The 115,343-nt window shown below is 56.9% G+C and carries 100 protein-coding genes (2 of these 100 cut by a window edge); 58 read left to right on the forward strand and 42 right to left on the reverse strand.

Annotated elements, in window-relative coordinates; all coding sequences use genetic code 11:
• From KUV22_RS06925 to KUV22_RS06935, 3 genes are all read left to right on the forward strand, one after another.
• Positions 1–1,142: the 3' portion of a UbiH/UbiF/VisC/COQ6 family ubiquinone biosynthesis hydroxylase gene (locus KUV22_RS06925; protein ID WP_261319248.1), read on the forward strand. Its footprint begins 94 nt before the window's first position; the window shows 1,142 of its 1,236 coding nt (coding positions 95–1,236); the start codon falls outside the window, past its left edge; its stop codon occupies positions 1,140–1,142.
• Positions 1,143–1,240: 98 nt separating this feature from the next.
• A complete protein-coding gene (locus KUV22_RS06930) occupies positions 1,241–2,266 on the forward strand; it encodes a rhomboid family intramembrane serine protease (RefSeq protein WP_222229651.1) in 1,026 nt (341 codons plus the stop codon).
• A 6-nt stretch (positions 2,267–2,272) separates the two neighbouring features.
• On the forward strand, positions 2,273–3,466 hold the full coding sequence (locus KUV22_RS06935; RefSeq protein ID WP_261319249.1) for a hemolysin family protein: 1,194 nt from the start codon (positions 2,273–2,275) through the stop codon (positions 3,464–3,466).
• Positions 3,467–3,471: 5 nt separating this feature from the next.
• Here KUV22_RS06935 and KUV22_RS06940 read toward each other — a convergent pair whose 3' ends face one another.
• Positions 3,472–5,250 (reverse strand): SLC13 family permease, encoded by a 1,779-nt coding sequence (locus KUV22_RS06940; protein ID WP_222229653.1) that lies wholly within the window; start codon positions 5,248–5,250, stop codon positions 3,472–3,474.
• Between the two features lie 397 nt (positions 5,251–5,647).
• Between KUV22_RS06940 and gcvT the strand changes: the two genes are divergently transcribed.
• The gene (gcvT, locus tag KUV22_RS06945) at positions 5,648–6,736 is read left to right on the forward strand and encodes a glycine cleavage system aminomethyltransferase GcvT (RefSeq protein WP_222229655.1); all 1,089 of its coding nucleotides are present in this window, start codon (positions 5,648–5,650) and stop codon (positions 6,734–6,736) included.
• A 77-nt stretch (positions 6,737–6,813) separates the two neighbouring features.
• A complete protein-coding gene (gcvH, locus tag KUV22_RS06950) occupies positions 6,814–7,203 on the forward strand; it encodes a glycine cleavage system protein GcvH (protein ID WP_222229657.1) in 390 nt (129 codons plus the stop codon).
• 98 nt (positions 7,204–7,301) lie between these two features.
• Here the strand turns inward: gcvH and ptsP are convergent, their stop codons facing one another.
• Positions 7,302–9,581 carry a phosphoenolpyruvate--protein phosphotransferase gene (ptsP, locus tag KUV22_RS06955; protein WP_222229659.1) on the reverse strand — a complete coding sequence of 760 codons (2,280 nt, stop codon included), beginning with the start codon at positions 9,579–9,581 and terminating at the stop codon, positions 7,302–7,304.
• Positions 9,582–9,689: 108 nt separating this feature from the next.
• Entirely contained in the window at positions 9,690–10,193 is a 504-nt protein-coding gene (locus KUV22_RS06960; protein ID WP_198040148.1) for an RNA pyrophosphohydrolase, read from the reverse strand.
• Positions 10,194–10,653: 460 nt separating this feature from the next.
• Between KUV22_RS06960 and KUV22_RS06965 the strand changes: the two genes are divergently transcribed.
• Together KUV22_RS06965 and KUV22_RS06970 are read left to right on the forward strand one after the other, a co-directional pair.
• Entirely contained in the window at positions 10,654–11,346 is a 693-nt protein-coding gene (locus KUV22_RS06965) for a histidinol-phosphatase (RefSeq protein WP_222229661.1), read from the forward strand.
• A gap of 103 nt (positions 11,347–11,449) precedes the next feature.
• Positions 11,450–12,649, forward strand: a complete 1,200-nt coding sequence (locus KUV22_RS06970; RefSeq protein WP_261319250.1) for an imelysin family protein — start codon at positions 11,450–11,452, stop codon at positions 12,647–12,649.
• Between the two features lie 97 nt (positions 12,650–12,746).
• On the opposite strand, the gene KUV22_RS06975 is transcribed toward KUV22_RS06970, so the two are convergent.
• From KUV22_RS06975 to KUV22_RS07010, 8 genes are all read right to left on the reverse strand, one after another.
• Entirely contained in the window at positions 12,747–13,280 is a 534-nt protein-coding gene (locus tag KUV22_RS06975; RefSeq protein ID WP_224867438.1) for a DUF882 domain-containing protein, read from the reverse strand.
• A gap of 435 nt (positions 13,281–13,715) precedes the next feature.
• Positions 13,716–14,726 (reverse strand): transporter, encoded by a 1,011-nt coding sequence (locus tag KUV22_RS06980; protein WP_222229663.1) that lies wholly within the window; start codon positions 14,724–14,726, stop codon positions 13,716–13,718.
• 17 nt (positions 14,727–14,743) lie between these two features.
• Positions 14,744–16,519, reverse strand: coding sequence for an arylsulfatase (locus KUV22_RS06985; RefSeq protein WP_222229665.1), 1,776 nt, complete (start codon positions 16,517–16,519; stop codon positions 14,744–14,746).
• A gap of 69 nt (positions 16,520–16,588) precedes the next feature.
• Positions 16,589–17,557 carry an alpha/beta fold hydrolase gene (locus KUV22_RS06990; protein ID WP_222229668.1) on the reverse strand — a complete coding sequence of 323 codons (969 nt, stop codon included), beginning with the start codon at positions 17,555–17,557 and terminating at the stop codon, positions 16,589–16,591.
• 417 nt (positions 17,558–17,974) lie between these two features.
• On the reverse strand, positions 17,975–19,252 hold the full coding sequence (locus KUV22_RS06995) for a L,D-transpeptidase family protein (protein ID WP_222229670.1): 1,278 nt from the start codon (positions 19,250–19,252) through the stop codon (positions 17,975–17,977).
• Between the two features lie 15 nt (positions 19,253–19,267).
• Positions 19,268–20,590 (reverse strand): L,D-transpeptidase family protein, encoded by a 1,323-nt coding sequence (locus tag KUV22_RS07000; RefSeq protein ID WP_222229672.1) that lies wholly within the window; start codon positions 20,588–20,590, stop codon positions 19,268–19,270.
• Between the two features lie 227 nt (positions 20,591–20,817).
• Positions 20,818–22,809 carry a L,D-transpeptidase family protein gene (locus KUV22_RS07005; protein ID WP_222229674.1) on the reverse strand — a complete coding sequence of 664 codons (1,992 nt, stop codon included), beginning with the start codon at positions 22,807–22,809 and terminating at the stop codon, positions 20,818–20,820.
• Between the two features lie 299 nt (positions 22,810–23,108).
• Complete coding sequence (locus tag KUV22_RS07010) at positions 23,109–23,948, reverse strand: NRDE family protein (protein ID WP_222229677.1); 840 nt, start codon at positions 23,946–23,948, stop codon at positions 23,109–23,111.
• 90 nt (positions 23,949–24,038) lie between these two features.
• Here KUV22_RS07010 and lgt point away from each other — a divergent pair, with 90 nt between their 5' ends.
• The 10 genes from lgt to KUV22_RS07060 all read left to right on the forward strand — a co-directional run bounded on the left by lgt (position 24,039) and on the right by KUV22_RS07060 (position 32,750).
• Positions 24,039–24,923: a prolipoprotein diacylglyceryl transferase gene (gene lgt, locus KUV22_RS07015; RefSeq protein WP_222229679.1), complete on the forward strand. Its 885-nt coding sequence runs from the start codon at positions 24,039–24,041 to the stop codon at positions 24,921–24,923.
• A 24-nt stretch (positions 24,924–24,947) separates the two neighbouring features.
• Positions 24,948–25,781, forward strand: a complete 834-nt coding sequence (locus KUV22_RS07020) for a thymidylate synthase (RefSeq protein ID WP_222229681.1) — start codon at positions 24,948–24,950, stop codon at positions 25,779–25,781.
• On the forward strand, positions 25,781–26,299 hold the full coding sequence (locus tag KUV22_RS07025; protein ID WP_222229682.1) for a dihydrofolate reductase: 519 nt from the start codon (positions 25,781–25,783) through the stop codon (positions 26,297–26,299). The genes KUV22_RS07020 and KUV22_RS07025 overlap by 1 nt, the downstream gene beginning before the upstream one ends.
• Positions 26,300–26,572: 273 nt before the next feature.
• Positions 26,573–27,355 carry a DUF3450 domain-containing protein gene (locus tag KUV22_RS07030; RefSeq protein WP_222229683.1) on the forward strand — a complete coding sequence of 261 codons (783 nt, stop codon included), beginning with the start codon at positions 26,573–26,575 and terminating at the stop codon, positions 27,353–27,355.
• Positions 27,352–28,722 (forward strand): MotA/TolQ/ExbB proton channel family protein, encoded by a 1,371-nt coding sequence (locus KUV22_RS07035; protein WP_222229685.1) that lies wholly within the window; start codon positions 27,352–27,354, stop codon positions 28,720–28,722. Before KUV22_RS07030 ends, KUV22_RS07035 begins: the two co-directional genes overlap by 4 nt.
• A 14-nt stretch (positions 28,723–28,736) precedes the next feature.
• Complete coding sequence (locus tag KUV22_RS07040; protein WP_010131796.1) at positions 28,737–29,264, forward strand: MotA/TolQ/ExbB proton channel family protein; 528 nt, start codon at positions 28,737–28,739, stop codon at positions 29,262–29,264.
• Between the two features lie 145 nt (positions 29,265–29,409).
• Entirely contained in the window at positions 29,410–29,811 is a 402-nt protein-coding gene (locus KUV22_RS07045; RefSeq protein WP_010131795.1) for an ExbD/TolR family protein, read from the forward strand.
• A 5-nt stretch (positions 29,812–29,816) separates the two neighbouring features.
• Positions 29,817–30,440: an energy transducer TonB gene (locus tag KUV22_RS07050; protein WP_222229687.1), complete on the forward strand. Its 624-nt coding sequence runs from the start codon at positions 29,817–29,819 to the stop codon at positions 30,438–30,440.
• Positions 30,441–30,452: 12 nt separating this feature from the next.
• Positions 30,453–31,790 (forward strand): tetratricopeptide repeat protein, encoded by a 1,338-nt coding sequence (locus tag KUV22_RS07055; protein WP_222229689.1) that lies wholly within the window; start codon positions 30,453–30,455, stop codon positions 31,788–31,790.
• A gap of 297 nt (positions 31,791–32,087) precedes the next feature.
• Positions 32,088–32,750, forward strand: coding sequence for an energy transducer TonB (locus KUV22_RS07060; protein WP_222229691.1), 663 nt, complete (start codon positions 32,088–32,090; stop codon positions 32,748–32,750).
• A 76-nt stretch (positions 32,751–32,826) separates the two neighbouring features.
• Here KUV22_RS07060 and KUV22_RS07065 read toward each other — a convergent pair whose 3' ends face one another.
• Positions 32,827–33,495, reverse strand: a complete 669-nt coding sequence (locus KUV22_RS07065; RefSeq protein ID WP_222229693.1) for a type 1 glutamine amidotransferase domain-containing protein — start codon at positions 33,493–33,495, stop codon at positions 32,827–32,829.
• A gap of 97 nt (positions 33,496–33,592) precedes the next feature.
• Between KUV22_RS07065 and KUV22_RS07070 the strand changes: the two genes are divergently transcribed.
• Entirely contained in the window at positions 33,593–34,498 is a 906-nt protein-coding gene (locus KUV22_RS07070) for a LysR family transcriptional regulator (RefSeq protein WP_222229695.1), read from the forward strand.
• A 69-nt stretch (positions 34,499–34,567) separates the two neighbouring features.
• Here the strand turns inward: KUV22_RS07070 and ilvD are convergent, their stop codons facing one another.
• The 3 genes from ilvD to argE form a co-directional block, all read right to left on the reverse strand.
• Positions 34,568–36,403: a dihydroxy-acid dehydratase gene (gene ilvD, locus KUV22_RS07075; protein ID WP_222229697.1), complete on the reverse strand. Its 1,836-nt coding sequence runs from the start codon at positions 36,401–36,403 to the stop codon at positions 34,568–34,570.
• A gap of 182 nt (positions 36,404–36,585) precedes the next feature.
• Positions 36,586–37,899, reverse strand: coding sequence for an amino-acid N-acetyltransferase (gene argA, locus KUV22_RS07080; protein ID WP_222229699.1), 1,314 nt, complete (start codon positions 37,897–37,899; stop codon positions 36,586–36,588).
• Between the two features lie 76 nt (positions 37,900–37,975).
• The gene (gene argE, locus KUV22_RS07085; protein WP_222229702.1) at positions 37,976–39,130 is read right to left on the reverse strand and encodes an acetylornithine deacetylase; all 1,155 of its coding nucleotides are present in this window, start codon (positions 39,128–39,130) and stop codon (positions 37,976–37,978) included.
• Positions 39,131–39,369: 239 nt separating this feature from the next.
• On the opposite strand from argE, the gene KUV22_RS07090 reads away from it, so the two are divergent.
• Positions 39,370–39,828 carry a DUF6314 family protein gene (locus KUV22_RS07090; protein ID WP_222229704.1) on the forward strand — a complete coding sequence of 153 codons (459 nt, stop codon included), beginning with the start codon at positions 39,370–39,372 and terminating at the stop codon, positions 39,826–39,828.
• Positions 39,829–39,889: 61 nt separating this feature from the next.
• Here the strand turns inward: KUV22_RS07090 and KUV22_RS07095 are convergent, their stop codons facing one another.
• The 3 genes from KUV22_RS07095 to KUV22_RS07105 all read right to left on the reverse strand — a co-directional run bounded on the left by KUV22_RS07095 (position 39,890) and on the right by KUV22_RS07105 (position 42,783).
• The gene (locus KUV22_RS07095; protein WP_261319251.1) at positions 39,890–40,699 is read right to left on the reverse strand and encodes a PhzF family phenazine biosynthesis protein; all 810 of its coding nucleotides are present in this window, start codon (positions 40,697–40,699) and stop codon (positions 39,890–39,892) included.
• A gap of 117 nt (positions 40,700–40,816) precedes the next feature.
• On the reverse strand, positions 40,817–42,091 hold the full coding sequence (locus tag KUV22_RS07100; protein ID WP_222229706.1) for an inorganic phosphate transporter: 1,275 nt from the start codon (positions 42,089–42,091) through the stop codon (positions 40,817–40,819).
• 14 nt (positions 42,092–42,105) lie between these two features.
• Positions 42,106–42,783 carry a TIGR00153 family protein gene (locus KUV22_RS07105; RefSeq protein ID WP_222229708.1) on the reverse strand — a complete coding sequence of 226 codons (678 nt, stop codon included), beginning with the start codon at positions 42,781–42,783 and terminating at the stop codon, positions 42,106–42,108.
• 201 nt (positions 42,784–42,984) lie between these two features.
• On the opposite strand from KUV22_RS07105, the gene KUV22_RS07110 reads away from it, so the two are divergent.
• The 3 genes from KUV22_RS07110 to KUV22_RS07120 all read left to right on the forward strand — a co-directional run bounded on the left by KUV22_RS07110 (position 42,985) and on the right by KUV22_RS07120 (position 48,881).
• Positions 42,985–44,769 carry a GspE/PulE family protein gene (locus KUV22_RS07110; RefSeq protein ID WP_222229710.1) on the forward strand — a complete coding sequence of 595 codons (1,785 nt, stop codon included), beginning with the start codon at positions 42,985–42,987 and terminating at the stop codon, positions 44,767–44,769.
• Between the two features lie 84 nt (positions 44,770–44,853).
• Positions 44,854–47,742: a bifunctional [glutamate--ammonia ligase]-adenylyl-L-tyrosine phosphorylase/[glutamate--ammonia-ligase] adenylyltransferase gene (gene glnE, locus KUV22_RS07115; RefSeq protein WP_222229712.1), complete on the forward strand. Its 2,889-nt coding sequence runs from the start codon at positions 44,854–44,856 to the stop codon at positions 47,740–47,742.
• 182 nt (positions 47,743–47,924) lie between these two features.
• Positions 47,925–48,881, forward strand: a complete 957-nt coding sequence (locus KUV22_RS07120; protein ID WP_077400351.1) for a branched-chain amino acid transaminase — start codon at positions 47,925–47,927, stop codon at positions 48,879–48,881.
• 72 nt (positions 48,882–48,953) lie between these two features.
• Here the strand turns inward: KUV22_RS07120 and KUV22_RS07125 are convergent, their stop codons facing one another.
• Entirely contained in the window at positions 48,954–50,294 is a 1,341-nt protein-coding gene (locus KUV22_RS07125) for a UDP-glucose dehydrogenase family protein (protein ID WP_222229714.1), read from the reverse strand.
• Positions 50,295–50,571: 277 nt separating this feature from the next.
• On the opposite strand from KUV22_RS07125, the gene KUV22_RS07130 reads away from it, so the two are divergent.
• Positions 50,572–51,483, forward strand: a complete 912-nt coding sequence (locus tag KUV22_RS07130; protein WP_222229716.1) for an ELM1/GtrOC1 family putative glycosyltransferase — start codon at positions 50,572–50,574, stop codon at positions 51,481–51,483.
• A complete protein-coding gene (locus tag KUV22_RS07135; protein ID WP_222229718.1) occupies positions 51,483–52,517 on the forward strand; it encodes a glycosyltransferase in 1,035 nt (344 codons plus the stop codon). The genes KUV22_RS07130 and KUV22_RS07135 overlap by 1 nt, the downstream gene beginning before the upstream one ends.
• Here KUV22_RS07135 and KUV22_RS07140 read toward each other — a convergent pair.
• From KUV22_RS07140 to KUV22_RS07155, 4 genes are all read right to left on the reverse strand, one after another.
• The gene (locus tag KUV22_RS07140) at positions 52,514–53,560 is read right to left on the reverse strand and encodes an ELM1/GtrOC1 family putative glycosyltransferase (protein WP_222229721.1); all 1,047 of its coding nucleotides are present in this window, start codon (positions 53,558–53,560) and stop codon (positions 52,514–52,516) included. The two genes, KUV22_RS07135 and KUV22_RS07140, sit on opposite strands and share 4 nt — an antisense overlap.
• Before the next feature lie 25 nt (positions 53,561–53,585).
• Positions 53,586–54,413: a hypothetical protein gene (locus KUV22_RS07145; protein WP_222229723.1), complete on the reverse strand. Its 828-nt coding sequence runs from the start codon at positions 54,411–54,413 to the stop codon at positions 53,586–53,588.
• 56 nt (positions 54,414–54,469) lie between these two features.
• Positions 54,470–55,753: an O-antigen ligase family protein gene (locus KUV22_RS07150; RefSeq protein WP_222229725.1), complete on the reverse strand. Its 1,284-nt coding sequence runs from the start codon at positions 55,751–55,753 to the stop codon at positions 54,470–54,472.
• A gap of 142 nt (positions 55,754–55,895) precedes the next feature.
• Positions 55,896–57,002, reverse strand: a complete 1,107-nt coding sequence (locus KUV22_RS07155; protein ID WP_222229727.1) for a glycosyltransferase family 4 protein — start codon at positions 57,000–57,002, stop codon at positions 55,896–55,898.
• A 127-nt stretch (positions 57,003–57,129) separates the two neighbouring features.
• Between KUV22_RS07155 and waaA the strand changes: the two genes are divergently transcribed.
• Positions 57,130–58,575 (forward strand): lipid IV(A) 3-deoxy-D-manno-octulosonic acid transferase, encoded by a 1,446-nt coding sequence (gene waaA / locus KUV22_RS07160; RefSeq protein WP_261319252.1) that lies wholly within the window; start codon positions 57,130–57,132, stop codon positions 58,573–58,575.
• A gap of 75 nt (positions 58,576–58,650) precedes the next feature.
• Here the strand turns inward: waaA and KUV22_RS07165 are convergent, their stop codons facing one another.
• Together KUV22_RS07165 and KUV22_RS07170 are read right to left on the reverse strand one after the other, a co-directional pair.
• Positions 58,651–59,550, reverse strand: coding sequence for a glycosyltransferase family A protein (locus KUV22_RS07165; RefSeq protein ID WP_222229729.1), 900 nt, complete (start codon positions 59,548–59,550; stop codon positions 58,651–58,653).
• A 46-nt stretch (positions 59,551–59,596) separates the two neighbouring features.
• Positions 59,597–60,433: a glycosyltransferase family 2 protein gene (locus tag KUV22_RS07170; RefSeq protein ID WP_222229731.1), complete on the reverse strand. Its 837-nt coding sequence runs from the start codon at positions 60,431–60,433 to the stop codon at positions 59,597–59,599.
• A gap of 377 nt (positions 60,434–60,810) precedes the next feature.
• Here KUV22_RS07170 and KUV22_RS07175 point away from each other — a divergent pair, with 377 nt between their 5' ends.
• Both KUV22_RS07175 and KUV22_RS07180 read left to right on the forward strand, forming a co-directional pair.
• Positions 60,811–61,707, forward strand: coding sequence for a glycosyltransferase family 2 protein (locus KUV22_RS07175; protein ID WP_222229733.1), 897 nt, complete (start codon positions 60,811–60,813; stop codon positions 61,705–61,707).
• A gap of 117 nt (positions 61,708–61,824) precedes the next feature.
• On the forward strand, positions 61,825–62,577 hold the full coding sequence (locus KUV22_RS07180; protein ID WP_222229735.1) for a 3-deoxy-D-manno-octulosonic acid kinase: 753 nt from the start codon (positions 61,825–61,827) through the stop codon (positions 62,575–62,577).
• Between the two features lie 48 nt (positions 62,578–62,625).
• Here the strand turns inward: KUV22_RS07180 and KUV22_RS07185 are convergent, their stop codons facing one another.
• Together KUV22_RS07185 and KUV22_RS07190 are read right to left on the reverse strand one after the other, a co-directional pair.
• A complete protein-coding gene (locus tag KUV22_RS07185; protein WP_222229737.1) occupies positions 62,626–63,648 on the reverse strand; it encodes an NAD-dependent epimerase in 1,023 nt (340 codons plus the stop codon).
• 201 nt (positions 63,649–63,849) lie between these two features.
• Entirely contained in the window at positions 63,850–65,379 is a 1,530-nt protein-coding gene (locus KUV22_RS07190; protein ID WP_222229739.1) for a TolC family outer membrane protein, read from the reverse strand.
• Positions 65,380–65,874: 495 nt separating this feature from the next.
• Here KUV22_RS07190 and KUV22_RS07195 point away from each other — a divergent pair, with 495 nt between their 5' ends.
• From KUV22_RS07195 to parE, 11 genes are all read left to right on the forward strand, one after another.
• The gene (locus tag KUV22_RS07195; RefSeq protein ID WP_222229741.1) at positions 65,875–66,603 is read left to right on the forward strand and encodes a paraquat-inducible protein A; all 729 of its coding nucleotides are present in this window, start codon (positions 65,875–65,877) and stop codon (positions 66,601–66,603) included.
• Positions 66,600–67,268 carry a paraquat-inducible protein A gene (locus KUV22_RS07200; protein WP_315856886.1) on the forward strand — a complete coding sequence of 223 codons (669 nt, stop codon included), beginning with the start codon at positions 66,600–66,602 and terminating at the stop codon, positions 67,266–67,268. The genes KUV22_RS07195 and KUV22_RS07200 overlap by 4 nt, the downstream gene beginning before the upstream one ends.
• Positions 67,269–67,311: 43 nt before the next feature.
• Positions 67,312–69,675: a PqiB family protein gene (locus KUV22_RS07205; protein WP_222229742.1), complete on the forward strand. Its 2,364-nt coding sequence runs from the start codon at positions 67,312–67,314 to the stop codon at positions 69,673–69,675.
• An 82-nt stretch (positions 69,676–69,757) separates the two neighbouring features.
• On the forward strand, positions 69,758–70,321 hold the full coding sequence (locus KUV22_RS07210) for a DUF4136 domain-containing protein (RefSeq protein ID WP_222229743.1): 564 nt from the start codon (positions 69,758–69,760) through the stop codon (positions 70,319–70,321).
• A gap of 104 nt (positions 70,322–70,425) precedes the next feature.
• Complete coding sequence (locus KUV22_RS07215; RefSeq protein ID WP_222229744.1) at positions 70,426–70,992, forward strand: DUF4136 domain-containing protein; 567 nt, start codon at positions 70,426–70,428, stop codon at positions 70,990–70,992.
• A 34-nt stretch (positions 70,993–71,026) separates the two neighbouring features.
• Positions 71,027–71,650, forward strand: a complete 624-nt coding sequence (locus KUV22_RS07220; protein ID WP_222229745.1) for an NUDIX domain-containing protein — start codon at positions 71,027–71,029, stop codon at positions 71,648–71,650.
• A gap of 258 nt (positions 71,651–71,908) precedes the next feature.
• A complete protein-coding gene (locus KUV22_RS07225) occupies positions 71,909–72,457 on the forward strand; it encodes a DUF1249 domain-containing protein (protein ID WP_222229746.1) in 549 nt (182 codons plus the stop codon).
• A gap of 64 nt (positions 72,458–72,521) precedes the next feature.
• Positions 72,522–73,322 carry a metallophosphoesterase gene (locus KUV22_RS07230; RefSeq protein ID WP_222229747.1) on the forward strand — a complete coding sequence of 267 codons (801 nt, stop codon included), beginning with the start codon at positions 72,522–72,524 and terminating at the stop codon, positions 73,320–73,322.
• A gap of 209 nt (positions 73,323–73,531) precedes the next feature.
• Entirely contained in the window at positions 73,532–74,191 is a 660-nt protein-coding gene (locus KUV22_RS07235) for a hypothetical protein (RefSeq protein ID WP_222229748.1), read from the forward strand.
• Positions 74,192–74,199: 8 nt separating this feature from the next.
• Positions 74,200–74,877 (forward strand): YqiA/YcfP family alpha/beta fold hydrolase, encoded by a 678-nt coding sequence (locus KUV22_RS07240; RefSeq protein WP_222229749.1) that lies wholly within the window; start codon positions 74,200–74,202, stop codon positions 74,875–74,877.
• A 77-nt stretch (positions 74,878–74,954) separates the two neighbouring features.
• Positions 74,955–76,841, forward strand: a complete 1,887-nt coding sequence (gene parE, locus KUV22_RS07245) for a DNA topoisomerase IV subunit B (RefSeq protein WP_222229751.1) — start codon at positions 74,955–74,957, stop codon at positions 76,839–76,841.
• A gap of 93 nt (positions 76,842–76,934) precedes the next feature.
• Here parE and KUV22_RS07250 read toward each other — a convergent pair whose 3' ends face one another.
• Genes KUV22_RS07250 through KUV22_RS07260 form a run of 3 tightly spaced genes read right to left on the reverse strand, consistent with a single transcriptional unit; the run spans position 76,935 to position 79,304 of the window.
• Positions 76,935–77,375, reverse strand: coding sequence for a hypothetical protein (locus KUV22_RS07250; protein ID WP_222229753.1), 441 nt, complete (start codon positions 77,373–77,375; stop codon positions 76,935–76,937).
• The gene (locus KUV22_RS07255) at positions 77,362–78,036 is read right to left on the reverse strand and encodes a response regulator (protein WP_222229755.1); all 675 of its coding nucleotides are present in this window, start codon (positions 78,034–78,036) and stop codon (positions 77,362–77,364) included. Before KUV22_RS07255 ends, KUV22_RS07250 begins: the two co-directional genes overlap by 14 nt.
• Positions 78,036–79,304, reverse strand: a complete 1,269-nt coding sequence (locus KUV22_RS07260; protein ID WP_222229757.1) for a sensor histidine kinase — start codon at positions 79,302–79,304, stop codon at positions 78,036–78,038. The genes KUV22_RS07255 and KUV22_RS07260 overlap by 1 nt, the downstream gene beginning before the upstream one ends.
• A gap of 188 nt (positions 79,305–79,492) precedes the next feature.
• On the opposite strand from KUV22_RS07260, the gene KUV22_RS07265 reads away from it, so the two are divergent.
• Both KUV22_RS07265 and KUV22_RS07270 read left to right on the forward strand, forming a co-directional pair.
• On the forward strand, positions 79,493–80,320 hold the full coding sequence (locus KUV22_RS07265; RefSeq protein WP_222229759.1) for a DUF2306 domain-containing protein: 828 nt from the start codon (positions 79,493–79,495) through the stop codon (positions 80,318–80,320).
• 108 nt (positions 80,321–80,428) lie between these two features.
• Complete coding sequence (locus KUV22_RS07270) at positions 80,429–80,992, forward strand: dihydrofolate reductase family protein (protein ID WP_222229760.1); 564 nt, start codon at positions 80,429–80,431, stop codon at positions 80,990–80,992.
• Between the two features lie 115 nt (positions 80,993–81,107).
• On the opposite strand, the gene KUV22_RS07275 is transcribed toward KUV22_RS07270, so the two are convergent.
• Complete coding sequence (locus tag KUV22_RS07275; protein WP_222229761.1) at positions 81,108–83,498, reverse strand: penicillin acylase family protein; 2,391 nt, start codon at positions 83,496–83,498, stop codon at positions 81,108–81,110.
• Positions 83,499–83,812: 314 nt separating this feature from the next.
• Here KUV22_RS07275 and KUV22_RS07280 point away from each other — a divergent pair, with 314 nt between their 5' ends.
• Positions 83,813–84,157 carry a gamma-glutamylcyclotransferase family protein gene (locus KUV22_RS07280; protein WP_222229764.1) on the forward strand — a complete coding sequence of 115 codons (345 nt, stop codon included), beginning with the start codon at positions 83,813–83,815 and terminating at the stop codon, positions 84,155–84,157.
• Between the two features lie 48 nt (positions 84,158–84,205).
• Here KUV22_RS07280 and KUV22_RS07285 read toward each other — a convergent pair whose 3' ends face one another.
• Positions 84,206–84,874, reverse strand: coding sequence for a cupin domain-containing protein (locus tag KUV22_RS07285; RefSeq protein WP_222229766.1), 669 nt, complete (start codon positions 84,872–84,874; stop codon positions 84,206–84,208).
• A gap of 207 nt (positions 84,875–85,081) precedes the next feature.
• On the opposite strand from KUV22_RS07285, the gene KUV22_RS07290 reads away from it, so the two are divergent.
• Positions 85,082–85,591, forward strand: coding sequence for a GNAT family N-acetyltransferase (locus tag KUV22_RS07290; protein ID WP_222229768.1), 510 nt, complete (start codon positions 85,082–85,084; stop codon positions 85,589–85,591).
• Positions 85,592–85,658: 67 nt separating this feature from the next.
• On the opposite strand, the gene KUV22_RS07295 is transcribed toward KUV22_RS07290, so the two are convergent.
• Both KUV22_RS07295 and KUV22_RS07300 read right to left on the reverse strand, forming a co-directional pair.
• The gene (locus tag KUV22_RS07295) at positions 85,659–86,564 is read right to left on the reverse strand and encodes a bile acid:sodium symporter family protein (RefSeq protein WP_222229771.1); all 906 of its coding nucleotides are present in this window, start codon (positions 86,562–86,564) and stop codon (positions 85,659–85,661) included.
• A gap of 234 nt (positions 86,565–86,798) precedes the next feature.
• Positions 86,799–87,380, reverse strand: a complete 582-nt coding sequence (locus KUV22_RS07300) for a GNAT family N-acetyltransferase (RefSeq protein ID WP_222229773.1) — start codon at positions 87,378–87,380, stop codon at positions 86,799–86,801.
• Positions 87,381–87,848: 468 nt separating this feature from the next.
• On the opposite strand from KUV22_RS07300, the gene KUV22_RS07305 reads away from it, so the two are divergent.
• Complete coding sequence (locus KUV22_RS07305) at positions 87,849–89,318, forward strand: DEAD/DEAH box helicase (RefSeq protein ID WP_222229775.1); 1,470 nt, start codon at positions 87,849–87,851, stop codon at positions 89,316–89,318.
• A 72-nt stretch (positions 89,319–89,390) separates the two neighbouring features.
• On the opposite strand, the gene KUV22_RS07310 is transcribed toward KUV22_RS07305, so the two are convergent.
• The 3 genes from KUV22_RS07310 to KUV22_RS07320 all read right to left on the reverse strand — a co-directional run bounded on the left by KUV22_RS07310 (position 89,391) and on the right by KUV22_RS07320 (position 93,501).
• Entirely contained in the window at positions 89,391–90,701 is a 1,311-nt protein-coding gene (locus KUV22_RS07310) for an amidohydrolase (RefSeq protein ID WP_315857513.1), read from the reverse strand.
• 147 nt (positions 90,702–90,848) lie between these two features.
• Positions 90,849–92,450, reverse strand: a complete 1,602-nt coding sequence (locus KUV22_RS07315) for an AbgT family transporter (RefSeq protein WP_261319254.1) — start codon at positions 92,448–92,450, stop codon at positions 90,849–90,851.
• Between the two features lie 307 nt (positions 92,451–92,757).
• Positions 92,758–93,501 (reverse strand): OmpW/AlkL family protein, encoded by a 744-nt coding sequence (locus tag KUV22_RS07320; protein ID WP_222229777.1) that lies wholly within the window; start codon positions 93,499–93,501, stop codon positions 92,758–92,760.
• A 216-nt stretch (positions 93,502–93,717) separates the two neighbouring features.
• Here KUV22_RS07320 and KUV22_RS07325 point away from each other — a divergent pair, with 216 nt between their 5' ends.
• Positions 93,718–94,425 carry a glutamine amidotransferase-related protein gene (locus KUV22_RS07325; RefSeq protein ID WP_224917506.1) on the forward strand — a complete coding sequence of 236 codons (708 nt, stop codon included), beginning with the start codon at positions 93,718–93,720 and terminating at the stop codon, positions 94,423–94,425.
• A gap of 69 nt (positions 94,426–94,494) precedes the next feature.
• Here the strand turns inward: KUV22_RS07325 and KUV22_RS07330 are convergent, their stop codons facing one another.
• Positions 94,495–95,043, reverse strand: coding sequence for a thioredoxin family protein (locus tag KUV22_RS07330; RefSeq protein ID WP_222229781.1), 549 nt, complete (start codon positions 95,041–95,043; stop codon positions 94,495–94,497).
• Positions 95,044–95,230: 187 nt separating this feature from the next.
• On the opposite strand from KUV22_RS07330, the gene KUV22_RS07335 reads away from it, so the two are divergent.
• The 8 genes from KUV22_RS07335 (at position 95,231) to KUV22_RS07370 (ending at position 100,757) form a co-directional block, all read left to right on the forward strand.
• Complete coding sequence (locus KUV22_RS07335; RefSeq protein ID WP_222229783.1) at positions 95,231–96,139, forward strand: urease accessory protein UreD; 909 nt, start codon at positions 95,231–95,233, stop codon at positions 96,137–96,139.
• A gap of 27 nt (positions 96,140–96,166) precedes the next feature.
• Positions 96,167–96,469, forward strand: coding sequence for an urease subunit gamma (locus KUV22_RS07340; protein WP_077400481.1), 303 nt, complete (start codon positions 96,167–96,169; stop codon positions 96,467–96,469).
• 15 nt (positions 96,470–96,484) lie between these two features.
• Positions 96,485–96,820 (forward strand): urease subunit beta, encoded by a 336-nt coding sequence (locus KUV22_RS07345; protein WP_222229785.1) that lies wholly within the window; start codon positions 96,485–96,487, stop codon positions 96,818–96,820.
• Positions 96,817–98,532, forward strand: a complete 1,716-nt coding sequence (ureC, locus tag KUV22_RS07350) for an urease subunit alpha (protein ID WP_222229788.1) — start codon at positions 96,817–96,819, stop codon at positions 98,530–98,532. Before KUV22_RS07345 ends, ureC begins: the two co-directional genes overlap by 4 nt.
• Before the next feature lie 17 nt (positions 98,533–98,549).
• The gene (ureE, locus tag KUV22_RS07355; RefSeq protein ID WP_222229790.1) at positions 98,550–99,104 is read left to right on the forward strand and encodes an urease accessory protein UreE; all 555 of its coding nucleotides are present in this window, start codon (positions 98,550–98,552) and stop codon (positions 99,102–99,104) included.
• The gene (locus tag KUV22_RS07360) at positions 99,085–99,774 is read left to right on the forward strand and encodes an urease accessory protein UreF (protein ID WP_222229792.1); all 690 of its coding nucleotides are present in this window, start codon (positions 99,085–99,087) and stop codon (positions 99,772–99,774) included. Before ureE ends, KUV22_RS07360 begins: the two co-directional genes overlap by 20 nt.
• Positions 99,775–99,803: 29 nt before the next feature.
• Positions 99,804–100,445, forward strand: coding sequence for an urease accessory protein UreG (gene ureG / locus KUV22_RS07365; protein WP_222229794.1), 642 nt, complete (start codon positions 99,804–99,806; stop codon positions 100,443–100,445).
• 102 nt (positions 100,446–100,547) lie between these two features.
• Entirely contained in the window at positions 100,548–100,757 is a 210-nt protein-coding gene (locus tag KUV22_RS07370; protein ID WP_222229796.1) for a hypothetical protein, read from the forward strand.
• 10 nt (positions 100,758–100,767) lie between these two features.
• Here KUV22_RS07370 and KUV22_RS07375 read toward each other — a convergent pair whose 3' ends face one another.
• Together KUV22_RS07375 and KUV22_RS17480 are read right to left on the reverse strand one after the other, a co-directional pair.
• Positions 100,768–101,724: a response regulator gene (locus KUV22_RS07375; protein WP_222229798.1), complete on the reverse strand. Its 957-nt coding sequence runs from the start codon at positions 101,722–101,724 to the stop codon at positions 100,768–100,770.
• Positions 101,721–105,227, reverse strand: coding sequence for a hybrid sensor histidine kinase/response regulator (locus KUV22_RS17480; RefSeq protein ID WP_222229800.1), 3,507 nt, complete (start codon positions 105,225–105,227; stop codon positions 101,721–101,723). Before KUV22_RS17480 ends, KUV22_RS07375 begins: the two co-directional genes overlap by 4 nt.
• Positions 105,228–105,468: 241 nt before the next feature.
• Between KUV22_RS17480 and KUV22_RS07385 the strand changes: the two genes are divergently transcribed.
• From KUV22_RS07385 to urtE, 6 genes are read left to right on the forward strand one after another with little or no spacing between them, the layout of a single operon-like run.
• Entirely contained in the window at positions 105,469–106,626 is a 1,158-nt protein-coding gene (locus KUV22_RS07385) for a hypothetical protein (RefSeq protein WP_222229802.1), read from the forward strand.
• A gap of 40 nt (positions 106,627–106,666) precedes the next feature.
• Complete coding sequence (urtA, locus tag KUV22_RS07390; protein WP_222229804.1) at positions 106,667–107,953, forward strand: urea ABC transporter substrate-binding protein; 1,287 nt, start codon at positions 106,667–106,669, stop codon at positions 107,951–107,953.
• A gap of 25 nt (positions 107,954–107,978) precedes the next feature.
• The gene (urtB, locus tag KUV22_RS07395) at positions 107,979–109,610 is read left to right on the forward strand and encodes an urea ABC transporter permease subunit UrtB (protein ID WP_315857514.1); all 1,632 of its coding nucleotides are present in this window, start codon (positions 107,979–107,981) and stop codon (positions 109,608–109,610) included.
• Between the two features lie 47 nt (positions 109,611–109,657).
• Positions 109,658–110,803 (forward strand): urea ABC transporter permease subunit UrtC, encoded by a 1,146-nt coding sequence (gene urtC, locus KUV22_RS07400; protein ID WP_222230427.1) that lies wholly within the window; start codon positions 109,658–109,660, stop codon positions 110,801–110,803.
• Positions 110,804–110,808: 5 nt separating this feature from the next.
• Positions 110,809–111,645 carry an urea ABC transporter ATP-binding protein UrtD gene (gene urtD, locus KUV22_RS07405; RefSeq protein ID WP_390625266.1) on the forward strand — a complete coding sequence of 279 codons (837 nt, stop codon included), beginning with the start codon at positions 110,809–110,811 and terminating at the stop codon, positions 111,643–111,645.
• Positions 111,642–112,337, forward strand: coding sequence for an urea ABC transporter ATP-binding subunit UrtE (gene urtE / locus KUV22_RS07410; protein WP_222229806.1), 696 nt, complete (start codon positions 111,642–111,644; stop codon positions 112,335–112,337). Before urtD ends, urtE begins: the two co-directional genes overlap by 4 nt.
• A gap of 51 nt (positions 112,338–112,388) precedes the next feature.
• Here urtE and KUV22_RS07415 read toward each other — a convergent pair whose 3' ends face one another.
• Both KUV22_RS07415 and KUV22_RS17330 read right to left on the reverse strand, forming a co-directional pair.
• Positions 112,389–113,198, reverse strand: coding sequence for an MOSC domain-containing protein (locus tag KUV22_RS07415; RefSeq protein WP_222229808.1), 810 nt, complete (start codon positions 113,196–113,198; stop codon positions 112,389–112,391).
• Positions 113,199–113,325: 127 nt separating this feature from the next.
• Positions 113,326–115,343, reverse strand: the 3' portion of a protein-coding gene (locus KUV22_RS17330) for an autotransporter family protein (protein ID WP_315857525.1). It continues 160 nt past the right edge of the window; only the last 2,018 of its 2,178 coding nucleotides appear in the window; its start codon lies off the right edge, out of view; it ends in the stop codon at positions 113,326–113,328.

The raw sequence follows: 115,343 nt of genomic DNA on the forward strand, positions 1-115,343 counted from the left end.
GCATTTCGCTGTTGGAGGCGTCAACCGTGGAGCCGCCGGTACGCCCGGATGCCTACGATGCACGGGTAGTGGCATTGACCGAGGCTTCCCGCAAGCTCCTGGAAGAGACCGGTGCCTGGCAGCGCATCGAAGGTGAGCGCGAATGCCCTTACACCCAGATGCGGGTGTGGGATGCAGAGGGTACCGGCTCGGTCTATTTCGATTGCCGGGATGTGAAACTGCCCAACCTCGGGCACATTGTGGAAAACAATGTGATCCTGGCAGCGTTGCGCGCGCGCATTGAAGAGTTGCCTAACGTGAGTATGGAAACCGGCTTTAAATTGGAAAGCTGGTGGCGGGATTGCGGTTTGTGGCACTTACAGGCGCGCAGTCCCAATCGCGAAATGATCGATGGTCTGGATGAGCAGGCCCCGGTGTACACCACGCGCTTGTTGGTTGGCGCCGACGGTGCCCGTTCGCGCGTGCGTGACCTGTTGCGTATCCGCACGCGGGATGTAGATTATCGTCAGACCGCATTGGTCTGTGTGGCGCGCTGTGAACAGTCTCACCAACACACTGCCTGGCAACGTTTTCTGGATACCGGTCCGGTGGCAATGTTGCCGCTTGCGGGCCTGGGCGACGATAAGCACTGTGCGGTGGTCTGGTCTGCGGACGATGATCTCGCGCGCGAGCTGGTGATGCTGGATGACAAAGCGTTTGCGTTAAATCTTGAGAAGGCCATTGAAAGTCGTCTCGGTGCTATTGAGTCGGTGAGTGAGCGCTTTTCTTTTGCACTGCGTGCGCGCCACGCCGAGTCCTACTTCGGTCCAGGCGCCGCGCTGATAGGCGACGCCGCACACAGTATTCACCCGCTGGCCGGGCAGGGGGCTAATCTCGGGCTGATGGATGCGCAGGTGCTGGCGGAAGAAGTCGAGCGCGCGCTGAAGCGGGGCATCTCCCCCGCACATACATCAGTGTTGTCGCGCTATCAGCGTCGTCGTCGCGGTGAAAATGCATCGACTCTCAAGGCCATGAGTGCATTTAAATCGCTGTTTGGTGCGGGCGATCTGCACTGGCGCTGGTTGCGCAATACCGGACTCAGTATGGTCGATGCCAGCCCGATGCTGAAAAAGCGTATTATTATGCGCGCAATGTCGGTTTAGGATGTGCACAACAGCACGGAGCACAGTAACAAAACGCGGCAAATTTGCCGCGTTTTTTATTGGACCTTAATGCACGTTGATTGAATAAGGATTGCCGTTTGAATCAGTGGATTACCATTTGTGAGTTCCCTTTGGGCAGAGACCTTTCTCCGCTCGCGGAATTTATTCGTCGCCACGACTTACCTGTGCGTATCAGTGAAGAAAATAATGCGCAGGTGGTCGCCAGTCTGGTGCCGCAGTTGGTGGAGCCACTGCGTGAATTATTCGCGCGCTGGCAGGAGGGTAGTGTGGACCTGGCTCGGATTGAGGTGCAGGTTCACGATCCTTCTGAAGTGCAGAGTGAAACAGGCGGTGTGAATAGTGATGTAGATGGTGAGGCTGCGGTCGCACAATCTGCCACCGAGGCAAGTGCGAAAAAATCGGAAAGAGCTGAACCTGTATCGGCGATTCCGCAGTGGCCGCTGCAGCAGACGCCGGTATCTCTGTTGCTGATCGCCCTGTGTTTTATCGGTTGGTTTATGCGGTACAAAGGCTTGGAGGCCCCTCTGGCGATATACCCGGAGCAGCAGGGCGACTTTAATTTGCCGGGTTCGATATTGAGCCAGCAGTTGTCCCAGGGCGAATTCTGGCGATTGTGGACGCCGGCGATGATTCATTTTTCCCTGCTTCATGCATTATTTAATAGTCTGGGTGTCTGGATCGTCGGGCGTTCGCTGGAGGCGCGTGCGGGATCACTGTGGTTTGCATTACTCGTGTTGATCAGTGCTCCCGCGGCAAATATTGCCCAGTATGCCTGGTCGCCTAATGTTTTGTTCGGCGGCATGTCCGGAGTGGTTTACGCCCTGATCGGTGCGACGCTGGTGATCCAGCGCTGGCAGCCCCAGTGGCGCGATGTGCCTGCGGCTTTAATCTGGTTGGCGGTGGTGTGGTTGCTGGTGTGTATGACAGGGCTGGTGGATTATTTTATCCCCGGTGGCATTGCCAATGCGGCGCACGCAGGGGGATTTGCCGCGGGCCTTTTGCTTGGGATACTGTTTTGTCTGGGCGGTGGCGCGCAGCGGTATTTTGCAAAGCCCGCGCAATCACAAAGCCCCCAAATAAATACAAGTCGAAAGTCTTTCTGATCGCTTATGTTATTACTGATAGTTTATGTTCTCGTCGCGCTGGGATTCTCTTTTCTGTGCTCCATTGCAGAGTCGGTAATTCTCAGTGTGACCCGCCCTTATATCCGCCTGTTGGAGCGAGAGGGGCACCGCTCCGGCAAATTACTGGGGCAGCTGAAAGACGATATCAACGCGCCCCTCGCGGCGATTCTTACTTTGAATACCGTTGCGCACACGGTGGGTGCGGCGGGCGCCGGTGCCCAGGCGGCGGCAGTATTCGGCAACCAGTATCTGGCTATCGCCTCGGCGATCCTTACCCTGCTGATTCTGGTGTTTTCTGAAATTATCCCGAAAACCCTTGGTGCGGTGTACTGGCGTAAGCTTGCTCCGACTACGGCGTATGTACTGCGTTATCTGGTGATTCTGCTGAAGCCGTTTGTGTGGCTCTCCGAATGGCTTACCAAAGGGTTGGCACATGGCACTACGTTGACCGGTTTCAGCCGCGAAGAGTTTGCGGTAATGGCGGAAATTGGTGAGGCGGAAGGGCAGTTGGAGCGACAAGAGTCCAGCATCTTGCACAACCTGTTTTTTACCCTGCGTGATCACACCGTGCGTGAGGTTATGACGCCACGTACCGTGGTGTTTTCCCTTTCCCAGGATATGACGGTGGCGGAAGCTTACGAGCAGGTAGAGAAGAGCCGCTTCTCCCGTATTCCCGTGTATGAACAGGATGATGCGGATTTTGTGGTGGGCTTTGTGCTCAAGCAGGACCTGCTGCTGGCCTATGCGCGAGACGAAGGCGATACCCCGTTGCGCAGCCTGCGCCGGGATTTGTTGATGGTGCCGGAGACTGCGGCCATCTATCAGGTTTTCCACAAGATGCTGTCGCGCCGGGTGCAGATTAGCGCGGTGGTGGATGAATACGGCAGTCTCGAGGGGCTGGTCGCTCTGGAAGATATTCTCGAGACCTTGCTGGGTGAAGAGATTGTTGATGAGGCAGACAAAACCCCGGACCGTCAGGAGGTGGCAAAACGCTTGTGGCGCATCCGTGCCAAGCGACACGGCCTGCGTGTGGATGAGGACGCGAGCCGGCAACAGGAAGGCCCCGATCCACAAGACAAGCTCCGCGAGCAGGTGAAGTCCGACGTGGATGAGCTGCTGGAGAAAAAAGAGGGAACCGCGGGCGAGGATGAGGCTGCGGGGAAGGAAGACGGCAAATAGCCGTCTTAACCTAGTACCAGATTCCAGTTGGTCAGCAGAATGAGGATAGTTACGGTACCCACCAGCAAGTTCATGGGGATGCCCACTTTCAGGTAGTCGGAGAAGCGGTAACCCCCGGGGCCGTACACCATCAGGTTGGTCTGGTAGCCCAGTGGCGTGGCGAAACTCGCAGAGGCCGCCATCATCACCGCAAACATAAATGGTTCCGGATTCAGGCCGGCGCTGGCGGTAATCTGCAGCACGATCGGTACCATGATGATCGCCGCCGCATTATTGGTCACCATTTCCGTAAGCAGGGATACGCACAGGTACACCAGGATCAGCATCAGCCAGGGGTGACCATAAGAGAGCGAAATCACCCCTTCCGCTAATACCGCGGCAACGCCGGTTTTCTGCAGTGCGACGCCCAGGGCGAAGGAAGCGGCAATGGTGATCAGTACCGGTAAATCGAGACTTTTTTGCGCCTGGTTTACCGAGCAGCAGCGGGTGATGAGCATGGCACCGGCGCCGATCAAAGAGGCGTTCAGCATGCTGATCAGGCCCGAGCCGGCCGCCAGCACGATGGCGATCAGTATCAGCCAGGCGGTGAGCCCTTTTTCATGCCGGGGGCTTTCCGCTTCCAGATCGTTGATCAGCAGGAAGTCTTTGCTGTAGCGCTGGCGCAACACAAAGCCCGGGCGGGCCTCCAATAGTAGGGTGTCACCGGCCATCAACTTAGTGCTACCCAGGTTGCCGGACACGCGCTCCCCCTGTCGCGCTACCGCGAGCACGGCGGCGCCGTAACGCTTGCGGAACTGGGCATCGCGGATACTGGTACCAACCACATCACAGTGCGGCGATACTACCACTTCCACCAGCCGGCGCTCTTCGAAACCGGTGTCCAGTGCGGCCTCTTCGTGATCGTGATCGGAAGGCACGATACCGCGCATACGCAGCAGGTCGGAAATGGCCTCGGTATCACCGGCAAATACCAGGCGATCACCGCCGCGGAGCTTTTCTTCCGAGCGCACCGGGGTAATCACATGGTTGTCCCGCTCAATTTCTACCAGGTATACCCGGCGCAATCCGCGCAGACCCGCATCTTCCACTGTCTGGCCTACCAGCGGTCCATTGCTATCGATCGCAACTTCCAGGGTGAATTCGCGCAAGTTGCCGAACGGGGTTTTTTCGCGGCGGTCCGGCAGCCAGCGGGGAAAAAAGATCAGCATAAATGCCACGCCAACCAGCGCAGCCGGCAGACCCACCGCGGCGATGGAAAATAGCGAGAAGCCTTCGTTGCCGGTGATTGCCTGGTATTGGCCGTTAACCACCAGATTGGTGCTGGTGCCGATCAGGGTGAGGGTGCCGCCGAGGATGGCGCCGTAACTGAGCGGGATCATCAGTTTGGAAGGCGCGATATCAATACGTTTGGCCCAGGCGTTCAGGGCCGGGATCATGGTGGCGACCACCGGGGTATTGTTCAAATAGCCGGAAAGCGCCACCACCGGTGCGAATACGCGCAGCATGGCAGAGCGCGTGCCTTTGGGGCGTCCAAGCACGTGTTTCACCAGCATATCGATACCGCCGGAGGCGTGGATGCCGGTGGCGACGACGAACATGGCAGCTACGGTGATCAGGCCGCTATTGCTGAACCCGGACAGGGCCTCGATGGGGGTGAGAATGCCGCTGGCACTCAACAGGGTGAGCGCTGCCATCATCACCAGATACGCGTGCACGCGGGTGAAGATGAGGGTGGCCAATACGGCAAACACAAGAAAAAGGGAAAACCAGCCGGACCAATCCATAGCGGAGACGTGTTGTTCTAATCAGATGACGGGTAAAACTACTGCAAACGACTTAGTACCAAAAGTTCTTTTTTCGCATATTTATATAGCGTGCCGCCTATTGTGGTGTCGCTCGCATCCTGGCTGCCGGACTTTTCACAGATGGACGCTGGCTTAAACGCACGCAACCTCCTGGCAATACCCTCCAACGGCGTTGGCAAATAATATTTTTCACTGCGGCTGCTAGTCTTTGCAGAGTATTGGCATCTGGTATCTGCCGCTCTGCCGCCGGTAGAATACGCCGCTTTATCGATTGCCCGCGTCAGTCCTTCCGGAAAACGGCACCGCTACCGGGTTTGCCCGGTGCCAGCTGGCAATCATTTGCAAGGCAAACACTCGATTGGGGATTCTGCACAGAATGGGAAATAAAACCGCGCTCTACGATGCCCACGTCGCCATGGGCGGCAAAATGGTGGACTTTGGTGGCTGGGACATGCCGCTGCACTATGGCTCGCAGCTGGAAGAGCACCACAAGGTGCGTCAAGACGCGGGCATGTTTGATGTCTCCCATATGACCGTCGTAGATGTGGATGGTGCCGGTGCCCGCGACTACCTGCGTAGCTTGCTCGCCAATGATGTGGCCAAGCTGGACGGCAACCCCGGCAAGGCTCTCTATACCGGCATGCTTAACCCGAAGGGTGGGGTAGTGGACGATCTGATCGTATACCTGCGTGACCCCGGTTATCGCGTGGTGGTTAATTGCGCCACTCGGGAAAAAGACCTGGCGTGGATGAATGAGCAGGCCAAGGCATTTGATGTCACCCTGACCGAGCGCCCGCACCTGGCGATGGTGGCCATCCAGGGCCCGCAGGCAATCGAGAAGGTCAAAGAGGTGATGGGGATTGACTGGACCGCAGCCATCTCCGGCCTGAAGGTATTCAACAGTTTCGCCCGTGGCGACTGGTTTATCGCCCGCACCGGCTACACCGGTGAGGACGGCCTCGAGATCATGCTCAATAACGAAGATGCGCCCGGTTTCTGGCAGGCGCTGGCAGATGCGGGGGTTGCCCCCTGCGGTCTCGGTGCCCGGGATACCCTGCGTCTCGAGGCGGGTATGAACCTGTACGGTAACGAGATGGATGACAACACCTCGCCGCTGCAGGCCAACATGGCCTGGACCATTGTGTGGGAGCCGGAAGACCGCCAGTTTATCGGCCGTGAAGCCCTGGCGCAGGAAAAAGCCGCGGGCGTGGAACATAAACTGGTTGGCCTGGTGCTCGATGGCCGTGGTGTTTTGCGTGCCGGACAGAAGGTTGTGGTGGACGATTCGGATCGCCGCGGTATCATCACCAGCGGAACTTTCTCACCCACTCTGGGCTTCTCAATCGCCATGGCCCGCGTACCGGTGAGTGTTGGCGATACCGCGCAGGTAGAAATCCGTAACAAGCTGGTGCCGGTGCGGGTAGTGAAGCCGAGTTTTGTGCGCAACGGCAAACCGCTGGTATAAGCGTGTCGGGCGCCGATGCAATATTTGATGAATACACTGTTTATCGCTTTTTTTGAGCTTATTTGAGGGAAGAACCCATGAGCGAGATTCGCAACGAACTGAAGTACGCCTCCAGCCACGAGTGGGCGCGGTTGGAAGAAGACGGCACCGTAACCGTCGGTATTAGCGATCACGCCCAGGATGCGCTGGGTGATGTGGTCTACGTAGAAACCCCGGAAGTTGGCCAGACCCTGTCTGCCGGCGAAGAGGCGGGCGTGGTTGAGTCTGTGAAAGCGGCCAGCGATATCTACGCACCGATTTCCGGTGAAGTTGTGGCGATCAACGAAGCACTGGAAGATGAGCCGGAGACGGTTAACTCCAGCCCCTACGACGATGGCTGGTTCTTTAAAGTGAAGCCCAGCGACGAAGGCGAGCTGGAAAAACTGCTGGATGCGGATGCATATAAGGCAGAAAGCGAAGAGGGCTAATTGCCTGTTTGCTGATGCGAAAACGCCGGGCATTGCCCGGCGTTTTTGTTTGTCCTGTTCGCTAGCCTTTGCAAGGGTAGGGTGGGTGGCAGAGCAGGTCAGGAGTCGGAGCTGGTTTCCGTCTGCTGTGGCTGCATCAATCCACCAATGCCAAGATCCTGCAAATAGCCTTGAAGCTTTTCTTCGATCTGCTCCGGGCTCTCCATTTTCAGTACCTGCTGCAGCAAGCGGTCCAGATCGGATTTGTTGACCTCGCGCAGGGCGGCCTTGACCCGTGGCAAGTTGGTCGCATTCATCGACAGCACATCGTAGCCCATGGCCACCAACAGCAGCGCACCGCCCGGCGATCCCGCCAGCTCACCACAAATGCCCACCTTGGTACTCGTCTCGTGACAGGCGGTAACCACCTGTAGCAGTGCCTGCAGTACCGAGGGGTGCAGACTGTGATAGATACTCGCCACCCGGCTATTGTTGCGATCCACCGCCAGCAGGTACTGGGTCAGGTCGTTGCTGCCCACCGACATAAAGTCGACCCGCTTGGACAGCTCGCGGCACTGGTAAACCGCCGAGGGGACTTCAATCATGATCCCCAGTGGGGGCCGCTTGATGGCGTAGCCCTCGTCCAGCAGCTCATCGTAGGCGCGGTCCACCAGCTTGCGTGCCGCTTCCACTTCGCTGACCCCGGTCACCATGGGCAACATGATGCGCAGGTTATCCAGCCCGAGGCTCGCCTTCATCATGGCGCGCACCTGCCCGAGGAAAATTTCCGGGTGGTCCAGCGTTACCCGAATACCGCGCCAGCCGAGGAAGGGGTTGGTCTCCTCGATCGGGAAGTAGGTGAGGGCCTTGTCGCCGCCGATATCCAGGGTGCGCATGGTCACCGGGCGCGGGGCGAAGGCTTCCAGCTGCTCCCGGTATATCTCGCGCTGTTCTTCTTCGGATGGGAAGCGGTCCCGCAGCAGGAAGGGCACCTCGGTGCGGTACAGGCCGACACCCTCGGCGCCGCGTTCCAGTGAGCGCACCACATCGGCCATCAGGCCGGTGTTTACCCACAGGCGTATCCGGTGTCCGTCGGCGGTTTCTCCCGGCAGTTGTGCCAGGTGGTCCAGGTTGCGCGCCAGCTCCCGCTCTTCCGCTACGATAGCCTCGTAGTGGCGGCGCAATTCGGGGCCCGGTTGCAGGTGCAGACTGCCGCGGTAGCCGTCGACGATCATATCCACGCCATCGATCTGCTCCCACGGCAAATCCTGTGCCCCCATCACCGCGGGGACTCCCATGGCGCGAGCGAGGATTGCCACATGGCTGTTGCCGGAGCCTTTGACCGACACCAGCCCGGCGAGTTTTTCACGCGGTACGTCCGCAAGCACCGAGGCGGTCAATTCCTCGCCGATCAGAATGGTGTTGTTCGGGTAGTCGCGCTGACTCTGCTCCTGCTGGCGCAAGTGCATCAATACCCGCGCGCCCAGATCGCGCACGTCGGCGGCTCGGTCGCGGAAATACGAGTCGGACATGGCCTCAAAGCGGCGTACATGCTCCAGCATCACTTCCGCCCAGGCGCGGCTGGCGGTCAGCTTCTGGCGAATGCGCTCGCACACCTCCACCGCGATGGAACTGTCGTCGAGCATGCTGATATAGGCATCGAACAGGGCCCGCTCTTCCTTGTTCAGCTCGCCCTTGAGGCGCTCGCCGACCTCGCGAATTTCGCTGCGGGCGGCAGATAATGCCTGCTGGAACAGGGCCAGTTCCGCATCCACATCCATGGCACAGGCGAAGGGCACGGTTGCCAGGTTGGCCGGTGGTGCGACGATATGCGCGCGGCCAATGGCAATGCCCGGGGAGGCGGCAAGGCCGCTGAATTTCGCTTCATTGCGCTGCTGGCCCATGGTGGCGAGGGCGCCAGTGGCTTCCGCGTGGGCGATAACGCCGGCGAGCTGTGCGGACAGGGTAACAAGAAAGGCCTCTTCGCCTTCGTCAAAGCGGCGGCGCTCGGCCTGCTGCACCACGAGCACACCGAGAACAGAGCGGTGGTGAATAATAGGGGTGCCAAGGAAGGCGGAGAATCGCTCCTCGCCGGTGGCGGGGAAGTACTGGAACGCCGGGTGTGCTTCCGCGTGTTCCAGGTTAATCGGCTCCTCGCGGGTGGCCACGTTGCCCACCAGGCCTTCACCGGGCGCCATGTGCACCTGGCCCACCGCGTCTTGATTCAGGCCCTGGGTGGCCATCAGTACGTAGTTACCAGAGTGTTTATCACGCAGGTACACCGAGCACACGCGCGTTTGCATAACGTCGCGCACGCGGCGGACGATAATGTCCAGCGCCGAGGGCAAGTCTCGGGCGGTATTAACTTGCTGAACGATACTGCGTAATGATCCGAGCAAAATGGCTTTCCTCGCCGTATTGTGGAGTCAGCCTGGGCTGTCTCCATAGCTGGCTTGCGCGTTCATGGCGCGGTGCCCGCTTGTCCTTGGGGCCCCGCAGCGGCAGGGTTACTGGTCGCGCTTGAGCCAGCGTCTTTCCAATTGTATTTGCGTGGGCGCCAGCTCCGTAAGAGCGCGCCGGTAAACCTCACGTTTGAAGGTCACCACTTTGGTCAATGGGTGCCAGTAACTCACCCACCGCCAATGATCGAACTCCGGTTTGTAACCGTTGTTGAAGCTGATGTTGCTTTCGTCTGCGTTGATTTGCAGCAAAAACCACTTTTGCTTTTGGCCGATACACAGGGGTTCCGAGCGGCGCCGCACCAAGCGCTGCGGCAGGCGGTAGCGCAGCCAGCCACGAGTACAGCCGAGCATGGTGACCTGACTGCGGGTCAGACCAATCTCCTCGTAAAGCTCCCGATACAGTGCCTGCTCCGGGGATTCGCCCGGATTGATGCCGCCCTGCGGAAATTGCCACGCGTCCTTGCCGCCTACCCTGCGTGCCCAGAGAGCCTGGCCACGCGCATTCAGAACAATGATGCCAACATTCGGGCGGAAGCCCTCGCTGTCGATATTGCTACTGTTGTCCGAAGTCGCACCAGTATCTGCCGCCGGTTTGCGCTGGGTCTTGTTGCCGCCAGAGCGGTCGTTGCGCGCGGAAGACCTGGTGGGTTTGCGGCGGTTTTTTCGCCCGGCGGGTGTGTGCTTGCCGTCGCCCAAAATACCGTCCTCAATCTTTGCGGTGCGGAAATCGGCCGCCGAACTCATCTCGACCAACCGTCCGGGCGTAACACACCCAGCGCACCATAATGTTCTGCATTGTTCCACAGCGGTCGAATTACGGCAATTCAGTGACGGCGGTCGATGTATCCCGACAGTCGGCAGGGTAAACTCTCCCGCCCCCGCACAGGGAAGGCCACACAAGGTGTTGGTACCGCTGTTTGGCCCTGGTCGCGATTGAATTGGCGCGAAAATATTGCGTCAGGGCGCCCTGGGCGCCAGTAGTGCCCTATAGTCAATAAAGGAGAATTTTGTGCAGTTGGCGATTTTTGACCTCGACAACACATTGATTGGTGGCGACAGCGACCACGCCTGGGGCGAGTTCCTGGTGGAGCGTGAATGTGTGGACGGGGAGCGCTTCCGCAGCGAGAACGACCGCTTTTACCGGGACTACCAGCAGGGTGCCCTGGACATTTTTGCGTATCTTTCCTTTGCACTGGAGCCGTTGGCCCAGCTGTCGCGCGGACAACTGCAGAACCTGCAGCACGAGTTTATGCAGGAAGTCATTGGTGACATCTGGCTACCGCACGCGGAAACCCTGATTCAGCGGCACCGCGCAGCCGGTCACCACATCATGATTATCACTGCCACCAACCGCTTTGTGGTGGAGCCGATTGTCGCGCGCCTGGGGGTGGATACCCTGCTGGCCACCGAGCCCGAAGAAGTGGATGGTAAGTTCACTGGCCAGGTGGCGGGGCAACCCTGTTTCCAGGAGGGCAAGGTGTTGCGTCTGCAGCAGTGGCTCGACGCTTATCCCCAGTATGCCAAGGGACAAAAGTGGTTTTATAGTGATTCCATCAACGATTTGCCCCTGCTAAAGCAGGTAGAGTTCCCCGTCGCGGTGGATCCCGATAGCCGGCTGCGTGAGGAAGCACTTACCCGCGGCTGGAAAGTGATCAGCCTGCGCGGTGACTACGAAGATTTTGCCAGTGCAATGGACTGGTGAAACGCATCGCACCGAATTGTTCAATTTCACAGTAAACACAGGGTCTTAGGGTTTGTTTGTGCAGATAAAAAACGCAGTACCCGGGATATGTTTTTGTCAGGGAATGTTTGCAAAGAATCTTTCAAGTGGCGTAAAGCGGCTGTCTCAGGCGCTAATGCTCGGTGGCTTGTTACTGGCGACGAGCGGGTGTGAACGCAAGCCGGAAGCAGGCGCCGCGCAGGAGGATGTTTCTGCCGCACCGGTGCAGGCGGTGAATGCCGCCGCCGCCAATGCCTACTCCGAGGAATACTGGCAGGCTGGCCAGGCCCAGGTCATTGATGCGCAAGCCGCAACGCAGGCCCTGGATCGTGCGGTCACCCAGTTACTGATGGTACCCACGGAGGATCACCTGGAATCCGCCAAGCTGGCCTGGCTGGATGCGCACCGTGAATTTTCCGCTGCGCTGCCGTTTATCAAGGTGGCCTTTGCTCCTTCACCACTGCAACAGCAGGGCCAGGACTTGCTGATGGCGCTGAACAGTTGGCCGGTACAGGCTGGTTATCTGGATACGGTACCCGGCTACTCTACCAGTGGCATTGTGAATGACACTGCCATTGAGCTGACGCTGGCCAATTTACGCAAGCAGCATCGACTTACCGCCCACGAGGAAGCCAGTACCGGCTTTCACGCCCTGGAAATTATGCTGTGGGGGCCCACTGGCGAGCGCTCCGCAGATCAGTTTGCCGAGTCCAGCGGGGGCGAGGAACCCAAGGCGCAGGCGTCGAATCGACGTCGTGAATTGACTCGACTGATTACTCAGGGCATCAGCGAAGATATGTCGCAACTGGCCAATCGCTGGCCGGTCACTGCCAACGACCTGTCCCGCTATTATTTGGCCCGTGAACCCGTTGCGCGACTGCAGTGGATTCGCAGTGCCCATGTAGATCTCCTGCGGGATGAAATTTTGCCACGGGTGCCAGAGAGCTCCGAAAGTGATGTGGAAAGTGGCCTGGCGGCAAACTCCAAACAGGCGCTGCTGGCCATATTGCGCAATCTACAGGTGGCCTGGCTGCCGGGGGAGGGCTCCGGACTGGCAGACATGTTGCTGGACCAGCATCAGGCTGCGGCGCTGGCGGAGACCTTTGGGTTACTGGAAGCGCGGCTGTTGAAAATGGAAGATCCCATCGAGCTGGCGGAGCCGGCAGAATTGCAGCGCAGCCGTCAGCAAGTGGAAAAACTGCTCGGGCTGATTTCCGGGGATACCAAGGTGCCAGCACGGGAAGAAGACATGACCCCGGTGAGTGTGACCCTGCCGGAGGAGTGAAGGCGAAAGAATTGCTCGACACGAAACGCAAAAAACCCAGGCAAAGCCTGGGTTTTTTGTTTCCCGGTCAGTTCCGGGGGTGGGCGCGGTCAGCCGCTTACCAGCGACGAACCGGGCCGGTGTCTACGTGTACGAAGTTACTCTTCGGATAGTAACCCACGCCACCTGCTTTCAGGTCGAGCGCCGCTTTGCGCACTTTAGACAGGGCGACACCCGGCATGCGGATATCCAGTGCCATGCCTCGGGTGTGGTAGCTGCGTCGCGCCACACCACGGCCAGCTGCGCGGAGCTTGGCGTTGGTCTTGGGAGAGCGGTATCCGGAGATAATCTCGATCTCACCGTTGTAGTTCAGTTTTTCCTTGATCTTGTACACGATGTCGAACAGTTTCGGGTCCATACGTGTTACTTCATTGGCGCGGTGATCGCGCAGCAGTCGGTTGAATTGCTTCAGGCCGCTACCGTCGTAGTCGCCATTTGCCCAGAATGCTGTGTTCAGGCGCTCACCGGTGTGCAAATTACGCATTTTCAGGTTGCGCGACTTGCCCACTTTTGCCATTGCGGGGCCGGCTGAAACCGCCGCCGCGGTTGCTGCAGAAACTGCTAAAAACCTGCGTCTGGAAAGTTCTTTCATACCCTGTTACCGCCTTTGGTGTCGTAGTGAGTTGTGCTTTCAATAAGCCTCTAGTCTTCGAGAAGCGTCCGGTGCTTTTCGGTATGGGTGCACTGTACAAAAAATAACCTTTGGTTACAAATCGATCAGCGGTAATGAGGAAATGGTTGGAAAACGGACTGGCGATTTTTTTCTACCACGCTAGGTACTTCGGATTTTTTTTGCTGTGTGCAGGTTGGTGACCCTCAAATTTTCGGTGACAACGTTGTCATTTGTGGGAAATTATTTTTCTGTGACCTGCAAGTTTCAAATAAAGGGTTCCTCAGGAGTATGGGCAGGGAGTACGTGAAGCCTGCCCTGTTCCTATAGTTGAGCGCGCCTTTTAGAGGTGGGCGTTGGGGGTAGAGGTGGGCGTTGGGGGTGGGAGGCTAATCCCCCGCCCCTCAAGAGAGCCAGTTATTCGCCATCAGAACCAATTCGGTGCAGTCCGTCGAGCAAGGGGGCCCAGAAAAAGGTGAAGTTCAGGCTGAAAGTACTCATCTTGATGTCTCCTGGCGCATCGTCGTTAAGCGTTGATTGGTACCCGAAACTAGCCACCATGTTTCGTGTGATCTGTGTGCTAATCGTCGCGCCAACACTTGAAAAACTTTGGCCATCGCTCTCTACCGGTCCCACTTCCGAATCCCCCAGCTGCAAGTAGGTGTAGTCCAGTGATATCCAGATATCATCGTTGAGGTCATGGGTAAAATGCATGGCCAGGCTAGAGCCGGGGTCAGTACTTTGGGTCAAATCACCATTGGGGCCGAAATCGTCATTGTCCCCATACAAGATTACCGCTGGAATGACTTCTAGTGAGGTGCGATGGCCTGGAGCCCAAACGTCGCCAATCTGGAGGATCATGGGGAATCCAACGCGTCCCCAGACGCGGTTCATCCCCATGTTTATTGCCTCTCCCTCATTGTATTCACCGATCGGGACACTGAGATCTATCAAGATATCCATGGAAAAGCCGGGGTTATACCGGAGAGCGTCAGGCAAAGTGCGCTGGGGATCGGGGCCGATAAGGTTCATATTGAATTCGAAGAACGGATCGCCAAAGCCATTCGCCGATGCGTCTGTGGGTTGCTCGGCTCCAGCCGTACTGCGAATGGACAGATCCCCCATGGGTTGCAAGTACGCCAATTGGGCCGACCGACCGAAAAAGGAGAAGTTTCTGGCATAGCCCGCCATTACCAGATTGCCGTCGATTTGCGCATCAGCATTGACCGTATAAGACGGATCCAGCGGATTTACATTGCCATCGATACTTATCCCGAGGATGGGGATGAAATTCGTACCTACCAGTGTCTTGTGGTAGAAGCGAGGTGGCAGTGAAACAGCATTCGCAGAGACGGAAACCAGCATACAAATCAGCGCGGCGATGAACAGGCCTGGAAGTTTGTCAGCTTTGATTAGTCTTCGATTCATAGTGTTTATCCTCGCTCCTATTCTTTCGGCTCTGCGAGCATTTCAGGCGGTGGGTGATACTGTTGTCGATACAGGCCCGGCGGATAGTTGTCGAACTGGGGGAATCTCAGGGGTTTGTTCCACCATAGGCTTTCAGAGATTGCACGGTTCGGTAAGATAATGTTGTTGTTGGGCATGTATTGATTTTCATAGAGCGATATCAGCTCTTTGAGTATTTCAGGATGAACGGCTGCAAGGTCGTGACGTTCTGCCCAGTCTGATTTGAGATCGTAAAGCTGCCAACTCCCTGTACCGTAGGGTGGCCAGTTGTTCAGTATTTTCCAGTCTCCTTTGCGCAGGGCCATGGCGCCCATGATTTCCCAGCCTATCCAATCGTCCTCGTCTCGAACATGTTGTGCAGGATCTCGAAGCATCCCCAGCCAACTCTTTCCAGCGGTGTCGCCATTTGGAAATTCTTGCCCTGTGAGCTCCGTCAATGTCGGCATTATGTCACTGACATGCATGAAATCGGTTCGAATGGTGCCGCCGACATGCTTGCTGTCTGGCATTTTCACAATCAGTGCATTGCGAATGCCACCTTCTGATGGAAAAGATTTGTGCCCGTAAAATGGGGTGGCTGAGACTTGCGCCCAACCAGCGCCGTATTCTGGGTAGGAATTGGGCGTGCCTAGGACATTAATATGGTGCTCTTGAGACCAGTGTTTCGCACGAAAGATATTATTACTCAGGCCGGAAGCTGTAATTGCTTCGAAAGTGTTGTTTCCTTCCGGTCCATTATCGCCAAAGAAAATAATAACGGTATTTTCATACTGGCCGATCTCTTTCAGGTACTCAAGGAGTCGACCAATGTGGTAATCCATATTGTTCATCATTGCCGCATACAGTTCCATGTGCCTGCCGAGAGTAGCGAGCGTGATGGGGGCGAGAACTTCAGAATCTGGTAAATACCAATAGCGTTCGGCCAGTTCGGAATTTTCGGGTAGCAGGCCTAGCGCTTGCTGTTTTGAATAACGAGCCCGATGAAAATAAGTCCAGCCTTTGTCGTATATGCCCTGATACTTGCTTCGCCACGGTTCATCTACATGGTGAGGATCATGAGGTGCTTGGTATGCTAGATAAGCAAAAAATGGTTTGCCATTACTACGGCCTTCTTCGATGAAGGAGATCATCTTGTCCGTATAAGTTTTGCTGGAATAATAGTCCTTTGGCAGACGCGTCAAGTATTTACCATCTTCGGTAAACATGAGCTTTGGATTATCCGTGTACAGATTTGTCATGTCGTAGTGACTGCCGTGGCTGTCCAACAGAACGAAGTCTCTATCGAATCCTCTTGATCTGGGAATTAATTCGGGAAAGCGGCCCAGGTCCCATTTTCCCGAAACATAGGTGTTATAACCGGACTCCTGCATAATGTTTGCGAGGGTTTTGTAATCGGGCAGAAGCCACCCCTCATAGCCACGCTTGCCCTGCTGGTTAGGCGCCGTGAACAGTGTCATAGTGCCGGCGCCGGCTATGTGATGATCCAGTCCTGACATCAGCGTAACCCGCGTGGGAGTACACATCGGATTGGTGTAGAAGTTTACGAAGCGCACACCCTCTCTAGCGATTTGATCGATGTTAGGTGTCTCGATCTCGCCGCCGAAAGCTCCCGTATCGGCCCATCCCATATCGTCCGACAGTATGATCAGAATATTCGGTTGCTGTTCCTCCGCAAAGCTGGATAAAGGTAATAAGAGTATGAGCAGTGAGGTGACAAGTATCTGTCGAAAGGCCGGTTTGTGGCAGAAACTCATTTGTAATCTCCGGGCTCAATCGGGCGTTACTGTTCGGTGCAGAGAAATAAATTAATTTTGGTGATTTTTTCAGTCATGTTTGCGAATCCAGTCGATGACCATCGCGGTAAATTCTTCGGCTCTATCTTGGTAGCAAAAATGCCCGCAGCGCTCGAAAATATGCAATTTTGCATTGGGCATTCTCTTCTGGATTCGCACGGCATTGTCAGGAAGGAGGATTGCGTCCTCATCTCCCCAGAACAGCAGTGTGGGTGACGCGATACTCTCAAGGAGCGGGTCGACGGTTGCCAGGCTTTCAGGATAGTTCTTAAACCAATGTAGCGCGGCGCTAACCCTTCCTGAATAGGATTTCTTGTAATCCGAAAGTTCAATATCGTTGGGGCAATAATTTACGTAGCAGATTCGGCGTCCGGCTTCCACGAGCGCTCCTGCTCCGGCAATACGGAAAATCAGCCGCCAGAAGGGTGACTCGACCATCTTATGGATAATGCTGGCATTGGACGAAGGACTGATGGCGGGGCCATCCCCAACGATAATGCTAGCGATTTTTTCATCGTATGTGCCTGCGTAATAGAGAATTGCTGGCATACCTACATCAGGCCCGAGAAGATGTGGGTTCTCGATGTTGAAGTGTTGAATCAGGCTGTTGAGGAAGTCGCCCTGTGCGCTAAAACTCATGAATTCCTTCCCGCCTTCACTGTGGCCGAAACCGGGCATGTCAAAGGCGTAAAGATGGAACTCTTTTGCTAAGAGTGGCCATATTGGCGCGTAGGCAATTATGCTCTGCGGAAACGGAGCGAGCATTACGAGTGTTGGTTTTTCGCTGGAACCGATGTGTGCATATCGTATTTTCACATCGTGAACGACTTCGTATTGCAGAGGCATAGCGGGTGGCGCGGAAAATGTTGGACGTTCGCTGTAATCATTTTCTTTGCGAACTTTGTTCAGCCGCGGGATTTCCGGGGTTACCAGTGCCAATATGTTGGCGTTGGTTCGATCGAGAAAATTGATCGTTGATAGCGCGTCGGATTTCTTCATCTAAATGCTTTCTTCGTTGGCGCCGAGAGCCCCGGATAATCACTTCAGTACATATGAGGTGATAGTACTCCTTAGGTGCTTATATTAGCGTTTTCCGAAAGTGTGCCTCCCCATTTCCCTAAATGTAACGCGACAAATTGTTTAGGGAGGGTAGTAACGTGCGATTGGTCATTTTGTTTTTCAGGGTTTTACCTGACTTGATTGGATAAGTTGAATGCGTTCAAGTAGGGCAGCTCTACAGCTAGAGCTGTGTCGTTATTAAATATGTGCACTATAAGGCCGCCAGGATGTTAGGCGGGAAGCTTGCCGCGTACATTTCCTGATAGTAGAGCCCGTGCAAAGTTTGGATCGAAACACGAGGGCGCTGGAAACTACTGCGAAAAAGGAACCGTCGAAGCAGGGTGTTTTGCAAGTTTACTAGCGGTCCCGGTGATAAATATCCGGGCGGAACTGGACCTGGCCCAGATGATCGACCCAAGCCGTGAGGTAGGTAATGAAGAGCTTGGGCGGGTTTTTCACCTTGATTGTGAGTGATTCATCCCCCGTGGTTGCCTGTGCAACGCGGGTTCTGTCCCATCCCTGTTTGCCGAGCAGGGCATATGCCAGCTCTTCCGGCTGCTGAAGTCGGATGCAGCCGTGGCTGAAGGCGCGGTGGCGCTGGTCGAACAGGCTCTGCGCCTGGGTATCGTGCAGAAAAATGGCCTGCTTATTGGGGATAACAAATTTGACGCGCCCCAGTGTGTTGCCGGGGCCGGCGATCTGGCGCAGGGTCGCTTTACCACGGGCGGCGCTCTCGATGCTTTTTTCGCTGATCGGGGTCGTGGTATTGGTGCCGTAGCGGATTACCCGATAGCCGCGTTTGTGCATGGCCTCGGGGAAATTCCGCGCCTTGGGTAGCAGGTCGGTCAGCAGGATGCTGCGTGGCACCGTCCAGGTGGGGTTGAATACCACCGATACCACCCGGGTGTTCAGGTCCGGGGTACGCTTGCTGCTTTTACCCACCACGGTTTTCATGGTGAGTACTACCTGCTGGTCATCGATGAGCTGCAGCTGAAAGTCCGGCACATTGACAAAGATGTAACGGTTACCCGGTTTGGCGGGTAGCTTGTCCCAGCGCTCCGCATTGATCTCGAGAATTTCCGCCAGTTCTTGCGGTGGTCGTGACAGTGCCTCCAGCGTGGTGCGGTTGGCAGTGCCGGTCACTTCGATCCCGTGGCGGCGCTGATAAGACTCCACCGCGCGTTGCAGGCCCGCATCAAAACGATCGTCGGCCGACTTGGCGGATGCGAGCGGCCCCAGTGGGCCTTGATAGTCCCCGTATAGTTTCAAGATGGCGCGCAGTTGCGCCACTCTTGGCCCCTGGTCACCGGCGCGCAGGGGTGTGCCGGCATCGATAGGCTGCCAGTGCTGCGCCAGGGTCCGGTAGCGCACCGCTTCTTCGCGCAGCGCATTGCCGGCGGAGGCGAAATTGATGGCTCTGTTTGCCGCGGCCACTGTTGGCGGTGTGTTTTGTTGCTCGGCTTGTGCCCCCGGTAATTCGATATCGGGCGCGATAGTGTTTGCGCTAGCCGTTTCTTGTTGCGCAAGCGCACTGAGGGGGAGCAGGGCACAAAAACCCACGACCGCCAGCGCGTGCCACTCACACATGCTGAGATTGGGCGGCTTGGTATTTTTCAGGCGTTTGTTAATGCACATCGAACTCCCCCACTGTCACTCTGCGGTGTTCTTGTCGAGCTGGTAAATGTCCGGGCGAAAGTTCAGTAAGCCTTCCTCATCGACCCACGCCGTCCAGTAGACAATATGTACTGGGATTGGCTGGTCCAGTTCTACGGAGCGAGTGCGGCTACCGGTGGTGAATCTTGCCAGCCGCTCCTGATCCCACTTGCCCGGTCTGCCTTGATCCGCGAGCACAATCTGAGCCAATTCCCGCGGTTTTTGCAGGCGCACACAACCGTGGCTAAAGGCGCGCTGGTTGCGCCCGAAGAGTTCTTTCTTCTGCGTGTCATGCAGGAAAATGGCTTGCTGATTAGGAATGATGAATTTGAAGCGTCCGAGGGCGTTTCCCTCGCCGCCCCGCTGTCGCAGGGCTACGCCACCCAGGCGCAGGGCGCGCAGGTTGGCGCCGCTGAAGGGCACAGCTTTGCCGCGATTGTTGACTAGCCGGTAGCCCCGGGACGTTAAAGTGCCGGCACCTTTGGGTAATAGTTCCTTGAGAGCGATACTGCGCGGCACCGTCCAGGTGGGGTTGAATACCACTCGGGTCATGCGGGTGCTCAACCGCGGTGTCTGGTGCTTGGTTTTACCCACCACTACGCGCATTTGGTACTGCTCTTGCTCGTTCTGCATCAGGCGCAGGGTGTATTCGGGAATATTCACTACCAGGTAGCGTGGCCCCAAATCTTTGGGGGTTTGCTGCCAGCGCGCGAGGTTGGCTTCGAGGGTCTGAAGGCGTTTTTTGGGGGGAGTATTCAGTGCGTCACGGGTACGTTTGTCGACGACGCCATCGGCGCGCAGTCCGTGCCGGCGCTGGAAGCGCTCAACCCCCTTGCGCAGTTGTTGATCGTAGAGGTCGGCCGTGGACTTTGTTTTGTCGGTTGCCCCCGCGGTGTTTTGCGCGGTCACTGCTGCCATGTCGGATGACAACGTCAAATCGCCGTATTGCATCAGCAGGCTGCGCAGTGCCTTGACCCGTTCGTCACGCACCCCGGGTCCCAGCGGTTGCCCCGCAGGCAGCGGCTGCCAGTTGCCGGTGTTGCTAAGAGATTGGTAGCGCGCCAATTCTTCGCGCATCAACGCGTACTGGCGGCCGTAAGGCGTATAGGGACTGTAAGAGGTGCTTTGGTCAGAGGTTGCGGAATCTTCCGCGCGTGAACGCTTCTGGGGATTTTGTCGGGCCGCCGGGGTTGTCTGTCCTGTCTGGTTTTGTTGGTTTGGCGTCGTTTGTGCAGGCTGTTCCAGCGCAATCGTATCAATGGTTAGCGACAACAGCATTGCCGCACTGAAAGTGACCGGATATCCCAACTTGTTGCCCATCGCTGACCCCTGTCTGTGCCGGGGCAGCTGGCTCGGCCCCTATTACCAATCAAACACAGCGCGCGAAGTGCGAGCGCTGTGCATTAATTGGTAATTTGTGACCGGAATGGCGGCAAATACGATTGGGGTATGCGGATTGAGGATGTCCGGTGGTTTAGGAATATAGGGAGCCTGAATCGGCCGGGTGGTTCCTTCACCCGGCGCTTTCATGGGCAGTGAGAGAAGTATCAGAACTGGTTTGCGGCGAGACCGTCCTTACCGTAAATGTCCGGGCGGAAGTGCATGCGCCCTTGGCCATCGACCCAAGCGGTCCAGTAGGTCAGGTACACCTTCACATTCTTGCTCATGCGTACCTCGGTGGTGTCGTCACCGGTGGTCAGCTGCTCAATGCGGTAGCGGCTCCAGTCACCGGGCTCGCCCTGCAGCAGTACCTCAGCCAGCTGGCGGGGTTTTTCTAGGCGAACACAGCCGTGGCTGTAGTCACGATCGGTCAGGCTGAACAGGCTCTTGGCGCGGGTGTCGTGCAGATAGATGTCGTCGGAGTTCGGGATCTCGAACTTGATCCGACCCAGAATATTCTGCTCGCCGCCCTTCTGGCGCATCAGGAAGCCACCGGCAGCCGCGCGTTTGAGGTTCTGCGAGTTGAGCGGTAGGTATTCGCCACTACCATTCACCACGCGGTAGCCCAGGTTTTCCATGCCGTGCGGGTTGGCCCGCGCCTTGGGCAGAATCTCGCTCACCAGAATACTGCGCGGTACCGTCCAGGTGGGATTGAACACAACGCGGGCTACGCGGGTGTTGATTTCCGGGGTCTGGTGGACCTTCTTGCCCACCACCACATTCATCGACAGCTTGATGCGGTCCTGCTCCACATAGTTCAGGCGGTACCCCGGGATATTGACCTGAATAAAGCGGTTGCCCAGGTTGGCCGGCAGTTTCTCGCGGCGACGAATATTGGTTTCAATAATGCGCGCACGGGCGGAGGGCGAGATGTTCATGCGCTGACGAGTTTGTTTGCCAACGATGCCATCGGGTTTCAGACCGTGACGTACCTGGAAGCGTACCACTGCATTGTGCAGGCGCTGGTCAAACTTCTTGCTGTTGATGTCGTCACCGAAACCGTAATAGTCCCCGTACACCGTCAACATATTGCGCAGGTGAATAACATTTGCGTGCTTGGCGCCGAGGGTCATCGCCGGTCCTGCGGGCAGCGGACGCCAGCGACCGGATGCGGCCATATTGCGGTAGCGGGCGAGCTGCTCGCGCAAGGCCTGGGCATCGTTGCCAAACGGGGTGTTTTCCTCGACATACAAGCCTTCGCCATGGGATGGGGTCAGGCCTGAGCCTTCATCCGCCAGGCTGCGGAAGCGGGGCATTACCCGGGGGTAAGAGCGGTTTGCGGAATAGGGGCGCGGATAGCTGCGGGTGGAATAGCGAGCGCTGTGACTGGTGCCATAGCGGGAGCTGCTGCTGTAAACCTGGCGGCCCTGAGAGGAGCGCTGGGTGTAATAGCGTGAGCGATTTACCGTCTTGCTGCCGCGGTTGTAGCCTCGGAAGTACTCGCGCCCGGAATGGTTGCCGTAGCTGTTGTTGGCGAGTTGCAGGCCGTCGAGCAGCGCCTCTGTATCACTGCGCTGGCTTACCATTTGGAAGCCGCCCTCGGTGGCGTTGACCGGGGTGATGTGTTTATCGCGCATGCGTAAACGTGGATGGTGCTTTGGCGCCTTGGGACGCAACTTATCCAGCTGGGTGTCCTGCGCATAAGAGATAAATGCGTCGGTCAGTAAGACGTCGAGTACCGCGGCCATTTGCAACCGTTGCGGGGTGTCGCGCAGTGTGCGGTCGAAGTAACCCAGGTGATAGCGGTAATCCACCATACTGCTGGGGTTGCCAGAGCTTGATGCCGTCAGCTGCTTGAGCAGGTCGTTCGCCGTATCGCTGAGACTGTAGTTATCAAACCACAGCAGGCGGTAATCCGTGCGACGGTAGATGCGGCGCACGGCAATCGGATTAAAAATGGGATCCTGAGCAGGCCACGCATCCGGATTGTTCTCCAGCCAGTTCACCAGGTGCGGACGCACGGCATTCTCCGGCAGTACCGGGACCGTTTTCTGATTGGCAGTGAAAGCGTAATAGAGGGCAAACACGCACAAGCTGCCGAGGAAAATAAGCGGCAGGATCGATTTGCGTTTGCGACGCTCTGGAATGAAATATGACATGGTACCTCAGCGATACTGCAGGGCGCCGGATTACAGTGCGGAAGCCGGGGCCCGATCGTTCATACCTTCCCAACCTTCGGCGCGCCTCTCCTCGAAAAACCGGTGAAAGCGTTCACCGTCAGCGCACCTTAGTCGAGCATCCCGCGCGACCTTCCTTTTATTAAAGCGAATCGAGAGAACGACTTGCGCGTATCTCAACGTCCGCCTGCCTGTGCACTTAAGTATGGCAACAAATGCGAAATTTGCTTGGCGTTAGATTCATTTAATCTTGTGTTGCTGGCGCGATGCGGATTGTGGCCTTAGCCGGCGGGTGGATTCAGGCGAAAATGGCGCGGGGCGCCACTGCGCTGACCATTTTCGTACCCCTGTTCCCAAAACTGTATACCGCCGTCCCGATCCACCGCGACCAGCGAGCTGACGCGAGTACCGTAGCCCGTCGACAGCGGTGTCCCGGGTGGTGCATCGCCATCGAGAATGCGCACGAAAATTGACGACAGCGCACTTTCCAGAGCTTCGCCCACACCGGTATCGGGTAATTCATCAACTGGCGCCCGGCGCGTGTCGGCCAGCAGATCAAGCGCCGGGGTCACAAAGCTGTTTTCATCCAGCCTGTTGGGCAGGCCCGCGGTGAGTTTGGACAGCGCAGTACAACCGTGAATGACCTTGGGCCAGGGGGAATCTGGTGCCCCATTAGAGATTCCGTGCACACCCGCTGTAATCGCAAAGGGCTGATGGCGATTGCCGGCGCACACCAGAGCCGGGTTATGGTCGTCGCTGAGCAGGTGGGCATCGAACAACAGGGTGTTGAAGCCCCGGTAGCGCGGCCCTTCAATGCCCTGAGCGAAGGCGCTGGGTGTCTGTTCACCGGTAAGAAAATTGACCGGAATCTCCCCGCGAGACAGCACGTCGGCTGGCTCTGGCATCTGGGGCTCGCGCATATTGGTGACTGCGGCGACCCTTCCGTTCGGTGCGACCCCGAGCCAGGTCCCTCCGGCCTCCAGATCGCGACCGGCGGTGATTGGCTGGTCATGCCAGGGCCCCGCTACTTGCGTGGCGCGGGCATAGAATTCGTCCCGGTTGGCCAGCACAATGAATGGAAACTGGGGGTGTTGGCGGTAGGCAATCAGCAGTAGGCACATGGAATTTCTTCTCCGGGGCAATCCCGGGCTTTTACTGGCAATGGGTTTCCAACCATAATAACGCCCACTTTCCATAACCGCGGTTTCAGCATGCTGACGTACCCCGAGATAGATCCCGTTGCGGTGGCTATTGGGCCACTCAAGATTCACTGGTATGGCCTGATGTACCTGGCTGGCTTCGTTGCCGCCTGGTGGCTGGCCATGCGTCGGGCGCAGAAGCCCTGGTCGCCGGTGATCAAGTCTGAGGTTGAGGATCTGATCCTGTTCTGCGCCATTGGTGTGGTGGTAGGTGGTCGCCTCGGGTACATGTTCTTTTACAACTTCAGCGAGTTGCTGGCCCATCCGCTCAGCCTGTTCAAGGTGTGGGAAGGGGGTATGAGCTTCCACGGGGGGCTGATCGGCGTGATGCTCGCAGCCACCATTTATGCACGCAAGATCGGCACCACCTTCCCGGCGCTAATCGATTTTGTCGCCCCGCTGGTGCCGATAGGCCTTGGTCTGGGGCGTCTTGGCAACTTTATCGGCCAGGAACTGTGGGGGCGCGAAACCGACGGGCCCTGGGGGATGGTGTTCCCCCGCGATCCGGAATTGCTGGTGCGCCACCCGTCTCAGCTGTACCAGGCCTTCCTCGAGGGCTTGGTGCTATTTGTGGTGTTGTGGATCTATTCCAGCAAGCCGCGTCCGCGCCTGGCGGTCGGCGGCCTGTTTATCCTGCTGTATGGCGTTTTCCGCTTCCTGGTGGAGTTCGTGCGCCAGCCGGATGTCGGCATCGAGGTAATGTTCGGTTGGATGACGCGCGGCCAGCTGCTGTGCCTGCCGATGATCGCAGCCGGTATCATCATCCTGGTGTGGAGCTACCGCACCCAGCCGCTGCCGGAAGGGCGCGGTCAGGACGAGGGTGCTGGTGACAAGGCGTCCGGTGATAACGCAAAGAGTAAAGGCGGCGCAAAACTGAAAAGAAGCGCCGCCAAGTAAGTGATTTCAAGAATACGCAAATAGATGAAACAATATCTCGAATTGATGCGCCATGTGCGCGACAACGGCACGCTGAAGAGCGACCGCACCGGTACAGGCACCCGCAGTGTTTTCGGTTATCAGATGCGCTTTGACCTGTCGGAAGGCTTTCCGCTGGTCACCACTAAAAAGTGCCACCTACGCTCCATCATTCATGAGCTGCTGTGGTTCCTGAAAGGCGATACCAATATCGGCTATTTGAAGGACAACGGGGTGCGTATTTGGGATGAATGGGCCACCGATGAGGGTGATCTGGGGCCGGTATACGGCTACCAGTGGCGCTCCTGGCCTACGGCGGACGGGCGGCATATCGACCAGATCAAGGATCTGGTGCAGCAACTAAAGACCCGTCCGGACTCCCGTCGCCTGATCGTCAGCGCCTGGAACCCCTCCGATTTGCCGGATGAGGGCGTGTCACCCAGCGCGAATGCGGCGGCCGGAAAAATGGCGCTGGCACCCTGTCACGCCCTGTTCCAGTTCTATGTGGCGGACGGCAAATTGTCCTGTCAGCTGTACCAGCGCAGTGCCGATATTTTCCTCGGAGTACCGTTCAATATCGCCTCCTACAGCCTGCTTACGCTGATGCTGGCACAGGTTTGTGGCCTGCAGCCCGGTGACTTTGTTCACACTTTTGGCGATGCGCACCTGTATTCCAATCATATGGAACAGGTGGAGGAGCAGCTTTCGCGTCAGCCCCTGGCCAAGCCGCAAATGGTGCTGAATCCAGAGGTGAAGGACTTGTTCGAGTTCCGTTTTGAGGACTTTGCGCTGAAGGGCTACGAGGCCTATCCGCATATTCCCGCGCCGGTGGCTGTGTGATGGGGGCATCCAAGACCCCCATTGCCATGATCGTGGCAATGGCGCGCAATGGCGCTATCGGTCGCGAGAACACCCTGCCGTGGCGCATCTCCGGGGACCTGCAGTTTTTCAAGCGCACCACCCTGGGCAAGCCCGTGGTGATGGGGCGCAAGACCTTTGAATCCATCGGGCGCCCGCTGCCCGGTCGGCAGAATATCGTTATCACCCGCAATAGCGCGTGGCGCGCTGACGGTGTGGAGGTGGTTTCCTCGCTGGAAGCTGCGATCACCCTCGCGGATGCCGCCGCGCAGCAGGCGGGGGTGGCTGAACTGATGGTCATCGGTGGGGCTGAGATTTACCGCCAGGCCCTGCCGCTTGCCCAACGCCTGTATGTGACGGAAGTGGATGCTGACGTCGACGGGGACGCATTTTTCCCGGACATCGACAAAACCTGGAAAGAGGTCTCTCGGGACTGTTACCCGGCCTCGGAACGGGATGAATACAACTACTGCTTAGTCCAGTACGACAGGTTTATTTAAATACAATTTGACCAAAAAACACTCTTTCAGGTAGATTTGGTCAAATGTTGTACAGTGTGAATGGCTGCAAATGTGTGCATCAGACTCGTAGGTGTTACCTATGTGTTACTGAGTTACACAGGCGGCTCGACGTAGTCAATCGGCATTTGAATAATCAAATCGGCTGTTTACAATGTGCGGCTCTTAGCTGTCTTCAAACCAATAAACTACCGCGTTGTGGCAGCTAATCCATCGCGACCATGTTGTGAAATATTGAACCCACTGGGGGGTCTAATGAAAACCAAGCGATTCATGGCTGTGGCGCTGACCACTGCGCTGTCTGCCGGCGCACTGTACGGTAGCGTAGCCACTGCGGATACAATCGACACCGTTCTTAAGGTTGGCCAGCAGAAAACTGCCGCCGCAACTGCATCTCAAAAGCGCATCGACAAGATCGCTCAGGAAACCTCTGACCTGCTTCAGCAGTTCAAAGTTGTGAACAAAGAGATTGACGGTCTGCGTGTATACAACCGTCAGCTCGAAAAGCAGCTGGCTAACCAGCTGACCGTGATCAAGGACCTCGACGAGTCCATCGATCAGGTAACCGTTATTGAGCGTCAGATCCAGCCTCTGATCCTGCGTATGCTGGACGGCCTGGAGCAGTTCATCGAACTGGACGCACCGTTCAAGCTGGCTGATCGTAAAGCCAACCTGGCAGCGGTTAAGAACAATATGGACCGTTCCGATATCACTGTAGCGGAGAAATTCCGTCAGGTGCTGGAACTGTACAACTTCGAATCCGAATACGCGCGTAAGATCGACAGCTACGGCGACACCCTGAACGTGAACGGTCAGGACCGCGAAGTAAACGTACTGCAGATCGGTCGTATTGCTCTGGTCGCTCAGACTACCGACTCCAAAATCTCCCTGGCCTACGACAAAGAGCAGAAAGCTTGGGTTGAGATCGATTCCGGCGATTACCGCCGCGCGATCATGGAAGGTCTGAAGATCGCCAAGAAGCAGGCCACTCAAGCAATCATGACTATGCCGATCCCGGCTCCGGAGGCTGCACAATGAAAATCTCTATCGCCAAGCGCGTACTAGCGGTTGCAGCCGCTGGCCTGTTCAGTGTTTCTGCTGTTGCACAGGACAAAGCTTCTAACCTGGACCAGCTGCTGAAGATGGTACAGAGCTCCAAGGTTGCTGAATCTGCCGAGCACAAAAAACGCGAAGCCGACTTCCGTCGCCAGAAAGCCAACCAGGGCTCTCTGCTGCGTCAGGCCGAGAACACCCGTACTTCTGAAGAAGCCCGCTCTGCGGCGCTGGAAAAGAAGTATGAAGAGCAGGAACTGCTGGTTCAGCAGAAGCGCCAGCAGCTGGACGAGCGTCTGGGCTCTCTGAAAGAGCTGTTCGGTCACCTGACCTCTACCGCGGGCGACCTGCGCGCGAATATGGATACCTCTCTGGTTTCTGCGCAGTACCCGGGCCGTGCCGAGTTCCTCGATCAGCTGATCGACAAAATGAACTCCGCGACCAAACTGCCGACCATCCAGGAAATCGAGCGTCTGTGGTACGAAATGCAGCGTGAGACCGTGGAAGCGGGCAAGGTTGTTAAGTTCAATACCACCGTAATCCTGCCTGACGGCGAGCAGGTTGATCAGGAAGTTGTCCGTGTAGGTAACTTCAACATCGTTTCCAACGGCAAGTACCTGGAAATGAACGACAGCCAGAAGCTGGCCGAGCTGATCCGTCAGCCAGAAGGCAAGTTCCAGAGCATGGCGGCTGACCTGCAAAACGCGAGCAGCGGTTTCTCCCCGTTCGGTGTTGACCCCACTGGTCCTACTGGCGGTTCCCTGCTGAAAGCGCTGATTGCAAGCCCGAGCCTGGGTGAGCGCTGGCACCAAGGTGGCATCGTTGGCTACATCATCACCGGTGTTGGTGTCGTTGCTGTGCTGCTGGCTATCTGGCGTCTGATCGTGCTGTCTGGCGTAAACGCTAAGGTTAACGCTCAGCTGCGCTCCTCTACCCCGAACACCAATAACCCGCTGGGTCGTGTTCTGTCCGTAGCGGAAGAGAACAAAGGTGTTGACGGTGAAACTCTGGAACTGAAGATGGAAGAAGCAGTGCTGAAAGAGCGCCCGGCCATCGAGTCCGGTCTGAACCTGCTGAAGATCATCGCCATGGTAGCCCCGCTGCTGGGTCTGCTGGGTACCGTTACCGGTATGATCATCACCTTCCAGGCGATCACCATCTTCGGTGCAGGCGATCCTAAAGCAATGGCTGGCGGTATTTCCTCTGCATTGATTACCACCGTTCTGGGTCTGTGTGTTGCGATCCCGACTGTACTGCTGCACACCATCGTGAATGGTCGCGCCAAGCGTATCCTGCACATCCTGGACGAGCGTAGTGCCGGTATCGTGGCAGAAAACGCTGAGCGTAAGTAAGAGGAGGCGGCAACATGCACGCATTGAATGACGCATGGGCCGCCGTTGTCGCCTTTATGGCGTCGGGCGGGCCAGTACTACTCCTGATCGCCGGCCTGACCTTCTTTATGTGGACGCTGATTTTCGAGCGGTTCTTCTACTTCAAGGGTGGCCTGAAGCACGATGTTCAGGGCGCCGTGGACACCTGGGAAGCACGCCCCGAGCGTAAATCCTGGAATGCCCACCAGATCCGCTACGCACTGGTTTCCCGGGTATCCGAGAAGATTCAGAGCAATATGGACATGATCCAAACCTGTGTTGCCCTGGCGCCGTTGTTCGGCCTGCTGGGTACCGTTTGGGGCATGATCAACGTGTTCGAAGTTCTCGCGATTACCGGCGGTGGTGATGCAAAGCAAATGGCCAGTGGTGTATCCATGGCGACCATCCCGACGATGGCCGGTATGGTGACCGCACTGTCTGGGGTATTTGCTAACACTTACATTACCCGTACCGCGGAACGTGAAACCCAGCTGCTGGAAGACCATCTGACGATGGATCACTAAGGCACCACAATAGCGTTGCCAGGGTGGTGTAAGCCGTTCTGGTGGCCGAGAAGGTTTAGCCAACAAGTGAGCTTTCATCCGTACCCAGTGCGATGAAAGCTCCGGGCCAAATCTCGCTATTAGCATTTCGCTAGAGAGAGTTGCAATGAGCAGAAAAAAGAATACGGCTGAAGAAGAAGGACAAGCGATTGACCTCACGCCCATGCTGGACGTGGTGTTCATTATGCTGATCTTCTTCATCGTCACCGCGACCTTTATCAAGGAGCCGGGTGTCGATGTAATTAAGCCGGAAGCGACAACCGCTGATCTCAGAGCCGCCTCGATTCTGGTAGCGATTAACGACAACAACGAAATCTGGATTGCCAAAGAGAAGGTAGATGACCGCCTGGTGAAAAACACCTTGGAGCGGCTCTACGCGGAAAACCCCAAGGGGTGGTTGGTAATTCAGCCCGATAAAAAGGCGAGTATCGAGAAGGTTGCCCTGATCGCGGATGCGGCCAGAAAAATCGGAATCGATAAAGTGTCGGTCGCTACAGAGAAGAGTTAACAGCTATGAACCCGGTAAGACTATTAGGGGCGGGTGCGTTGGCAGTAGTCACCACCGTTGCCCTGATCTTCACCATGCATGCGCTGATCGAAGCAAACATGAAGGCTCCCGATGAGGAAGAGCCGATCAAGGTTGCGGACGTCGTCATGCCGGATACCCAGATCGAAACCCAATACGACACCAGCAAGCCGGATAAGCCCGACGAGCCGGAGCAGCCGCCGCCCGATATGCCGGAGCCGGAGTTTGACCAGCCGGACGTAGACAATGCCCTGAACATGTCTGCACCAGCGGCCAACGCCAACCTGAAGGTGGGTGGTATCGGAGGCTTCGCTTCAGAGGGTGACTACCTGCCGATCGTAAAGGTACAGCCGCAGTACCCGCGTCGCGCGCTTCAGCGTGGCATCGAGGGCTGGGTGGTTGTCGAGTACACGGTAACCAAGAACGGTTCTGTACGTGATCCACGGGTTGTGGAAGCTTTCACCCTGGACGGCAAACCCACCACGATTTTCAATCGTGCTGCGGTTAAGTCTGCGCTGAAGTACAAGTACAAGCCGCGGGTTGTTGATGGCGAGCCAATTGAAGTGCCTGGTGTAAAAACCAAAATCAGCTTCAACCTGGCCAAAAACTAATAGGGGACGCATATGAATATGACGACCGTGACAAAGAGCCTTTCCCGGCTTGTCCTGCGCACGTCCGTAGCGCTGCCCCTGGTCCTGGCGCCTGCGGTTAGCGTAACCGTGCTGGAGGCTGTGGGTGTATCTGCTTCTTTCGCCCAGGCGGAAGCACAGAGCGAGAAAAAAACCCGCAAGACTCCGGCGATGCGTGAGAGCGCGTTCAAGTACCTAGGCAAGGCACAGGAAGCGGCGGATGCGCAGAACTGGCCGGCAGCCCTGGCCGCCCTGCGTGAGATGGAGGCGGGCAAGTCCAAGCTGAACGGATACGAAGCCGCGCAGATGTATTACTTCTACGGCTTTGTTTACTACAGCATGGAGAAGTACCCGCAAGCGATTTCCTACTACAAGAAAGTGCTGGAGCAGGGTGAAGAAAACCTGCCGGTAGCACTGGAAGTAGGCACTTTGCTGACCATTGCCCAGCTGTACTTCGTAACCGAGGACTACAAGCAGGCAATCAACTACCTGAACCGCTGGTTCAAGGTGGCTGATAACGTCAACGCGGACTCTTACGCGCTGCGCTCCCAGGCTTACTACCAGCTGGGTGACAACGCCAAGGCGCTGTCTGATATCAATCAGGCTGTGTCCATGTACAAAAAAGAAGGCAAGGTGCCCAAGGAAAACTGGTACGGCCTGCAGCGTTTCTTGTACTACGACAAGAACGACTATAAGCAGGTAGCCAATATCCTGGAAGAGCTGGTTAAGCACTACCCGAAGGGTGAGTACTACAAGCAGCTGGCGGGCATGTATGGTGAGCTGAAGCGTGAAGACGATATGCTTCACATGATGGAAGCTGCCTACCTTGCTGGTGCCCTGCAGAAAGAGAAAGAGCTGTTGAACATGGCTTATCTCTTTATGGGTGCCGAGATGCCGTACAAGGGCGCGAAGGTAATCGACAAGGGGATGCGTGAGAAAAAAATCGCGCGCAACTCGAAGAACCTTGAAACTCTGGCCCAGGCCTACCAGATGGCTCAGGAACTGCAGAAGTCAATTCCAGAACTGGAAGCGGCAGCCAGCTTGTCCGACAAGGGTGATATCTACTCGCGTCTCGCGGGTATTTACCTGGACCTGGACAAGAATGAGCAAGCGCTGGATATGGGTGCTAAAGCACTGAAGAAGGGCAGTATTAAACGCCCGGATCAGCTGTATATCGTACTGGGTATGGCTAACGCTAACCTAGGGAAATACGACGCATCCCTGACCAACTTCAAGAAAGCTGTGAAAGACAAGCGCTCCGAGAAGTTTGCCAAGCAGTGGATTACTTTCGTTGAGAAAGAGCAGGAGCGGGAAAAGCAGCTGGCTATGTAATACTTGTTACATGCCGGAGGTTTTCTCCGACCGAAAAGGCCGCACTTTGTGCGGCCTTTTTTTATGCGTCTATCTAACAAGATGCGCAGGCTAAAAGACGTGGACTAAGAGACCTGGACTAAGAGACCTGGACTAAGAGGGATCAGCGTATTTTGTGACCAATAAATGCGAATTATTTGCAATATCGTCAGATTCAACTAAACCTGTAAATAGCTGATCAGCTTTTTCCATCGCCGCGCCTGTCGTGATTTGGCGCTGCACTTTAAACAACACCCGAAAATAAAAAGGAGAGGTGTTATGGAACTGGCTTATCCGCTTAATTCCACGTCCCTTCAATCGATACCGATTCGTTCTGCGACCATGTCAATAGTCTTGCTGCGTAACGGCGCAATGGCCCTGGGGGTTACTGGCCTATTGCTGTTCGGCATGTCGCAGCTGATTGCTACCGACCTGCAAGAACCACCGGTAGAGGAATCGCCAACAATCGCGCCCATTCATTTGCCGGAGCTGAAACCGACGGTTATTCGCGAAACGCGTGTGGCCAAGCCGCAGGAGTTACCACCGCCGATAACGCCAACCACGGTTGAGCACACGCTTGATCCGGGCGATATGCCGATCATTTTTCAGCCGCCAACAACAACCGGCACAAAAGTCGATACTTCCATTGTGACTGCGGACCCGATGCCAATCTACAAGCCAGCACCGCGCTATCCGCGCAGAGCGATGGCAAAAGGGATTGAGGGCTATGTGGTAGTGGAGTTCACCATTAGCAAAAATGGCTCGGTGAAAAATCCATCTGTAGTCGGAGGCTACGATGCCTCGGGCACGCCAACGGATGTGTTCAATCGTTCAGCGCTAAAGGCGGTAGAACGGTTCAAATATCGTCCCACGGTAGTGGATGGTAAACCGGTGGAAAAACACGGTGTTCGCAACCGAATTTCGTACAAGCTTGCGGACTAATTTAAAGGAGTAACGAAAGCGCCTCCCGCTACTCAGGTAGCGGGAGGTTACGTTGATTGTCGAATTGACTATCTGTTTAACTTTTCAGTAGTTTAACCATCGCCTGCCCGACGCCACCGGCGGATGCCGGGTTTTGCCCGGTTACCAAGCGCTCCTGTACCAGTACGTTTTCGCCCCAGGGATCCACTTCGTGGAACTGCCCGGCCTTGCTGCTGATTGCATCCTGCAGCACAAATGGAATCTGGTCGATGGTGCCGAATTCTTCCTCTTCGCGGCGGGTAAAGCAGGTTACCGTTTTACCGCTCATGATGTTGTTGCCGTTGGCCAGGGTCACTTCCAGCAAGCCTGCGGGTCCGTGGCACACGGCGCCTACTACCGCGCCACTGTCATACCGTGCTGCGGTGATCGCGGCTGCTGCCTTGTCGTGAGCGAGGTCGTTAAGCAAGCCGAAACCGCCCGGATAGAAGATACCCTGGTAATCGTCTGCGTTGACGTCCGCCAGCCGCTTGGTATTGGCCATTGCTGACAACAGACCACCGTCGGCCAGCATGGTTTTGTTCACCGGGTCATCGATGTCAGTGCCATAGACAGGCGCATCCCCACCCTGGATAGACGCCAGATCGTAGGAGAAGCCCGCATCGTTAAACTCGCGCAGCGCATGGGTGAGTTCTGGTGCGTAGGTGCCGTTATCTTCCGCATCACCTAATTTCGCACTGTTGGTCACAATCACCAGGATTTTCGTCATCAGTTTCACTCCTCTGTTAGATTGGCTGCATGTTAGGCTTTTCACTGGAGTGGGATAATCCTGTAAATTTGGAAATCTTTATTGCTGAGGTGCAACAATGGCGCAGTTGGATGGCTTAGCGGAGTTCCTCGCGGTGGCAGATACCCGGGGGTTCTCTTCGGCCGCACGCCAGCTGGGCGTATCTACCTCGCATGTGTCGCGCAGGGTTAAGGCGCTGGAGACCCGACTCGGGGTGTCGCTGGTGGCACGCAGTACCCGTATCGTGCGTCTAACCGAAGCTGGTCAGCAGTATTACAACGAGTGTCGCGACCTGATGAATGGCCTTGAGGCCGTTGAAGAGCAGATCGGGCGCGAGCGCGGTGCCTTGGAGGGGCGTTTGCGTGTGTCTGCGGCCGGTGAGTTTGCAGAACGCTACGTTGCGCCGGCGCTTATGCGATTTGCGTTAGCGCACCCCGCATTACAGATAGAGATCGACTTCAACAGCCGGCTGGTGAACTTCGTTGAAGAGGGCTTTGATCTGGCCGTGCGTTACGGCGATATGCAGGACTCGCAACTCATCGCGCGCCCCTTGGTTGCGCGCGCTTTAGTGTGCATGGCCAGCCCGGAATATCTGGCGGCGCACGGCACCCCCCAGCGACCGCAGGACCTGACCTACCATCACTGCATTATTGCCAACAACGATCGCTGGCGTTTTCGTGAGGGCGCAGAAGATACCGAGGTGCGTGTGTCGGGACGCTGGCGCTCCAACAGTGGGCGTAGCGTGGTGGCCGCCTGCCAGGCAGGGCTGGGTATCGCCTATTTACCTGGCTCGAGTTTTGGCGACGCCGCACATGATGGCACCCTGAAGCCGGTGCTGGAGGGTTACTGGGCGCAAGGTCCCAATACCTGGTTGGTGTACCGCGATCACCGACACCTTTCGGTGCGGGTGCGCGCCGCGATCGATTTTTTGTTGGAAACGTTTGCAGGCTGGCGGGAGGAAGAGAGCTTGAAATCAGCCGGTTGAGGTGAAAAATAAAAAGGGGCGCTGTGCGCCCCTTTTTATTTGCGGTGTCATTAAATTCCGCTTTTGCAATCAGTCGATTTCGCGCACCGCGCCCTTGTCGGCACTGGTGGCCAACAGCGCATAGGCTTTCAATGCACGGCTGACTTTACGCGGGCGTTGCTGCACGGGTTTCCAGCCCTGTGCACCTTTGGCATTCATGGCCTCGCGACGGCGATGCAATTCCGCTTCCGGAATATCCACTTCAATCAGGCGCTTTGGAATGTCGATGCGCACCAGGTCGCCGTCCTGCACCAGCCCGATATTGCCACCGCCTGCTGCTTCCGGGGAAACATGGCCAATCGACAGGCCGGAGGTGCCGCCGGAGAAACGGCCGTCGGTAATCAGTGCGCAGGATTTACCCAGTCCTTTGGATTTCAGGTAACTGGTGGGGTACAGCATCTCCTGCATACCCGGGCCCCCTTTCGGGCCCTCGTAGCGCACGATTACCGCTTCGCCTTCTTTCACTTTGCCTTCCAAAATATGCGCGACCGCATCTTCCTGGCTTTCCACCACGTGTGCGGGACCTTCAAACTGCCACAGTTCCTCTTCTACGCCGGAAGTCTTTACCACGCAGCCATCCGGGGCGAGGTTGCCAAAAAGTACGGCCAGGCCACCTTCGGAAGAGTAGGCGTGCTCGACAGAGCGGATACAGCCCTGTTCGCGGTCGCCGTCCAGGTTGTTCCAGCGGCAGTCCTGACTGAATGCTTGCTGAGTCGGGATACCTGCCGGGCCTGCGCGGAAGAATTTGTGCACGTCCGGGTTATCGGTGCGGCGGATGTCCCATTCTTCCAGTGCGTCCTTGAAGGAATTGCTGTGCACGGTCGGCAGGCTGGCATCGATCAATCCGCCGGCTTCCAATTCGCCGAGAATCGACATGACGCCACCGGCGCGGTGCACGTCTTCGATATGGTACTTCTGGGTGTTGGGGGCGACTTTACACAGCTGCGGGATCTTGCGGGACAGACGATCGATGTCTGCCAGGGTAAAGTCGACTTCGCCTTCCAGCGCCGCGGCCAGCAGGTGCAAAATGGTGTTGGTGGAACCGCCCATGGCGATATCCAGGGCCATCGCATTGGTAAACGCGGCGCGATTGGCAATGGAGCGCGGCAGGGCGGATTCATCGTCCTGCTCGTAATAGCGTTTGGCCAGGCTGACGATTTCGCGGCCGGCACGCAGGAACAGCTGCTCGCGGTCGGCATGAGTGGCCAATGTAGTGCCATTGCCGGGCAGGGACAGGCCCAGAGCCTCGGTCAGGCAGTTCATGGAGTTGGCGGTAAACATACCGGAGCAGGAGCCGCAGGTAGGGCAGGCGGAGCGCTCGTACTCTGCAACTTCCTCGTCGGTGGCGGAATCGGTGGCTGCGATAACCATCGCATCAACAAGATCCAGCTTGTGATCGGCGAGCTTGGTTTTGCCGGCTTCCATCGGGCCGCCGGAAACGAAAATCACCGGAATATTCAGGCGCATGGCCGCCATCAGCATCCCCGGGGTGATCTTGTCGCAGTTTGAGATGCACACCAGGGCGTCGGCACAGTGCGCGTTGACCATGTACTCTACGGAATCGGCGATGATTTCGCGGCTGGGCAAGCTGTAGAGCATGCCGTCGTGGCCCATGGCGATACCGTCATCCACCGCAATGGTGTTGAATTCCTTGGCGACGCCGCCGGCCTTCTCAATCTCCCGCGCGACGAGCTGCCCCATATCCTTCAGGTGCACATGCCCAGGCACGAACTGGGTGAAGGAGTTGGCCACGGCAATAATGGGCTTGTGGAAATCTTCATCCTTCATGCCGGTGGCGCGCCACAGGGCGCGGGCGCCGGCCATATTGCGGCCAGCGGTGGAAGTGCGTGAGCGGTACTGAGGCATAGCGGTACTTTTACGTGACGGTTAAACGTGATCGTTTGTGGATAGATTGCGTGACGCGCGGGCCGGACTGGCCTGCCCGGCAGCGCCACAGGTTAGCAAAATGAAAGGCGTTGTGCGCGCCTGGTAAAAACGCAGCAAGCGAGCGAAAGAGCCATCCGTTGAAGTGGGGTCGGCAGGCAAATTTATTGCGTACCGAGCCGCTTGCATAAGACGCGTGAATTTCGCTGTATGTTGTACAGCGATTTACGACTGGTGGGCAGCTGGGAAACGTCCACCTGGGTAAACCCGCGCTCGATAAACCAGTGCTCGGTTTGTGTGGTGAGTACGTAGATTTCCGACAGATCCAGTGCGCGCGCCTGCCGCTCGAGATGCTGCATTAGCTTGGCGCCGCGGCCACCGCCGCGGAATTCTGGGTGAATGGCCACACAAGCGACTTCCGCGGCGATGGTGTCGCCCTCGTCGTCGAGGATGGGGTACAAGGCGGCACAGGCCACCGGCGTGCCGTCCACCTCGACCAGGGTGAAATGGTCGATCTCCGCTTCCAGCTTTTCCCGCGAGCGCCGTACCAGTACACCCTGCTTTTCCAGTGGCCGGATCAGTCCGAGAATACCGCCGACGTCGTGGATACGTGCACGCCGGATGACTTCGTAACTGTCCCGGTAAATCATGGTGCCAGTACCTTCGCGACTGAATAGCTCTTGCAGCAAGGCGCCGTTGTCGGCATAGCTCAGCAGGTGTACCCGCTGTGTGCCGGCACTGCATGCGGCAATCGCGCAGGTTAGGGTCTCACTACTGGCCTTGTCGGCGACATCCTCGGCCTGGTGAATGCTGAGGTCGTGCACCGGCGCACCATCAATTTTCAATTGTGGAAGGTCGCGGAACAGGATCAGCTTTTCCGCCTCCAGGGCCTTGGCTGCCTCCGCGGCGAGGTCCAGATAGTTCAGGTTGAACAGTTCACCGGTGAGGGATGTACCGAAGGGGGAGAGCAGTACCAGGGAGTTGTCCTGGAGTACACGCCCGATGGCCTGCTCGTCGATACGCCGGACCTGTCCGGTCCAGCGCATGTCGGTGCCATCAATTACTCCTACCGGACGCGCGGTGACAAAGTTTCCGGAAATGACTTTTAGCGCGGCACCTGCCATGGGCGAATCGGGCAGCCCCTGGGAAAAAGCGGCCTCGATTTCGAGTCGCAGTTTGCCGACGGCGGCTTTGATAACCTCGAGGGTTTCTCGGTCGGTAATGCGCGTATTGCCCAGAAAGCGACTTTCGATCCCCGCTTTTTGCAGCGCACTATTTACCTGGACGCGTGCGCCGTGCACCAGTACCAGTTTCACCCCGAGGCTGATCAGCAGCGTCAGGTCATGTACCAGATTGCGAAAATTTTCGTCGGCAAACCCTTCGCCGGGAATCGCGACCACCAGGGTTCGTCCGCGCAAGTCATTGATATAGGGCGCGGCGTTTCTGAACCAATTGAGGGTGGTAGTTTCGGTATTCACGAGCGTTGGTTTTCAGCGGTTAAGTGGGTATCGGGCACAATATACCGCATTTTCTGCATCTATATCGTTTGGCATGCTACAGGCAGAACCTTCCGATCATCCCTTTCAGTGTCTCCACCATCGGGTCGATACGTTCCAGGCCAAGATACTCATCCGGCTGGTGGGCCTGGTCGATATCGCCGGGGCCAAGCACAATGGTCTGCATGCCGAGCTGCTGTAAAAAGGGCGCCTCGGTGGCAAACGCCACGCTTTCCGAACTGTGGCCAGTGAGCTGTTCTGCGATCTTGACGAGTTCAGAATCGGTGGGCTCTTCAAATGCGTCGACACCGCCGATCAGTGAGTCCATTTGCAGCTGGATTTTTTCGTCCGTCATTGCGCCTTTAAGGCGCTGGTGCAGCTCGCCGCGCAGTGCGTCCATGGACATGCCCGGCAGGGGGCGCAAATCAAACTGCAATTCGGTGTGCCCACAAATTCGATTCGGATTATCGCCGCCGTGAATACAGCCCAAGTTGAGCGTGGGGACTTCCACCGCAAACCCCGGGTTCTGGTAGCGCTGCTGCATCTCATTGCGGAACCTGATTACCTCCCCCATCGCCGTGTGCATGGCTTCCAGTGCGCTGGCGCCATAGGCCGGGTTGGATGAGTGGCCGGCCTGGCCGGTGATACGCAGCCGCTCCATCATCATACCCTTGTGCATGCGAATGGGCTTGAGGCCAGTGGGCTCGCCGACAATCGCGTAGCGCGCCTTGGGCAGGCCGGCCTTTACCAGCGCGCGGGCGCCGGCCATGGAGGTTTCCTCATCCGCGGTGGCGAGAATAATCAGTGGCTGCTGTAACGGCTTGTCGACAAAGGCCTTGGCGGCTTCGATCGCCAGTGGAAAGAAGCCTTTCATATCGGTGCTGCCGAGGCCGTAAAAACGGTTGTCGCGCTCTTGCAGCTTGAATGGGTCCGACTGCCAGCGGTTGTCGTCGTATGGCACGGTGTCGGTATGCCCGGCGAGGACCAGTCCGCCGTCGCCCTGTCCGAGGGTGGCGATCAGGTTGGCTTTGTGGGGTTGGTCTTCCAGCGGCATGATTTCAACGGCAAAGCCGAGGGTTTCCAGCCAGGCAGCCAGCAAGTCGATTACGCCGCGATTGCCCATGTCGAGTTTGGGATTGGTGGCGCTGACACTGGGGCTGGCAACCAACTGCTGCAGCTGGCGGTGTAAATTCGGCAGCGAGCGGATACTCATGGTGGCCTTCCTTGTGCGTTATCTGGGGTGCGTCCTGGTGTATTTATTTGGCCCCGGTGTTTTTTCCGCTGACACGCGAGGTTCTTTCAGCGTAACAGGTTTGCCGCGCAGACGGTGACTTGTCTGAAATTGCATAAACTGCTCTTAGGTACCTTGCCTGGTGTTGTCGCACCGGGCGACAGAAATGTGGTTATGCACAGGGCAGCAGCTTCGTGGGTCAGGGTGTGGATTCAGAGAGTGTGGATAAACTTGGGCTCGTCGCACTGGCAAAGCTTTGTGCCCGTTTAGCGAAGGTGCGCAGTTTCAGTTTCAATGCGAGCAACGGTCCGGGCTCGGCCACCAACTGGCGTGGCCACGGGCGCGGGGATGTTGCTGTGAAAAACTTTGGCGCACATACCGTGTTTAACGAGCAGGCGAAATTTACCGATGTTGATGGGCACAAGGTCGCGCTAAACAATTGTTACCGGTGGACCCGCTGTGTTGATTTTGTGCGGCTGGAGCATGTACAGGACGAGCAGTCGATGCTGCTGTTTAACTTCGTGCCACTTACTGCGCATGGATTTCGCCATCAGAACGCCCATCGGTGTGGCGCGGATACCTACACCGCTGATTTGATTTTGCACACCGATGAAATCGAGCTGATCTGGCAAATTCACGGGCCGCAAAAAAATGAGCGGCTGCACTACCACTACTGGTGAGCTTTCGGGAGTACCCCTTGTCCGTTAGTCACGCGGGCCCATTTGGAGCCCACGCTACCGCTTACACGGCGATCTGGCCGCGCAGGTAGGTCACCGCATGGCCACGCATGATTACCCGGTCACCTATCAGTTCGCAGTCCAGTTCCCCACCGCGTGCTGAGATCTGCTTTGCGCTCAATGTAGTTTTATCAAGCTTTTGCGCCCAAAAAGGCACCAGTCGCGTGTGTGCGGAACCGGTGACCGGGTCTTCATCGATACCAATGGCCGGTGCGAAAAAGCGGCTAACGAAGTCGCAAGCATAACTGTCGCCAGGGGCGGTACAGATCAGGCCCTTATACGGGAGCTGGGCAACTGCGCGCATATCCGGGGATAGCGCGGCGACCTGCTTAGCCGCAGTGAACTCCAGCAGCAACTGGTCATCGGAGCCGGCAACTTCAAAGGCGTTGATTGGGCTTATGCCGAGTGCCTGGGTGAACGCATCGTTCAGTGAGATGGGCTGATTTATCTGGGCGGGAAAATCGAGTGCCAAACGTTCTCCATCCCGGCGCACGATCAATTCGCCGCTTTGCGTGAAGAAATGAATCTCATCATCGGTGCAGCCCAGCTCTGTCCACAGCAGGTGGGCGGTGACCAGAGTGGCGTGACCGCACAGGGGTACTTCCTCTCCTGGTGTGAACCAGCGCAGCTCAAAGCCGTTGCCGGCCGGGACGGTGAAGGCAGTTTCGGCGAGATTATTTTCTGCGGCGATCTGCTGCATCAGCTGGTCATCGAGCCAGCGGGTGAGCGGGACGTACGCGGCAGGATTGCCTTGGAAGAGCTTCGAGGTAAAGGCGTCGGCCTGATAGATGGGCAGTTGCATGGGGCGCTGCATAGAGGGATCCTTCTCACATTGCCAGCATAAAAAAGGGGGAGCCAATTGGCTCCCCCTTTTTTATCAAACGTTACCGGTAAATTCTATTACCAGTCGGCTTATACAAACGACTAGCTATCAGCCGAATACGCCTTTGAAGAAGAAGAAGAACAGGATCGCCAGACCGGCGCCCGCCGGCAGGGTGATTACCCAGGAGGCGGCGATGGTGGTGATCATACGCAGGTTCAGTGCACCGATGCCGCGCGCCAGGCCAACCCCGAGTACCGCCCCCACGAGGGTGTGGGTGGTGGAAATGGGCAGGCCGGTACCGGAAGCAAGTACCACGGTTGCGGCAGCGCCCAGCTCGGCGGCGAAGCCGCGGCTCGGGGTCAGCTCGGTGATCTTGCGGCCAATAGTCGCCATAACCTTGAAGCCGTACGTAGCGAGGCCGACCACGATACCGGCACCACCCAGCAGTAGGATCCAGGGCGGCATGACCGCCTTCGCAGTGACCGCGCCTTGCTGAACCGTGTTCACTACCGCGGCCAGCGGGCCGACGGCGTTAGCCACGTCGTTGGAGCCGTGGGCAAACGCCATGGCACAGGCGGTGAAGATCATCAAGATGGCGAAGACGCGCTCAACACTGGCAAAGCGGTTGTCCTTCTCGGCTTGCGGGTCGCGCTTCACACGCTTTAGCATGACCACACCAATACCCATTACGATCAGACCCATAACCGCGGCAATCAGGGCATCCTGCCAGAAGGCCAGGCTGATATTCGCATCTTTGAATACGTGCTTGAGACCCTTGGTGAGGGTCACCATGGAGATCATCCAGCCCACGGCAAACATGTAGATGGGGATATAGCGCTTGGCGTTGTTGAATGGGTCTTCGGTATTGAGGATCAGGCGCTGCACACTGCGGAACAGCATGAACGAAATAGTGCCCGCCAGTACCGGGGATACCACCCAGCTGGCAACGATGCTGCCCACCTTGCCCCAGGCCACTGCATCCACAGAGATACCCACTGCGGAGAAGCCGACGATGGCGCCGACAATGGAGTGAGTGGTGGAAACCGGCCAACCCAGGATACTGGCGATCAGCAGCCAGGTGCCGGCGGCCAGCAGTGCGGAGAGCATGCCGTACACCAGCAGTTCCGGGGTGTCGTTAAACAAGTCCGGGGCGATGATCCCTTTGCGAATTGTCGAGGTCACTTCACCGCCAGCCAAGTAAGCACCGGCAAATTCAAAGATCATGGCGATGATGATCGCCTGCTTGATGGTCAGCGCGCGGGAGCCTACGGAGGTACCCATGGCGTTGGCCACGTCGTTCGCGCCCACACCCCAGGCCATGAAAAATCCGAATACACAGGCCATTATCAGAAAGATATGGCCGTATTGAGCGATAATTTCCACGTTTTCTCTCCCCGTTATCGCGCCAGCAACAGCTGCAATCGGTTGCCCACGCCGTGGGCTTCATCTGCCAGCTCACCAACTTCTTCGATCACCCGATACAGGAAAATCACGTCTACTGGCGGCAGGTCTTTTTCAATGTCGAAAAGTGCAGCGCGCACTTCTACTTCTAATTTGTCGGACTTGCGCTCCAGCTCATCCAGTTCTTCGATCATGCGCTGGGCAATGTCGACTTCGCGGCCGGAAAAGCCGGATTCCAGCAGCTCGTCCAGCTCGTTGATGGCGGTCAGGGCCTGGGCGGATGCAGCCACGGCACTTTCCACGAAGGTGCACATCAACGTCTTCAGTGGTGCAGGAATCTGCATTTGGCGGCCAATGGCTAGGCCGGCAATGTCCTGGGCGGTGTTGGCTACCTTGTCCTGCACATGCAGCAGCTCCAGCAGGTCGCTGCGAGATACCGGCATAAACAGGCTGTCTGGCAGGTGCAGGCGCAGGTCTCTCTTGATGTCATCGGCGCGGCTCTCGCTGGCGGAGATACGCTCCTGGACGGTTTTGGCGGTCGCCAAGTCCTCGTTCACGAGGGCTTCAAAGAAGGGCACCAGATCCGCTGACGCCTCATGGGCGGTCGCCATATGCTCTTTGATCGGTTTGATCGGCGAGCGGCCGAACAAGTTGCCGATGTTGGACAGGGGCATGGTTTGTTCCTTTTTCCGGTCCTGACAGGTTGTTTAACAGCCCAGAACGGGCCAAATCGGGCGGCATGGTACCCCAACCTGTGCGCAGGGCACAGTGACGTGGCGGTTTCCGTATCAATTCGACCAACCGGCGCACTGTTGCAGCTCGCCAATAGAGCTACAATGCGCCTTCTAACAATAAGCGTAGACGGGTAACAAGGTATGGCTGCAAGCGCTGGGGTAAGAGGTGCGGACCGGATTCTCGACCTGCCGGGGTTGCTGGAGGACCTGGTCGGTGACGGGTATGTGGCGCGCATGGATGCCAACCGGCTGATCGGCACGCCACGAACCGCCGAGCAGGCGCAGATGCACCCGCTAACCTATATCGCCACTTGCGAACTGGAAAATCAGAAGAAACCCGGGCGCACTCTGGATGCGCAGGTACTGACCCAGTGGCTCGCAGATACCTCCTCCCACGGTCTCTACCATATCGATCCGCTCAAGGTGAATGTGGCGGCGGTGACCGAAGTCATGAGCTTCCAGTTTGCCAAGCGCCACCAGATCCTGTGTGTGGAAGCCAGCCCGGAGATGCTGTTGGTGGCCACCGCGCAGCCTTATACGTCTGGCTGGGAAGAGCAGCTGGAGCACACCAGCGGCCGCACCGTGCAGCGGGTGGTGGCCGACCCGGCGGATATCCTGCGCTACGGCACCGAGTTTTACTCCCTGGCCAATTCGATTTCTGGTGCCAGCGGGCTTAAGGGCAGCTCCGCGGCGGGCAACTTCGAGCAGTTGCTGGAGCTGGGTAACCTCAAGGACCCCGAGGCCAACGACCAGCACATCGTCAATATCGTGGACTGGCTGTTGCAGCACGCCTTCGATCAGCGCGCCAGTGATATCCACATCGAGCCCCGTCGTGGCATTGGCCGCATCCGCTTCCGTATCGACGGTGTGCTGCACCCGATCCACGAGCTGCCGGATCAGGTCAACGCGGCGGTGACCAGCCGCCTCAAGATTCTCGGGCGCATGAATGTAGCGGAGAAGCGCAAGCCCCAGGATGGCCGCATCAAGACCAAGCGCCCCGATGGCAGCGAGGTAGAACTGCGTCTGTCGACCCTGCCCACAGCGTTCGGTGAAAAGCTGGTGATGCGGATTTTCGATCCGGAAGTACTGGCGCGCTCCTATCACGACCTGGGCCTGGCCGGTGACGACCTGGCGCGCTGGCAAAACATGCTCGGGCGCCCCAACGGCATTGTGCTGGTTACCGGCCCCACCGGTTCCGGTAAGACCACCACGCTGTATACCGCGCTCAAGCAGCTGGCCTCCAGCGAGGTGAATGTTTCGACTATCGAAGATCCTATCGAAATGGTCGAAGACAGCTTCAACCAGACCCAGGTGCACCACAGTATCGGCCTGGATTTTGCCGCCGGCATTCGCACCCTGATGCGTCAGGACCCGGATATCATCATGGTGGGGGAGATTCGCGACCTGGAAACCGCGCAGATGGCGGTGCAGGCGGCGCTCACCGGCCACCTGGTGATTTCCACCCTGCATACCAACGACGCGCCCACTGCAGTGACCCGCCTGCTGGACCTGGGATTGCCGCACTACCTGCTGAAGTCCACCGTGCTCGGGGTGATGGCCCAGCGCCTGGTGCGTACCTTATGCCCCAGTTGCAAGCGCAAGGCGGAGGTCAGTGATGAAGACTGGCAGGCGCTGGTGAAGCCCTGGAAAGCGCCCAAGCCCGAAGTGGTGTATCAGCCGGAGGGGTGCCTGGATTGCCGCAATACCGGTTATCGCGGGCGTCAGGGTATCTACGAGATTCTTCCGTTCAGTGAGGCGATACAGGGGCTGGTTACTGCCGACTGCGACCTGCAGCAGGTGCGCCATCAGGGCATGCGCGAAGGCATGAGCAGTCTGCGGCTGTCCGGGGCCAAAAAAGTCGCGGCAGGAATCACCACGGTGCAGGAAGTGTTGCGGGTAGCGCCACCGCCGGATATCGCGTTCTAACTATCCGCCTCCCAATCCGGCCGGGCGCTCGTGCCCGGCCAATTTATACTTGAGTCAGCTTCATTCGCGCAAAAGGACCCTGCCGTGTATCACTTCCCCGAATCTATTTGCTCCGCACCGCTGCAAGCCCGGCTGCAGTCGCAGTGGCAAAGCTGGTGTGAGCAGGTGGGGGAGGGCGAGGTCGCTGCGCTGGAAGCGCAGTTGCAAGCGGATGCATCACTGCCCTTGTTGGTCGCGAGAGGGCTGCTTGGGTCTGACTTTCTTTTGCAGCAGTGCGCACGAACCCCGGGGTTACTCGGTGAATTACTCGCCAGTGAGGACCTGGGGCTGGCGCCGCCAGATCTCACTACGCTGGAGACCGACGAGGATCTTGAGCGAACCCTGCGCCTGTTGCGCAACCGGGTGAATACGGAGGCCATCTGGCGGGACTTTGCCGGGCAGTGGGATATTCCCACAGTCTGCGCTCGTTTGACCGAGCTGGCCGAGATTTGTATTCAGGCGGCGCTCGACTGGCACTGGCAGAAAATGGTCGAGCGCCACGGTGAGCCCCGCAGTCGCGACGGCCAGGTGCAGCCGATGATCGTGCTGGGCATGGGCAAGCTGGGCGCGCGTGAGCTCAACCTGTCGTCGGATATCGATCTGATTTTTGCCTATCCGGAGCCGGGGCAAAGTGGCGGTGACTCATCGGAGATCAAACCACTGGAGAACCAGGCGTTTTTCCAGCGCCTTGGCCAGCGCCTGATTAAATCCCTGGATGCGGTAACCGCCGACGGTTTTGTGTTTCGTGTGGATATGCGCCTTCGGCCATACGGTGACAGCGGCCCGCTGGTAAGTCATTTCGCTGCACTGGAAGACTACTACCAGACCCAGGGGCGTGAGTGGGAACGTTACGCCATGATCAAGGCGCGGCCGGTGGCTTTTTCCAGCCTGCCGGGCGGTGCACAGGCCGCGGAAGAGTTAATGGAGCTGCTGCGCCCATTTACCTACCGGCGCTATATCGACTTCAGTGTGATCGAAGCACTGCGGGAAATGAAAACCCTGATCCAGCGGCAGGTACGCGCGCGCGGCCTCACCGATAATGTGAAGTTAGGGCGCGGCGGCATCCGCGAGGTGGAATTTATTGCCCAGGCTTTCCAGCTTATTCGCGGCGGCCGAGAGCCCGACCTGCGCGTGCGCAATATCCTGAAGGTCCTACCGCTGCTGGAGCAGGACGGGCATTTACCGCAGGGTGCGGCCGATCAGTTGCGCGATGCCTATCTTTTGCTGCGTCGCGTCGAACACGGTTTGCAGGCGGAAAAAGATCAGCAGACACAGACGATACCGGTGGAGAGCGAGCGGCGCGAGCAGCTGGCCTTTGCCCTGGGCTATGCAGGCTGGGAGTCCCTCGAGGAAGAGCTGCTGCTGGCGCAGACGGTAATCGAGCGTGAATTCGACCAGGTGATCGCGCCACCGGAAGAAAGCGATGAGATCTCCGAGAGCGATCGCTGGGAATTGCTGTGGAGTGGTTGCGAGCGCGACAGTGATCGCGACACCTGGCTCACGCAATTGCAGGACGCAGGCTTCTCGCCGGCAGATAAAGCGCTGGAGGTTATTAGCGCGTTGCATGGCGATCGCATTGTCACGGCGTTGCCGGTGGCCGGGCGCCAGCGTCTGGATCAAACCATGCCATTGCTGCTCGCCGCTGCCGCGGAAGTTGGCGAGCCGCTGTTGGCGCTGGAGCGGGTACTGCCGCTATTGCGCTCAATTCTGCGGCGCAGCGCGTATCTGGTGCTGATCAACGAAAACCCCCCGATACTGCAGCAGCTGCTGCGTCTGTGCAGTGCCTCGCCGTGGATTGCCGATCAGTTGGCGCGACATCCGGTGTTGCTGGATGAAATGCTCGACCAGCGGCGCCTGTTACAGCCATCGACGGCACAGGATATTGCTGATGAGCTGCGCCAACATATGCTGCGAGTGGATACCGACGACCTTGAGGCGCAAATGGAAGCGCTGCGTCATTTCAAGCAGGGGCAGAGCCTGCGCATCGCGGCGCAGGAAGTTACCGGTGCCCTGCCGCTGATGAAGGTAAGTGATTCCCTTACCTGGCTGGCGGAAGCAATTTTACAGCAGTCGTTGGTGCTGGCGTGGCAGCAGGTGACGGAAAAGCACGGTACGCCAAAGGGTGCCAGTGCTGACGATATGCGGTTTTCGATTGTTGCCTACGGCAAGCTCGGCGGTTTGGAGTTGGGACACGGCTCGGACCTGGATATTGTGTTTGTGCACGATGTCGATGGTGCTGGTTACACCGATGGCGAGCGGTCGCTCGACGCGCAGAGCTTTTACACGCGCCTTGCCCAGCGCCTGATTCATATCTTGCAAACTCGCACACTGAGCGGCGCGCTCTACGAGGTGGACACACGCCTGCGTCCCTCTGGCAACTCGGGCCTGCTGGTAACCTCGCTGGCCGCATTTGAAAAGTACCAGCGTGAGAGCGCCTGGACATGGGAGCATCAGGCGTTGGTGCGTACCCGGCCTGTGGCGGGCAGTGAGCGCCTCGGACAAGCTTTCAAAGCTCTGCGCACGCAGTTGCTATGTGACGCGCGTGATGAGCAGAAATTGCGTGAAGAGGTGGTGGCTATGCGCAATAAGATGCGTGCACACCTCGATAAGAGCAATGATCGGCAATTCGATCTCAAGCACGGCTCGGGCGGTATTGTAGATATCGAATTTATGGTTCAATATGCCGCATTGGCCTGGGCGCAGCGCGCCCCATCAATCGTGCGGTATACCGATAATATTCGCATCCTTGAGAGCCTCACCGAGGCAGGCCTGATGCCGGCCCATCAAGCCGCGCATTTGATCGACGCCTACAAAGCCTACCGATCTGAAGGTCATCGCCTGGCATTACAACAGCTGCCGGGGGTTGTATCCGGTGACCAATTCGAAGCGGAAAGAAAGACCGTTACAACAACTTGGCAGCAGATGCTGGGCTAAGCGAGTGAAGTCTCGCCTGCTACCCAGTAGTTGTTCGCTGCCCGATTAAACTGTTTTTCATCAGGCTCTGTGCTGTAGGAGCCTGCCTGCAGGCGAATTGGCTCGACCCGGCTCAGACCGTTCCGCTCCCCCTCCAGGCCGCTCCTACAGAGTGCGTATTTAGAATTTTGTAGGAGATCCCCATGTCTTTTGCCGATAGAGACGGCGTTATCTGGTTTGACGGTGAACTGGTTCCCTGGCGCGATGCGCGGGTGCACGTGCTCACCCACACATTGCATTATGGAATGGGTGTATTTGAAGGTGTGCGCGCCTATCAAACCGCCGATGGTGGCACCAGTATTTTCCGCCTGCAGGAGCACACCCGCCGCCTGTTCCGCTCCGCCAAGATCATGAACATGAGCATGCCTTACGACGCGGAACAGCTGAATGAAGCGCAGCGTCTGGTGGTGCGTGAAAATGGCTTGGAAGAAGCTTACCTGCGCCCGATGGTGTTTTACGGATCGGAAGGTATGGGGCTGCGCGCCGACGCGCTGAAAACCCACGTGATCGTCGCTGCGTGGGAGTGGCCTAGCTATATGACGCCCGAAGCGCGTGAACTGGGGATCAAGGTGAACACCTCTTCCTATACACGTCACCACGTCAATATCGCCATGTGTAAGGCCAAGGCCAATGGTAACTACATCAACTCCATGCTGGCGTTGCAGGAAGCCCTGCGTAACGGCTGTGAAGAGGCCCTGCTGCTGGACCCAGAGGGCTACGTAGCGGAAGGCAGTGGCGAAAACTTCTTCCTGGTTAGCGATGGTGTGATTTACACCCCGGAGCTCACCTCATGTCTCGACGGCATTACCCGCGCTTCTGTTATCCAGCTGGCCAATGAGTGCGGCTATAAGGTGGTGGAAAAGCGCATTACCCGCGACGAGGTCTATATCGCGGATGAGGCCTTCTTTACCGGTACCGCAGCAGAAGTGCTGCCGATTCGCATGCTGGATGGGCGCACCATCGGCGCGGGTCGCCGTGGTCCGATTACCAAGCGCCTGCAGCAGTTGTACTTCGATGTGGTGCAGGGCCGCAGTCAGGCGCATATGGGCTGGCTGAGCGATGTGCATGAAGGTTGCGAGGAAGTAGCGGCGTCTGCTTGATACTTTCACACCGCGTACAAAAAAGGGCGGGCATCTCACGATGCCCGCCCTTTTTTGTTTTGGCTTCGCCGCTTAGCGCGCCGCCTGCTTCGGGCGTCCTACACAATAGTATTCGAAGCCCGCTTCCACCATATCCAGTGGGTGGTAGAGGTTGCGTCCGTCGAATACCACGGGATCCTTGAGGCTGCTGCTGACGGTGGCGAAATCCAGGGTTTTGAATTGCTGCCATTCGGTGGCGACAATCAGTGCGTCGGCGCCGGCCAGCGCGCTGTCGCGGGTGCCGCACAGCTGCAGGTTGTCGCGGTTGCCGTAGATGCGCTCGCACTCGTGCATGGCTTCCGGGTCAAACGCACGCACACTGGCACCCATCTCCCACAGGTTTTCCATCAGTACACGGGCTGGAGCTTCACGCATATCGTCGGTATTGGGCTTGAACGACAGGCCCCACAGGGCGAACGTCTTACCAGTCAGGTCCTTGCCGTAGCGCTCGACAATTTTTTCCAGCAGGTAGTGCTTCTGGCTGTGGTTACGCTCTTCGACTGCGTTCAGGATTTTGGGCTCGATACCCAGCTGTGCCGCGGTGGTTTTTAGGGCCTGCACGTCTTTGGGGAAGCAGGAGCCACCGTAACCAATACCCGGGTAAATAAAGTGATAGCCGATGCGCGGGTCGGAACCGATACCCTGGCGCACGGATTCAATGTCGGCACCTACGCGATCGGCGATCACCGCCATTTCGTTCATAAAGCTGATCTTGGTAGCGAGCATGCAGTTGGCCGCGTACTTGGCCAGCTCGGCACTGCGCACATCCATCACGATGACCTTGTCGTGATTGCGGTTAAACGGTGCGTACAGTTGGCGCATTTTCTGTTCGGACGCCTGCTCGGAAGTGCCGATGATAATCCGGTCGGGCTTCATGCAGTCCGCCACCGCGGAGCCCTCCTTGAGGAATTCCGGGTTGGAAATAACATCGAACTCCAGATTCAGTGCATTGCGTTCCTGCAGGGTGCGGGTTACTTCCTCACGTACCTTGTCCGCGGTGCCAACGGGCACGGTGGACTTGTTGATGATGTATTTCTTGCCATTCATGTGCTCGGCAATGGTGCGGGCCACGGTGAGTACGTAGCGCAGGTCCGCAGAGCCGTCTTCATCGGGTGGGGTGCCAACCGCAATAAAGATCAGCTCGCCGTGGGCCACACCCTCGGCAGCATCGGTGGAGAAACTCAGGTTGCCGGATTCGTTGTTGCGTTTGACCAGTGGTTCGAGGCCTGGCTCGAAGATGGGAATGTGTCCCTGGCGCAGGCGCTCGATCTTGTTTTCATCGATATCGATACAGGTAACCCGGTGACCGGCTTCCGCCAGTACTGCAGCCTGCACCAGGCCAACGTAGCCAGTACCAAAAACGGTGACATTCATCTTCTTGGAAATCCTTTGAGTAGATTTGTGTCCCGCGGGTCCGCCAATCCGGGTTGCGGGGCCTGTTAGCAACAGTGTAGGTGGCCAAGTTTACCGTTTATGGGCGGCACTCGCCATGAACACCGCGGGCGGGTTAGATGTGTCTGACTGTGCACCCTGCAGGTGCAAATTCAACACGCTGCAGGTAAGGTAAGCGGCGAAATTCATCGCCGTTGTGGTTAAGTGCCGGCTGGTGCCTGCGCTCGGTGCGTATGTGTTGGTAATTGGAGAGAAGTATTTGATCACAGTCTGGCGGTTTGTTGATGGCAATAAGGCCCACGAAAAGCAGAGTGCAGCGCTGCTGACAGGCTTGCGTGAGCGCATGGGAGCCGCTCGGGTGCAGAGCTGTGATGTGGACTGCAGTCAGTTGCGCTTCTGGCTACCGGGCTCACTGCAAATGGCTCTGGATGCCGCTGGAGCGATTGCCCTGGGACAACCGGATTTATTAATCGGTGCTGGGCACCGTTGCCACCTGCCACTGCTCGCGGCGCGCAAGCGCTTTGGTGGTCGCAGTGTGGTCCTGATGCGCCCGTCACTTCCCATCCACTGGTTCGATTTTGCCCTGATACCCGAACACGATCGCCCGCCCGCACTGCCAAATGTTCTGACCACCCGCGGTGCACTCACCCTGCCACTGCCGCAACAGCCAACGCGTGCGGGCACTGGGCTTATCCTGCTCGGAGGGCCGAGCCGGCACTTTGCCTGGGATAGCGTCACCCTTGAGCGTGATATCGGGCAGCTGGCGGCAAGCTCGCTGCAGTGGACCCTGGCGGACAGCCGTCGCACCCCTGAATTTGCCCTGCAGCAGTTGGCGCGGCCGGGCTTTACTCTGGCTCCCTGGCGAGAGTGCAGTGACGGTTGGCTGGAGCAACAGTTGGCGTCTGTGGAGCAGGTGTGGGTAACCCGGGATAGTATTTCCATGGTATTCGAGGCCCTGCAAAGCCGTGCGCACGTGGGCGTATTGGCTCTGCCTTCACGCAATCGCGAAAATAAGGTGCGTGCAGCGGTACAGCGGCTGATTGACGAAGGGTTGGTCAGTGAGCAGCTTGCAGATGCTAAGCGGTCACCCGGTGTCCAGCGCGAGCCGCTCAATCAATATCAGCGTCTCGCGGCCGCGCTGCTTCGTCGCTGCAATCTGGAATTTGCCTGATGTCAAAACCTTCACCTCGAAATATCTGCCACTTGTTTATGAGTAGTGAGTTCGGCGGCTTGGAAAAACATGTGATGGAGTTGGCCGGGTGGCAAGCTTCCCATATGGATTGCAAGGTTTCTATTATTGCCCACCCGCGCTACCAGTCGCAGTGCCCACAGGGTGTTGTATTTTTACCTGTGAATACCGATTTGAGTCGGCGCAATCCGCTGCTGCTTGTTGCGCTGGTGCGGAGCTGTCGTCGCCACGGATTCGACCTGATACATGGGCACGGGGGGAAGGCCGCGGGAGTACTTGCAAGTCTGCGTCGCTTTATTCCTGCCACCAAGGTCATTACCCGGCACAACATCGTGCACCCCAAAGATGCGGTGGCGAGACATTTTCCTGGGCGTATCGCGGTAAGTCGCAAGGCGGTAGCGAACTCCGCGCTGGATTGGTCGGTGATTCCCAACGGCACACACGCACCGGAAAAAGAACTTTCGCCCCCGCAGCAGTGCGCGGATGAGCGTCGCGTCGTGCTCTCGGTTGCGCGCCTGGTGCCGGCCAAAGGAATCGATTTGTTGTTACAAGCGTGGGCCGAGTTGCGCCCGGCAGATGCCAGTTTGTATCTGGTGGGCGACGGCCCGGAGCGGAACAAGCTGGAAGCCCTGGCCCAGAATTTATCGCTCGAGGGTAGCGTGCGCTTTGTCGGTTATTCGAAGAATGTCGCTGCATGGATGCAGGCAGCGGAGTTTATGGTGGTGTCTTCTCACAAAGAAGGTGCGCCCTATACCGTAGTGGAAGCCTTGCTGAGTGGTTGCCCGGTAATCTCCACAGATGTTGGGAGCAATCGGGAAATTTTACCGGCAGAATTTATCGCTGAAGACATTTCGGTTTCGGCAATTGCCGAATTGTTGCAGACTGCTTTGCAAGATAATGCCGCACTGAAACGTGCATTTGCGCCGGTATTTGAGTACGCGACAAAGCGTCTCACTGTTGATGCCATGGCGCAGGCGACTGTCGAGGTATATTGCCGGGCGTTGCCAGCCAATTAATCACGATATTTTTCCAGCGCCGGAATTAGCTGCACAAGTTTATCCACAGTATTCTGGCGTGACGATGCTACCTGCGAGGCAAATGCATCGGGATCGGTAGATACCCAGTTGAAACCTCCAAGTTCCGATATGAGCGCTCTTTGCAAATAGCCCCGTTGTGCGAATTTTTCGATGGCCTGCTGATAGCGCGGCGGTGATGCAACTTGCCCCGGGCGCAAACTCAGTAATGGCCGAGGTAAGTTAATTGCTTCGCACAGCATGCTCATGCTGTCTTCGGTGCAAACTATCTGTTTTGCCTTAGGCAGGCGCTCTGCCAGCGGCTTTCCTCTATCCTCAGGCCAGCAGTGTTGATGGCCGTGAGTCTCGCTCAATATCTTTTTGCTCAATTCACGCAAGGCGGGCGGGCTGCGGCGAGACCCAGCTACCAGCCACCGAATCCGATTTTTCTTCGCACAGTTTTGCGCCCACTGCAAAATCGCTTGCCAATCCTGTTGCTCGTATTGATAGCCGCTACCGTTACCTCCAAGCAGCAGTGCCCAGGTGTTGGCGGAAGGTCTCGTGTTGCTGATTCGTGCGGGCGCAAAGTCCACAACCAGGTTGTTGTGGAAAAAGCCGGGGGTTGGCTCCAGGGTCAGCAGGGCAGATACCGTATGGGGGGCGAGCTTGCGCGGCGAACCGAGAAATACGTTTGGGCACCTCCAGAATTGTGCGAGTGCAGTACTGGCAAATCGGGTGTTGCCGCCGGCCGAAAGGATTAGCTGAGGCTTTTGTGGGAATGGCTGCAGTCGGTGTGAGGCGAGAATGGTGTGCGTAATTACCCCAGAGCCTGTTGCGATATTGCTGGCGCTTGCAAGCAGGGGGCGCAGCCATTTTGCCTTAGGCGTGCACTCGATGACTTGGACCTGGGGGTGAAACCCTGCTTCGCGCAGCCAGTCGACAAATCCATGGGCCTGATTAACGTGGCCGGGGATGCCGTCACTGAGCAGGCAGATATTTAGGCGAGAAGGGGTGGTGACCATTTCAGGGGGGCGCCCCTTCAGCATGTTTTGTTTGCCCACACCCCATTAATCAGTCGTAGAAGGGCTCGGAGGGGTTCTGGTAGTAAATCTGCATAAGCGAACGGCGCTCATTGGCGCATTCGATCTGTGGGCGGCCGTGCCAGCTGTGTTTGCCGACAACAAAGGCGTAGGCACTGTTGGGAACGAAAGGAAAACGGCGCACTTCCTTGAAACCATCCTTGCTACCCAACCCCAGCTTGCGGAATTCATACTGCAGGCGTCCGACAAAGCCGCGCTCGTACAGACTGGTGCCCATGGTTTCCTGGCTGTTGTCACCGGGCAAGTACACCTGCATGGTAACAACCTTGCGTGCAACGTCCCGGTGAGGCGAAATCTGGTAACCACTGTGATCGCAGAAGTAGCCCGTTTTCGGGTAGGCCTCAATCGCGGGGACTTGCTGACCAGGCACTTTGAAACGGCGGGTTAGGTCGGTGCCGAGACACTCGAACAGGGCCTGCTTGACCTCATCGGCCTGCATTCCCTCGGTTACGCCCTGCCAAAGGGCCTGTGTATCCCCTTCAAGGCGTGCGAGGTTTTTATCATTGAACGGGAAGACCTGGCGGGTACTGCTGCCATCACTGCGCATGGCCTCTTTGTGGTTCAGTCCCTTGCATAAGTCTGCCGAGGGTGCGCTCTGCAAAATGCGCTGATAGATATCATCAGGGAAAAAATTTTCCAGATACAGGTGCGAGAACGGTTGATCCTGCGGCTCTACAGATCGCAGCCTTGCTACCAGGTGGTTGCGCACGCGCTCGGCAATTTGCGTTGCACTGGAAGCGCTTGTTTGCGCAGCAACGCTGCCGGATTTTTCTGTGATAATTTCGTTTGTGGTATCCATGGTACTTCCCTGTGCCAATCGTATATTCGAATGTGTTACAGCGAGTCAGTAATCAGTTAGTTTGTGCTGCTGGCGGAGTTCGCAAGGTTCAAGCGCGCAATCACCAGTGCCATAGAAAGCCATGTTAGCACCATCATTTCAGAACTGAACAGCTCGCGATGGGTGTTGAGCGGAAACCAAACACAAACAAGGATAAGCAGCGGGGCTACCGGCAGCTGACTCTCGTCGCGTGTCGTAGCAGACTTGGAAAAGAGTGCGCGCCAAACAAGCGTAAGAAATATCGCTGCAATGGTGAAGTACAGCAGGCTGCCGATCGCGCCGGTACCGGCGAGAATCTCAAGGACAACCTGGTGGGTATAGGGCTGGAACAGGCTGGTGCCGGTCCAGCTATCCGGTAAATACAGGCTGTAATTGCCGGCACCAGTGCCAAACCAGGGGTTTGCCAGAAACTGCTCCCAGGCCTGCCCCCACAGCTGCGCGCGGATCGGGATAACCGCGGCAATCCCTGCGATATCAAAGCTTTGCGGAATGGTGGCAGTAATACGTTTGCTCACCTGTGGGTCCTGCAGAATCCACCAGCCGGCCGCGCCAACCGCAGCGGCAATCAGGCCCAAGAGCCAGGGCGCGGTGCGCAGCGCAGCGCGTATCTGCGCGCGGCTCATATACAACCAAACCGCACTGATCAGCATGAAACTGACCCAGCCCGCGCGCGTGTTACCAAAAAAGGTAACCGCCAGGCACAACAAATACGCCATTCCCTGTAGTGGTAGAGACCAGCGGCGTACAACCGGCGCAAACAGAACCCAGACGCACAGAAATGAAATATAGAAACCAAATTTATCCGGGTGGCTGAAGTAGCCCCCGAGGCGCTCACTGCGCGGCACGCCGAACAGATCGAAGCCGACGAGGGCCTGGAACAGCCCGTCAACCAGCCAAAAGCCGATAATCGCAAACAAGCACCACTGCAGTCGTTTCCAGATCTGGTCATTGCGCGCCCAGTACAAGACTGCCATTCCCGCCAGCAATAGAAACAGTTGGAACCCCATCAATTTGAGGGGCTTATCGGGATATTCGGTATTCAAGGCCGAGAGACCCAAAGCCAGTGCCGCACACAGGTTCATGGCACACCAGCTGGCAGCGCCAGGCGTCCACCATTCGCGACGCTGGCGAATCAGTAGGGTGATTGAGGCGATGGCCAGAATCAGTACCGACAGCTGGAAGGTCCGCGACCAGGGCAGCACCCAGATGGAACTGCACAGAAGCAGCGCAATCGAGGTATTGCGATCCAGAATTCTGGCCGCAAGGGATGGGTTGCTGGGAGCGGTAGAGATACTAGACATACAGCGTGTCGCCTGAGTTCTGTCGGCATTATTGGTCGAGTAACCAATATTGTACGTTGCCACCCCTCGAAAGAGCTATAGACCAGATCTCGCTTTTGGACTTGACCGATCTGCTCTTGGTGCTGGTGCGATGGGAGGGTTGTCAGCCGCTATTGATAAGGGATTGGTAGAGTGACAGGGTACTTTGTACCTGAGCTTCTAGAGTAAAGGAAACCGGTAACCGAGGTTTATCTTGGCTGTTAAGCAGGGTGAGGGTTGTATTTAGCAATTGTTCTGGCTGATTAAATTCCACCAACCCTTGCGGGAAGCTGGCGTGCAGGGATTCTGCCGGGCCGCCCAGGTTGTAGCCGATTACCGGCGTGCCGATGGCCGCAGCTTCGATGACCGTGCGCCCAAAGGGCTCCGGTCGCTGGGAAAGGTTAAATACCAGCTCAGATGCACGATACCAGTAGCGAATATCTGCACGCTGCCCGGTAAAGGTCACTCTGGACGCGATACCAAGCTCGCGGGCCTTTGCCATCAGCTCGTCCGCGTAGTGTTCCTTGTTCGGTTCGGCGCCACCGACGATCACGCCCTGTAGATCCGTCTCTTTTTCAACCAGTTGTGCCATGAGCTCGAGGAAGGCCTGGTGCCCTTTCCAGCGCGTCAGTCGGCCAGGAAGCAGAAGCCAGCGCTTGCCTTTGAGAGCCGGGAATTCGTTTTCGACTTGGGACCGCCACCCTGTGGGCAAAGACAGGTCGCGGTGGAACTCGTCGGTATTGACTCCGCGATAGATCAGCTCAGGCGGTGACTGCAGGTAGTGCGCGTAATTGTCGTTGAGGTAATCCCGCACGCATTCACTGATCGCGATGACACGCTCGGCGCGGGCCATAATCGCGCTGTAGCGATTAATCGAGTACAGGCCATGGGCAGTGCTGACGAGGCGTGGACGAGCATCGCGCGGCAGTTTCTTCCATGCCAGGTAGGTCAGCCATGCGGGCATACGCGAGCGCACGTGTAAAATATCTGGCTGCAACGCTTGGATCTGCGCGCGCAAAGGGCGAACCTGACGCAAGCTGGACAGGGATTTTTTGTGGATGGGTAGGGCAATGTGCTGGCTTCCCTCCCTTTCCAGCTGCTCAACAAGTCGCCCACCGTTTGAAATGACAATAGATTCGTGCCCGGCCTCGGTAAGTGCCCGGGCCAGGTCCAGTGTGCCTCTCTCCACACCGCCGGAATTGAGCGCGGGCAATAGCTGTACGACTTTCACGAGGTGCTCCTAATCACGGATTCCTTTACGGGCAGGGCGGCGACATGTAACGGATGACGTCCCGGCGTGCGTTGCACCAGTATGGCGCGAGAATGGGGTAGAATAGAGCCTCAACAAGCGGGATTCCATGCTCGCGTTTGCCAAAATTCACCAAAACGATTACTGGTTAGCAAAACCTGATTTTGACTTGATGCGCCATCTGTACACCTGGTTTTTCCGACTCACCTTGCCACTGATGCTGCTGCACCTCTGGTGGCGGGGGCGCGCCGACCCTGCGTATCGCAAACGCTGGAGTGAGCGTTTTGGTCTGGTGCCCTCGCGACCGGGGGCTCGCCGCCGCTGGCGCGAGCGTTTTGGTCTGGTGCCGGACCGGGCCAGTCGTGCCCCCTTGATCTGGATTCACTCGGTATCCGTAGGGGAGACCCTGGCGGCAATACCCTTAATCAAGGAGTTGGCGGCGCGGCACCATCAATGGCAGTGGTTGGTGACCACTACCACGCCCACCGGATCACAGCGTGTACACGATGCCCTTGAACCCATTCTCAATGGTCGGCTTCTGCACTACTACCTGCCGTTTGATTTACCTGAATGCCTCACTCCGTTTCTCGATGCGCTGCGCCCTAACGTACTGGTGAGCATGGAAACCGAGCTGTGGCCGAATATGCTGGCGCTGTGTGACAGGCGTAATATCCCGGTGGCGCTGGTCAATGGTCGGCTGAGCGAAAAGTCTGCGCGGGGCTACCGACGGTTCCCTCGTTTGAGCCAGGAAATGATGAGCCATATTACCCGGGTATTGGCGCAATACCCTGCCGATGCATACCGCTTCTCTGAGCTTGGAGTAGAGCCCGAGCGGGTATCTGCGGTGGGTAACATCAAGTTCGATTTGTATATCGGATCCGGTTTGATCAGCGAGGCTCAGGCACTCTCCCATCAGTGGGGGCACTCCGGTGGTCAGGCTGATGAGGATGGGCGCATCGGACAGCAGGGGCGTCCGGTATGGCTGGCCGCCAGTACTCATGCGGGTGAAGATGAAGTGGTGCTGGACGCGTTTGAGCGGCTGCGGGTTAGCTTCCCGGACCTGCTCTTGGTGCTGGTCCCGCGACACCCGGTACGCTTTGATAGTGTGGCGCGCATGTGCCGTGAGCGTGGTTTGCGTACGGTGCGGCGCAGTGATGGCGGTGTGCCGGCGGCGTCTGACCAGGTATTGCTGGGCGACACCATGGGAGAATTGCTGCGTTTCTATGGCGCGAGTGATGTCGCATTTGTCGGTGGCAGTCTGGTGCCTGTTGGTGGACACAATATGATTGAACCAGCTGCGTGGGGGGTGCCGGTGGTGTGTGGCCCGCATCTGCACAACTTTAGTGTGGTCTCCGACCTGCTGAGGGAAACTGGTGGCCTCAGGGTTGTGGATGATGCAGAGCAGATGGCACAGCAGGTGGCAAGTTGGTTGGAGGATTCGGCAGGCCGTTTCGAAGCGGGTATCCGTGCGCGGGAGGTCGCGGCGCAGAATAGCGGTGCATTGGAGCGCACCGTCGAGGCAGTAGAGTCTCTGATGCGCATGAATAAGCGTTAATCATATTCGATACAAAAAAGGCCGGATGAGTATTCATTCGGCCTTTTTCTTTTGCGCATCACACTTTCGAAGTGATCAGTGCTTGTCGGTCGCCTGCCGCACACTGCTGCGAATCTGGGTATTCAGTTTGCTGCCGGTATAGCGGCCCTTGCTGATATGGCGAATGCGATACACCGAGGGGATATCCAGCGGCGTCCCCTGGGTGCCCAGTAACCAGCGGAAGGCGCGGTCTTCGTGGGCCTTGCACCAGCGCTCAGCTGGTTTCTGGTAGTAGCTGAGCGCGTCGCAGTAGCCACCGGCACGTGCCATATCCCCGTGTGCGATCTGCAGGGGACCCGTCGCGCGGTCGCGGGTTTGTTCGACAAACCGGGAGTCGTCGATGTCTGCGAGTTGTACGTCATTTGGGTCGAAGTTCAGCATGGGGTCGTCGTCTTCCAGCAGCGAGGTAATGCGCTCGCGCTCGGGGAATACCAGGCTGTCGGTGCGGCCCTGTAGCAGTTCCGCCAGCTGATCCAGGCAGTTTTCCCGAAACATCAGATCGCAATCGGTAAACCAGATCCAGTCCGCTTTGGTGGCGAGCGCCGCCTGGTTGCGGCCGATAGCACGGCGGTACAGGGACTCCTTGGGCAGTTCGCACCAGTTCCAGGTGATACCCGGAATCTGTTGCTTGCCGAAAAAGGCCAACACCGCTGCAGTGCGGGTATCTTCGCTGTTGTAGTACACGGTCATGGTTACCGTGGCCTTGGTCGGCGGGAACAGTACCAGCGAACTCAACTGATAAATCAGAAAATGTGAGTACTGCCAGCAATGGCTGACAATTTCGATATTCAACACGCCGGTACGCGCGGCGCGCTCACTGCTGCCCGGCAACGGTTTCTGAAACAGGGAAGGTGGCACCAGGCCGCTGGCGGCCAGCCGCAGGAAGCGGCTGACGATGGGATCGGACCAGTGTTTGTTAACTTGCGATGCACTCATGGGCGTCTTTCAACTGTAAAAAATGGGATGTCGGAGTCGCTATGCGCTATTCCGCGCGGTAGCCGGCTTCGGTGAGCTGGCGAATACCCTGCGGGGTCTCAATGATGCCTTCTTTGGCCACGTGCAGACGCAGGGCCTTGTTGCGCGCGACAATTTCCGGGTCGGCATAGCCGCGCGGGTGATCCAGGTGGATGCAGATCGCATCAAAGCGCACATGGCGCGGCTTGATACCGGCGTTCTCCAGGCGCACGCCAAATTCACGATCCAGGCCGCCCCAGGCCATGCGCTCGTCAAACCCATTTACCTTGAGGATGTCTTCTCGCCATGCGGAGGCATTGGAGCCTTTCAGGTTGCAGGCGGTAGGGGTCATCCGGTTGAGTAGCGGCGCCCAGCGTCGCGTGGCGCGCAGCTTAAGGGTTTTGCGGCGGTGCTTGAGACCGTTGGCACGCAGCCACTGGTAGTCGAAGCAGCGTCCGGACTCGATATCGTCGCGGGTAATGGCCTCGCTGGTACTCATAGGCAGCTTGAAATAGCTGCCTGACAGGAAATAGCCGGGTTCGGCGCGGTCTTTGTGCACTGCGAGGAAGTCTTGGCGCGGGATACAGTCGCCGTCGGTGAACACGACGTAATCACCGCGGGCACTGAGGATCGCCTTGTTGAGAATGCGGCACTTGCGGAAGCCGTCATCTTTTTGCCAGATGTGACGAATATTCAGGCCAGTATCTTCCCGTACCCGCTCGATCAGGGCGGCGGTTTCCGGGGTGGAACCGTCGTCGGCGACGATGACCTCGTGAGGTTGCTCGCTCTGGCAGTTGTAGCCCCACAGTACCTTCTCCAGCCACTCGGGTGAGTTATATGTGGTCATGATGACTGACTGGTTCATGGGGTCTCCACAGAAAAACGTCAAATAATGTGTGCGAATTGTATAGAAAAGTGCTTGATTCGGGCGCTCAGTTAGGCCCTAAAGCGTGCTCTTCGATTTGGAGTGCTCAGGCCGGCCACAGTCGGTGATGGCGGAACGTTGGGTCATAAAGGCTCCAAGTGAAATTCGCGGAGCCGGATCCCTAGCTTAAAAGCGGGCAATTCTAAGGAGTTGGGGCAAGATTTGCACTTCGGAATGTTGAAAGTCCGACGTGCCACACACTTATTTTTGCGTTGGAGGGCTTAGCGATTGTGTGCGGAGGCTGGTAATCTAGCGTGAGGCGACAGGAGTTAGTTCGCCGCTGAAGATGATTCCCACGGAATATTAGGGGGCAGAACATGCATATCTTCGTATTTTCTTACAATCGCAGCGCCCAGCTGGAGAACTGTATTCGCTCCATCGAGGCCTGCGCACCTCACTGCCAATTGACCATTATCGATGACGGTAGTGGTGATCCCGCGACGCAAGCGGTGCTGCGGAAGGCGGCTCAGCGCCATCAGGTGATTGACCGTACATCCGAGTCTGGACACAAGTTGGGCGGCCTGTATGCCAATATGCAGGCGGCCTATGAGATGGCCCATGCGGATGAGCTGATGTGCTTCCTGCAGGACGACACCCAGATGGTCAGGCCGCTGACCCGAGAGGATATTGAGGTGCTGCGGACCAGTTTCGCCAGTCAGCCGGACCTCGGTTTTATCTCCCCCGCTTTCGTGCGCGGTATTTCCCTCCGGAAAAAGGTGGATCGGGATTTCCGCTTTGATGCCGAGCGCAATTTCTGGTTCTGGTACCCGCGTAAGCGTTCCACCGGGACCTGGTTCTCCGCACTGTTGATTGCCGACCCCAAGCGCCTGCGTGAACACAACTGGCAGTTTGAAGTGGGTGAGTCGGTCAATAACCGTCGTGCAGCCAAGATGTTTTGCCGTATGGCTCGCATGCGCGTGCCCTTCGCCATGTGGTTGCCGAACGGTGGGGCGTATCGCGGCAAGCAGAAGTCCCTGGCATTGCGGTTTGGCGAGTGGGCGCGCAACTGCGGTCTCTATCCGCTGCAGGTGATGTCCGCAAACGAAGTCGATAGCCTCGCTCAGTCTTCTCCTGTGCGTCTGCCGGTGGCCGAAGAATTCCTCAAAACCGATGAGAAGGTGAAACAGCCTTGGGCTTATGATCCGATGCAGGGGGCCGGCTGGCTGAAACTGCTGGATCGCATTGAGCGCAAGGTGCGGAATTTATTTGCCTGATCCGCACCTTAGCGGGATAACGGCACTGGGGTGCTGGCTGTGCAACGGTTAGAATGGGCAAAACATGGTTAGGTTGTGCTTCGGGCTGGGCCGGTAAGCACGTTTAGGGAGTCCCCCGTGGGGTATCAGCAATTCACGCACCAGCGCGCCACCGTCATTTATGACGATGAGATGCTTGGTGCCGACTGTGAAAAAATATTTCGGGCTGATTGGCTCGCGGCGAATTGCGGAAGTGCTGAGGTAGAACGCGGCAAGGCGGTGATGTTCTCCTATGCCGGCCACGATCTGGTATTTAAGCAGTATCACCGCGGCGGGCTGGTCGGGCGTGTGGTGGAAAAATCCTACCTGTATAGCCGCCTGCCCAATACCCGGGTATGGCGGGAATTCCATATGCTGCGTGAAATGCGCGATCTTGGGCTACCGGTGCCGCGCCCGGTCGCCGCACGCTGTGTGAGTGTGCCGCCTCTGGCCTATCGCGGTGCCTTGATTACCGAGCGAGTACCTAACTCTGAGACATTGGCCCAGGTGTTATGTAAGGGACCTATGGGTGAACCTCTATGGCAGTCACTGGGCCAATTGATCGCGCGTTTTCATCAGCAAAACGTGTATCACGCGGATCTCAATGTTCATAATATTTTGTTGGCTGGCGCTGATGGCAGGGAGCCGAGCTGGTACTTGATCGACTTCGACAAGGGAGCGATTCGCAATCCCCTTTCGCGGCAGGATGCGGACAGTAATGTGGCACGCCTGCGGCGCTCGCTGGACAAAGAGCTGGGGCGGTTGCCGGGGTTCCAGTTCAGTGAGCAAGACTGGCAGGCGTTGGAAGGCGCATATCGCAACGCCCGCTTAGAGCAAGGTCAGAATAAATAAGGCGGGCTGGTGGCCCTCGCCGTAACGGGAGCCGCCATTGTCTACTTGTTAAACCGCGTAGTACTCCCGGTACCAATCCACGAATCGCTGCACGCCATCCACCACGCTGGTGTCCGGGCGATAGCCCACCGCATGCTCCAACTTGCCGGTATCCGCATGGGTATCGGGAATGTCTCCCGGCTGCATCGGCAGCATTTCGCGAATCGCCTTTTTCCCCAGCGCTTGTTCCAGCGCATCGATATAGTCCGACAGCTGCGCGGGATTGCCGTTGCCGATATTGAATACCCGGAAGGGGGCGTTGCTGGTGGCTGGCTCCGGCTGTGCGCTGGACCAGTTTGTATCCGGCGCCGCAACTTGATCACTGGACTTGATGACACCCTGCACGATGTCGTCGATATAGGTGAAGTCACGGGTGTGGTGGCCGTGGTTAAACACCGGGATCGGCTTGCCTTCGAGGATCAGGCGGGTGAACTTGAATAGGGCCATGTCCGGGCGCCCCCAGGGGCCGTATACGGTAAAGAAGCGCAGACCGGTGGTGGGCAGGCGGAATAGGTGGCTGTAGCTGTGCGCCATTAGTTCGTTGGCGCGTTTGGTGGCGGCGTAAAACTGCAGCGGGTGGTCCACGCCGTGATCTTCACTAAACGGCATGGTGGTATTGCCGCCGTAAACACTGCTGGTGCTGGCGTAGCTCAGGTGCGGCGTTTTGGCCTGACGGCAGACTTCCAGCAGGTTGGCGAAACCCACCAGATTGCTCTCCACATAGGACTCCGGGTGCTCGATAGAGTGGCGCACCCCGGCCTGAGCGGCCAGATGGATTACCCGGTCGAACTCGTGCTCGGCAAAGCAGCGATCCAGCGCCGCGCGATCAGCGATATTGGCGCGCACAAACTGGTAGGCAGCCCCGTGTTGCTGGGCGGTGCTTTCCAGCTTCCGCAGGCGGTCTTCCTTGAGGCTGGTTTCGTAGTAATCATTGACGTTGTCGATGCCTACGATTTCATCGCCGCGGGCCATCAGAGTGCGGGCAACGTGGAAGCCAATAAAGCCGGCGTTGCCGGTGATCAGATACTTCATGGATGTCTTGAGCGCAGTTCAGGGTGGTAAACGGGCATTTGGCTAGTGTAGTCAGTGGCGCGCAGAAACCGGCAATTTCCGATCGAACCGCGGGCCAGCGCATTTTGCCCAGGCCGAAAAAAGGCCGGCACTATAGCAGTACCGGCCCTGTATTTCTGCGCGCAGTGCGCAATATCGGCTTTTATCCAGCCTTTATTCGACTTACTTGCTAAAGCCCGGGGCGCCGCTATCGAGGATATGCGCGCGGGATACCGGAATGCTCGGGTTCAGGCTGGCGTCCAGCTCCTGCAGGTCGTCCGGACCCAGCAGGCCCGCAACCAGTTTCAGGTTCAGGGTGTTCAGGATGTAGTCGTACAGCGCATTGGCGTAATCGGTCTGGGAGAGTGCCAGGGTACGCTGCGCCAGCAGCACATCGACAATGTTACGGGTGCCAACCTCATAGCCCGCCTGAGTGGCATCCAGTGCACTTTTCGCGGAGATCACCGCTTGCTCACGGGCTTCAACACGGCTGGTGTCGGTGGTCACCGCGCGGTGCAGGGTGCGGGTATCCTGAATGGTGTTGCGCTCGGTCAGGTTGCGCAGGTCCTGGGCCTGAAATGCCTGGTTGCGCGCTTCGCGACGGCTCGCGCTCAAGCGGCCGCCAGAGTAGATCGGCATTTCCAGGGTGATCGCTGCAACCTTGGTCTCGATTTCTTCGTCGACGGGAAGCTCCGAGGTGAAGGGGTCGAAATCCGGGAAGCGGGTGGCGCCGGAGCTTTTGCCGTCGCGATGAAGCTTGTCGTACGCCAGTGAGCCGTACAGCGTCGGCAGGTGGTCGGCTGCTGCAGCGCGGGCATTGTAGCGTGAAGCATCCGCCTGCAGGCGCGCGGCCTTCAGGGTGAAGTTGTTGGTCAGTGCGAACTCCACCCAGGCGGCGCGATCAACGGGGTTGGGTGGCGCGACGGTAAAGGTGTCTTGCAGGGGGGCCACATCATCGTGGTCCTTGCCGGTGAGCACCGACAGCGCATCGAAGCGGCTCAGCAGGTCATCCTGTGCGGTGAGGCGGCGGGCCACAGAGCTGTCATAGGCAGAGCGGGAGTCGTAGACGTCGGTGATCGCCGTCAGTCCCACTTCAAAGCGCTGCTGGGTTTGCTCCAGCTGTTTGGCAAGGGCCTCTTCCTCGGCAATGGCCGCATCCAGTACGTCGTGGGCGCGCAGCACGTCGAAGTAGGCGCTGGCCACACGCAGCATCATGTCCTGCTGGTTGGCACTAAACTCTGCTGCCGCCTGTTCGCTCACTGTTTTGCCTTGCTTGTAACCAAACCAGGCAGGCAGGTCGAAGATGGCCTGGTCCAGACGCGCACCGTAGTTAAAGCTATCGATGTTGGTGTCGCCAGAGGCGGTACCGTCGATCAAGTCCGGTTGCGGACACAGGCGTGTACCGTCGGGGCAGGTTTGTGTCAGGGAGTCCGAATTGGTGCTGATCGTACGGTAGTCTGCACTGGCATTGATTTGTGGGAGCAGTGCCGAGCGGCCCAGGTTCTGCGCTTCCAGACCGGCGCGGTAGGCGGCGCGGTCGGCAGCCAGCTGCGGATCGTTGTCCAGGGACTGCAGGTAAATTTCCCACAGGGTATCGGCCTGCGCCTGCACGGCACTGAGGCCAGCCCCCAAACCTAATACGGTCGCGGCGAGCAGAGATTTCATCGGGCGGCTCAGTTTGCGAGCGATGGGCCCTTTTGCACTTCTTGTCATTACGTTTGCTTTCCTATGACAGCTGCGGTCTTCAAGTTTTCGGTGGCGTCTTGGGTGACGACATGGGCAGCCCGCTCCTGCGGTGCTGCGTTATACCCCGCTCCACCTTTTGCGCGAGCGTTGCTGTATACGCGCAAAAATCGGTTTTGGAGCCAGTCTGTTGTGTGCTCTGAAGGCAGCGCTGGCTTCGCCCGTATTACTCAATGTTTCCGTTAGGGACGGCGTTCGAGTCTGCGGTCGCGAGAGTGTACCGTCCGCCTGCGGGAGCGTCGAGGCGACGCCTTGGGCAAATTGGTATATCTTCGTTAAACGGACGCGAATGTGCGTCCAGTGACCAATTTCGAGCCTTTCAGCGGGCTTTACGTCGTTTCCGCTCCATCTGACGCGACAATGTCGCCAATTGGATGCAGGGAGTACATAAACCGCCCGTATACCGGTGAAAATGTATCTCCGGTTAGGGCGGGGCCGAGTGTGAGGAATCAGTAAAGGCGGGACATGGAGCAGTTTTCTCGGCACGAAGAGCAGCCTGAATTGCACGAGGTGGTCTGGAAGCGGGCCTGCCATCAGTGCGACCTGTTGCTGACGCGCTCCCACGCGCCAGTGGGCCAGCGGCTGCAGTGCCCCTGTTGTGGCGCAGTGCTGCATCGCAACATGTATCGCAGTGTGGCGCATACGGCTGCGCTGAGCCTGACGGGGTTGTTGCTGTTTATTCCCACCGCAACACTGCCTCTCATTGAATTTTCGTTATTTTCATTTGGCGCCGAAAACACCCTGATGAATGGGGTTATGGCCCTATTTGCGGCGGGTTATATCTGGCTTGCCTCTATCGTGCTGTTTTGCAGTGTGCTGGCACCGTTAGCCAAGTTTTTACTATTGGGATTTATTTGTTGGGGCAGCGCCTGGGGCAGCATGGCGAAGCCAGTGGCAAAAGCGCTGCGCTGGTACCACCATTTGCAGGAATGGGGGATGCTCGATGTGTATATGTTGGGCATCCTGGTGGCCTTGGTGAAGATGTCGGACCTGGGAAAGATGACGATTGAGCCAGGTCTCTACTGTTTTGCGGCGATGATGGTCATTTCCAGCGCGACGACGGTATCGTTCGATGCCGAAACTGTGTGGGCGCGACTTGCCCGCCACGCCCAGATTCCGCGCAAGCCGGTGGTGGAGCCGGAGGACGATGCAGACGACGATCCTGAGCAGGGCTCGGGGGAGGGGGTCGCGTGAACCGACCCGCCCGCGCACTGTCTCATGGTTTCTGGACGTGTCTGGGGTGTCGCCAGCTGGTGCGCGTGAAACCCGCTACCCACACCTGCTTTTGTCCCCGCTGTGGGGCGCGCATGCACGGCCGGGTAGAAGCGAGTCTGATGTTGACCTGGGCGCTGACCATCACCGGCGCGCTGTTGCTAATTCCGGCCAATGTGCTGCCGGTGATGACGGTGATTTACCTCGGCGCCGGCGACCCCAGCACGATAATCTCTGGCGTGTTCGAGTTATACCACGCAGGTTTTTGGGGTATTGCGCTGATTGTGTTTATCGCGAGTATCGCAGTGCCGGTGATGAAACTGGTAGGGCTGGTGATTTTATGCCTGGTGGTGCAGTTGCGCCTCAATGTGCCGCCGCGCCAGTCCATGCGTATTTACCGGGTGGTGAGCGCCATTGGCCGCTGGTCACTGCTGGATCTATTTATGATCTCGATTCTGGTGGCGCTTGTGGATATGGGCGCGATTGCGGAAGTGGCAGCAGGGCCAGGCAGTACGGCATTCGCCACGGTGGTGATCGTCACCATGTTTGCGGTGCGCGCGTTTGATCCGCGGCTGGTGTGGGATGTGTACGAATCGAAAAAGACCGAGTCCGCCGCGCAGTCGGCGCCTTCGGGTCAGCAGCTTTAAACCCTATAGCTGGATAGCTACTTAGCAAGTACAGGGAGTTTGGATGAGCGAATCGCCGATGGATTACGACGTACCGCCCGCAGGGGTGGCGCGCCGCAGTCGCGGTATTTCGCTCGTGTGGCTGTTGCCGCTGATTGCCGCGGCGATCGCCGTCTGGCTTCTGTACGAAGATTTCACCCAGGGCGATATCAAAGCGACCATTCTGTTTTCCAGTGGTGATGGCCTGGTCAAGGGCAAAACCGTGGTGAAGTACTCCGGGGTGGAGATCGGTGTGGTGGAGGATTTCCGTCTGGTGCCCAGTGCCAAGGAGCTGGATGGACAGGACGGTGTGATTGCCGAAGTCCGCTTTAACCACAGCGCGGCCTACCTGCTTACCCGTGGCAGTAAATTCTGGCTGGTGAAGCCAGAGGTCTCCCTTACCGGGGTGCGCGGCCTTGAGGCGCTGGTGTCGGGCAATTTTATTGCGATCGAGCCGGGCAGTGGTCCCGCGCAGAAACACTTCGTTGCGGTGACGGAGCCGCCCACCTACGTGCGCGGTGACGGTCTCCGTGTCACTCTGAAATCTCCACGTCTCGCCTCGTTAAATCGCGGTTCGCCGGTGTACTACCGCCAGCTGGAGGTGGGCAAGGTTGAGAATTACCAGCTGACCGACGATGCCAGCGAGGTGGAGATCAGCCTGTTTATCCGCCGTCCATATGCACACCTGGTGCGTCGCGGCAGCCGCTTCTGGAATACCTCGGGGATTTCGATTCAGGGTGGTATTGGCGGCGTGAACGTGGAGCTGGAATCCCTCGCTTCACTTATTGCCGGCGGCGTCAGCTTTTATACCCCGGATGCCCAGCGTCACTCGCCAGAGGCGGTGGATGGCAATGCCTTCAAACTCTATAAAAACTTTGCCGCGGCCGATGCAGGTATTCCCGTTACTCTGAATTTTGATCGCGGGGTGAGCCTGTCGGAGGGTGCCACCGAAGTAATTTACGAGGGTATCAAGGTCGGTGAAGTGAGCCGGGTAAAGGCCAAGCCCGATATCGAGGGGATGTCGGTGGAGGTACTGATGGACCCGATTACCGATGACCTGCTTAGCGAAAACACCCGCTTCTGGCTGGCACCGCCTACCCTGGATTTTACGTCCGGGGTCAACGACCTGTTGAAAGGCAATCGCATCGAAGTGGACCTGCGCAAGGGCAAGCGCTCGGTGCGTACCTTCAGCGCGGCGTCAAAACCGCCACAGCGCGACCCTCGTGTGCCCGGGTTGCATCTCACCCTGACCGCGCGCAGCACCGGTTCGCTGCAGCGAGGCGCAGCGGTGTATTACCGCCATGTGGAAGTGGGCAAGGTGCAGGGTATGTCGCTGATGCCCGACGGCTCCGGGGTCGAGGTATACATCGTGATCGACCCGCCCTATGCGCACCTGGTGAATAGCGATAGTCGTTTCTGGAATGTCAGCGGGGTGCGCGCCAGTGCCAGCCTGCAGGAAGGGATCGAGGTGGAAACCGACTCCCTGCTGTCCGTGGTGCGCGGCGGCATTGCCTTTGGCACCGGCCCCCACCACAGTAAAAATGCCGAGCGTGCCCGCAATGGTGATAACTTCCGCCTCTATCGCAGCCGCGATGACGCACAGGAGGAGGGGATTAATATCTACATCGATCTGCAAGGTGATGAGGGCCTGAAGGTCGGTGCGCCACTGCGCTACCGAGGGATTCAGGTAGGAGAAATAACCCGTATGCGCCTGACGCTGGAAATGGATGGCGTGCGTGCGCGGGCGCGTTTGTACCGCCGCGCAGAGCGCTTCGCGCGTACGGGCACCCGGGTGTGGGTAGTGGGGCCGAAGCTGGGACTCGACGGGGTGAGCAATTTGGAAACCCTGGTGACCGGCCCCTACCTCGAATTAGACCCGGGTAACGGCAACGACCCGCAGACCGAGTTTGTTGCGATGTCCGCCAAGCCAGAGCCCGACCTCGCGGATACTATGATGATGCCGGGCCTGGCTCTGATCCTGAACGCGCCGCGGCGAGGCTCGCTCAATCGTGGCAGCCCAGTGTATTACCGCCAGGTGAAGGTCGGGCAGGTAACTGGCTATCAGCTCGGGGAACTGGCGGACCGGGTTTACATCTATGTTTATATTGAGCCTCATTTCCGTACGCTGGTGCGCGAGCACTCAAGGTTCTGGAATGCCAGCGGCGTAGACGTGAATTTTGGCCTGAAGACCGGGCTCGATGTGCACACGGAATCCACGCAGTCCCTGCTGGCGGGTGGAATAGCCTTTGCTACCCCCAATAACCCGGAAATGGGGCGTGAGGTAGAATCCGGCAGTCACTATCCGTTATACGGTAAGCCGGAAGATGAGTGGCTGCTGTGGAGCCCGAAAATCGAGCTCTACCCAGCTCTGGAAGACAGCTTCAAATAGCCGGGTTTGCGATCGAAACGCTGAAAACGGATCCAAGCCCGGGTCTGGCAACGTATTTAAGAACGTATCCAAGGAAGAATCGATGCGCAAAACCATTTCCACCCTTCTGATCGGGCTGTTCCTGCTGGTTGGACTCGCAGGGTGTGGCACGCCCACCAAGATCGAGCGTATCCAGCCGCAAGCGGCACCGGTGAGTTTTCAAACCTACGCCTGGGGTACCGAGGCATTGAGTGCCGACTCTGGCGCACCGGCACAGCTGGTTGAGCTGGATACCGAGCTGCGCCAGGCGGTGAGCGCGTTGATGTTGTCGAAAGGCTACATGCAGGTAGCGAGGCCCGAAGATGCGCAAATGGTGGTGGACTACCAGGTAGCGGTAGTGGAAGAAGAGTTTGCCAGCGACGATAAGAATGAAAGCTGGGATGCCCAGTTCGACAGCAACGCCCAGCGCGGTGTGGTCGAGTTGCCGGATCGCAGCGGCGCGCCGCGCGTGACCTTGTCTGTGGGTATTGGCCCACAAAACGGCATGCCGATCTGGGGCGGCAGTGCTACCAAGCTGATGGCGCGTCCGGAAGACAAGAATGAGCGCCAGCGGATTTTGAACAATGCGGTGGGCGAGCTGCTCAGGGACCTGCCGCCAGCGGCCTGATTGGGGATAAACTCCAGCCGTTTGCGGTAGCATTTGCTCATACCCAATTCCAATAACGTTTCGGCAAGGACGCCGGTACTCTCACTGAACGATCGGGAGAAAACATGGCTTTTTTGCGAAAATCTCTTACCACAGTCACTTTGGGGCTGATTGCGGCCCTAATTCTCGGTGGCTGTGCTGCGCCAAACCCAGTGGCGGTGGATTACGACCCCAATTTCAAGTTTGCCAACCTGCGCAGCTACCACCTGTTGGATACCCTCGCCAATGGCCCTGTGTCTCCGTTTGAAAGCAAGCGCGCCAGTCAGGCGGTGGACGAAGTTCTAAAAGGGCGTTACCAGCCCGCCGATAGCCGTGAGAGCGCGGATTTCCTGGTGCGGGTGCAGTTATTTAGCGCCGATAAGGTCGCGGTACACGAAGATCCCTTTTCCCTCTATGGCGGCTATGGCTACTTTGGTTTCGGCTGGCGTCCGCCGCTGAGAGTGCGTGAATACCGCGAGACCACCCTGATTGTGGATGTGTTGTCTCCAGAAAATGCGCCGCTGTGGCGCGGATCCATGCCCTCGAGCGCCGCTCGACACCAGGCGCCGGAACAGCAACTGTTCCGCCTGCGTGAAGAAGCTAACCAGATTCTGGCGCGTTTTCCTCCCTACACAGATGTAGGTTACGACTGATCCAGGTCGTAAGATTTTCCAAGGAATGAAGTGAATGAGTGATAACAAGGACCTGCGCCCGCAATTTACCCGGGGCGCGGTGGATATTGTTGAGCGTAAAAGTGTTTACGACGGCTTTTTCAAACTGGACAAACTGCGTCTGCGCCACCGCCTCTTTCGTGGTGGCTGGGGTGCAGAGATGGAGCGGGAACTGTTTGTGCGTGGCGACGCGGTTGGCGTGCTGCTGTATGACCCCGAGCACCAGTTGGTGGCGCTGACTGAGCAGTTCCGCATCGGCGCGCTGGAGCGCGAAACCGGCCCCTGGTGCTTGGAAGTGGTTGCCGGCATGGTGGAAGAGGGTGAGTCACTGGAAGATGTGGCCCGCCGCGAGTTGCAGGAAGAGGCTGGTGTCACTGCACAGGAACTGCACTTTATCCGCAGTTACCTGCCCAGTCCCGGCGGCACCTGTGAGCGCATGCACCTGTTTTGCGCCTGCGTAGACCTGCGCGACCGTGAGGGGCTGTTCGGGTTGGCCGACGAGCATGAGGATATTCGTCTGCGGGTATTCCCGCTGGCGACAGTGATGACGGCCGTGGATAGCGGTGACAGTGCCATCGACAATGCGGCCAGCATCATTAGTCTGCAGTGGCTGCAACTGAACCGGGAACGGTTGCGTTGAGCTATGGGAACCGTTCCGGACTTTAAGTCACGTTTGAGTCTGCTCAGGTCGATAGCGAATCTCAAATAGCCAGGTGTGGCGTATGGTGCCAAGCTAGTGAATGGTCACTTTTTCGTTTCGAATGTGATGGAAACTACACGTACAGGCCGTGTCTTGGGTGGTTTTTGCCCAGGCTGTGGGTGCGGTAGCCGCAATTTACATTTGTCGCAGACAAATTGAGAGCTGAGTCACGGCGAGAACACAACAGGAGTGTCGATAATGGCAGTACCGGCAGACACAGGCCGACGGCAAACTGTGGCGCCCACAGGCAAGGCCCGGGGGGCTCAAGTAGGCGGTGGTCGAGAGCGCTATCGCGTGGACCTGACCACTTATCACGCAGATTGCGATGCGAACTATCTGCGCCTGTGCAAGTTAATGCCGGAGCTCGCGACCAATCAACACTGGCGCTACCAGATGCCCCAGGGGACCCTGGAAATGGCGGTGCTGGAGCGCAGTCGCTACACCACCGAGGTCAGCTTGCGTGCCTCGATGGCGGCTTCGAGCGATCGAGGTGATGGTTGGCTGACTCCGCCCCCGATTACCGTGCGTCTATATCACGATGCGCGTATGGCGGAAGTGGTTGCGGTGAATGGACAAGGGCCCGTTGGGGGTGACGGATTGAACTTCCGCTACCCGAACCCGGCCATGCATAACGAAGATGAACGCCAACAGGTCAACCGTTATTTAAGTGAATGGTTGGCCCACTGCCTGGCAAATGCCCGTGCGGAGTTTACGCTTCCGGCTGGTATTAACGGCAAGTCCGAGTAAGCCGGGCTGCCGTATAGCAAAAAGGAATAGCAGGCAGACACGGACGTATCGGCAAGGTGAGATAGTGAGTAACCATCCAGAAACAGTACATCGACTGATCCAGATTACCGACCCCCATATTGGCGGCCGGCCTGATTATCAGTTGCTCGGTCTGGATACCGGCCACACCCTGGACGAAGTTCTCTCGGTCCTCGAGGGCGGCGCTGTGCCACCCGAAGTAATGGTGGTGACCGGCGACGTGTCTGCCAACAGCTCCGAGGCCGCTTACCGCCGCTTTTTGCACAAGATGCAGCGGGTGACCTCGCCCTGGTACTGGATTCCTGGTAATCACGACAACCCGCAACGTATGGATCAACTGGCGCCCCAGCGCCGCCCGGAAGTTGTTGAGCTTGGTAACTGGCGGTTACTGTTGCTGGATACCAGTGTGCCCGGACAAATCTGCGGCGGCTTCAGCACCGAGGAACTCGCCCGTATCGAACAGCTGATCGCCAGCCACAGCGACTCCCACCTGCTGCTGATGATGCACCATCAGCCGGTGCCGGTGGGCAGCCATTGGATTGACGGCCATATGCTGCGGGAAGGCTGCGAAGCCTTTATCGAGCTGGTGCGCCGCGCGCCAAACGTGCGTGCGATCACCTGGGGGCACGTACATCAGCAGTACGACAACCGCCTCGGCAGCACCGGCCTGCATGCAACCCCTTCCACTTCGGTGCAGTTCACCCCGGGCAGTGGCCCGTTTGCGGTGGATGACCAGATGCCCGGTTACCGCTGGTTCGACCTGCACCAGGATGGCAGTTATGAAACCGGCGTGGAGCGGGTGGCCATCGCAGAATACAGCGTTGATCTGGCCTCCTCAGGATACTGATCCGGCTTCTCTCTCGCGCACAGAGTAATCTCCCCTTTGCGCTTCTTAACTTGTCGTTGATGACTACACGGCCGGCTGTCTATTATAAAATGGCACCTGAATTCGCGGTTTGGTGGTACCGGATTCGAGCGGAGAAGCTATTGGTCTGCTATAAGGCGACGACTGGCGGTCCCGCAGCCCTAACGCATTCATCAGGAAGTGAGGTCACCATGCAGAAACGTTATTCATACATTCTCTCCCTGTTGGTCGCCGCGGTATTGGTAGCCGGTTGTGTGCAAACCCCGGTTGCGTCGCAGGCGGATGAGCAGGACGGTCTTCTCCCCCGCAAAACCGGTCTCGATAGTGTCAGTGCGGCGTTTGCCTTCGATCTCAGTGGCGCCAAGGTTTACCTCGAACCGGTTGCGGTGGAGTACACCAAGCGTCACCCCAGCACGACCTCGCCTCTGCGCGCCAAGGACTACGAGCTGCGCGATAAAGACATGCTCAGGCTGCAGGAGTTGCTGGGTGAAACCCTGAGCGAGCGCTTCCTGCAGCCCCGCCAGAGCCAGCTGGTTGCCGACCGCGCAGAAGCGGATTATGTGATGCAGCTGGACCTGAGCCGCTTTGCCCTCGGTGCGCCCATCGACCCCCTGGTATCGCCCTGGCGTACCTACACCACCCAGAGTGCCCACGGTGTACTGTCTGGCGAGTTGACCGACAGTAACGGCAACCCCGTAATGCGTTTCAGCGACCGCCGCGACATCGGCGAAAACTTTGGCAGCCTCGGCCCCAGTGGCCGCCTCGAGCGCTTCAATAACGTGACCTTCTGGCACGATATGCGAGTGGACCTGCGCCGCGCCTTTGCCAGCCTGGATGAATCCCTGCGCTAAGAGATCTGATGACTGCCGCCGGTACATCTGCCGGCGGCATCGTTATAATCCCCTGCATGTCGCAATCTGATACCCAAACCAGCCAAGATCGCCCCTTGCTTGTTTACCTGCACGGGTTCCTGTCTTCACCGCAGTCGTTCAAATGTCAGCAACTGAAACAGTGGCTGCAGGCTACCCGCCCGGATATTGTGTTCTACGCGCCGTTGATTTCGCCCTATCCGGCCCAGGCCGCCACAGCGTTGGGCAAGGCACTGGCAGATTTCACCGCACAGCACCAGGGGCCTATTGGACTGGTGGGTAGCTCTATGGGTGGTTTCTGGAGCACCTGGCTGGCGGAACAGCACAAGCTGCCGGCGGTGGTGGTGAACCCTGCGGTGACGCCTTCGCGCTTTATGCCGAACTATATCGGCCAGGACCTGAAGCCTTATAGTGGTGAGGATTTTACCTACCGCTTGCAGTGCGAAGATGTGGATAATATGCAGCGTCTGGAGGCGGAAATCCCCGGCACATTGGGTGGCCGCTACTGGCTGCTAGCCCAGCGCGGTGATGAGACCCTGGATTGCCGCGAAGCCGAGCAGTTTTATCTGGGCCAGCGCCAGACCGTCGAGGACGGTGGCGATCACAGCTTTCAGGGATTTGATCGCTATATGGCACCGCTGTTAGATTTCCTGTTTGCAGATAGCTGACGACACCCATTTAGAACCTGTAACAAGACCCATAACAACACCCAAGCAGTAGGCGCCGGCCACGGCGAACAAAATCTATGGCCAATTACTCCGCAGAAGATATCGAGGTATTGACGGGACTCGACCCGGTGAAAAAGCGCCCGGGGATGTATACCGAAACCACCCGTCCCAACCACCTCGCCCAGGAAGTGATCGACAACAGTGTCGATGAAGCCCTCGCCGGGCACGCGAAAAAGATTGAAGTGGTGTTGCACAAGGACCACTCTATCTCGGTGAGTGATGATGGCCGCGGTATGCCGGTGGATATCCACCCGGAACAGGGGCGCCCCGGTGTCGAGGTGATCCTGTCGACGCTGCACGCCGGTGGTAAGTTCTCCAACAACAACTACCAGTTCTCCGGCGGCCTGCACGGGGTGGGTGTGTCCGTGGTGAATGCCCTGTCCAAAGTGCTCGAGGTTACTATCCAGCGCGACGGCAAGATTCACCGAATTGGTTTCCAGGACGGTGAAAAAGCGTCTGATCTGGAAGTGGTGGGCGAGTGTGGTAAGCGCACCACCGGCACCAGCGTACGTTTCCTGCCAGATCCGAAGTATTTCGACTCCTTCAAATTCTCGGTACCGCGCCTGCGTCACCTGTTGCGTGCCAAAGCGGTACTGTGTCCCGGTCTAAGCGTCACCTTTATCAACGAGCAGGACGGTGAGTCCGACCAGTGGTTTTATGAAGATGGCCTCAAGGATTACCTTGCTGCCGCAAACCAGGGTTGGGAAGTACTGCCGGCGGAACCGTTCGTGGGCAACTTCGCGGCGGAAACCGAAGCGGCCGATTGGGCGGTGCAGTGGCTGCCGGAAGGTGGCGAAGTTACCGCCGAATCCTATGTAAACCTGATTCCCACCGCGCAGGGTGGTACCCACGTAAATGGCCTGCGTGCAGGCCTGCTCGATGCCATGCGCGAGTACTGCGAAATCCGCAACTTGTTACCCCGCGGGGTAAAGCTGGGGCCGGAAGATATCTGGAACCAGTGCTCTTACGTACTTTCCGCCAAGCTGGCCGACCCGCAGTTTTCCGGGCAGACCAAGGAGCGGTTGAGCTCCCGTGAAGCCACCGCATTTATCTCCGGTGTGGCCAAAGATGCGTTCGGCCTGTGGCTGAACCAGCACACCGAAGAAGGCGACAAACTCGCCGAGCTGTGTATCAGTAATGCACAAAAGCGTTTGCGCTCGGCGAAAAAGGTTGCGCGCAAGAAAGTCACCCAGGGCCCAGCACTGCCAGGCAAGCTCGCCGACTGCTCCAGTGGCGACGCCAGTCGCTCCGAACTTTTCCTGGTGGAGGGGGATTCCGCGGGTGGTTCCGCCAAGCAGGCGCGGGATCGCGAGTTCCAGGCGATCATGCCGCTGCGCGGTAAGATCCTGAATACCTGGGAAGTGGACTCCAGTGAAATCCTCGCCAGCCAGGAAGTGCACGATATTGCCGTGGCGCTGGGCGTGGACCCGGGTAGCGACAACCTGGAAGGCCTGCGCTACAACAAAATCTGCATCCTCGCGGATGCGGACTCCGATGGTCTGCACATTGCCACCCTGTTGTGCGCACTGTTCCTGCGTCACTTCCGCCCGCTGATTACTGCCGGCCATGTGTACGTTGCTATGCCGCCTCTGTTCCGTATCGATATTGGCAAGGACGTCTACTACGCCCTCGACGATGCCGAGCGCCAAGGCATTCTCGACCGCATTGCGGCAGAGAAAAAGAAAGGCAAGATTCAGGTGACGCGATTCAAAGGGCTGGGTGAAATGAACCCGCTGCAGCTGCGCGAAACCACCATGGACCCGAACACCCGTCGTCTGGTGCAGCTGTATATTGAGTCTGGTGACGACAGCAACCAGTTGCTGGATATGCTGCTGGCGAAAAAGCGTGCGAGCGATCGCAAGCAGTGGCTGGAAAGCAAAGGTAACCTCGCCGAGGTCGGTTAAATTACCGGTCAAGAAAAAGCCCCGCTCTGCGGGGCTTTTTTATTTGCATAAATAAAAAAGAAAACGTGCGCGATGTCTTTCGCAACAAGTAGCTTAATGCTTTTCTACATCCGCCAGCGCAGGCCAAACCAGACCCAAGCGTATACCTGCCAATAGGATGACAAAGGAAGTTTCCAAGGCGAGAAAGGTGCCGATGGGATGCCCGGGCACGCCGCGGATCATCAGGTAAATTAAATACACTGCTGCAATCAGGTTGGCGGCGAGCGTCAGATTGATTGCGTACTCCCGCCGCTGCCAGAGCGATTTGCACAGTAGTAAATTTAGTGCGGCGGTACCGGCGAGCATCACGCCGGGTAATATCAGCAGCAAGCGTCGGGAAATGCCAATTGTGTCGTCGGATAGCAGTGGCCAGACGGCGACAAAATGTCCGCGGGCGCCGAGAACCAGCAGCAAACCGAGAAGCACGGCACCGACTGCGGCGAGGTTATACAGCGCGTTGCGCTGAGAATCGCGCGTTGCGCTAAAAGCCGACATCGTGCTCCCCCGGGGTCGCCAAGCCACATTCGTAAGCGAAGACTACTGCCTGGGCACGATCACGTAGCCCCAGCTTTGACAGTAAGCTGGAGACATGACTTTTTACCGTGGCCGCACCAATAAACAGGGTTTCGGCAATCTCGGCATTACTTTTACCCGCGGCGATTGCCGTCAGTACTTCGCGTTCGCGGGATGTCAGCCGCTGCAGGCGTTCGGCCAGGTCGCGTTCGCTTCCCAACTTTTGCGCGAACTGGCTGATTAGGCGCTGGGTGATGCCGGGGGCAAGCATGGCACCGCCCTCGGCAACCGTGCGTACCGCGTCGACGAGTGCTTCCGGCGGGATGTCTTTTAGTACAAAGCCACTGGCGCCCGCGCGCAGTGCGCGAAACACGTATTCGTCGGGATCGAAAGTGGTGAGGATGATGACTCGGCAAGCTGTGTCGCCGGCTTCCAGGATGCGCGCGGTGGCTTCCAGGCCATCCATCTCTGGCATACGGATATCCATCAAAATAACATCCGGTTGCTGAGTGCGTGCGGCCTCGATCGCCTCCACACCGGTGCCGGCCTCGGCGACCACTTCAATGTCGGGCTCGTTGTCCAATACCAGGGCAAAACCACGCCGCACCAGGGCCTGATCATCCACCACCATGACTCGCAACATTATCTTCTCCCTGTCGCAGTGGGTAATTGCGCGACTACTTCAAATCCGCCTTGAGCAAGTACATCGGCGTGCAAATGGCCGCCGAGCAATTCTGCGCGCTCACGCATACCGGTAACACCATGTCCGGTGCTAGGTCCGTCGCCAAATTTAGTGTCGCCGCTTGGCTCAGCGGGGCTGTGTCCATCGTCGCAGACGCGGATGGATAGACATTCTTTTTCAGCCTTTACGCTCACGTACACACTGGCCTTCGAGCCGACATGCTTAACCACGTTGGTCAAAGACTCCTGAATAATGCGGTAGGCGGCAAGCGAAACACTGGTGGGTACCGATTCCAGATCACCCTGCCTGTCGTATTCCACCTTGGGTACTACCAAGCGTACTTTTTCGATCAAGGCCGTCAGATCATCCAGGCTCGGTTGTGGCGTGAGGACGGCTGCATCGCTGGCGGGGCGCAACACACCGAGTAAATCCCGCATTTCTGCCATGGCCTGGCGACCTGCCGTTTCCACCGCGGCCAACGCCTCACTCGCAGCTTCCGGGTTGTTGCGACTGATCGCTCTGGCAGCGCCGGCCTGAATCGTCATCAGACTGACCTGATGCGCCACCACGTCGTGCATCTCGCGCGCGATACGCGTGCGTTCCGCGGCCACCGCGCGTTCGGCCTCGGCGTTGCGCTCGCGTTCCAGGTAATCCGCTCTCTCTTCCAGTAAACGCAGGTACTCGCCGCGAAAACGCAGTCGGCGACCGATATACCACAGCGCCCAAACCAACATCACCGTCACAGTGCCGCCAGCTGTGGGTTGCACCACGGTGTTCTGGTCGATCGCCACAAACACGATGGCGGCAATGACCCCAATGAAACTGGCCCGAGTATTCGCCTCATAGCGGCCGAGTGCGTAGAGAGAAAATGCCAGGGCGACGACGCCATCGGCGGGCAAGCCCAGCTCCAGCATCAGCATGGCGGCAAGCACAACCGCATGCACCTGCCAGGGGTGCGTGCGGCGCCACAGCAGGGCGAAGCAGCCTATGAAGCCGCACTGGAAAGCCGTCACGTCCCACAGGCTTTGTAGCGCGAGCACATCGCCAGTGCGCGACCACAACAGCAAGGTTAATAACAAGGCGAGTATGGCGAGCAACAGATCGGTTAAATACGGCCAGCGCTCGAAGGGCCCACGGATTGGCTGCCATACCGGCCGTTTGGGCAATTCTGTATGGGTGTGAGAGGTGTCAGGGGTGTCCGACGCTGGTGTGTTGGGGCGCGATCTCATTTGTGCATGCTAAACCAGGCGTGGGGAGCTGTCATGAGCCTTGCGGTGGTGTCGGCAACGGGTGCGTCTCCTCCTTTTGGGGGAGATCAAAATCCCGCTTTTGGCGGATGTGTGGCGACCTGCAGAAGAGGATCATGCTCGCAGTCACATTCAGTCCCAACCCAGATGTAAACACCTGGAGAATCCCCATGAACGAAGCTGTGCTCAGCCCCTCCTTGCCCAAACCCTTTGATGCCCGGCGGGCGGTCACCCTGACGGTAAAAAGCTGGTTTACTGCCGCAGCGATCGGCCACGCGATTTTTGTAGTGTACATTCTGGCAGTCTTTTATCCGCCCATTGCCCAGTCCGGGTTGCACGGCCTCGAGGGACTGCATCTGCCGGGAGGGTTTCGCGAGGGGGACACGCTGGGCAATCTGGCAGCGGTAAGTCACGTGCTTTTGGCGGTCATCGTGATTGGCGGCGGACCTCTGCAGTTGATTCCCGCAGTACGCCGCTCTGCGCCGAATTTCCACCGTTGGTTGGGGCGCAGTTACTTGTTCGCCGCGGTTATTAGCAGTATTGCCGGCCTGTACATGACCTGGACCCGGCACACCATCGGTAACCTCATGTCGCAGATCACCATATCGATTGATGGTGTGCTGATACTCGTGTTTGCCTTTCTGGCATTGCGCACGGCAATGGCTGGCCGGTTCAACGAACATCGCCGCTGGGCATTGCGGCTGTTTATGGCGGCCAGTGCGGTATGGTTCTTCCGTGTGGCGCTGATGGGGTGGGCGATGCTCACCGGTGGCTGGGGTATCGACTGGAAATCTTTCACCGGGCCTTTCCTGTACTTTCTGGGGTTTGCGCAGTACCTACTGCCGCTGGCCATGCTGGAATGGTATTTCCATTGCCAAAAGCCTGTTGCCCGGCAGCATACCCAGGTTGCTTTCGTGGGCGCCTTGGTACCACTGACCATCTTTATGGCCATTGGCATCTTTGCTGCGACCATGGGGATGTGGTTGCCACGGATGTAAGCCGATTGAGCTATAGCGGAGTGTTTTGAGGTGGCGGGAATTCGCAGGGAAACTACTATTGGCCCAGCAATCGCAAACGTATTGCCAGTGCCAATTGAGAGTTAGCCTATGAAATGCTCCGTGTTTATTGCGACCAGTGCCGACGGCTACATTGCCACAGAAGATGGTGGCGTCGATTGGCTGCAGGAGGCTGGCAATCAGGCCGCTGATATGAGCGACAACCCGGACGCGGGGTTCAGTGCCTTTATGGTCTCGGTTGATTGCATGATCATGGGACGCAAATGCATGGAAGTCATTTCCAGCATGAACCTGTCTGCCGAACAGTGGCCCTATGGTGACATTCCGATCGTTGTTTTAAGCAAGACATTACCCGAGCCGCCAGTGAATTTACGCGGCAAAGTCGAAATGTTTTCGGGTGAAATTGATCAGCTGATCCAGGAACTCGAAGAGAGAGGGTTGCAGCATGCCTATGTCGATGGTGGCACCACAATTACCGCATTTCTTAACAAGCAATTAATTAACGAGATGATCATCTCGGTAGCCCCGGTGTTACTCGGCGCCGGTATTCCATTGTTTGGTCGGTTGGATCGGCGGATAGATTTATCCGACGCGGGAGCGACTGTTCTCGCAAATGGATTTGTGCAGGTCTCTTACACAGTGAATTACGGATAATTGGAGCAGGCTTGCAATAGCCCTTTTGCGGCGATAGACAGCGGAGGGGGCTGCCAGCTCCGCCACCGTTAGGTGGCCAGGAGCTGGGCTGAACTTCTCTTTCTTGAAGTACAAGTTATTGCGGCGAAAGCGTCAGTGTGTGAATCACCGCTCCCGGAAGTAGCGGAGTATTTTCTGCATTCACCCAGTCGGCGTGGCCAGCGGTATAGAAATCGGAAAGTGGGTGGCCACTCTGTCCGCCGGGCATAATCAGGAAGCCGTCTTGTTCTTTACCCGGGCTTACTACAAAGCGCATCGACTGGCCGTGCTTGGGGCGCTGTGCCAGCGGCATGTAGCTGTCACCGGCCTGTTCGCTCGCCGGCATATTCAGGTGGTCGCCGAGGAACGCGGGTAGCGCCGAGGAAAGTGGGTGGCGCATTTGCAGCGCGTTGTGTTTGCCCCAGTTTGCCTGCGCTAAGGCATCGTGTTTCTCAACCAGTTCGGACAGTACCGATTGCAATACCGAGCGCTGGAACGCGAGCCAGTTGTCAAAGCCCTCAGGTAGCCAGTGTGCTGGTTGCTGGTCGCGGATCTTGGCCAGCGCGCCCTCACTGTTACTGTTGAACAGCCATACCTCATCGTGTTCCGCAGAAATCACTTCGTTGTTTACCAGCGTTTCCTGCAGCGCGCGGTTCATTGCGCGGGTGAATTCGCGCTGGTATTCGCGCGCCACGGTGTAGCCGACATCGTCAACGGCTGCCCGTGCGGTCCAATCAGTGAGGGCTGTTAGTGCGCCGTGCTCTTCTGCGGACAGGTCTTGCAGCGGCTCCATCCAGTTCAGCAGGTGGTCGCGCCAACCGGTGACGGTTTCCGCCCGGTTGTTCTGCAGCATTTCGGTCATGCGCAGTTCGTCGAAGCGCTCGGTGGCAATCAGATCCTGCTCGATCAACCAGCCGCGGGTGCCCAAGGCATAGGTGCCGCGTCCGATCTGGTCGCGCATCTTGTCCCCGACAATGCGGTTGTTGGCGGTCCAGATGTAATCCAGTTGTTCGCTGGTAATCATCGGGTAGTCCGCAGGCTGCAACCAGCCGCGCCAGGTATCGTCCACCTGCTGCCAGGGCACCAGACGCTCGCTCGGCACGCTGCCGCGCTCGGGAATACGGCCGAGAATCGTCCACAGGATTTCCCCTGCGCTGTCCGCGACCACAAAGTTAAACGGGCTGATACCGGAGCGGTGGGCGATGTCCGCAGCCTCTGCTGCGGTCACCGCATCGTCCAGGTTCAGGAACGGCAGCGGGTTCAATGCTTCCGCGTGATGTACCAGCCAGCGGTAGGCCGCGCGCTGTCCATCTTCCAGTGAGACGGCAGGGCCCCAGATGGTGTTGTCGATCTCCAGTGTCAGCGGCTCTTCGCCTTTGACAAGGATGGTTTCGGTCTGGCGATCGAATGCTAGGCGGCCCTGGGGGGCTTTGTAGTGGGTTTCATCGTGGTCCAGCACGATGTAGTCGGCCCAGTCACCCGCCGAGTTGGTCATGCTCCAGGCGACGTTGCCATTGGTGCCGATGGCCATGGCCGGCATACCGGGAAAGCTCACGCCGTTCATGTGCACCGCATTGCCCGCGGCATTGGTGTAATTGAGCTGCACGCGGTACCAGATATGGGGAATGGCCATACCCAGGTGTGGGTCGTTGGATAGCAGCGCACCACCGTGGCTGGTCTTGGCGCCACTGATGGCCCAGCTGTTGGAGCCGTTCATGGGGCCAGGTTCGGGGGATACGGCGGCCAGCTCGTTGGTCTCGCTGGGCTCACTCGTACCGTTAATCGCAAAGGTGGCCTCAGACGGGATTGCCGGCGTTGCATACTTGGTGCCATCAATCGCGGTATCCCATTGGGTACCCTGGGGCTGGATGAATTCCAGTAAGGTTTCACCGCCGGCGCGCAGCAGCAGGTCCCGGGCGTAATCCGATTGCGCCAGCTTGCCGGTCATCTGGATGAACATCGACATGGATACCAGCATGGACTCGGTGGGAGACCACTGTTTGGGCTCGACACGCAGCAAGTGATACTCGAAAGGCTTGCTGCCGAGACTGGCGAGTCCCGCATTCACACCCTCGGCGTAGATATCCAGGATGGCGCGATCCACAGCGGGGATCTGCGCGAGCGCTTCATCGGCGCGGCGACGCAGCTGGTGCACGCGATATTTCATGTCGGCTTCAACCGCGATGTTGCCAAACAGCTCTGCGAGCTCACCGCTGGCGAGACGGGATGCCAGGTCCATTTGGAAGAAACGGTCCTGCCCGTGGGCAAAGCCCATCGCATAGGCGGCATCCAGTCGGTTGGCCGCGGTAATCACCGCGATGCCCTTGTCGTCACGCGCCAATGTCGCCGGGGCGCCGAGACCTGAGCTCACCGTAATCTCGCCGTCGAGTGTTGGCAGGCTCGCGCGCAGGGTAAAGGTGACGAAGGTGCCGATCGCAAGCACCAAAATGAATACTGCAGCGGCAAGCTGCTTCAACCAACGTGGCATGTTGAAACCTAATTATTTGTTTTGTGCGCGGTGATCATATCACCATTTTTTTATTGGCTACTGTCGACTATATGTCCACAAGCGATGTCTTCGATTAGCCAATAGATTTACGTTGATTGGCGGTCATCAGCCTGCCGAAATTTATATTTTCCGTATGTATATTTGACTGATTGGTCAGTCTTGGCGCAGGTGATCAGGATCTATATTGGTTTCAGATGAGTGTGTGGGCCAGCGCCAGATGCTCGCTAAGATTCTGTGTAAATTGCCAATAGCGAGTTGAAACGCATTGTGGGCATATCGGGAGACGCGGCTGAATGGAAAGATTATTTATTTATGGTTCTCTGGGGCCGGGAAGAAAGAATCATCACGTGGTCGAGGTCATACCCGGAATCTGGGAGGCGGCTACTGCAAAGGGGAAGTTGCAATACGAGGGTTGGGGTGCCGAGCTGGGCTTTCCCGGATTTGTGCCCGTTCAGGACGGTGAAGATGGCGAGGAGGTTCAGGGGTTCTTATTGTCGTCCGAAGAGCTATCTGCGTATTGGATAATGCTAGATGAGTTTGAAGGCAGCGAGTACGAGCGCATTGAGATTACGGTAAAAACAGAAAACGGAGAGATAGTAACGGCCAGTATCTATTCTCTCCGCCAGCTGAATACTTGAAGCAAGAAAACCAATGCGAACGTTTTTAACCAGTTAAGTTTTTACTGCTTATGACGGTAAGTGCCCAGTCTTCACATAGATCAGCGCGCCATCCTCTTTCGTAAACGGGGTATGCCGGCTGAAGTGCGGGCTTCGCAACCAGGAGCCTGCCGGATAGCTGCCGTGCTCGTCGTGAAAGGTGCCCTCAATTACGAAAATTTCTTCACCACCCCAGTGTTGGTGGCTGTTGAATTGCGTATTGGGAGCCCACTTTACCAGCGCAACACGCTCGGTACCGTATTCGTGCAGGGGCATAACTTGCAGTCCGCCTACCAGCCCCGGAAGCCAGGGTTGCGTACTGGTTTCGATTACCTTCTGTTCTTTATCGGCTTCGTCGAATTGATGCAGCTTGACGAAAATGGTCGCGCCGTCTGCGCCAATTTTCGGTGTATGGGAGGTGCCGATTGGGTTGCGTACGTAACTGCCTTTGCCATAGTCCCGGTGTTCATCGGAAAAGACGCCTTCCAGCACCAGGAATTCTTCACCACCCGAGTGGATGTGGGGTGAGAATGCACTGTTTGGTGCGTAGCGAACAATCGAGGTAGCTCTCGCAACCTCGTCTCCAATCCGGTCCAGCATCATGCGTTCAACACCGGGCATCGGTGAGGCTACCCACTCATACTGCTCCGGGCGGACTACCACTCTTTGGGTAAAATCGGCGTTGATACGGGTTGTCATAATAGGTGCCTGAATACTCAAGTTTGCTCAATCTAACGCAGGTTATAGGCGGAAGGCTGCAAGTTATGCGTTGATGCCTTTCCGTATAACTAATCGAGGTTTCATTATATATTAATCAGCAATTAGCAAGATGGTCCCGCTGTTGCTGTGCGTGATGAAAACGATACGGGTGCTTGGCGAGTTGGTTGTACGAATTTGGTGAATCAGATGGACTTAACGAAAACACTTCAGGATCCGGTGGTTGAGATATCCAAACTGCAGGTGACGGACTTCGATGGTTTATTCCGTGTCGCTAACGACAAGGCGCTATGGGCAGACCATCCAGCAAAAGACCGCTATAAGCGTAGTGAGTTTGAAAAATGGTTTGAGTCCGCGATGGAGTATGGTTCTACGCTGAAGATTGTCGATCGGACTACCGGCGAGATAATTGGCAGTACGCGATATTACGATTATCAGCCGGGGCAGGAAGTGGCGATCGGCTATACCTTTTTGTCGCGCAAACACTGGGGCGGGGAAACGAACGGCCGGGTAAAGAAGCTTATGTTTGGCTATGCATTCCAGCATGTGGAACACATCTGGTTGCATATCGGTCCGGATAACATCCGTTCACAGAAAGCGGCGGAAAAGGTCGGTGCGGTGTTTTCACATGTGGAAACCAAAGAGCTGGCGGGAAGCTCGTTGGAGTACTGTTGTTACCGCGTCGACAAGCCTGCTTGATGTTGCGGTCGATGGGTGGTGGAATACACAGGGGCCGGCATAAGCCGGCCCCTGTTCTTTCGTGGTGTTAGGTGGGATTGAGCCGATCTTCGTAGGTGCCAGTTGCCTCACCCTGCTTAACCACGCGGCGCCCATAGGCCACCAGCATAAAGCCAATCGGGAACATGATGACCCCGTAGATCGCCGACGGCACAGACATCTCATTGGAGTGCATCAGCGTCAGCGTCACCATCAGGCCGAGAGTGCCATTTTTAATTCCCAGCTCGGTGGCAATCGCCAATCCTTCACGTTTGCCGAGCCCCACCAGTTTCGCGCTCAGGAAGCCCAGCGCTATGCCGAGCAGGTTCAGGGCAATGGTGGCGGGGCCGGCCTGCGCCATCAGGTCAAAGATGCGGTCGCGCACGCCGTAAACGATACCCACAACCAGTAACACAAGCACCAGCCCGCCGAAGATACTCACAAAGCCCTCTGCGCGCTCCGCGAATGCGGGGCGCAATGCCTTTACGGTCATACCGATGGCAACCGGTAGCAGCACGATTACGGACAGCATCAGTACTGTGCGCACGAACGGTAGAGCAATCTCCTGTTGTGCACCGTAATACAGTTGCAGCGCGTAGTTGGCGAACACTGGCAACGTCATGATGGTAATCAGGCTGGCCGAGATGGTAAGCACAATGGACAGGGCGACATTGCCGCGTGCCAGCATGGTAAACAGGTTGGAAGTGGTGCCGCCGGGGCAGGCTGCGATGATCACGAGGCCCACCGCCATGGCCGGTGGCAGGGCCAGTGCCCACGCCAGCGCAAAGGCAATGGCTGGCATCAAAAGGATCTGGGTGATGCTGCCGAGGATCAGTCCGGCCGGCTTGACGGTGACCTGGTGGAAATCCCGGGCCGTCAGGGTCATGCCAATACCGATCATGATGATAAACAGTGAGATCGGCAGGCCGATAGAGATTAGGGGGCTCGATTCCATGGGAAACTCCGGAAATTATTATTAGCTGTTGTTATATATAGCCCAGAACAGCGTTCTTTATCGCTTGGCGTACCCTAGAAAACCCTCTGGCGGCGACAATGTCAACGGTTTCTCGCCTTGCCGGGGTGCTGTTGCCGGTGACGAGAAATCGGGCCCTGTGCTCCTCCTGGCTACGGGGCCCGTACGGTGTGTAAGTACAGATTGTAAGTACAGTGTGTTGGCCGGATTACAGCGTTAGTGGAGGTTCAGGCTATAGCGGACCATGGTGTAGTCGCGGGGGTCGGACTTACAGGTGAAGCCCAGCTCCCGAGCCAAATGATCGATAGCGGAGTTGCTGGCGGAATCCACTGAGTAGATCTCGTCGAGTCCGTCCAGTTTGGCCGCCTCTACCAGGTCCTGTAACAGATATTTGCCCAACCCCGAACGCTGCCAATCATCTGCGACAACAACGGCGCATTCGCAGCGGCTGCCGTCCGGGTCACAGGCGAAGTTCGCCACACCGACAGCCTGCTGGGTGCCATCGGGAGCGGTGGTAAGGGCGATAAAGGCCTCGTGCTGGGCGTCGTTGTCACTGAGAATTTGCAACAGTTGGCGAGATACCTGACCGATACCACCGAGAAAGCGCATGCGACTGCTGTCGGCAGACAAGTGCTCAATCAACTCCCGTTCAAGCTCGCCATCCGACGCCCGGACAGGGCGAATCAAAACTTCGCGTCCGTCGCTCAGCGTGTAGTGGTTTTCGTTCCAAATAGACTCCGGCTCGACCTGCTTGAGCGGCGCGGGCTGCGAGTGCCCATTACTTTTACTGACGGTCATAAACCAAACCCTCCCCATCGCATAACAATTTGATCAATAGCCACCTGGCCACGATCACCGCGCGGTGTGAGGTACAGACTACGCTCTGTACTTGTGGGCTCAAAGGTTCCACGGGTTAGAGTCTCGAGTCACGGGTCAGATAGTGCAAAGCGGACGAGCGTGAATTTAAAACTAGGCAGTCTGCCGCGCTGTGGTATAGTGCCGCGGCTGGCGATATTGCCAGATGCGTCATCTGTAGGCCGGACCATTTCCCGGCTCATTTCTAGAACACTGTTCTCATCAGTGTGCCTGAACTCTTCCTACTGAATGCCGCACCCAGCCGAATACGAATTTTCGGCCTACGCCTAAGGCGGCAACTCGAAACCGACTGTGGAACATTGCAAATTTTTGCGGTTTCAGTACGAGTTTCACGAATTTACCTCTGGTCGACCCGGTGCTGAACTGCGGTCGCCTGCAAGAAGATACATTATGTTGTTTGAAGATCTCGGCCTTGTGCCGGAAATTGCCCGCGCCGTGGCGGAGCAGGGCTATACCCAACCTACCCCTATCCAGCAGCAAGCCATTCCGGTGGTGATGCGTGGTGGCGACGTTATGGCGGCCGCACAGACCGGTACTGGTAAAACGGCCGGTTTTACCCTGCCACTGCTGCACCGGCTGAGCGCCGGCCCGCGCGCGCGCAACAATCAGGTGCGTGCGCTGGTACTGACCCCGACGCGCGAGCTCGCTGCGCAGGTGTTCGATAATGTACAGAGCTACAGTGAACACTTGCCCATGCGCCACTCCGTGGTGTTCGGTGGAGTAAAAATCAATCCACAAATGATGCGCCTGCGCGGTGGTGCGGACATCTTGGTGGCCACCCCTGGCCGCCTGTTGGATCTTTACAATCAGCGCGCGATCAAATTCGATCGCCTGGAAACGCTGGTGCTGGATGAAGCCGATCGCATGCTCGATATGGGCTTTATTCACGACATCAAAAAAATTCTGCGCGTATTGCCAGCGAAGCGTCAGAACCTGCTGTTCTCCGCGACCTTCTCACCGGAAATTCGCAGCCTGGCCAAAGGCCTGGTGAACGACCCGGTTGAAATCGATGTGGCGCCGCGTAACAGCACCACCAAGACCGTAAGGCAAAAACTGCATCCGGTGGATAAGTCCCGCAAGGCATCTTTGCTGTGTCACCTGATCAAGGAAAATGACTGGCACCAGGCACTGGTCTTTAGCCGCACCAAGCACGGTGCCAACCGTCTGGCCAAGCAACTGGAACAGCACCGTATTCCGGCGGCCGCGATTCACGGCAACAAAAGTCAGAATGCGCGCACCAAAGCACTGGCAGATTTCAAAAATGGCAAGGTGCAGATCCTGGTGGCGACAGATATTGCCGCGCGCGGTATCGACATCGACCAACTGCCGCAAGTAGTGAACTTCGATTTGCCCAATGTGCCGGAAGATTATGTGCACCGTATCGGCCGTACCGGTCGTGCCGGCGCATCCGGGCACGCGGTATCCCTGGTGTCTGCCGACGAAATCAAGCAATTGCGAGATATCGAAAGGCTGATCCAGAAGCCGATCGAGCGCGAAGAAATTGAGGGCTTTGAGCCGGACCACGTGGTGCCGGAATCCGGTGGCAAAATCGGCAAAGGCTCGCAGGTTCGCCGCGGCGGTGGTGGTCGCAGCAAGCCGGGCAACGGCAAGGCTGGCGGTAACAAACCTTCCGGCAATAAGTCTGGTGGAAACAAGCCATCTGGGAATCGTAGTTCTTCCGGCAATCGTGCCAATGGCAACCGTTCGGAAGGTCGCAACGGCAACGAGCGCAACGGCAATGGCCGCAGTGGCAACAGCCGTTCAGGTAATCGTGCTGCCAATGGTAATAGCAATGGCAATACCGCGGCCAAGCCGGGGCAGCGCCGTCGCCGCCCGCAACGTCGTACCGAGTCGGCGTAAGCGTTGAGTTTTTTGCTCAGGCGCTATAAATAAAAAAGGCGATCATAAGATCGCCTTTTTTATTGCCAAGCATTACTGGTTTTGTTGCCTGTCCAGATAATCGATGGCCAGTTGGGTAATCGCCTTGGTGCCAATTTTCAGGGCGCTCTCATCCACGTAGAACTGCGGTGAGTGGTTGCTGGCAGCGGTGGAAGGATCGGTACCCTTGGGGGTAACCCCAAGAAAATAGTAGAAGCCCGGAATTTCATTGGCGAAGAAGGAGAAATCTTCGGCGCCGGTGATTTTCGGAATCACCATTACCTTGTCGTCGCCGGCGGCGGCTTTCAGTGCAGGTATGGCTTCCTCGGTGAGTGCCGGATTGTTGACGGTTACCGGGTAACCCTCAAGAATTTCCACTTTTGCCTCGGCGCCACTGGCTTCGGCAATTTTTTCCGCAGTGATCTTCAAGCGTTTGAAAATTTCCTGGCGGTTATCCATATCGAAATTACGAATGGTGCCGTTCATGTACACGCTGTCGGGAATAATATTGTTGCGCACACCACCGTCGATAATGCCGAAGGAAACCACGGCGGGTTCTTTGGTGATATCAATCTGACGGCTAACCAGTGTTTGCGTACCCATCACGATCTGTGCTGAAGCGGTAATCGGGTCGACGCCGCCCCAGGGGCGGGAGCCGTGCGTCTGGCGGCCATGCACGTGAATTTTGAACTGATCGGAGCTCGCCATCAGCGGCCCGGAACGGTAGCCGATGACACCGGAGGGCAGGCCCGAAGTCACATGCTGGCCGAACGCCACGGCGGGTTTGTACTTCTTGAACAGCCCCTCTTTAAGCATTAATTCGGCACCACCTTCTTCGCCCTCCGGCGCACCCTCTTCGGCGGGCTGGAAGATAAACAGGATGTTGCCGGCCAGTTCGTCGCGCATGCCGGATAGAACCTCGGCAGCACCCATCAACATGGCCACATGGGTGTCGTGCCCGCAGGCGTGCATCACACCAACTTCTTCACCGTTGTACTGGGTTGTTGCCTTTGACGCGAAGGGCAGGTCCACCTGCTCGGTTACCGGCAGCGCGTCCATGTCCGCGCGCAGCGCCACGGTGGGTCCGGGTTGGCCACCCTTGAGGAAACCAATCACCCCGGTGTGGGCGATACCGGTTTCCACTTCCATACCGAGGTCTTTCAGGTGTCGAGTAATGTACTTGGCAGTTTCAAATTCACGATTGCCCAGTTCCGGGTTCTGGTGAATATGGCGTCGCCACTCGATCACGTTGGGCTCGGCCTTCTTGAGGGCAGTGTCGAGATTGTTTGATTGTGCTTGGGCGAGAGCGCCGTGGCTAACAAACGCCAGGGCGGAAAGAGAGAGGGCAATTAGGGGCTTTTTCACAAGAACATTCCTGTTTTGCGGTGCATGGCTCCAGTGAAGCAAACCATGCACCGCGGCAGGAATCAATCTTTGTGACTCTTTGTTCTTACTTGTGTCCTTACTGTGTGCGCTTGGCGATATCCACGCAGAGGCTGCTTTACGCCAGTCTTACATAGTGAAGTAAGTCGCCGCGCCCGGTCCTACCGGCATGCCCGCAACAAATACCCACAGGAAGAACAGTGCGGTCCAGCCAACGAAGAAGAAGATAGAGTAGGGGATCATCGTTGCGATCAGTGTACCCATGCCCAGGTCTTTCTTGTAACGCGTAGCGAAGGATACGATTAGGCCGAAGTAGCTCATCATCGGGGTAATGATGTTGGTGACCGAGTCGCCGATCCGGTAGGCCGCCTGAATGACTTCCGGTGCGTAGCCCAGCAGCATCAGCATGGGCACGAAGATCGGTGCAGTCACAGCCCACTGGGCCGAGGCGCTGCCAAGGCTCAGGTTCACCACACCACACATCATGATAAAGAACAGGAACAGAATCGGGCCGGTCAGGCCGATACTCTGCAGGGCCTCGGCACCCAGTACCGCAAAAATGGTGCCCAGGTTGGTCATTTTGAAGAAGGCCACAAACTGTGCGGCGAAGAACACCAGCACGATGTACATGCCCATGGTGCCCATGCTCCGTGACATGGCGTCGATCACATCGCGATCATTCTTCATGGTGCCCACGGTCTTGCCGTACACAAAGCCCGGAACCGCAAAGAACACCACGATCAGTGCCACAATGCCTTTCAGGAACGGGGAACCCGCCACGGCACCGGTTTCCTGATTGCGCAGCACGCCCCACTCGGGAACGATGGTGAGCGCCAGCAAACCGCACACGCCCAGCACTGCCAGGCCTGCGTATTTGAGGCCGCGCTTCTCATCACTGGTGAGCTCGGTCATCTTGTCCTGGGACAGGTCGACAGAGGCCTCGCTGTTATCGTATTTGCCCAGCTTGGGCTCCACAATCGCCAGGGTTACCCAGCTGCCCACAATGGTGATCAGGAAGGTACTGATAATCATGAAGTACCAGTTTACTTCCGGGCCGACCACATAGTTGGGGTCGATCATATGTGCGGCGGATTCGGTGATGCCTGAAAGCAGTGGGTCAACGGTGCCCAGCAACAGGTTGGCGCTGTAACCGCCGGAGACACCGGCAAACGCGGCGGCCAGGCCCGCCAGCGGGTGACGGCCGAGGGAGTGGAAGATCATTGCGGCCAGCGGGATCAGCACCACGTAACCGAGTTCAGACGCGGTATTGGAGATGATGCCAGCAAACACCACGATTACGGTCACGGTGCGTTTGGAGGCCTTCAATACCATGCCGCGCACGGCCGCGGAGAGCAGGCCGGAATGTTCGGCGATACCCACACCCAGCAGGGCCACCAGCACCGTGCCCAGTGGGGCGAAGCCGGTAAAGTTGGTGACCAGGGTGGTAACAATTGTCCTGAGTCCTTCACCGGACAGCAGGTTCACCACGTGGATAACGCCGTCGGCAGAGCGGCCCGCGGCGCCTTCCGGGCGCGGATCGATCACAGAAAGCCCGAAGAAGGATGCCACACCACTCAGCACGATCACGCCGAGGGCAAATATGGCAAACAGGGTAATGGGGTGGGGCAGCAGGTTACCCAGCCATTCCACGGTATCGAGGAAGCGGGTAAAGGCGGTTTTTTTGCCGGAGGCTCCGGGTTGGATCTCGCTGGGGGAGGTGGATGTCGTCATTATGTCTCCTCTGGTTCACCTGCCGGCTAAAAAATAGTCAGTTGGCGCGCAATCATACATGAAAATGGCAGCGATGACTTCGTGGGTGCTGATATGGATGCGTATTCTGCCACTTCATCTGCGGTCGGTTATATGGCGTCGACGCCGTGGTGCCCAATTATCGGCATATAAAAGCAGAGGCTGCCAGAGGAGTGGCGCTGAATCCAATGTTTGTCTGCGGTGATGTTGGGGCGGGGAGGGGCTAAATAGAGGAGGTAAAGCAGGGATAAGAGAGATGCGCGGGCGCTATCGCGCCCGCGCGAACAGCCTAGAACTTGTAGCCGATACCAATCGAGTAAACAAAGGGGTCGATATCCACATCGGCGGTGATGCGGGTAAAGGTATCGCCGCGGCTGCGGAAGTCGATTTTGGCCTCGGTGTCGATATCCAGGTACCAGACGGCCGCATTGAACAGCCAGTTGCTGTCTGGCCCGAACATCACATCCACACCGATTTCGCCGGCGAGCCCCCAGGAATCGTCGAGCCGGAGGTTCGCACGGCTAACGGCTCCGAGTACATCCGCGAAGTAGTCATTGGCAACGGTGCTGATGCTTTCGTCGGAGAAGGTGGTGAAATTCACCCCGAGGCCGAAATACGGCTGTACCCAGGACTCTTTGCACGTGGGAAACCACTGCACGGTAAGCGTGGGCGGCAGATGCTCGATACTGCCCAGGTCCACCTTGCCGAGTCGGGCGTTGAGGTTGTCGGGGTTGGGCAGGCCGACGACATCCAGGTCGTGCTCAAACGGCAGCGCCGCCAGCAACCCGAGGCCGAAGTGGTCTGCGAACATCCAGGTGCCGGTAAAGGTCGCGCTATCGCCATCGTCCACAAGGACCCGGGTGTTGGTTAGTTCGACGGTGTTGTCGATCAGCAGCGGGTCGGAATCATCATCCGGATCCACCAATCCCCAGCCAATGCGGACAATAAAGTCGCCTTGCTCCAGATCGGCCAGACACTGGCTGCTGGCGAGGGTGGCGGCGAGAAATGCGGCGGCCAGACTGAGTTTCTTCATAAGATCGCTCCTTGAACTTCCTAGCGGTGCGACAATGCAGTCCGGCATTGCCATTTTGCACGACACTTTCAGTCTAGCTGTCTGTCGAATGGAGAAACTTTCTTGCGTTTGATTGGGTGACATTCGGATCTGGGCTTGTGGCCTGCGTGTACTGCGGCAATAATGTGATCACAAAAATGATCCTTGTTGGTAATAGGCCTGTATATGGGTGAAGTAATGAAGATTGGTGTTCTTAAAACGGACGATGTGCGCCCGCAGCTGGTGGCCGAATTCGGTGAGTACCCGGAGATGTTTGCGGCGCTGCTGAAGCGTGAGGATGACGCGCTGGAGTTTGTCACCTACGAGGTGCAGCACGGTGAATACCCGGCAGATATCGACGAAGTGGATGCCTACCTGATTACCGGCAGTAAGACCGGGGTCTATGACGACCAGCCGTGGATTGCGCCGCTGATGGAGTTTGTGCGCGAGCTGCGCCGCAGCGAGAAGCCGACTTTGGGCATCTGCTTTGGTCACCAGATCATTGCCCACGCCCTGGGTGGTGAGGCGCGCAAATCAGAGAAGGGTTGGGGTGTCGGGGTGCACAGCTACGAAGTGCAGGAGACGCCAGCGTGGATGGTGGAACCGCAGCCGCAATTCAGCCTGCTGGTCAGTCACCAGGACCAGGTGGTGGCACTGCCGCCCCAGACCAAGGTGATTGCTTCCAGTGACTTCTGCCCCTATGCAATGCTGCAGGTCGGTGAGCACATGCTTACCATGCAGGCACACCCGGAGTTCACCAAGCCTTACTCCAAGGGCTTGATGGAATTGCGCAAAGAAGTATTCGGCGAAGATATGGTCGAGAAGGGCAAGGAATCTCTGCACAACGACATTCATGAGAGCGCGGTAGCGCGCTGGATGCTGGCGTTCCTGAAGAGCGCCGCCTAGCACTGGAATGCGTCTTTGAATGTTCCCGGTGCCATTATCGGGGCAATACCGGGAACATTCTGTCACCAATTACTTCCACTTAATGTTGCAGCCAATCGACGCCACCTGATCGTCTGCAGGTTTCTCCCCCGCCAACACCGCATTCACCGCGGCATGTAAATCCTTACCGTTGACCGGCGCATCGTTACCCGGGCGACTGTCATCAAACTGCCCGCGGTATGCGAGCTTCCCGTCTCTATCAAACAGGAAAAAGTCCGGTGTACAGGCCGCATCAAATGCCTTGGCCACGGACTGGTCCTCGTCTACCAGATATTCAAATTCATATCCCCGCAGCGCGATTTCCTCGCGCATTTTGGCCGGGCTGTCCGCAGGGTAGTTGGCGAAGTCATTACTGTTGATCGCCACAACGTTAACGCCCTTGGCCACCGTGTCCTTGCCAAACGCAGCCAGCCCATCGGCGATGTGCTTTACGAACGGGCAGTGGTTGCAGATAAACATCACTACCAGCGGCTTTCCACTAAGTGCATTGCTGTTGACCGCCTTTCCATCCGCATTGGGTAGCGCGAATGCCGGCATGGGGGTGCCGAGGGGAATCATGGTGGATGGGGTCAGGGCCATGGAGTGCTCCTTGCAAGGTGGGTGGGCATCAAAGTGTATCGAATTTACCGGAGTTTGGGGTTACCGGAGTCGGCGGCACTCAACTACGTCAATTGACGCATACCGTCATCCCACAATTCTTGCTTCCATTGTCCTCTAATCCAACCGATTGACGGCAGTCGTGGGCTGCCTTTTATGTACGTCTTTGATGAATCAGCTCGCCACCTCACAAAGTTCTGAAGGCCTTGGTTGTTCCGAAAGCGCGAGCAGTAGTGCGGGTCGCTGGTTGGCAGGACTGGAACTGGTATTTGAGCATGATACGCGGGGCTGTCGCCTGGCAAAAAATCATCATCGGGGGCCGCTGTATGTACAGAAACCATTCTTTCCCGAAGGGCGGGATTTGGCTCACATATATCTGTTGCATCCCCCGGGTGGCCTGGTTTCCGGGGATCAACTGGATATCCGCATAACCGTCGCAGAGTACGCACGGGCATTGGTCACAACAACCGGTGCCGGGCGTGTGTACAGGGCCCGCGGTGACGGACTATTGCAGCGGCAAAACACCCTGTTGCAAATTGCCGCTGGCGCGAGTCTTGAGTGGTTGCCTCTGGAGAACATCGCTTATCCCGGTGCCAATGGCTCCATGCACACCCGAGTGAACCTGGAACCGGGAGCGCTATTTGCGGGGTGGGAGGTGACATCACTGGGGTTACCTGCCCGAGGAGAGTCATTTCACAAAAGTCGATTGCATCAACGTCTGGAAATTTTTCTGGATGGTGTGCCGTTGCTGCTGGACTCGCTGCGTTTGGGGGACCCCGCGGTTGACATGCTGCGCTCAAAAGCCGGACTGAGCAATTTTCCGGTAAACGGGATGATGGTAATGGGGCCATTTGCGGAGTCGGTTTGTGATGACGCGATGGCCGAGTGCCGCCAGATTTTAGCGCGTGGCAATACGCACTGCCTCGGCGGCGTCACCCTTGTGGCCAATATGCTGGTAGTGCGCGTGCTGGGGCGTTGTGCATTTGAAGTACGTGAATTGTTGAGCCAAACGTGGTGCTACTTGCGTCCACAGTTACTCGGACGCAGTGCATGTGCGCCGAGGATTTGGCGCACATGAATTCAACAAAATAATTGCGGGTTTCCCATGGAATTATTGCCCAGAGAAAAAGATAAGTTGCTGGTCTTTACCGCCGCACTATTGGCCGAGCGACGTCTCGCCCGTGGCTTGAAATTGAATTATCCGGAAGCGGTAGCGTTGATCTCGATGGAAATTATTGAAGGCGCGCGCGATGGAAAAAGTGTTGCTGAGCTAATGGGTTTTGGCCGCGAAATCCTGCGCGCAGACCAGGTGATGGAAGGCGTGGCCGATCTGGTACACGAGGTACAGGTAGAAGCCACCTTCCCCGATGGAACCAAACTCGTGACGGTGCATAACCCCATCAGCTAACGCGGAGGCAGCAAGATGATTCCCGGAGAAGTTCAGGTCGCCGAAGACAGGGGCGATATTCAGCTTAACCGAGGGCGTGAAACACGGACCCTGCGTGTAGAAAACACCGGTGACAGGCCTGTGCAGGTTGGCTCTCACTATCACTTTTACGAGGTAAACCCCGCGCTGCGATTCGAGCGCGAACGTGCCCGTGGTTTTCACTTGAATATTGCATCGGGGACGGCGGTACGGTTTGAACCCGGCCAGGGGCGCGAAGTGGAGCTGGTGGCGTACGCCGGTGCACGCAAAGTGTTTGGATTCCGCGGTGAGGTCATGGGTGTGCTCGATGCTGTGGAGGTATGCGAGCCATGAGCCAGATGGATCGGGAAAGTTATGCACAGATGTTCGGCCCAACCACTGGCGATCGCGTTCGTCTTGGCGACACCGAGTTGTGGCTGCAGGTGGAAAAAGATTTCACTCGCTACGGAGACGAGGTCAAGTTTGGTGGCGGCAAAGTTATTCGTGACGGAATGGGGCAGAGTCAGCGTTCATGCGCAGAGACGCCCGATCTGGTGATTACCAATGCCCTGATACTCGACCACTGGGGTGTGGTAAAGGCCGATGTATCGGTGAAAAACGGGCGAATTACCGGTGTTGGTAAAGCCGGTAATCCCGATGTGCAGGAGGCGGTCGATATTGTCATTGGCCCTGGTACGGAAATTATTGCCGGCGAGGGTTCAATCCTTACCGCAGGTGCCATCGACGCGCACATTCACTTTATTTGTCCACAGCAGGTGGAGGAAGCGTTGATGTCGGGTGTCACCACCATGATTGGCGGGGGTACCGGTCCCGCTACTGGCACCAATGCCACAACGTGCACGCCCGGCCCTTGGAATATAGGAAAAATGCTGCAGGCCACCGATAGCCTACCAATGAATTTTGGCTTCCTCGGCAAAGGCAATGGCAGTTTGCCAAAGGCCATCGAAGAGCAAGTCGAAGCCGGGGCTTGTGGGCTCAAGTTGCACGAAGACTGGGGGACTACCCCGGCGGCGATCGACTGTTGTCTGACCGTTGCCGAAAAATACGATGTGCAGGTGGCAATACACACCGACACCCTGAATGAATCCGGCTTTGTTGATGACACGCTCGAGGCGTTCAAGGGTCGCGCGATTCACACCTACCACACGGAGGGCGCCGGTGGTGGTCATGCGCCGGATATCATCAAGGCCTGTGCTTCGGCCAATGTCCTGCCCTCGTCGACCAACCCTACACGGCCATACACGATTAATACCGTCGATGAGCATCTGGATATGCTGATGGTTTGCCACCACCTGGATACCAGCATTCCGGAAGACATCGCTTTTGCGGATTCGCGTATTCGCAAGGAAACCATCGCCGCGGAAGACCTGTTCCACGACCTTGGTGCTTTCAGCATGATTGCGTCCGACTCACAGGCGATGGGGCGTGTGGGCGAGGTGATTACGCGCACCTGGCAAACCGCACACAAAATGAAAGTCCAGCGGGGAACGCTGCAGGAAGACCGTGCCGGCGATGCCGCTGGTGCAGATAATTTTCGCGCGCGCCGTTACATTGCCAAATACACCATCAATCCCGCCATTACCCATGGCATTGCCCATGAAGTGGGTTCCGTCGAAGAGGGAAAACTGGCGGATCTGGTGCTGTGGAAGCCGGCCTTTTTCGGCATCAAGCCATCCATGATTATCAAAGGTGGCATGATCGCCGCAGCCCCAATGGGGGATCCAAACGCGTCAATCCCTACACCACAGCCGGTGCACTACCGTCCGATGTTCGGTGCGTACGGTATTGCTGCAGCAAAGACCTCTCTGACGTTTGTTTCACAAATTGCGATGGAGCGCGACCTCGGGAAAAAGCTCGGGCTCGCGCGCACGCTTGCTCCGTGTAAAAACACCCGCAGCGTACGCAAGAAAGATATGTTGCTAAACAACTGGCAGCCAGATGTGAGTGTGGACCCGCAAACCTATGAAGTGCGTGCCGATGGCGAGTTACTTACCTGCGAACCCGCCACAGAGCTCCCCCTTGCACAACGCTATTGCCTGTTCTGATTCCAAAGGAGATCTGTGTGAAATTGGATGTATATCAACGGCTCGGAAGTCGAGCCGACGTGGCGGCAACGGAGCAGGTTGTTCTCGACCATTTGCAGCGTGACAGAGGGCGGCTGCGTGCTACTACACTAGGCGGTCACGAAATTCGAATTTTTTTGGAGCGTGGCAAGCCGCTGTTGGTGGGGGAAATCTTGCAGAGTGAATGTGGCAAGAGCATCCAAGTGGTGGGTGCGGACGAACCCGTAACCACCGCCTACGCAGCGGACTGGCAAACGTTTAGCCGCGCTTGCTACCACCTGGGCAATCGTCACGTAAAGCTACAGATTGCCAATGCAGATGGTGAGCGTTGGTTGCGTTTTACCCCGGATCATGTGTTGGAAGAGATGCTCGGACTACTGGGGCTGACGTTGAAGAAAGAGCGCGCGGTATTCGTACCCGAATCCGGCGCCTACAGTGGTGGCCACGGTCACGGTCACGCCAGCTCTCACAGCCATTCCCACGAACATTCCCACGAACATTCCCAAAGCCACTCGAATAATGCTGGCGCAGCCCATGAGCATCACCACCACTGATACGGCTTTACTGCGTCTACTGCAGCTATCCAGTGCCAGCTTGCCGGTAGGTGGCTATGCGTTTTCACAAGGATTGGAGTTTGCCGTAGAGGCTGGTTGGGTAACCGACCTCGCGAGTGCCCGTGAATGGCTGTCGGTGCAGCTGCTGGAGTCCATCGCCGGCGTAGATTGCCCGCTGTTACTGCGCTGCCATCGAGCGTTACAGGTGGATGGCGCAGCAGTGGGAGCAAACCGTGAACTCGCGTATTGGAATCAGTACACCCTGGCATGTCGTGAAACCCGCGAATTGCGACTCACGGATACTGCAACAGGTGCGGCGTTGATGCGCCTGCTGACACAGCTGGATATTGTGCCGGTGCATTTGGATGGTGATGTCAGCTTTGTCGTGGCCTTTGCCGTTGCGGCGCATCACTGGCAACTCAACGAGGAGGCGGCCATGCTGGGGTTTGTGTGGTCCTGGCTTGAAAACCAGGTCGCCGCCGCTACCAAGCTGGTGCCTCTTGGTCAGACTCAGGCGCAACAGTTGATTGGCGAGCTGCAGCGGGAAGTTCCGATAGCGATACAACGAGCGCGACAACTTGAGGACCATGACCTTGGTGCCGGTCTGCCAATGCTGGCCATTGCCAGTGCCCGTCATGAAACCCAATACAGCCGCCTGTTCCGGTCTTAAAAAACCTCAAAAGTAAATCGGGGATAACGATGACTTCACAAAAAAAACAAACCCTGCGCGTTGGTATTGGCGGGCCGGTAGGCTCGGGTAAAACCGCGTTATTGCGGGAATTGTGTGCCGCGATGCGCAACCACTACCAGATTGCGGTAGTAACCAATGATATTTACACAAAGGAAGATGCACAGTTTCTCACTCGGCATGAAGCGCTGGACGCGGACCGAATTATTGGTGTGGAAACTGGTGGTTGCCCACATACAGCTATCCGGGAAGATGCTTCCATGAACCTCGCCGCAATTGATGAGTTGATTGCCCGTCATGGCGCATTGGATGTCGTATTTGTGGAGAGCGGTGGCGATAACCTCAGCGCTACGTTTAGCCCGGAGTTGTCGGATCTCACTATTTACGTCATCGATGTTTCCGCCGGGGACAAGATTCCTCGCAAGGGTGGTCCCGGTATTACCCGCTCGGACCTACTGATGATCAATAAGATTGATCTCGCACCGTTAGTGGGCGCGTCGCTGGAGGTAATGGATCGGGATGCCAAAAAAATGCGTGGCGAGCGCCCGTTTGTGTTTTCGAACCTGAAAGCGCAGCAAGGGTTAAAGGATATTATTCAGTTTATTGTGCGTGAGGGAATGTTGGAGGAAAAACCGATTCCAGCGATTGCTTAGTTAAGTAAGCGCCAAAAATCCAGAAGGGTCCCGACACAGAAGTTGGGTTAAGAAAATACTGTTTAGTTAACGAGTTGATGGAACTGTTAGGAAGGAAGTCGTATGAAAATGCAGTTAATTTTAAAGTTGGTGGCGATATGGATAGCTATGTCCGTAAGTCTTGTTGTGCATGCCCATGAAGGGCATGCTTCAGCTGGTGTGGTGCACGAACTGCATCATGCGTTATGGGTTGTGATGGCAATGGCAGTTAGCGCCGTAGCAGTGTTCTTGTTAAGAAAAAGTAGTAACACGCAGGAAGAGTCAGAAGACTAACCGGCTGCGATTACGAGTCCGGATTCAAGGTGCGTATGGCAATGCCTGCCGCGGCGGTCCGGTTTTCAACCCCCAGTTTTGAAAATACGCCCTCCAGATGCTTGTTGACGGTGCGTGGGCTAACTTCAAGGATTTCACCGATCTCCCGGTTGGTTTTTCCATTGGCAATCCAGAACAAGACTTCTGACTCGCGCTTGGTAAGGGTAAGCTTTTCGCGCAGGATTTCTTCTCCTGCCGGTCCATCATCGTCCACTAGCTTCAGCAGGCAAGTCGTAGCATCCCGGCGTTCGACAAAAACCACCGCCAGCGTCTTTTTGAATCCATCCAGCTTTAGTTTGTTGCCAACGGCCGGGTCGCGTTGTAGCCATATTTGCAGCGTTGCGAGGAGTTTCTGCCTTGTGCCATCTTGCAACGCTCCGGCGTTTTCCAAGAGCGTGTAGGTTTGCGGCGTCGCCCACTGCAGTTGTCCCGCCAGATCTACGGTAAACAAGTATTGCCCAGTGGAGTCAAGTGCCTGATGAGCACTGGATGTCAGCCGCGCATTGCTTAAATGCACTTTTATGCGGGCAATTAATTCGGCGGGTTGTATGGGTTTGGTCAGGTAATCCACTCCACCACTTTCCAGGCCTCGCACAATATCAGCGGAATCGGTGAGCCCGGTCATAAAAATGACAGGGATGGCCGCAAGAGTCGGATCTGCCTTGAGTCTACGGCAGGTCTCAAATCCGTCCAGTCCTGGCATGACCGCATCAAGTAGAATCATATCCGGCCGTAACCGCTGGGCAATATTCAATGCTTGGCTGCCATCCAATGCCACCAACGCATCGATCCCTGCTTGCTCTAGAGTGTCATTAATCAGGCTCAAGGTGTCCGGGGAATCATCGACCACCAGTACGATATCCCCCGAGCGGCGCACAGGTCTTGTTGATTTTGCTGGCGAAGTCTCGACATCGTCGCAGGTGGTCATGGGTATTCCTCTGATGCGTGTGTCGTGGGTTCACGCGAATGGTTTGCAAGCGACTCGCTCAAACGTTCAAAGCGCATACTGTTCGCCAGTTCGCGGAACTCGTCCAGCTGCTGCTCGCTGACGATGCCTGCAGCGGCAACTTTGTCCAAGATTCGTTGCACGCCACTACGGTAGCCGATCCGTGCGTAGGCCAGTAGCTCGACCAGTAGAGGGTGCTTGGGAAGTATGTCTGTTTGTGTATCTTCTGGGCAGGATATGTCGGACTCTGAACTAACGATGATGTCTGCAGGAGAATCCAAGTCAGAATCAAAACGCCATTCCAGCGCCAACAGCTCCGCCATGGTGTCATAGAGCTTTTGGTTGACCAGGGGTTTAACCAGATAGGCGTCGTGGTGGGATTTAGGAGAGTCGCCCGGCCGTAGGTGATGCTCTTTTGCTTCCGCCGATAGCATGACAATCGGGCCATTAAACGCACGCTCACGCAAGGTCTTCGCCAGCGTTAGTCCATCCATACCGGGCATGCTTACGTCCAGCAAGAAGAGATCGGGATTGCCCTGTTCCAGCTGAGCCAGGCAATCTTCAGCGCTCTGGGCTTCATGAAGAGTAAACCCAAGTGGCGCGAGCAATTCGCTGATTAGACCGCGATGTACCGGTTCATCGTCCACCACCATGATGGTTTGCCGTGGCCCTTGGTAACCGGTGAGCTGTTGTGTTGGGATTTCACGTGGTAGCTCTGCGTCCACCCACGACAACAGCAATGAGACGGTGAAGCGACTCCCTCTGCCCGGCGTACTTTCCATTCGCAGTTCGCCGCCCATAATCTCCGCCAGTAAATAAGCAATGGTGAGGCCGAGGCCCGTACCGGTTACCGAAGGGCTGTCGCCATTACGCACTCGTTCGAAGGGTTTTAGAATGCGCGCCTGATGCTCGGGGTGAATACCGACGCCCGTATCGGCGATCGTGAATTCAGCTACCTGATTGCGATAGCGGATATGGAAATCGACTTTACCAATGCGTGTGTACTTGATTGCATTCGATAGCAAATTGATCAAGATCTGCCGCAGGCGCTTCTCATCGGCGATGACTGTAGAGGGTAGTGTGCTGTGAATGTGACAGTGCAGCTGAATTCCTTTGGCTTCAGCTTGCGGCCCAAACATGTCGACCATCTGTTCGATTAGTTCAGGTAGGCGCACCCGATTGCGGTAAATGTCCAGGCGTCCGGCCTCGATCTTGGAGATATCCAGCAGCCCTTCAATAAGGTCGGTCAGGTATTCTCCGCTGCGTTTAATAATTCGCAGCCCGTTACGGTGTTTTTCGGGGATATCGGTCTGCTGGTTGAGTAGCTGGGCATAACCGAGAATCGACTGCAGCGGCGTGCGCAGCTCATGGCTGATACCGGACAGGTAGCGACTTTTTGCACTGTTCGCGCTTTCCGCCTCTTCCTTGGCCAGCTGCAGGGCGCGGTCAGTTTCCTTGTGCGCTTCAATTTCGCTGATGAGCAAGCGGGTTTGTCGGTTGGATTCCAGCTGGGCCACGACGCGGCTGTCATGGGTGAGCAGGAACAGCCAACACAAAACACCGGCAATTAGCATCAGCACCACAAACAGCGTCCAGAACGTTTGCTGCAGTACATCGGCGGCCGCAGGCAGGGTTGGGGCTATTTGCCCATATATCAGCGATAGCATCCCCGCGATACAGGCACTGGTGCCGAACAGCAATACAGTAAAGCGCCCGAGCCGGGAGTCGATGCCATCGGCGACCTGATCGGGCACCAGCATTTTGATCAGCGCAAGTAACTGCTGAGAGAAGTGTGCGTCGGGCTTGCATGCATCCATGCAGCGGGAATCCAGCGAGCAACATAGTGAACAGATTGGCCCCTGATACGCGGGGCAAGAACTTACATCTGCCGGTTCGAAGTCGTTCTGGCAGATGCAACAGGTCTTGCTCGACTGGATTGTGCCGGGGTCGACTTGGAAATCGTCGTCAGGAATGTTGCGGCGCACCGCCAGGTAAAAATGCCCGCGGGTCACCACGCCGAAAAATGGCACCATCACAAAACAGATTGCCAGACTGATAAAACTGGCAAAATTCTTTGCTCCTTCACCAAAGTGGCCGAGATAACACAGGATGCCGGTGATAGACGCAAGCAACATCGAGCCCACGCCTACCGGATTAAAGTCATATAGATGCGAGCGTTTAAACTCAACGTAAGATGGACTAATTCCTAGTGGTTTATTGATCATCAAGTCCGCCGCCAGGCATCCCAGCCAGCTAATCGCGACGAGTGAAAAAATACCCAGTACACCTTCCAATGCACCGTAAATGCCCAGTTCCATCAGGATCAGTGCAATGCTCACATTGAACACCAGCCAAACTACTCGCCCGGGATGACTGCGGGTCAGGCGTGAGAAAAAGTTCGACCAGGCGATGGAGCCGGCATAGGCGTTGGTCACATTAATCTTCATCTGCGAGACCACTACCATAATCCCGGCAAGAATCAGTGCCATGGTGGGAGACTGGGTGATGTAGTTGAAGACCATTTGGTACATGTATACCGGGTCCGCCGCTTGCAGGCTGGAGGCACCACGGGTGATTGCCAGGTAAGCGAGGAAAGAGCCGAAGAGCATCTTGATCACGCCGATCAAAATCCAGCCCGGCCCGGCTAGGGTGAGCCAGAACCACCAGCGCTTACGGTTCTCGCGGGTTTTTTCGGGCATGAATCGCAGGTAATCCACCTGTTCACCGATTTGCGCCACCATTGCGAAAAAGACCGCACTGGCTGCACCAAATAGCATCCAGTTGAATTCGGCGCCTTGCGGGTTGTGTTGCGGTGCGTAGCGAGTCCAGTCCTCCACTCGAGATAGTTCAAACCAGGCGGCGATAGCGAGGGCGAGGCACTGCAAAAATAGCCATACCGGCTGTGTGCCAATCTGGAACTTGCTGATCGTTTGAATGCCGTGGGTGACGATAGGGATTACCGCAACGGCACAGAGTATGTAACCGATTGCCGGTGGAATCCCCAGTAGTGCGTGCAACGCCGAGGTGAGGATGGCCGCTTCAATTGCAAAGAAGATAAACGTAAATGAGGCGTAGATCAGCGACGTGATGGTGGAGCCGAGATAGCCGAAGCCGGCACCACGGGTAAGCAAGTCAATATCCAGCCCGTGTTTGGCTGCGTAGTAGCTAATGGGAAAGCCGGTAATAAAGATCACTGCGGCTACGGCGAGCATCGCCGCAACGGTATTGATAAAACCATAATTGAGCGTCACCGCCGCCGCAATTGCTTCAAGAGCCAGGAACGCGGTGGCTCCCAGTGCGGTCTTTGCCACTTGTTCGATGGTAAAACGGCGCCCGCGCACCGCGGTAAAGCGCAGTGCGAAGTCTTCGAGTGTCTCGTCTCCCACCCACTTGTTGTAGGTCCGCCTTACGCGGAAAACCTGTTGTGCGGGGCGCATAGCCTGTTGTTCGTTGTTGTTATCGTTGCCCGTAACTACGTTAACCACCGGGATTTGCCTGTCACTGCCAGAATATTCCCGTTTTTCATGCAAGTTTCATGCAACAAGAATACCGAATCGATCCTTTTTCTTACTTCTTTAGTGTATCCACCACGGATTTCCTGAGAACCGTCAAATGACGTAGTCCTGTGCCCTTATTCGCGTATAGCGCCTTTGGTTCGCCAATCGAATAATCGATAGCAGCAAAAAATAACCAATCGAGACCACAACGACGACTAAGGGGATATCAATGGAAACACCGACAGAGAGTACGCGACTGAACCATCAATCGCGGTCTAAGAAATTACTCGGCCGCGCAAGCTGTGCGGCGGCCATCTTGGCACTGAGCTCCGTGTCGCATCCCGCACTGGCCAAGCAGTATGAGTCTGAAGGGGGCCAGACCTTCAGTATCGGAGCAGGCTTCCGCTCACAGTTTCAAACGGTAGAAGGCGACAGTGATTTCGCCCTGCCGGATATACGCGTGTATACCTCAGGCCAACTGAACGATACCGTCAAGTTCACCTTCAACCTGCAACAGCGCGACGGAGATACCGTCGATGTTCTGGATGCTATTGCCCAATTTGAGTTCACACCTGAGTTCAATATCTGGGTTGGGCATATGCTGACACCGGCAGACCGTATCGAAATGAGCGGGCCTTACTATGCGCTCAGCTGGAATCAGTATCGCCAGCCCCTGTATGCCTCTGATCAGGGGGGGCAGGCCGGTCTGATTGGTCGTGACGAGGGTGTCACCTTCTGGGGTACTGCAGGCAAATTCCAGTATGCGGTGGGTACCTTCGCTGGCGTGGATGGTTTTAGTAACGAAGATGACAATCCGCTGTACGCGGCGCGTTTCGCCTACAACTTCCTGAACATGGAATCCAACCCGGGCTACTACACCAGTTCTACCTACTATGGTGGACTCGGCAATATCTTCACCCTTGCTCTTTCCATGCAAAGCCAGGAAGACGGTGTGGGTAGTGCATCTGAAGCCGGTGATTTCTCCGGTTGGACCATCGATATGTTGTCCGAAACCGTACTCGATGGCGGTGGTGTGGTGACCGTAGAGGGCGAATACAAAAGGTTCGATGCGGATTACACCCTGGCCTCGATGCCGGCGGCCGATGATTGCTTCTGCCTGTTCGACGGTGAGTCCGTTTTCGCCACGGCCGCCTACCTGTTTCCCACTGATGTGGGCCCAGGCAAGTTCCAACCTTACCTGAGACTGGTCGAAAACAGCCCGTCTGATGCCACCAGCAGCAGTTCCACTGAACTCGGTCTTAACTATGTGGTGAACGGCCACAACACGCGCCTGAATCTCAGTTTCGTATCCGGTGATGCCAATGCTTCTGGCTATGCGGGTGACGACGTCGACGTATTGAGCCTGGGTATGCAGGTCCAGCTGTAAGTGCTGATTAATGCTTCAAAATCAATAGAGGAATTAATTTATGAATGTAAAAAAGACAATTGCCAGCATTGCCTTGGCGGCGGGTACAAGCGTCATCAGTAGTGTGGCACTGGCTGCGGAAACCATCAAAGTCGGTGTGTTGCACTCCTTGTCCGGCACCATGGCGATCAGTGAGACCACGCTGAAGGACACCGTATTGATGATGGTCGACGAGCAAAACCGCAAGGGAGGCTTGCTGGGCAAAAAACTCGAAGCCGTTGTGGTGGATCCCGCATCTGACTGGCCACTGTTCGCGGAGAAAGCGCGCGAGCTGCTGACCAAAGAGGAAGTGGATGTGATCTTCGGTTGCTGGACATCTGTTTCCCGTAAGTCCGTACTGCCGGTGGTGGAAGAGCTGAACGGCCTTATGTTCTACCCGGTGCAGTATGAGGGCGAAGAGTCCTCCAAAAACGTGTTTTACACCGGTGCCTCTCCCAATCAGCAGGCGATTCCCGCGGTGGACTATCTGATGTCTGATCTGGAAGTGGAGCGCTGGGTACTGGCGGGCACCGACTATGTCTATCCGCGTACCACTAACAAGATTTTGGAAGCCTACCTGAAGGCTGCAGGTGTTGCCGAAGAAGACATCATGATCAGCTATACCCCGTTCGGCCATTCTGACTGGCAGGGTATTGTTTCCGACATCAAGAAATTCGGTGGTGCGGGTAAGAAAACCGCTGTGGTTTCCACCATCAATGGTGACGCCAACGTGCCTTTCTACAAGGAGCTGGGTAACCAGGGTGTGAGCTCAGAAGACATTCCCGTAGTGGCCTTCTCTGTGGGTGAAGAGGAGCTTTCCGGTATCGATACTGGCCCGCTGGTTGGTCATCTCGCCGCCTGGAACTACTTCCAGGGTATCGATAGTGAAGCCAATGAGTATTTCGTGGAGCAGTGGAAGGAGTTTATCGGCGACGAGAAGCGCGTAACCAATGACCCGATGGAAGCGACCTATATCGGCTTCAATATGTGGGCCAAGGCGGTAGAGAAAGCGGGTACTACTGAAGTTGACGCGGTCGAGCAGGCGATGATCGGAATTGAGTTCCCGAACCTCACGGGTGGCATTGCGAAGATGAACAAGAATCATCACCTGTCGAAGCCAGTGTTCATCGGTGAGATCCAGGATGACGGCCAGTTCGAAGTAGTTTGGGAAACCGACGGTGTCGTTGCCGGCGATGCCTGGTCCGATTTCCTGCCTGGTTCCAAGGATCTGATTGCTGATTGGACAGCGCCGATTAAGTGCGGCAACTACAACACCAAGTCCAAGGCATGTAGCGGTCAGGTTCAGTAAGTCGAACGGGATAGCGGAGAACGTAGTGAACGCATTACTACACAAGCTTTGGTCGGTTGCGATTGTGCTGTTGTTGTTGCCGACCGGCAGTCCGCTGGCACAGTCAGAGTCCGCAGGAACCTCTGCGGGCTCTGTACTCCAGCAGTTGACCGAGGCGAGCCTGAAAAGAACAGGCGAATTGATCGGGCAGCTGGAGCAAACTGGGGGCGCAGAAATGCGGCCCCTTTTTGAGGTTATGCTGGCTGGTGAACTCTACTTTATTAAAGAGAGTAAACAGATTATTGCTATTACCAAAACAGAACGCCGTACGTACATTGGCCGTGACGTGTTTGGTGAGGCTACCCTTGGCGAGTTTACATCACGGGAAATTAAGAAGATTCGTGTTAATAACCGGCTTCGCAGTCAGTTGCGCGAGACCCTAGCGCGCATTGATCTACTGCATGGCAGCAAATCTGCGCAAAAGCAGGCCGTACTGGCGATGCTGGATGATCTGAATGAACAGAACATGCGGCTGCTGACTGCGGCGCAGCAAGGCGGTGTTGACGGTGAGGTGGCTCGCCTGATCGATCTTGCCGCAGCGATGGTACAGTTGCGCGATAGCCGTGTTTCCGAGGAGCGACTAGAGGCTATAGGCGTCATGAGTGGGCAGCTGGAGCCCGCCGTACGTAACCAGTTACAGCGCTTGGTGGACGATGCGCAAGAACAGGACTTGGCAGTGCGAGCTGCGGCACAAAAAGCGCTGGATAAAATATCCGAGCGCATAGAATTTTTTGGCCAGTTAGAACAGCTGTTCTTTGGCCTAAGCTTGGGGTCGGTACTGTTGTTGGCAGCCATCGGCCTTGCCATCACATTTGGTGTGATGGGTGTGATCAATATGGCCCATGGTGAAATGATCATGCTGGGGGCTTACACCACCTATGTTATCCAGCAACTATTCCCCGGGGCCATTGCATACTCACTTTTGATTGCTGTACCTGCGGCGTTCCTGGTTTCCGGCAGTGTGGGAGTGCTGATCGAGCGAGGTGTTATTCGCCACTTACAGGGGCGCCCGTTAGAAACGCTCCTCGCTACTTTCGGTATCAGTCTGATACTGCAGCAGGCTGTGCGCAGTATCTTTTCGCCACTCAATATGCAGGTGGTCACGCCAAACTGGATGAGCGGCTCGCTGGTGATTAATCCAGTTTTTTCGGTTACCTATAACCGCTTGTATATATTGCTCTTTGCGCTGGCGATCTTTGCCGCCCTGGTCGTGGTACTGAAAAAGTCCTCGCTTGGCTTGAATGTACGTGCCGTATCGCAAAACCGCGATATGGCGAAGGCGATGGGTGTGCGCACCGAGATGGTAGATGCCATGACTTTTGGTCTTGGCTCCGGTATTGCCGGTGTGGCTGGGGTTGCCTTGTCACAGCTGACCAATGTTGGGCCAAACCTGGGCCAGTCTTACATTATTGATTCTTTTATGGTGGTGGTCTTCGGCGGGGTCGGGAACCTGTTGGGTACGCTGGTGGGAGGCTTTTCCCTTGGCGTAGCAAATAAATTCCTTGAGCCCTCCATGGGTGCGGTACTGGCGAATATTATTGTTCTTGTTGGCTTGATCCTGTTTATCCAGAAGCGACCGAAAGGGTTGTTTCCACAGCGCGGGAGGGCAGCGGAATGAATGTGCTCAATAGCCTCGCGCAGGCGTCGTACCGCCTTTTGGCTGCAATGCGTCAACCGGGGCGCGGTACCTCCTGGTTGGTGGGGATACTACTGGTGGTGACGCTGGCAATGTCTGCAGCGAACCTCCTGTTGCCGGCCGACTCTCCCTTTTATGTGAGTACCTACACCATTACGTTGATGGGCAAATATCTCTGTTTCGCCATGTTGGCGATGGCGGTGGATATTGTCTGGGGCTACTGCGGAATACTGAGTCTTGGCCATGGGGCTTTTTTTGCGCTCGGCGGCTATGGCATGGGTATGTACCTGATGCGTCAAATCGGTGATCGCGGTGTGTATGGAAATCCGAATCTGCCAGACTTTATGGTATTTCTGAATTGGCAAGAACTCCCCTGGTATTGGTTCGGTATGGACCAGTTCTGGTTCGCCATATTTATGGCACTGCTGGTGCCCGGCACTCTGGCCTTTGTATTTGGTTGGTTGGCATTTCGCTCGCGGGTAACAGGTGTTTACTTTTCGATTATGACACAGGCACTGACCTACGCTCTCATGCTCGCATTTTTTCGCAATGAGATGGGGTTTGGCGGTAACAACGGACTGACAGACTTCAAAGATATTCTTGGTTTTGATCTGCAGGCAGATGCCACTCGTGTAGCCTTGCTTCTAGTTACAACTTTTCTTGTGGTAGTTACCTTCTTGGTGAGCCGTACAATCGTGCAGTCGCGTCTGGGGCGGGTGATCGTCGCGGTAAGGGATGCGGAGGCCCGTACACGTTTCCTCGGCTATCGTACCGAGCATTACAAGGTATGGCTGTTTGTGTACTCGGCATTGATTGCTGCAGTAGCCGGTATGCTTTATGTGCCGCAGGTCGGCATTATCAATCCGGGGGAGTTTTCCCCACTCAATTCCATTGAAGTGGTGGTGTGGGTAGCTGTTGGCGGCCGCGGTACATTGTACGGTGCCATTGTCGGCGCGTTACTGGTGAATTACGCAAAAACGCGTTTTACCGCACTTATGCCAGATGCCTGGTTATTCGCACTCGGCGCTTTGTTTGTCATCGTGACCGTTTACCTGCCGCGTGGTTTAGCTGGCTTGTTCGGGCGTGTAATTGAGCTGGTACATCGTCGACCAGGCAGAGGCAAAGAGCAAACAACCAGAGATGATGGATTATCAGTAGCGGAGGTGGGCGCGTGAATCCAATCAATCACTTTGCCGGACAAGCGCGTGAACTGATGCGCAGGGATACTACCTGGCCGTTTCTTGTGACGCGTCGGCGGCCAGTAGATGTATCAAAGAATATTATTCTGTACCTCGAAGAGTTGAATGTGAGCTTTGATGGGTTCAAGGCGCTCAATAATTTAAACCTCTATGTAAATGATGGTGAGTTGCGCTGCCTGATTGGAGCCAATGGCGCCGGCAAGACCACCCTGATGGATGTGATTACCGGTAAAACAGCCTGCGATAGCGGCAGCGCGTGGTTTGGGCAAAACATCGATTTGCTAGCGCACGACGAGGCAGAAATTGCCGGGCTCGGGATCGGGCGCAAGTTCCAAAAGCCCACGGTGTTCGAGGCGCATACCGTATTCGGTAACCTGGAGCTGTCGCTCAAGGGGTACAGGGGCGTCTGGCGGGCATTGACCGCGAGGCTCTCAGGTACGGAGCGAGATCGCATTGAAGAAGTGCTATCGGTTATCGGTCTGGAGGATGTCCGCTACCAGCTGGCCGGCGCACTGTCCCACGGACAAAAGCAGTGGCTGGAAATCGGCATGCTGCTGGCCGCTGAGCCCAGGTTATTACTGGTGGATGAACCGGTTGCCGGTATGACCGCGGAGGAAACCGAGCGCACCGCAGAGCTACTGACGTCGTTAGCAGGTAAGCACACAGTTATAGTGGTGGAGCACGATATGGAGTTTGTGCGCAGCATTGCGCGAACTGTGACGGTATTGCACCAGGGGTCAGTGCTGGCAGAAGGCACCATGGATCAAGTGCAGAACAACCGAGATGTGATTGAGGTGTACCTGGGGGAAGACGCGTGATTCGTATTGAGAAATTGAATCAAAAATATGGTGGTACCCAGATTCTGTGGGACCTGGATCTGAATATCGAAAAAGGCTCCTGCACCTGCATTATGGGACGAAACGGTGCGGGCAAGACGACTCTGCTGAAATGTCTCATGGGATTGTTACCTGCGAGCAGTGGACAGATTCTTTTTGATGGAAAACCCATCCAGCAAGTGGCCGCGCAGCAGCGCGCCAAGATCGGTATCGGCTATGTGCCGCAAGGGCGGGATATCTTTCCCTTACTCACCGTGGAGGAAAACTTGCAAATTGGGCTCCCTGCCCGCAGCGACGGGTTGAAGAAAATACCTGGGCGGGTATTTGAGCTGTTTCCGGTACTCAAGGAAATGCTACAGCGGCGCGGAGGTGATTTATCCGGCGGACAACAGCAACAACTGGCCATTGCCCGCGCACTGGTGATTGACCCAAAGGTGCTGATTCTGGATGAGCCCAATGAGGGCATTCAGCCGAATATTGTGCGGCAGATCGGCGATGTGGTAACGCAGCTTAACCAGGAAGATGGTTTGACGGTAATTCTGGTGGAGCAGAAGCTGGGTTTTGCCCGCAGGGTAGGGCGGGAGTTCCGCCTGATGCAGAAAGGCGCAGTGATGGCGGTGGACAAAATGTCCAACCTGAATGACGAGTTAATTCGTCAGTACCTGGCCGTATAAGGCCGTTGTCGTGCCCTTTGTACAGATAGATCACTAAAGTGACTGTAGTAGTCAGCGAACTTCGACCTTATCGCCTGTGCATAGCACGACGTGTAGTTTATCGGCAGAGGCTGGCGCCAGATTCATACCAAAATAAATTTGCCCATCTTCCCACCTTCGGTACTTTGCCAGAGTTTTCAGAGGCTCTTTTTGTGCGCGGCCGGTGAGTGGGTCCAGCCCGGGAATTGCGCAGCGCGCGCAGGGGTGGGTGCAGTCGAATTCGATAGGGCCGTCAGCAGTGTGCACGGTTAGGGTATTCCAGCGATCCTCTGCAAAGGGTTCGCAATCGCTTACGACAAGGTTCGGGCGAAAGCGCAGCATGGATACAGGTTCTTCGAGGCGGTTATTCAGGTCGTCCAGTGATGCCTGACTGATGACCAGTAGCGGCGCGCCATCGGCGAAGCCAACCTGGCGATCGGAGCGAGGCGCTTTCAGTGGGCGACGGAATTCTTCACCCATGGCAACGAGGCGCACACTGGTATGCAATTGCTCGCTCAACCACCGAGCTGCTTTGTCACCAGCATCGCGGGCAGTAACATTGTCATGCCAAACGCGTACTTCTCTCAATTCGGCGTTGTCGTCAGGTTGCTGGACCTGCAGTGAATCACCCTGTGGGTTTTCCAGTAGGACACCGCTGTCGATTGCGGTGGCCTTCAGTTGCGCCATATCTCGCAGTCGCCGCTGGGTTACAAATTGGTTTTCTCCGTCCACCAGCATCCAGCGCCGATCGTTAATAGCGCCAAATTCATCTAACGGCAAGGTATTGCTTTTATGCCCCTGCAAGGATTTTACCGGGAAATGGTAAAGCTCAGAAATTTCCAACTGCGACTCCTGCATTGTTTTTTTTGCTGGCACGTCGCTAAGGATATCGATAACTAGAGCAATGCTGAAGCGCTTACTGTAAATGCCTTAAGGCAGCAAGCGCGGGCAACTTTATTTAATCATCAAATTACCATTTCTTGTGGAAGCCGATACGCGCCTCAAAGGCGTCGACCTCCCCGGAATCGATGTCCGTTGTGTAGTCAATAATGCCGAATAGACTGGTGGTGCCACTGAAGTCTGAGGTTAGCCCGATACCGGTTTCCAGTACCGTCTGACCACGCTCGACAAAGATCGGGGTCGTATTGAACCAGACCGCGTCTGAACCATTGTCTTCATACCAGACGTTCAGCTTAAAGTAGGGTCGCCAGATACGGTTGTTACGCTTGATGTCCGCAATGAATCGCCCACCAACCCGTGCGGTAAATGCATCTACATCGTCGTACGTTATCGACGAGAAAATATCCCGGGTATTTCTGGTGCGCTGGTGTTGCCAGATGATTTGTGCCTGCGGCTCTAGGTACCAGGTTCCATCCAATGGTATCGGTACGCCTGCCTCCACCGATGCGAGTAATTCGTCGCCGTCAATATCGGTATTGATATTCAGGTTTGAACGGCCTTCACCGTCAAAGCCAGCATACATAATGACGCTATCCACATAGGCGCCTCCCGCCCAGTGGTGTGTCCAGTAGCCGCCAATGTTGTACTGGTCGAGATCGATCTTACCGGTGGCGGCATTCTCTTTCCCTAGCGCAAAACCACGGGTATCTCCATGGGCGCCGCCAGTGCCCAGCATTATCCCAAAGATATCTTTTTGTCCGTTTGCATGGTCTTGTCCATAGAGCGGGAAGCCTATCTGCAGCCCCCAGAGAGTGCCGTCAAAGTCCGGGTTTACCAGTCCCCCGAAGGATTGCTGCATATTGTTGCCAAAGGCGCGTACCCATACGCCACTCAGGCCGTCGTTACGCTTGGACCAGGCCTGTTCACCCTCTCTTTCGTGGAAGGTGCCGAGTGATTCCCGTCCCAGAGCGCGGCTGACAGAGGGAAGCAGAATGTCGACTCCCACCTCTGGGCGAATCAGGGGAACGCTACCGCCACTGGAGCTGCTGCCAGACGAGGAGCTACTCGAACTTGAAGAACTGCTGCCACTGGAGCTGGAAGAGCCTGAGGAGCTGGATGAACTACTGCCGCTTGAAGTGGAAGACCCCGACGAGCTGGATGAGCTACTGCCACTCGATGTGGACGAGCCGGATGAGCTGGAAGAACTCGACGAACTGGAAGAACTCGATGAACTGGAAGAGCTCGATGAACTGGAAGAGCTCGATGAACTGGAAGAGCTCGATGAACTGGAAGAGCTCGACGAACTGGAAGAGCTCGACGAACTGGAAGAGCTCGATGAACTGGAAGAGCTCGACGAACTGGAAGAGCTCGACGAACTGGAAGAGCTCGATGAGCTGGAAGAACTCGATGAACTGGAAGAGCTCGATGAACTTGAAGAACTCGACGAACTGGATGAACTCGACGAACCAGAGGAACTCGAAGAGCCACTTGAGCTTGAGGAACTAGAGCTTGAGGAACTAGAGCTTGATGAGCTTGAGCCCGGCGGTGGGTTTACGAACTCTCGCGATCGCAGATACCAGTTGTTCTCTGTGCCGGGTGAAAAGCCGCCGCGGAACAGAAAATATTCATAAGGGCCCGCGCCTACCCGATTACCCAAAATGAACGCACTGGCGGTGCTGGTGCCGTTAATTACTTGATTGACCAGAATACCATCGCCCAGTGTTTCTGCGCCGGGACCATTGGTATTGTTGATGATTAGTAGGGTAAGACCACTTTCGTTGCCCGTGGTGCTCAGATAGTCCGACGGCGAACTGTCGTCACCGAGGAAGGTGTCCAGCGACATACGGCCGGCGTTACCGATGTAATTACCGCTTAGCGAGAGAATATCGGTGGGACTGTTGTTGCCGGTGAAATCCATCAGCCCGGCATTGACCAGGGTTGTCGGGTTTCCAGTAACGGCCGGACGAATACTACGACTTCCTTGATTGATAAACAGAGTGGCAGTGCGCGCGATTTCCAGACTGCCGGTAAGTGTGCCCGAGTCACCCAGAATCAAATCGCTATTCATGGTGAGCGAGGAGCCGTCTA

Source organism: Microbulbifer agarilyticus (assembly GCF_019800665.1).
Classification (GTDB): Bacteria; Pseudomonadota; Gammaproteobacteria; order Pseudomonadales; family Cellvibrionaceae; genus Microbulbifer; species Microbulbifer agarilyticus_C.

Coding starts and splice junctions, on each gene's coding strand:
- KUV22_RS07260 (WP_222229757.1), bottom strand. CDS start 79,304: ATGAGATCGCGCCCCAACACACCAGCGTCGGACACCCCTGACACCTCT.
- KUV22_RS06980 (WP_222229663.1), bottom strand. CDS start 14,726: ATGAATCGAAGACTAATCAAAGCTGACAAACTTCCAGGCCTGTTCATC.
- KUV22_RS07290 (WP_222229768.1), top strand. CDS start 85,082: ATGGACTTAACGAAAACACTTCAGGATCCGGTGGTTGAGATATCCAAA.
- KUV22_RS06970 (WP_261319250.1), top strand. CDS start 11,450: ATGTTTGCAAAGAATCTTTCAAGTGGCGTAAAGCGGCTGTCTCAGGCG.
- KUV22_RS07185 (WP_222229737.1), bottom strand. CDS start 63,648: ATGAAGTATCTGATCACCGGCAACGCCGGCTTTATTGGCTTCCACGTT.
- KUV22_RS07030 (WP_222229683.1), top strand. CDS start 26,573: ATGAAAACCAAGCGATTCATGGCTGTGGCGCTGACCACTGCGCTGTCT.
- KUV22_RS07325 (WP_224917506.1), top strand. CDS start 93,718: ATGAAGATTGGTGTTCTTAAAACGGACGATGTGCGCCCGCAGCTGGTG.
- KUV22_RS07270 (WP_222229760.1), top strand. CDS start 80,429: ATGAAATGCTCCGTGTTTATTGCGACCAGTGCCGACGGCTACATTGCC.
- KUV22_RS07300 (WP_222229773.1), bottom strand. CDS start 87,380: ATGACCGTCAGTAAAAGTAATGGGCACTCGCAGCCCGCGCCGCTCAAG.
- gcvT (WP_222229655.1), top strand. CDS start 5,648: ATGGGAAATAAAACCGCGCTCTACGATGCCCACGTCGCCATGGGCGGC.
- KUV22_RS07120 (WP_077400351.1), top strand. CDS start 47,925: ATGTCTTTTGCCGATAGAGACGGCGTTATCTGGTTTGACGGTGAACTG.
- KUV22_RS07110 (WP_222229710.1), top strand. CDS start 42,985: ATGGCTGCAAGCGCTGGGGTAAGAGGTGCGGACCGGATTCTCGACCTG.
- KUV22_RS07340 (WP_077400481.1), top strand. CDS start 96,167: ATGGAATTATTGCCCAGAGAAAAAGATAAGTTGCTGGTCTTTACCGCC.
- KUV22_RS07050 (WP_222229687.1), top strand. CDS start 29,817: ATGAACCCGGTAAGACTATTAGGGGCGGGTGCGTTGGCAGTAGTCACC.
- KUV22_RS07320 (WP_222229777.1), bottom strand. CDS start 93,501: ATGAAGAAACTCAGTCTGGCCGCCGCATTTCTCGCCGCCACCCTCGCC.
- parE (WP_222229751.1), top strand. CDS start 74,955: ATGGCCAATTACTCCGCAGAAGATATCGAGGTATTGACGGGACTCGAC.
- KUV22_RS07335 (WP_222229783.1), top strand. CDS start 95,231: ATGAATCAGCTCGCCACCTCACAAAGTTCTGAAGGCCTTGGTTGTTCC.
- KUV22_RS07140 (WP_222229721.1), bottom strand. CDS start 53,560: ATGCTGAAGGGGCGCCCCCCTGAAATGGTCACCACCCCTTCTCGCCTA.
- KUV22_RS07285 (WP_222229766.1), bottom strand. CDS start 84,874: ATGACAACCCGTATCAACGCCGATTTTACCCAAAGAGTGGTAGTCCGC.
- KUV22_RS07275 (WP_222229761.1), bottom strand. CDS start 83,498: ATGCCACGTTGGTTGAAGCAGCTTGCCGCTGCAGTATTCATTTTGGTG.
- KUV22_RS06995 (WP_222229670.1), bottom strand. CDS start 19,252: ATGTGCATTAACAAACGCCTGAAAAATACCAAGCCGCCCAATCTCAGC.
- KUV22_RS07345 (WP_222229785.1), top strand. CDS start 96,485: ATGATTCCCGGAGAAGTTCAGGTCGCCGAAGACAGGGGCGATATTCAG.
- KUV22_RS07025 (WP_222229682.1), top strand. CDS start 25,781: ATGGGGGCATCCAAGACCCCCATTGCCATGATCGTGGCAATGGCGCGC.
- KUV22_RS07035 (WP_222229685.1), top strand. CDS start 27,352: ATGAAAATCTCTATCGCCAAGCGCGTACTAGCGGTTGCAGCCGCTGGC.
- ureC (WP_222229788.1), top strand. CDS start 96,817: ATGAGCCAGATGGATCGGGAAAGTTATGCACAGATGTTCGGCCCAACC.
- KUV22_RS07060 (WP_222229691.1), top strand. CDS start 32,088: ATGGAACTGGCTTATCCGCTTAATTCCACGTCCCTTCAATCGATACCG.
- KUV22_RS07195 (WP_222229741.1), top strand. CDS start 65,875: ATGGAGCAGTTTTCTCGGCACGAAGAGCAGCCTGAATTGCACGAGGTG.
- KUV22_RS07135 (WP_222229718.1), top strand. CDS start 51,483: ATGTCAAAACCTTCACCTCGAAATATCTGCCACTTGTTTATGAGTAGT.
- KUV22_RS06990 (WP_222229668.1), bottom strand. CDS start 17,557: ATGAAGAAATCCGACGCGCTATCAACGATCAATTTTCTCGATCGAACC.
- KUV22_RS06940 (WP_222229653.1), bottom strand. CDS start 5,250: ATGGATTGGTCCGGCTGGTTTTCCCTTTTTCTTGTGTTTGCCGTATTG.
- KUV22_RS07165 (WP_222229729.1), bottom strand. CDS start 59,550: ATGAGTGCATCGCAAGTTAACAAACACTGGTCCGATCCCATCGTCAGC.
- KUV22_RS07145 (WP_222229723.1), bottom strand. CDS start 54,413: ATGGATACCACAAACGAAATTATCACAGAAAAATCCGGCAGCGTTGCT.
- KUV22_RS07250 (WP_222229753.1), bottom strand. CDS start 77,375: ATGTCGGCTTTTAGCGCAACGCGCGATTCTCAGCGCAACGCGCTGTAT.
- KUV22_RS06975 (WP_224867438.1), bottom strand. CDS start 13,280: ATGAAAGAACTTTCCAGACGCAGGTTTTTAGCAGTTTCTGCAGCAACC.
- waaA (WP_261319252.1), top strand. CDS start 57,130: ATGCTCGCGTTTGCCAAAATTCACCAAAACGATTACTGGTTAGCAAAA.
- KUV22_RS07150 (WP_222229725.1), bottom strand. CDS start 55,753: ATGTCTAGTATCTCTACCGCTCCCAGCAACCCATCCCTTGCGGCCAGA.
- KUV22_RS07095 (WP_261319251.1), bottom strand. CDS start 40,699: ATGCAGCGCCCCATGCAACTGCCCATCTATCAGGCCGACGCCTTTACC.
- KUV22_RS07065 (WP_222229693.1), bottom strand. CDS start 33,495: ATGACGAAAATCCTGGTGATTGTGACCAACAGTGCGAAATTAGGTGAT.
- KUV22_RS07000 (WP_222229672.1), bottom strand. CDS start 20,590: ATGGGCAACAAGTTGGGATATCCGGTCACTTTCAGTGCGGCAATGCTG.
- KUV22_RS07315 (WP_261319254.1), bottom strand. CDS start 92,450: ATGACGACATCCACCTCCCCCAGCGAGATCCAACCCGGAGCCTCCGGC.
- KUV22_RS07215 (WP_222229744.1), top strand. CDS start 70,426: ATGGCTTTTTTGCGAAAATCTCTTACCACAGTCACTTTGGGGCTGATT.
- KUV22_RS07190 (WP_222229739.1), bottom strand. CDS start 65,379: ATGACAAGAAGTGCAAAAGGGCCCATCGCTCGCAAACTGAGCCGCCCG.
- KUV22_RS07240 (WP_222229749.1), top strand. CDS start 74,200: ATGACTGCCGCCGGTACATCTGCCGGCGGCATCGTTATAATCCCCTGC.
- KUV22_RS07010 (WP_222229677.1), bottom strand. CDS start 23,948: ATGTGCCTACTGCTGATTGCCTACCGCCAACACCCCCAGTTTCCATTC.
- KUV22_RS07040 (WP_010131796.1), top strand. CDS start 28,737: ATGCACGCATTGAATGACGCATGGGCCGCCGTTGTCGCCTTTATGGCG.
- KUV22_RS06985 (WP_222229665.1), bottom strand. CDS start 16,519: ATGAGTTTCTGCCACAAACCGGCCTTTCGACAGATACTTGTCACCTCA.
- KUV22_RS07330 (WP_222229781.1), bottom strand. CDS start 95,043: ATGGCCCTGACCCCATCCACCATGATTCCCCTCGGCACCCCCATGCCG.
- KUV22_RS07295 (WP_222229771.1), bottom strand. CDS start 86,564: ATGGAATCGAGCCCCCTAATCTCTATCGGCCTGCCGATCTCACTGTTT.
- argE (WP_222229702.1), bottom strand. CDS start 39,130: ATGAGTATCCGCTCGCTGCCGAATTTACACCGCCAGCTGCAGCAGTTG.
- KUV22_RS07205 (WP_222229742.1), top strand. CDS start 67,312: ATGAGCGAATCGCCGATGGATTACGACGTACCGCCCGCAGGGGTGGCG.
- KUV22_RS07280 (WP_222229764.1), top strand. CDS start 83,813: ATGGAAAGATTATTTATTTATGGTTCTCTGGGGCCGGGAAGAAAGAAT.
- KUV22_RS06935 (WP_261319249.1), top strand. CDS start 2,273: ATGTTATTACTGATAGTTTATGTTCTCGTCGCGCTGGGATTCTCTTTT.
- gcvH (WP_222229657.1), top strand. CDS start 6,814: ATGAGCGAGATTCGCAACGAACTGAAGTACGCCTCCAGCCACGAGTGG.
- KUV22_RS07225 (WP_222229746.1), top strand. CDS start 71,909: ATGGCAGTACCGGCAGACACAGGCCGACGGCAAACTGTGGCGCCCACA.
- KUV22_RS07220 (WP_222229745.1), top strand. CDS start 71,027: ATGAGTGATAACAAGGACCTGCGCCCGCAATTTACCCGGGGCGCGGTG.
- KUV22_RS07175 (WP_222229733.1), top strand. CDS start 60,811: ATGCATATCTTCGTATTTTCTTACAATCGCAGCGCCCAGCTGGAGAAC.
- KUV22_RS07170 (WP_222229731.1), bottom strand. CDS start 60,433: ATGAACCAGTCAGTCATCATGACCACATATAACTCACCCGAGTGGCTG.
- KUV22_RS07055 (WP_222229689.1), top strand. CDS start 30,453: ATGAATATGACGACCGTGACAAAGAGCCTTTCCCGGCTTGTCCTGCGC.
- ureG (WP_222229794.1), top strand. CDS start 99,804: ATGACTTCACAAAAAAAACAAACCCTGCGCGTTGGTATTGGCGGGCCG.
- KUV22_RS07020 (WP_222229681.1), top strand. CDS start 24,948: ATGAAACAATATCTCGAATTGATGCGCCATGTGCGCGACAACGGCACG.
- KUV22_RS07370 (WP_222229796.1), top strand. CDS start 100,548: ATGAAAATGCAGTTAATTTTAAAGTTGGTGGCGATATGGATAGCTATG.
- urtC (WP_222230427.1), top strand. CDS start 109,658: ATGCGTCAACCGGGGCGCGGTACCTCCTGGTTGGTGGGGATACTACTG.
- KUV22_RS07385 (WP_222229802.1), top strand. CDS start 105,469: ATGGAAACACCGACAGAGAGTACGCGACTGAACCATCAATCGCGGTCT.
- KUV22_RS07265 (WP_222229759.1), top strand. CDS start 79,493: ATGAACGAAGCTGTGCTCAGCCCCTCCTTGCCCAAACCCTTTGATGCC.
- KUV22_RS07210 (WP_222229743.1), top strand. CDS start 69,758: ATGCGCAAAACCATTTCCACCCTTCTGATCGGGCTGTTCCTGCTGGTT.
- lgt (WP_222229679.1), top strand. CDS start 24,039: ATGCTGACGTACCCCGAGATAGATCCCGTTGCGGTGGCTATTGGGCCA.
- KUV22_RS07125 (WP_222229714.1), bottom strand. CDS start 50,294: ATGAATGTCACCGTTTTTGGTACTGGCTACGTTGGCCTGGTGCAGGCT.
- KUV22_RS07360 (WP_222229792.1), top strand. CDS start 99,085: ATGAGCATCACCACCACTGATACGGCTTTACTGCGTCTACTGCAGCTA.
- KUV22_RS07105 (WP_222229708.1), bottom strand. CDS start 42,783: ATGCCCCTGTCCAACATCGGCAACTTGTTCGGCCGCTCGCCGATCAAA.
- KUV22_RS07375 (WP_222229798.1), bottom strand. CDS start 101,724: ATGACCACCTGCGACGATGTCGAGACTTCGCCAGCAAAATCAACAAGA.
- ilvD (WP_222229697.1), bottom strand. CDS start 36,403: ATGCCTCAGTACCGCTCACGCACTTCCACCGCTGGCCGCAATATGGCC.
- KUV22_RS07235 (WP_222229748.1), top strand. CDS start 73,532: ATGCAGAAACGTTATTCATACATTCTCTCCCTGTTGGTCGCCGCGGTA.
- KUV22_RS07305 (WP_222229775.1), top strand. CDS start 87,849: ATGTTGTTTGAAGATCTCGGCCTTGTGCCGGAAATTGCCCGCGCCGTG.
- KUV22_RS07045 (WP_010131795.1), top strand. CDS start 29,410: ATGAGCAGAAAAAAGAATACGGCTGAAGAAGAAGGACAAGCGATTGAC.
- KUV22_RS07070 (WP_222229695.1), top strand. CDS start 33,593: ATGGCGCAGTTGGATGGCTTAGCGGAGTTCCTCGCGGTGGCAGATACC.
- urtA (WP_222229804.1), top strand. CDS start 106,667: ATGAATGTAAAAAAGACAATTGCCAGCATTGCCTTGGCGGCGGGTACA.
- KUV22_RS07255 (WP_222229755.1), bottom strand. CDS start 78,036: ATGTTGCGAGTCATGGTGGTGGATGATCAGGCCCTGGTGCGGCGTGGT.
- KUV22_RS07005 (WP_222229674.1), bottom strand. CDS start 22,809: ATGTCATATTTCATTCCAGAGCGTCGCAAACGCAAATCGATCCTGCCG.